Source organism: Terrabacter sp. GCM10028922 (assembly GCF_042666095.1).
Lineage (GTDB): Bacteria > Actinomycetota > Actinomycetes > Actinomycetales > Dermatophilaceae > Terrabacter.
On sequence record NZ_JBHTFG010000010.1, the window covers coordinates 39,925 to 154,306 of the forward strand.

The 114,382-nt window shown below is 70.5% G+C and carries 104 protein-coding genes and 1 pseudogene (1 of these 105 cut by a window edge); 43 read left to right on the forward strand and 62 right to left on the reverse strand.

Going from position 1 to position 114,382, the window contains the following annotated elements:
- On the forward strand, positions 1–820 hold an 820-nt coding region (locus ACFQU3_RS10905), incomplete at its 5' end, for an HNH endonuclease (RefSeq protein WP_385909607.1).
- A gap of 89 nt (positions 821–909) precedes the next feature.
- Complete coding sequence (locus ACFQU3_RS10910) at positions 910–1,335, forward strand: hypothetical protein (RefSeq protein WP_385909609.1); 426 nt, start codon at positions 910–912, stop codon at positions 1,333–1,335.
- Positions 1,336–1,344: 9 nt separating this feature from the next.
- Here ACFQU3_RS10910 and ACFQU3_RS10915 read toward each other — a convergent pair whose 3' ends face one another.
- A complete protein-coding gene (locus ACFQU3_RS10915) occupies positions 1,345–1,863 on the reverse strand; it encodes a DinB family protein (RefSeq protein ID WP_385909611.1) in 519 nt (172 codons plus the stop codon).
- Between the two features lie 10 nt (positions 1,864–1,873).
- Positions 1,874–2,173 carry a hypothetical protein gene (locus tag ACFQU3_RS10920; RefSeq protein ID WP_385909613.1) on the reverse strand — a complete coding sequence of 100 codons (300 nt, stop codon included), beginning with the start codon at positions 2,171–2,173 and terminating at the stop codon, positions 1,874–1,876.
- 66 nt (positions 2,174–2,239) lie between these two features.
- Here ACFQU3_RS10920 and ACFQU3_RS10925 point away from each other — a divergent pair, with 66 nt between their 5' ends.
- Complete coding sequence (locus ACFQU3_RS10925) at positions 2,240–2,623, forward strand: VOC family protein (RefSeq protein ID WP_385909615.1); 384 nt, start codon at positions 2,240–2,242, stop codon at positions 2,621–2,623.
- 2 nt (positions 2,624–2,625) lie between these two features.
- Here the strand turns inward: ACFQU3_RS10925 and ACFQU3_RS10930 are convergent, their stop codons facing one another.
- The gene (locus tag ACFQU3_RS10930) at positions 2,626–3,468 is read right to left on the reverse strand and encodes a uracil-DNA glycosylase (protein WP_385909617.1); all 843 of its coding nucleotides are present in this window, start codon (positions 3,466–3,468) and stop codon (positions 2,626–2,628) included.
- Positions 3,469–3,594: 126 nt separating this feature from the next.
- Here ACFQU3_RS10930 and ACFQU3_RS10935 point away from each other — a divergent pair, with 126 nt between their 5' ends.
- Together ACFQU3_RS10935 and ACFQU3_RS10940 are read left to right on the forward strand one after the other, a co-directional pair.
- On the forward strand, positions 3,595–4,083 hold the full coding sequence (locus tag ACFQU3_RS10935; protein WP_385909619.1) for a sigma-70 family RNA polymerase sigma factor: 489 nt from the start codon (positions 3,595–3,597) through the stop codon (positions 4,081–4,083).
- Positions 4,080–4,778, forward strand: a complete 699-nt coding sequence (locus ACFQU3_RS10940) for a zf-HC2 domain-containing protein (protein WP_385909621.1) — start codon at positions 4,080–4,082, stop codon at positions 4,776–4,778. The genes ACFQU3_RS10935 and ACFQU3_RS10940 overlap by 4 nt, the downstream gene beginning before the upstream one ends.
- 195 nt (positions 4,779–4,973) lie before the next feature.
- Here ACFQU3_RS10940 and ACFQU3_RS10945 read toward each other — a convergent pair whose 3' ends face one another.
- From ACFQU3_RS10945 to ACFQU3_RS10970, 6 genes are read right to left on the reverse strand one after another with little or no spacing between them, the layout of a single operon-like run.
- Positions 4,974–5,981, reverse strand: a complete 1,008-nt coding sequence (locus ACFQU3_RS10945) for a glycoside hydrolase family 43 protein (protein WP_385909623.1) — start codon at positions 5,979–5,981, stop codon at positions 4,974–4,976.
- Entirely contained in the window at positions 5,978–8,308 is a 2,331-nt protein-coding gene (locus ACFQU3_RS10950) for a family 43 glycosylhydrolase (protein WP_385909625.1), read from the reverse strand. The genes ACFQU3_RS10945 and ACFQU3_RS10950 overlap by 4 nt, the downstream gene beginning before the upstream one ends.
- Before the next feature lie 10 nt (positions 8,309–8,318).
- Positions 8,319–9,146, reverse strand: coding sequence for a carbohydrate ABC transporter permease (locus ACFQU3_RS10955; RefSeq protein ID WP_385909627.1), 828 nt, complete (start codon positions 9,144–9,146; stop codon positions 8,319–8,321).
- On the reverse strand, positions 9,143–10,135 hold the full coding sequence (locus ACFQU3_RS10960) for a carbohydrate ABC transporter permease (protein WP_385909629.1): 993 nt from the start codon (positions 10,133–10,135) through the stop codon (positions 9,143–9,145). The genes ACFQU3_RS10955 and ACFQU3_RS10960 overlap by 4 nt, the downstream gene beginning before the upstream one ends.
- A gap of 4 nt (positions 10,136–10,139) precedes the next feature.
- A complete protein-coding gene (locus ACFQU3_RS10965; protein ID WP_385909631.1) occupies positions 10,140–11,510 on the reverse strand; it encodes an ABC transporter substrate-binding protein in 1,371 nt (456 codons plus the stop codon).
- Entirely contained in the window at positions 11,507–13,033 is a 1,527-nt protein-coding gene (locus ACFQU3_RS10970) for an alpha-N-arabinofuranosidase (RefSeq protein WP_385909632.1), read from the reverse strand. The genes ACFQU3_RS10965 and ACFQU3_RS10970 overlap by 4 nt, the downstream gene beginning before the upstream one ends.
- 187 nt (positions 13,034–13,220) lie before the next feature.
- Between ACFQU3_RS10970 and ACFQU3_RS10975 the strand changes: the two genes are divergently transcribed.
- Positions 13,221–14,252 (forward strand): LacI family DNA-binding transcriptional regulator, encoded by a 1,032-nt coding sequence (locus ACFQU3_RS10975; RefSeq protein WP_385909634.1) that lies wholly within the window; start codon positions 13,221–13,223, stop codon positions 14,250–14,252.
- Here the strand turns inward: ACFQU3_RS10975 and ACFQU3_RS10980 are convergent.
- The 5 genes from ACFQU3_RS10980 to ACFQU3_RS11000 form a co-directional block, all read right to left on the reverse strand.
- Positions 14,249–16,879 (reverse strand): tetratricopeptide repeat protein, encoded by a 2,631-nt coding sequence (locus tag ACFQU3_RS10980; protein WP_385909636.1) that lies wholly within the window; start codon positions 16,877–16,879, stop codon positions 14,249–14,251. The two genes, ACFQU3_RS10975 and ACFQU3_RS10980, sit on opposite strands and share 4 nt — an antisense overlap.
- Positions 16,880–16,971: 92 nt before the next feature.
- Positions 16,972–17,616: a DUF305 domain-containing protein gene (locus ACFQU3_RS10985; protein WP_385909638.1), complete on the reverse strand. Its 645-nt coding sequence runs from the start codon at positions 17,614–17,616 to the stop codon at positions 16,972–16,974.
- Between the two features lie 87 nt (positions 17,617–17,703).
- A complete protein-coding gene (locus ACFQU3_RS10990) occupies positions 17,704–18,123 on the reverse strand; it encodes a DUF6153 family protein (RefSeq protein WP_385909640.1) in 420 nt (139 codons plus the stop codon).
- On the reverse strand, positions 18,123–18,629 hold the full coding sequence (locus ACFQU3_RS10995) for a DUF4396 domain-containing protein (protein WP_385909642.1): 507 nt from the start codon (positions 18,627–18,629) through the stop codon (positions 18,123–18,125). The genes ACFQU3_RS10990 and ACFQU3_RS10995 overlap by 1 nt, the downstream gene beginning before the upstream one ends.
- A 75-nt stretch (positions 18,630–18,704) precedes the next feature.
- Positions 18,705–19,397, reverse strand: a complete 693-nt coding sequence (locus ACFQU3_RS11000; RefSeq protein ID WP_385909644.1) for an alpha/beta fold hydrolase — start codon at positions 19,395–19,397, stop codon at positions 18,705–18,707.
- A 53-nt stretch (positions 19,398–19,450) separates the two neighbouring features.
- Between ACFQU3_RS11000 and ACFQU3_RS11005 the strand changes: the two genes are divergently transcribed.
- Positions 19,451–19,699 carry a DUF2630 family protein gene (locus ACFQU3_RS11005; RefSeq protein WP_385909646.1) on the forward strand — a complete coding sequence of 83 codons (249 nt, stop codon included), beginning with the start codon at positions 19,451–19,453 and terminating at the stop codon, positions 19,697–19,699.
- An 18-nt stretch (positions 19,700–19,717) separates the two neighbouring features.
- Here ACFQU3_RS11005 and ACFQU3_RS11010 read toward each other — a convergent pair whose 3' ends face one another.
- The 8 genes from ACFQU3_RS11010 to ACFQU3_RS11045 all read right to left on the reverse strand — a co-directional run bounded on the left by ACFQU3_RS11010 (position 19,718) and on the right by ACFQU3_RS11045 (position 28,725).
- Positions 19,718–21,577, reverse strand: coding sequence for a glycoside hydrolase family 3 protein (locus tag ACFQU3_RS11010; protein ID WP_385909648.1), 1,860 nt, complete (start codon positions 21,575–21,577; stop codon positions 19,718–19,720).
- Between the two features lie 3 nt (positions 21,578–21,580).
- Positions 21,581–23,200 carry a glucoamylase family protein gene (locus ACFQU3_RS11015; protein WP_385909650.1) on the reverse strand — a complete coding sequence of 540 codons (1,620 nt, stop codon included), beginning with the start codon at positions 23,198–23,200 and terminating at the stop codon, positions 21,581–21,583.
- A gap of 20 nt (positions 23,201–23,220) precedes the next feature.
- A complete protein-coding gene (locus tag ACFQU3_RS11020) occupies positions 23,221–24,123 on the reverse strand; it encodes a carbohydrate ABC transporter permease (RefSeq protein WP_385909652.1) in 903 nt (300 codons plus the stop codon).
- A 2-nt stretch (positions 24,124–24,125) separates the two neighbouring features.
- A complete protein-coding gene (locus ACFQU3_RS11025) occupies positions 24,126–25,133 on the reverse strand; it encodes a carbohydrate ABC transporter permease (RefSeq protein WP_385909654.1) in 1,008 nt (335 codons plus the stop codon).
- Positions 25,134–25,137: 4 nt separating this feature from the next.
- Positions 25,138–26,424: a sugar ABC transporter substrate-binding protein gene (locus tag ACFQU3_RS11030; RefSeq protein ID WP_385909656.1), complete on the reverse strand. Its 1,287-nt coding sequence runs from the start codon at positions 26,422–26,424 to the stop codon at positions 25,138–25,140.
- A gap of 133 nt (positions 26,425–26,557) precedes the next feature.
- Entirely contained in the window at positions 26,558–27,643 is a 1,086-nt protein-coding gene (locus ACFQU3_RS11035; protein ID WP_385909658.1) for a LacI family DNA-binding transcriptional regulator, read from the reverse strand.
- A gap of 246 nt (positions 27,644–27,889) precedes the next feature.
- Positions 27,890–28,390, reverse strand: coding sequence for a pyridoxamine 5'-phosphate oxidase family protein (locus tag ACFQU3_RS11040; RefSeq protein WP_385909660.1), 501 nt, complete (start codon positions 28,388–28,390; stop codon positions 27,890–27,892).
- Positions 28,387–28,725 carry a VOC family protein gene (locus ACFQU3_RS11045; protein WP_385909662.1) on the reverse strand — a complete coding sequence of 113 codons (339 nt, stop codon included), beginning with the start codon at positions 28,723–28,725 and terminating at the stop codon, positions 28,387–28,389. The genes ACFQU3_RS11040 and ACFQU3_RS11045 overlap by 4 nt, the downstream gene beginning before the upstream one ends.
- 98 nt (positions 28,726–28,823) lie before the next feature.
- On the opposite strand from ACFQU3_RS11045, the gene ACFQU3_RS11050 reads away from it, so the two are divergent.
- Positions 28,824–29,825, forward strand: a complete 1,002-nt coding sequence (locus tag ACFQU3_RS11050) for a patatin-like phospholipase family protein (protein ID WP_385909664.1) — start codon at positions 28,824–28,826, stop codon at positions 29,823–29,825.
- 13 nt (positions 29,826–29,838) lie between these two features.
- On the opposite strand, the gene ACFQU3_RS11055 is transcribed toward ACFQU3_RS11050, so the two are convergent.
- Positions 29,839–30,609 (reverse strand): glycoside hydrolase family 16 protein, encoded by a 771-nt coding sequence (locus ACFQU3_RS11055; protein ID WP_385909666.1) that lies wholly within the window; start codon positions 30,607–30,609, stop codon positions 29,839–29,841.
- Between the two features lie 133 nt (positions 30,610–30,742).
- On the opposite strand from ACFQU3_RS11055, the gene ACFQU3_RS11060 reads away from it, so the two are divergent.
- The 3 genes from ACFQU3_RS11060 to ACFQU3_RS11070 are packed head-to-tail and all read left to right on the forward strand — an operon-like array spanning position 30,743 to position 33,088.
- Complete coding sequence (locus ACFQU3_RS11060) at positions 30,743–31,177, forward strand: DoxX family protein (RefSeq protein WP_385909668.1); 435 nt, start codon at positions 30,743–30,745, stop codon at positions 31,175–31,177.
- A 50-nt stretch (positions 31,178–31,227) separates the two neighbouring features.
- Positions 31,228–32,247, forward strand: a complete 1,020-nt coding sequence (locus tag ACFQU3_RS11065; RefSeq protein WP_385909670.1) for a Y-family DNA polymerase — start codon at positions 31,228–31,230, stop codon at positions 32,245–32,247.
- 43 nt (positions 32,248–32,290) lie between these two features.
- The gene (locus tag ACFQU3_RS11070; RefSeq protein WP_385909672.1) at positions 32,291–33,088 is read left to right on the forward strand and encodes an arylamine N-acetyltransferase; all 798 of its coding nucleotides are present in this window, start codon (positions 32,291–32,293) and stop codon (positions 33,086–33,088) included.
- A 2-nt stretch (positions 33,089–33,090) separates the two neighbouring features.
- Here ACFQU3_RS11070 and ACFQU3_RS11075 read toward each other — a convergent pair whose 3' ends face one another.
- From ACFQU3_RS11075 to ACFQU3_RS11085, 3 genes are all read right to left on the reverse strand, one after another.
- Complete coding sequence (locus ACFQU3_RS11075; protein ID WP_385909673.1) at positions 33,091–33,501, reverse strand: VOC family protein; 411 nt, start codon at positions 33,499–33,501, stop codon at positions 33,091–33,093.
- Between the two features lie 72 nt (positions 33,502–33,573).
- Positions 33,574–34,353, reverse strand: a complete 780-nt coding sequence (locus tag ACFQU3_RS11080) for a hypothetical protein (protein ID WP_385909675.1) — start codon at positions 34,351–34,353, stop codon at positions 33,574–33,576.
- Positions 34,354–34,394: 41 nt separating this feature from the next.
- Positions 34,395–35,816, reverse strand: coding sequence for an esterase/lipase family protein (locus tag ACFQU3_RS11085; RefSeq protein ID WP_385909677.1), 1,422 nt, complete (start codon positions 35,814–35,816; stop codon positions 34,395–34,397).
- A gap of 172 nt (positions 35,817–35,988) precedes the next feature.
- Between ACFQU3_RS11085 and ACFQU3_RS11090 the strand changes: the two genes are divergently transcribed.
- Entirely contained in the window at positions 35,989–36,621 is a 633-nt protein-coding gene (locus ACFQU3_RS11090) for a hemerythrin domain-containing protein (RefSeq protein WP_385909678.1), read from the forward strand.
- 526 nt (positions 36,622–37,147) lie between these two features.
- Here the strand turns inward: ACFQU3_RS11090 and ACFQU3_RS11095 are convergent.
- Positions 37,148–37,948 carry an inositol monophosphatase family protein gene (locus tag ACFQU3_RS11095; protein WP_385909680.1) on the reverse strand — a complete coding sequence of 267 codons (801 nt, stop codon included), beginning with the start codon at positions 37,946–37,948 and terminating at the stop codon, positions 37,148–37,150.
- Between the two features lie 189 nt (positions 37,949–38,137).
- Here ACFQU3_RS11095 and ACFQU3_RS11100 point away from each other — a divergent pair, with 189 nt between their 5' ends.
- From ACFQU3_RS11100 to ACFQU3_RS11110, 3 genes are all read left to right on the forward strand, one after another.
- Positions 38,138–40,471: an immune inhibitor A domain-containing protein gene (locus ACFQU3_RS11100; protein ID WP_385909682.1), complete on the forward strand. Its 2,334-nt coding sequence runs from the start codon at positions 38,138–38,140 to the stop codon at positions 40,469–40,471.
- A gap of 297 nt (positions 40,472–40,768) precedes the next feature.
- Positions 40,769–41,962: a GNAT family N-acetyltransferase gene (locus ACFQU3_RS11105; RefSeq protein ID WP_385909684.1), complete on the forward strand. Its 1,194-nt coding sequence runs from the start codon at positions 40,769–40,771 to the stop codon at positions 41,960–41,962.
- 126 nt (positions 41,963–42,088) lie between these two features.
- The gene (locus tag ACFQU3_RS11110; RefSeq protein WP_385909686.1) at positions 42,089–42,457 is read left to right on the forward strand and encodes an antitoxin; all 369 of its coding nucleotides are present in this window, start codon (positions 42,089–42,091) and stop codon (positions 42,455–42,457) included.
- A gap of 19 nt (positions 42,458–42,476) precedes the next feature.
- Here ACFQU3_RS11110 and ACFQU3_RS11115 read toward each other — a convergent pair whose 3' ends face one another.
- The 3 genes from ACFQU3_RS11115 to ACFQU3_RS11125 are packed head-to-tail and all read right to left on the reverse strand — an operon-like array spanning position 42,477 to position 45,212.
- Positions 42,477–43,367: a DUF4097 family beta strand repeat-containing protein gene (locus ACFQU3_RS11115; RefSeq protein WP_385909688.1), complete on the reverse strand. Its 891-nt coding sequence runs from the start codon at positions 43,365–43,367 to the stop codon at positions 42,477–42,479.
- A gap of 10 nt (positions 43,368–43,377) precedes the next feature.
- Positions 43,378–44,019 (reverse strand): response regulator, encoded by a 642-nt coding sequence (locus tag ACFQU3_RS11120; RefSeq protein ID WP_385909690.1) that lies wholly within the window; start codon positions 44,017–44,019, stop codon positions 43,378–43,380.
- Positions 44,007–45,212 carry a sensor histidine kinase gene (locus ACFQU3_RS11125; protein ID WP_385909692.1) on the reverse strand — a complete coding sequence of 402 codons (1,206 nt, stop codon included), beginning with the start codon at positions 45,210–45,212 and terminating at the stop codon, positions 44,007–44,009. The genes ACFQU3_RS11120 and ACFQU3_RS11125 overlap by 13 nt, the downstream gene beginning before the upstream one ends.
- 175 nt (positions 45,213–45,387) lie before the next feature.
- Between ACFQU3_RS11125 and ACFQU3_RS11130 the strand changes: the two genes are divergently transcribed.
- The 3 genes from ACFQU3_RS11130 to ACFQU3_RS11140 all read left to right on the forward strand — a co-directional run bounded on the left by ACFQU3_RS11130 (position 45,388) and on the right by ACFQU3_RS11140 (position 47,123).
- Positions 45,388–45,789: an NINE protein gene (locus ACFQU3_RS11130; protein WP_385909694.1), complete on the forward strand. Its 402-nt coding sequence runs from the start codon at positions 45,388–45,390 to the stop codon at positions 45,787–45,789.
- Between the two features lie 76 nt (positions 45,790–45,865).
- On the forward strand, positions 45,866–46,576 hold the full coding sequence (locus ACFQU3_RS11135) for a dienelactone hydrolase family protein (protein ID WP_385909696.1): 711 nt from the start codon (positions 45,866–45,868) through the stop codon (positions 46,574–46,576).
- Positions 46,577–46,682: 106 nt separating this feature from the next.
- Positions 46,683–47,123 (forward strand): hypothetical protein, encoded by a 441-nt coding sequence (locus tag ACFQU3_RS11140; RefSeq protein ID WP_385909697.1) that lies wholly within the window; start codon positions 46,683–46,685, stop codon positions 47,121–47,123.
- A gap of 12 nt (positions 47,124–47,135) precedes the next feature.
- On the opposite strand, the gene ACFQU3_RS11145 is transcribed toward ACFQU3_RS11140, so the two are convergent.
- From ACFQU3_RS11145 to ACFQU3_RS11170, 6 genes are read right to left on the reverse strand one after another with little or no spacing between them, the layout of a single operon-like run.
- On the reverse strand, positions 47,136–47,879 hold the full coding sequence (locus ACFQU3_RS11145) for a phosphodiesterase (protein WP_385909699.1): 744 nt from the start codon (positions 47,877–47,879) through the stop codon (positions 47,136–47,138).
- Between the two features lie 28 nt (positions 47,880–47,907).
- Positions 47,908–48,522 carry an isopentenyl-diphosphate Delta-isomerase gene (idi, locus tag ACFQU3_RS11150; RefSeq protein ID WP_385909701.1) on the reverse strand — a complete coding sequence of 205 codons (615 nt, stop codon included), beginning with the start codon at positions 48,520–48,522 and terminating at the stop codon, positions 47,908–47,910.
- Positions 48,519–49,634: an NAD(P)/FAD-dependent oxidoreductase gene (locus tag ACFQU3_RS11155; RefSeq protein WP_385909703.1), complete on the reverse strand. Its 1,116-nt coding sequence runs from the start codon at positions 49,632–49,634 to the stop codon at positions 48,519–48,521. The genes idi and ACFQU3_RS11155 overlap by 4 nt, the downstream gene beginning before the upstream one ends.
- The gene (locus ACFQU3_RS11160; protein ID WP_385909704.1) at positions 49,631–50,158 is read right to left on the reverse strand and encodes an isoprenylcysteine carboxyl methyltransferase family protein; all 528 of its coding nucleotides are present in this window, start codon (positions 50,156–50,158) and stop codon (positions 49,631–49,633) included. The genes ACFQU3_RS11155 and ACFQU3_RS11160 overlap by 4 nt, the downstream gene beginning before the upstream one ends.
- Before the next feature lie 10 nt (positions 50,159–50,168).
- A complete protein-coding gene (locus tag ACFQU3_RS11165) occupies positions 50,169–51,239 on the reverse strand; it encodes a type III polyketide synthase (protein WP_385909706.1) in 1,071 nt (356 codons plus the stop codon).
- A gap of 18 nt (positions 51,240–51,257) precedes the next feature.
- Positions 51,258–52,073, reverse strand: coding sequence for a UbiA family prenyltransferase (locus tag ACFQU3_RS11170; protein WP_385909708.1), 816 nt, complete (start codon positions 52,071–52,073; stop codon positions 51,258–51,260).
- 160 nt (positions 52,074–52,233) lie between these two features.
- Here ACFQU3_RS11170 and ACFQU3_RS11175 point away from each other — a divergent pair, with 160 nt between their 5' ends.
- Both ACFQU3_RS11175 and ACFQU3_RS11180 read left to right on the forward strand, forming a co-directional pair.
- A complete protein-coding gene (locus tag ACFQU3_RS11175; RefSeq protein WP_385909710.1) occupies positions 52,234–53,469 on the forward strand; it encodes a hypothetical protein in 1,236 nt (411 codons plus the stop codon).
- Positions 53,469–54,224: a hypothetical protein gene (locus ACFQU3_RS11180; protein WP_385909712.1), complete on the forward strand. Its 756-nt coding sequence runs from the start codon at positions 53,469–53,471 to the stop codon at positions 54,222–54,224. Before ACFQU3_RS11175 ends, ACFQU3_RS11180 begins: the two co-directional genes overlap by 1 nt.
- On the opposite strand, the gene ACFQU3_RS11185 is transcribed toward ACFQU3_RS11180, so the two are convergent.
- Entirely contained in the window at positions 54,163–55,290 is a 1,128-nt protein-coding gene (locus tag ACFQU3_RS11185) for an NAD-dependent epimerase/dehydratase family protein (protein WP_385909713.1), read from the reverse strand. The two genes, ACFQU3_RS11180 and ACFQU3_RS11185, sit on opposite strands and share 62 nt — an antisense overlap.
- A complete protein-coding gene (locus ACFQU3_RS11190; protein ID WP_385909715.1) occupies positions 55,287–57,170 on the reverse strand; it encodes a DUF362 domain-containing protein in 1,884 nt (627 codons plus the stop codon). The genes ACFQU3_RS11185 and ACFQU3_RS11190 overlap by 4 nt, the downstream gene beginning before the upstream one ends.
- A gap of 203 nt (positions 57,171–57,373) precedes the next feature.
- On the opposite strand from ACFQU3_RS11190, the gene ACFQU3_RS11195 reads away from it, so the two are divergent.
- The gene (locus tag ACFQU3_RS11195) at positions 57,374–59,551 is read left to right on the forward strand and encodes an ATP-dependent DNA ligase (RefSeq protein ID WP_385909717.1); all 2,178 of its coding nucleotides are present in this window, start codon (positions 57,374–57,376) and stop codon (positions 59,549–59,551) included.
- An 8-nt stretch (positions 59,552–59,559) separates the two neighbouring features.
- On the opposite strand, the gene ACFQU3_RS11200 is transcribed toward ACFQU3_RS11195, so the two are convergent.
- Positions 59,560–60,078: a hypothetical protein gene (locus tag ACFQU3_RS11200; RefSeq protein WP_385909719.1), complete on the reverse strand. Its 519-nt coding sequence runs from the start codon at positions 60,076–60,078 to the stop codon at positions 59,560–59,562.
- A gap of 102 nt (positions 60,079–60,180) precedes the next feature.
- On the reverse strand, positions 60,181–62,817 hold the full coding sequence (locus ACFQU3_RS11205; RefSeq protein ID WP_385909721.1) for an ATP-binding protein: 2,637 nt from the start codon (positions 62,815–62,817) through the stop codon (positions 60,181–60,183).
- A gap of 151 nt (positions 62,818–62,968) precedes the next feature.
- On the opposite strand from ACFQU3_RS11205, the gene ACFQU3_RS11210 reads away from it, so the two are divergent.
- Both ACFQU3_RS11210 and ACFQU3_RS11215 read left to right on the forward strand, forming a co-directional pair.
- A complete protein-coding gene (locus ACFQU3_RS11210) occupies positions 62,969–63,421 on the forward strand; it encodes an SRPBCC family protein (protein ID WP_385909723.1) in 453 nt (150 codons plus the stop codon).
- Between the two features lie 18 nt (positions 63,422–63,439).
- Positions 63,440–64,444: a methyltransferase gene (locus tag ACFQU3_RS11215; protein WP_385909725.1), complete on the forward strand. Its 1,005-nt coding sequence runs from the start codon at positions 63,440–63,442 to the stop codon at positions 64,442–64,444.
- A 10-nt stretch (positions 64,445–64,454) separates the two neighbouring features.
- On the opposite strand, the gene ACFQU3_RS11220 is transcribed toward ACFQU3_RS11215, so the two are convergent.
- The 6 genes from ACFQU3_RS11220 to ACFQU3_RS11245 form a co-directional block, all read right to left on the reverse strand.
- The gene (locus ACFQU3_RS11220) at positions 64,455–65,624 is read right to left on the reverse strand and encodes a Vms1/Ankzf1 family peptidyl-tRNA hydrolase (protein WP_385909727.1); all 1,170 of its coding nucleotides are present in this window, start codon (positions 65,622–65,624) and stop codon (positions 64,455–64,457) included.
- A 48-nt stretch (positions 65,625–65,672) separates the two neighbouring features.
- Positions 65,673–67,367, reverse strand: a complete 1,695-nt coding sequence (gene ptsP / locus ACFQU3_RS11225) for a phosphoenolpyruvate--protein phosphotransferase (protein WP_385909729.1) — start codon at positions 67,365–67,367, stop codon at positions 65,673–65,675.
- A gap of 5 nt (positions 67,368–67,372) precedes the next feature.
- Complete coding sequence (locus ACFQU3_RS11230) at positions 67,373–67,642, reverse strand: HPr family phosphocarrier protein (RefSeq protein WP_385909731.1); 270 nt, start codon at positions 67,640–67,642, stop codon at positions 67,373–67,375.
- Positions 67,643–67,730: 88 nt separating this feature from the next.
- The gene (locus ACFQU3_RS11235; protein WP_385909733.1) at positions 67,731–69,830 is read right to left on the reverse strand and encodes a fructose-specific PTS transporter subunit EIIC; all 2,100 of its coding nucleotides are present in this window, start codon (positions 69,828–69,830) and stop codon (positions 67,731–67,733) included.
- A gap of 62 nt (positions 69,831–69,892) precedes the next feature.
- On the reverse strand, positions 69,893–70,837 hold the full coding sequence (gene pfkB, locus ACFQU3_RS11240) for a 1-phosphofructokinase (RefSeq protein ID WP_385909735.1): 945 nt from the start codon (positions 70,835–70,837) through the stop codon (positions 69,893–69,895).
- The gene (locus tag ACFQU3_RS11245; RefSeq protein ID WP_385909737.1) at positions 70,834–71,595 is read right to left on the reverse strand and encodes a DeoR/GlpR family DNA-binding transcription regulator; all 762 of its coding nucleotides are present in this window, start codon (positions 71,593–71,595) and stop codon (positions 70,834–70,836) included. The genes pfkB and ACFQU3_RS11245 overlap by 4 nt, the downstream gene beginning before the upstream one ends.
- A 230-nt stretch (positions 71,596–71,825) precedes the next feature.
- Here ACFQU3_RS11245 and ACFQU3_RS11250 point away from each other — a divergent pair, with 230 nt between their 5' ends.
- Positions 71,826–72,752, forward strand: coding sequence for an alpha/beta hydrolase (locus ACFQU3_RS11250; RefSeq protein ID WP_385909739.1), 927 nt, complete (start codon positions 71,826–71,828; stop codon positions 72,750–72,752).
- Positions 72,753–72,898: 146 nt separating this feature from the next.
- A complete protein-coding gene (locus ACFQU3_RS11255) occupies positions 72,899–73,087 on the forward strand; it encodes a hypothetical protein (protein WP_385909741.1) in 189 nt (62 codons plus the stop codon).
- Positions 73,088–73,194: 107 nt separating this feature from the next.
- Here the strand turns inward: ACFQU3_RS11255 and ACFQU3_RS11260 are convergent, their stop codons facing one another.
- On the reverse strand, positions 73,195–74,610 hold the full coding sequence (locus tag ACFQU3_RS11260; protein WP_385909743.1) for a cyclic 2,3-diphosphoglycerate synthase: 1,416 nt from the start codon (positions 74,608–74,610) through the stop codon (positions 73,195–73,197).
- Between the two features lie 173 nt (positions 74,611–74,783).
- Here ACFQU3_RS11260 and rocD point away from each other — a divergent pair, with 173 nt between their 5' ends.
- Positions 74,784–76,037: an ornithine--oxo-acid transaminase gene (gene rocD / locus ACFQU3_RS11265; RefSeq protein WP_385909745.1), complete on the forward strand. Its 1,254-nt coding sequence runs from the start codon at positions 74,784–74,786 to the stop codon at positions 76,035–76,037.
- A 190-nt stretch (positions 76,038–76,227) separates the two neighbouring features.
- A complete protein-coding gene (locus ACFQU3_RS11270; RefSeq protein ID WP_385909747.1) occupies positions 76,228–76,872 on the forward strand; it encodes an Hcp family type VI secretion system effector in 645 nt (214 codons plus the stop codon).
- A 264-nt stretch (positions 76,873–77,136) separates the two neighbouring features.
- Here the strand turns inward: ACFQU3_RS11270 and ACFQU3_RS11275 are convergent, their stop codons facing one another.
- Positions 77,137–78,285 (reverse strand): hypothetical protein, encoded by a 1,149-nt coding sequence (locus ACFQU3_RS11275; protein ID WP_385909748.1) that lies wholly within the window; start codon positions 78,283–78,285, stop codon positions 77,137–77,139.
- Positions 78,286–78,395: 110 nt separating this feature from the next.
- Here ACFQU3_RS11275 and ACFQU3_RS11280 point away from each other — a divergent pair, with 110 nt between their 5' ends.
- A complete protein-coding gene (locus ACFQU3_RS11280) occupies positions 78,396–78,800 on the forward strand; it encodes a PPOX class F420-dependent oxidoreductase (RefSeq protein ID WP_385909750.1) in 405 nt (134 codons plus the stop codon).
- Positions 78,801–78,861: 61 nt separating this feature from the next.
- Positions 78,862–79,746, forward strand: a complete 885-nt coding sequence (locus ACFQU3_RS11285; RefSeq protein WP_385909752.1) for an oxygenase MpaB family protein — start codon at positions 78,862–78,864, stop codon at positions 79,744–79,746.
- Positions 79,747–79,762: 16 nt separating this feature from the next.
- On the opposite strand, the gene ACFQU3_RS11290 is transcribed toward ACFQU3_RS11285, so the two are convergent.
- Positions 79,763–81,112: a hypothetical protein gene (locus ACFQU3_RS11290; RefSeq protein ID WP_385909753.1), complete on the reverse strand. Its 1,350-nt coding sequence runs from the start codon at positions 81,110–81,112 to the stop codon at positions 79,763–79,765.
- A gap of 31 nt (positions 81,113–81,143) precedes the next feature.
- Positions 81,144–82,148 carry a hypothetical protein gene (locus ACFQU3_RS11295; RefSeq protein WP_385909755.1) on the reverse strand — a complete coding sequence of 335 codons (1,005 nt, stop codon included), beginning with the start codon at positions 82,146–82,148 and terminating at the stop codon, positions 81,144–81,146.
- Positions 82,149–82,188: 40 nt separating this feature from the next.
- Here ACFQU3_RS11295 and ACFQU3_RS11300 point away from each other — a divergent pair, with 40 nt between their 5' ends.
- Complete coding sequence (locus ACFQU3_RS11300; protein WP_385909757.1) at positions 82,189–82,710, forward strand: glycine cleavage system protein R; 522 nt, start codon at positions 82,189–82,191, stop codon at positions 82,708–82,710.
- A gap of 327 nt (positions 82,711–83,037) precedes the next feature.
- Positions 83,038–83,496: a DcrB-related protein gene (locus ACFQU3_RS11305; protein ID WP_385909759.1), complete on the forward strand. Its 459-nt coding sequence runs from the start codon at positions 83,038–83,040 to the stop codon at positions 83,494–83,496.
- Between the two features lie 67 nt (positions 83,497–83,563).
- Here ACFQU3_RS11305 and ACFQU3_RS11310 read toward each other — a convergent pair whose 3' ends face one another.
- Positions 83,564–84,076, reverse strand: a complete 513-nt coding sequence (locus ACFQU3_RS11310; protein WP_385909761.1) for a hypothetical protein — start codon at positions 84,074–84,076, stop codon at positions 83,564–83,566.
- A 198-nt stretch (positions 84,077–84,274) separates the two neighbouring features.
- Here ACFQU3_RS11310 and ACFQU3_RS11315 point away from each other — a divergent pair, with 198 nt between their 5' ends.
- From ACFQU3_RS11315 to ACFQU3_RS11325, 3 genes are read left to right on the forward strand one after another with little or no spacing between them, the layout of a single operon-like run.
- The gene (locus tag ACFQU3_RS11315; RefSeq protein WP_385909763.1) at positions 84,275–86,131 is read left to right on the forward strand and encodes an Hsp70 family protein; all 1,857 of its coding nucleotides are present in this window, start codon (positions 84,275–84,277) and stop codon (positions 86,129–86,131) included.
- Positions 86,124–88,028: an Hsp70 family protein gene (locus tag ACFQU3_RS11320; protein WP_385909765.1), complete on the forward strand. Its 1,905-nt coding sequence runs from the start codon at positions 86,124–86,126 to the stop codon at positions 88,026–88,028. Before ACFQU3_RS11315 ends, ACFQU3_RS11320 begins: the two co-directional genes overlap by 8 nt.
- A gap of 4 nt (positions 88,029–88,032) precedes the next feature.
- Positions 88,033–89,466, forward strand: coding sequence for a dynamin family protein (locus tag ACFQU3_RS11325; protein WP_385909767.1), 1,434 nt, complete (start codon positions 88,033–88,035; stop codon positions 89,464–89,466).
- A gap of 11 nt (positions 89,467–89,477) precedes the next feature.
- Here the strand turns inward: ACFQU3_RS11325 and ACFQU3_RS11330 are convergent, their stop codons facing one another.
- The gene (locus ACFQU3_RS11330) at positions 89,478–90,050 is read right to left on the reverse strand and encodes an RNA polymerase sigma factor (RefSeq protein WP_385909769.1); all 573 of its coding nucleotides are present in this window, start codon (positions 90,048–90,050) and stop codon (positions 89,478–89,480) included.
- An 83-nt stretch (positions 90,051–90,133) separates the two neighbouring features.
- On the opposite strand from ACFQU3_RS11330, the gene ACFQU3_RS11335 reads away from it, so the two are divergent.
- From ACFQU3_RS11335 to ACFQU3_RS11365, 7 genes are all read left to right on the forward strand, one after another.
- Entirely contained in the window at positions 90,134–90,571 is a 438-nt protein-coding gene (locus ACFQU3_RS11335) for a hypothetical protein (RefSeq protein WP_385909771.1), read from the forward strand.
- The gene (locus ACFQU3_RS11340) at positions 90,552–92,408 is read left to right on the forward strand and encodes a dynamin family protein (RefSeq protein WP_385909773.1); all 1,857 of its coding nucleotides are present in this window, start codon (positions 90,552–90,554) and stop codon (positions 92,406–92,408) included. The genes ACFQU3_RS11335 and ACFQU3_RS11340 overlap by 20 nt, the downstream gene beginning before the upstream one ends.
- 92 nt (positions 92,409–92,500) lie before the next feature.
- Positions 92,501–93,838: a C39 family peptidase gene (locus ACFQU3_RS11345; RefSeq protein ID WP_385909775.1), complete on the forward strand. Its 1,338-nt coding sequence runs from the start codon at positions 92,501–92,503 to the stop codon at positions 93,836–93,838.
- Positions 93,839–93,848: 10 nt separating this feature from the next.
- On the forward strand, positions 93,849–94,643 hold the full coding sequence (locus tag ACFQU3_RS11350; RefSeq protein WP_385909777.1) for a hypothetical protein: 795 nt from the start codon (positions 93,849–93,851) through the stop codon (positions 94,641–94,643).
- The gene (locus ACFQU3_RS11355; RefSeq protein WP_385909779.1) at positions 94,640–96,580 is read left to right on the forward strand and encodes a hypothetical protein; all 1,941 of its coding nucleotides are present in this window, start codon (positions 94,640–94,642) and stop codon (positions 96,578–96,580) included. Before ACFQU3_RS11350 ends, ACFQU3_RS11355 begins: the two co-directional genes overlap by 4 nt.
- A 97-nt stretch (positions 96,581–96,677) precedes the next feature.
- Positions 96,678–98,570 carry a glycoside hydrolase family 15 protein gene (locus ACFQU3_RS11360; RefSeq protein WP_385909781.1) on the forward strand — a complete coding sequence of 631 codons (1,893 nt, stop codon included), beginning with the start codon at positions 96,678–96,680 and terminating at the stop codon, positions 98,568–98,570.
- Between the two features lie 328 nt (positions 98,571–98,898).
- A complete protein-coding gene (locus tag ACFQU3_RS11365) occupies positions 98,899–100,413 on the forward strand; it encodes a M28 family metallopeptidase (protein WP_385909783.1) in 1,515 nt (504 codons plus the stop codon).
- Positions 100,414–100,810: 397 nt separating this feature from the next.
- On the opposite strand, the gene ACFQU3_RS11370 is transcribed toward ACFQU3_RS11365, so the two are convergent.
- Positions 100,811–102,709: a hypothetical protein gene (locus ACFQU3_RS11370; protein ID WP_385909785.1), complete on the reverse strand. Its 1,899-nt coding sequence runs from the start codon at positions 102,707–102,709 to the stop codon at positions 100,811–100,813.
- Between the two features lie 585 nt (positions 102,710–103,294).
- Here ACFQU3_RS11370 and ACFQU3_RS11375 point away from each other — a divergent pair.
- A complete protein-coding gene (locus tag ACFQU3_RS11375) occupies positions 103,295–105,235 on the forward strand; it encodes a hypothetical protein (protein WP_385909787.1) in 1,941 nt (646 codons plus the stop codon).
- A 388-nt stretch (positions 105,236–105,623) separates the two neighbouring features.
- On the opposite strand, the gene ACFQU3_RS11380 is transcribed toward ACFQU3_RS11375, so the two are convergent.
- The 6 genes from ACFQU3_RS11380 to ACFQU3_RS11405 form a co-directional block, all read right to left on the reverse strand.
- Positions 105,624–105,908 (reverse strand): hypothetical protein, encoded by a 285-nt coding sequence (locus ACFQU3_RS11380; protein WP_385909789.1) that lies wholly within the window; start codon positions 105,906–105,908, stop codon positions 105,624–105,626.
- Positions 105,909–105,949: 41 nt separating this feature from the next.
- Complete coding sequence (locus tag ACFQU3_RS11385; RefSeq protein ID WP_385909791.1) at positions 105,950–106,804, reverse strand: hypothetical protein; 855 nt, start codon at positions 106,802–106,804, stop codon at positions 105,950–105,952.
- Positions 106,797–107,888 (reverse strand): hypothetical protein, encoded by a 1,092-nt coding sequence (locus tag ACFQU3_RS11390; protein ID WP_385909793.1) that lies wholly within the window; start codon positions 107,886–107,888, stop codon positions 106,797–106,799. Before ACFQU3_RS11390 ends, ACFQU3_RS11385 begins: the two co-directional genes overlap by 8 nt.
- Positions 107,889–107,890: 2 nt before the next feature.
- Positions 107,891–109,942: a Z1 domain-containing protein gene (locus tag ACFQU3_RS11395; protein ID WP_385909795.1), complete on the reverse strand. Its 2,052-nt coding sequence runs from the start codon at positions 109,940–109,942 to the stop codon at positions 107,891–107,893.
- Positions 109,943–110,067: 125 nt separating this feature from the next.
- On the reverse strand, positions 110,068–111,453 hold the full coding sequence (gene dcm, locus ACFQU3_RS11400) for a DNA (cytosine-5-)-methyltransferase (protein WP_385909797.1): 1,386 nt from the start codon (positions 111,451–111,453) through the stop codon (positions 110,068–110,070).
- A 251-nt stretch (positions 111,454–111,704) separates the two neighbouring features.
- On the reverse strand, positions 111,705–112,112 hold the full coding sequence (locus ACFQU3_RS11405) for a very short patch repair endonuclease (RefSeq protein WP_385909799.1): 408 nt from the start codon (positions 112,110–112,112) through the stop codon (positions 111,705–111,707).
- 71 nt (positions 112,113–112,183) lie between these two features.
- Between ACFQU3_RS11405 and ACFQU3_RS11410 the strand changes: the two are divergent.
- A pseudogene (locus tag ACFQU3_RS11410) lies at positions 112,184–112,821 on the forward strand (IS3 family transposase); the annotation flags it as partial.
- A gap of 77 nt (positions 112,822–112,898) precedes the next feature.
- Here the strand turns inward: ACFQU3_RS11410 and ACFQU3_RS11415 are convergent.
- The 3 genes from ACFQU3_RS11415 to ACFQU3_RS11425 all read right to left on the reverse strand — a co-directional run.
- The gene (locus ACFQU3_RS11415) at positions 112,899–113,072 is read right to left on the reverse strand and encodes a hypothetical protein (RefSeq protein WP_385909801.1); all 174 of its coding nucleotides are present in this window, start codon (positions 113,070–113,072) and stop codon (positions 112,899–112,901) included.
- A 599-nt stretch (positions 113,073–113,671) separates the two neighbouring features.
- A complete protein-coding gene (locus ACFQU3_RS11420) occupies positions 113,672–113,881 on the reverse strand; it encodes a KTSC domain-containing protein (RefSeq protein ID WP_385909803.1) in 210 nt (69 codons plus the stop codon).
- Positions 113,882–114,382, reverse strand: the final stretch of a protein-coding gene (locus ACFQU3_RS11425) for an ATP-binding protein (RefSeq protein WP_385909805.1). Its footprint extends 1,317 nt past the window's final position; the window shows 501 of its 1,818 coding nt (coding positions 1,318–1,818); its start codon lies beyond the right edge, outside the window; its stop codon occupies positions 113,882–113,884.

Below are 114,382 nucleotides of genomic sequence, written 5' to 3' on the forward strand. Positions count from 1 at the left end.
CGCGCTCGACGGTGACGTGCTCGACCCGCGACGCTGCGTCACCGACGGCGGCCCACCCCGGATCACCTGGGCCGACGCCCTCACCCTGCTCGCAACCCGATCCCTCGACACCGCCGCCACCGACACCCCCGCCCGCCGGTCCCGCTACCGGGTCCAGGTCCACCTCGACACCGACGGCGGCTGGCTCACCGGCCGACCCCGCCTACCCCAGCACATCGTCGACGGCCTCACCTGCGACGGCCAGCTCACCCCCGTCTGGGAGACCGACGGACACCCCGTCAACGTCGGACGCACCCACCGCGTCGTCCCACACCGCACCCGCATCCTCGTGCTGGACCGCGACCGCGGCTGCCGCTACCCCGCCTGCCGCACCGGCCCCAGAGCCCACCTCGAGATCCACCACCTGACCCACTGGCGCGACGGCGGACCCACCGACCTGACCAACCTGCTCGGCCTGTGCCCCTTCCACCACGACGGCCACCACCGCGGCGACTTCACCATCACCGGCGACCCCACCCGCCCCGACGGGCTGCGCTTCCACACCCGACACGGCCTGCTCATCGGCCCACCCCAACCACCGCCACTCCGACGATCCGCCGGCCAGCCCCAGCGCCGACCCGCCGAACACGCACCCGCCACCGCGACGCCCGATACCGGACCTGCCCCTGGACCCGTTTCGCTCGGTCCGGGCCACCGGCAACGCGCTCAGCGACGCCCGCGACCCCGCCTGGGCCGCCACTACCCCGCCCCCACCGGCGCACCCCTGCACCTGCGGCTCGTCGACTTCACCCCACCCCGCGCCACACCACTCCGCCGCTGACGCTCAGCCACGCCGAGCGGATCCCTGCCACCACGAGTCGAGTACCGGTACCCACGCGCGCGCGGTCCGAGCGCGCGGATCCTCGGTCCATGAGCAGTGCAGCTCCACACGGCCCGGTGCGCGTGCCAACCGGGCTGCGCTCCGGAAACCGTCGTCCCAGCCTCTCGCTGGCGTGGTGGGCCCTCGCGTGCGCGTTCGTCACGACGGCCGGGCTTGCTGTGATTGCCTGGGTGCTCCTGGTCCTCGACGCGCTCACCTACGGCGTCAGCCAGGTGTTCGCCGCCACCGTGGATCCGCCGTTCACTGACCTGTATGGCGCAGCCTTCGCCATCGCTGTGGCCGTCAACCTCGTCGGCACGCTCGTGCTGTCCCGGCTCGCGCTGCGCACGTCGGCTGCGGGGTGGCCTCCGGCCCTCGCAGGGGCGCTCGTCGCGATGGTCGCGGGGGCGGTCGCCACCTGCGCACTCCTGCTCGCGCTCGGCATCAACCCGGTCACCGTCGTCACCCACGGCTGAGCGCCCCTCTTACCGGGACTCGCCGACCTCGCCGTCGTGGAGCTCGCGCCAGATGTCGAGGTGGCCGGCGTGCCGCGCGTACTCCTGGATGAGGTGCAGCAGGATCCACTGCAGCTGCGGGGCCGCGGCCTCGTCGGTGAACCGGCCCCCGACGGCCGCCCGGTCGGTCAACGCGTGCGCCTCAGCGATCCGGCGGGTGTTGCCCCCGGCGCGGCGCAGGCGGCTCGCCAGCTCCGTGACATCCACCCGAGGAGACACCCATCCGTCGTCCCCGTCGTGGTCGCGCCAGGGGTCAGAGATGTCCTCGGCGACGAATCCCCATCGCATCCATCGGCGCTCGACGTTGGCGAGGTGGTTGACGAGTCCCGCCGCCGTCCACCCGGACGGGACCACACTCACCTGCACGGTGGCGGCGTCGAGGCCGTCGAGCTTGTCGATGACCGCGTCTCGGTAGAAGTCGAGGTAGGTCAGGAGCAGTCCTCGCAGGTCCGCGGTAGCAGCCGGTTCGGGAAACGGTGTGGTCGCCATCCCGGCATCGTCATTCATTCGGACCCCCTCGTGGCGGCTCGAAAGGTCCTCTGCGTTGGCGACGCGACTGGACGAAGGCGATGAGGACGCACACGACGAGACCGAGCACGAAGAGGATCGGCGCCGCGAAGTACCCGAGGAACAGGACGAGGTCGGCAGGAGTCAGCGTGCAGCCGAAGCCGAGGCCCGAGCACTGCCCCGACGCGTTGTAGTCGGGCAACGTGACGTGCAGGACCGCCACGAGCAGCGCCGGGAGCACCCACAGCAGTCCCAACGTCACGGCATACGGACGGACGGAGCGCGAGGTCATGCCCTCCACCCTTCGCCGGTCCCGCGAGACCGGCAACCGCACGACTACCCAACGACGCTCGCGAGCATGGCCACCCACTGGACGCTCGGCTGCGACGCCAACGACCCGCACCGCGTCGCGGCCTTCTGGGCCGCGGCGCTCGGCTACGTCCCGGAGGCCGGCTACGACGACCCGGACGGCGCGTCCATCGTCGACCCCGATGGGAAGGCCCCCGCGATCGGCTGGCTGCGCGTGCCCGAGGGGAAGACCGCCAAGAACCGGCTGCACATCGACATCCGGGTCGCGGGTGAGGGCCCGTGGGACCTGGCCGAGCGCGAGCGCCTCATCCGCGCCAAGGTGCCCGAGCTCGAGTCGCTGGGGGCGACGGTCGTGCGCGAGGAGTACCACGACGACGTCATCGGGCACGTCGTCATGCTCGACCCGGAGGGCAACGAGTTCTGCGTCGCCTGACGTCAGAGGCGGGCGATGACCTCGTCGAGCATCGCCTCGGTGAGCTTGCCGGTGAAGGTGTTCTGCTGGCTCACGTGGTAGCTGCCGACGAGGCGCACCTCGCGACCGCCGGTCGTCACGAGCACCGCTTCGGCGCCGTGGCCGAACCGCGGTTTGGGCGCCGGCACCCTCCACCCGCGCCGGCGCGCCGCCCCGATCGCCGCGTCCCACGCGATCGACCCCAGGGCGAGCATCGACCTCAGGCGCGGCTCGGACAGCTCGAGGTCGCGGTCGAGCCAGGGCGCGCACGTCGCCTTCTCCTCGGTCGTCGGCGTGTTCGCGGGCGGCGCGCACCGCACCGTGGCGACGATCCGCAGGCCGGTCAGCTCGAGCCCGTCGCCCGACGCCACCGACGTCGGCTGGCTGGCGTACCCGCCTCGGTGGAGGGCGGCATACAGCCAGTCACCCGAGCGGTCGCCGGTGAACATCCGCCCGGTGCGGTTGGTGCCGTTGGCCGCCGGGGCGAGCCCCACGACGAGCACCTCGGCGTCCGGGTCGCCGAACGAGGGGCCGGGCCGTCCCCAGTACGGCTGGTCGGCAAAGGCGGCCCGGCGTCCTTGCGTCGCAACGGTTTCACGCCACTGGACGAGTCGGGGGCACGCTCGGCAGACGCTGACGCGGGCATCAAGCTCCCGTATGCCGTCCGCTCCCTTCGCGAGCCGACGGACCGCTGCCGGGGTGCCGGCCACGGGCGTCGAGGAGTCGGCCGGGTCACCGGGCCAGCCCGACCCCGGCGGCACGGGCGACACGAAGAGCCCACCCGTCACCGGGTGCTGGGCCGGGTTCGGCATGGCGACGGGGCACATGACCCCACGCTAGGACCCAACGGGCCCCCGGCATGAGACGGTTCACGGAAGGGCACTGCTGAACCCGGCGGAGCGCGGAAGCGTCTTCGCAGCGGGGAGCACCTGTGAAGAGGAGGAGGCTGCCGCATGCCGCTCGACGAGGACGCGGTCGCGGAGATCTACCGCGAGCACGGACCGATGCTGCGTCGGGTCGTGTGGCGCGCGACGAGCGACGCCAACCGGGTCGAGGACATCGTCCAGGAGGTCATCCTGCGGGTCTGGAAGCAGGCGCCCGAGGCGGAGAACCTGCGCGCGTACCTCATCACGACGGCACGCCACCTCATCGTCGACCAGCACCGCGCCGCCGGACGCCGGCCGCAGGAGGCCCGGTTGGTCGACGTCGCCGAGGCGGACTCGGCCCTGGACCGGGCGCTCGACCAGGTGCTCGTCGAGGAGGCCCTGGGCCGGCTGCAGACGAACCACCGCGACATCCTGCGCTGCCTCTACTTCGAGCGCCTGACGGTGGCCGAGGCCTCCGACCGTCTGGGGGTGCCCGAGGGAACCGTGAAGTCCCGCGCCTACTACGCCGTGCGCAACCTGCGCGTCATCCTCGACGAGATGGGAGTGACGAGATGACCACCGGATCGGACGACCGACACATGCTGCTCGGCGCGTACGTGCTCGGTGGCCTGTCCGACGAGGACCACCGCGCCTTCAGCGAGCACCTGCGCACGTGCAGGCAGTGCCAGTCCGAGCTGGGCCAGGTGTCCGGGCTGCCTCGCCTGCTCGACCTCGCCGGCCCGGAGGGTGGCCCGCACCTCTCCACGACGCCAGCCCCCGGCGGCGCACCGCCGCCGCTCGTGACCGAGCCCGACGACCACCGCCTGGCGACCCTGCTCACGGAGGTGTCCCGGCGCCGGCGCCGGCGCCGCTCGTGGCTCTCGGGGATCGGCGCGGCCGCTGCCGTGGGCGTCTTCGCCGGCGGCGCCTGGCTCGGACCTTCGCTCTTCTCGACCGACCCGCCCACTCCCCCGACCACGCACGTCGTGGCCGCGGCCGCGCCAGGCAGCACCGTCAAGATCGACGTCGCGCTCGTGACCCGCGGCTGGGGCACGCAGCTGGACATCGACTGCGAGGACATGCCGACCGACGGCGAGGTGCTCCTGTGGGTGATCGGCCGTGACGGCAAGGAGTCGACCGCGGCCTCGTGGCGCGCGACGCCCTCCGGCTACTCCCGCGTGACGGGCGCAACTGCCCTGCGCACCAACGAGATCCGGTCACTGGAGGTCCGCACCGGCACCGGCCGGGTGCTCGCCTCGGCGCACACCTGAGGCGCGCCAGAGGGCCCGGTTCGCGACTGCGCAGGTCTGCGATTCCGGGCCCTGATGGCGGTTAACGTACCTCAACGGGCCAGCCGCCCAAGCGTTTCGGGTCGGTGCGGGGAAGCCCCCTTCCCCGCACCGTTCCCTGCCCAGATAGAGCCGTGCGCCGGGTCGCTGATACACCGACGCGGCAGAACGGATCCTTCAGAGCCAGTCCGGGAGCACGGTCCGCGGCGGCGTGACCGACACCGACTGCCCGTCGAAGGTGACCTCGCTCAGCCACATCGTGCGACCCGGCACCTCGGCGCCGATCGAGTCCGGCGCCCACGCGTGGTAGACCATGAGCACCCGTCCGTCCTTCTCGAAGAGGGCGCAGTGTCCGGGCCCGGCAGCCACGTCACTCGTCGTGAGGACCGGCTCGGGGTCCTTCCGGAAGGGTCCCGTCGGCGACGACGAGGTGGCGTGACCGACCGCGTAGTTCGCGCTGCCGTAGTCGTTGGCGGAGTAGAACATGTGGAACACGCCGTCCCGCTCCCAGACGAACGGGCCCTCGACGAGCTGCCCCTCCCACGGGAGGTCCTGCCGGAAGAGGCGTTTGGGCTTGCCCTCCAGGCGCAGCCCGTCGGTCGAGAGGCGCTGGACGGAGATCCACGCGTCGAGGCCGACCGCGTTGCCGTCGTTCTTCCAGTAGAGGTATGCCGTGCCGTCGGCAGCCACGAACGGTGACGCGTCGATCGTGCCGCCCTGGTCCTGCTCGCACACGAAGGGCTTGCTGCTCGTGTCGCGGTAGGGCCCCTTGGGGTCGTCGGCGACGGCGACACCGACGCACTGGATGGCGGGTTTGGGCGCGATCGTCGTGTAGTACATGACCCAGCGGTCCCCGAACCGGCGCGCCTCCGGTGCCCAGACCTTGCCCTTCGTCGTCCACGTCGCGAGCTCGGGCATCGCGTCGCTGCCCTGGGTCCAGGTCCGGAGGTCGTCGCTCCGGAGCGTCTGGACGTTCATGCCGTTGCCGTTCGTGGCGATCGCGACCCATCCGTCGCCGTCGGGCAGGATCTGTGGGTCGGGGAAGTTGCTCGGCCACACGGGGTTGGTCGCGGTCTCCGTCGTGGTCACGATGCCTCCGGTGGAAGGGTCGGTGGGGCTCGCCTGACAGGCCGTGGCGAGCAGGGCAGACACGGCCAGGGCGAGGACGGCTCTGCGCCGGGTCATCCCGCTGCCGGGTCCTCCGGCCACGACGACGCGTAGAACCGGAGGTGGTCGATCTCGGCGGTCACGGCGGGCGACGCGCCGCCGTGCGCGACGAGTCCGATGCGCGGGTGGGTGTCGGCGCGGAAGGTCCACGTCGCGCCCCACGTCCAGGTGGTGCCGTCACGGCTGGTGCCGGCCCGGTAGAGGTGCTCGCCCTGCTCGTTGCGGTGGTGGGCGAGCCGCAGCCACAGCGTCTCCGCCGACGTGCCGATGATCGCCCCGCCGAAGCTCGTGCGCCCGTCGGGCGCAGCGGCCGTCTCGCGGCCGAACTCGGTCTGGCGGGTGTTCCAGATCGCGACGTTGGACAGGCGCGCGAAGTCGTCGTCGTTCTCGTACGCGATGAGGCCGACCTGCTGGTAGTTGCGCACCGAGTCGGTGCCGAGGGCGAGGTGCGTCTTCGCCTCCGCGATCCAGTCGCCGTCACCGGGGGGGTCGTCGTGGAGCAGGACGCTCGCGTCGTTGCCGCCACCGACGAGGTCGGTACCCTCGACGGGCCAGCGCAGGCTCCCGCCGGAGACGGTCACGGCCGAGTTCGGCCGCACCCAGGTGAAGCCGTCCAGACTCCCCGAGTCGAACTCCTCGGCCTCGAGCAGGGCACCCGCCACGGGCACCGGCGCGAGCGTCTTCGCGTCGGTCGCCGGCGGGTTGACCACGACGTTGTCGACGACGGCTTCGCCGCTGCTGAGTCTCACCGGGGCGGACCTCGGCAGCACCGGACCGTCGAGGGTGGCGCGGGCCAGGACGTCGGCGAGGTCGCTCTCGGTGACCTCGGCGGTGAGGCCCTGCGCGGTGGCCTCGACGGTCAGGGTGCGCCACGCACCGGCGGGCAGGGCGAGCAGGCCGGCCGTCGACGACCGTACGTCTCCCCCTTCGTCGACCTGTGCGGTGAGGCGGCCACCGCGGGGGTCGACCGTCACCGTGATCACGGGGTCGCGCCCGACGTAGAGACGCAGCGGCTTGTCGCCCCGCAGGTCCAGGCGCACATGGAGGGGGCCGGCCGGTGCCGAGGCCGTCGTCGAGGCCGTGCCCTGCACGAGCGCCGTGTCACCGGAGACCAGGTCGCCGGGCCCCTCGGACAGGCCACGGAACCCGCTCGCGGCCGGGTCGGTCGGCCTGATGCCCAGACCGGATGCCAGGGTCGGACCGGGCTGCGGCGTGTCGGACGGCCCGAAGCCCGCCCGTGTCCGCGGCCAGCCGTCGACCCAGTCGAGCCGGTCGAGCAGCATGGGCCGCCGGTTGATCCCGAAGGGCTCGGTCAGCCACGGGTTGTTGCGGTCGAGGGCGTGGTACGCGATGAAGTCGCGGCCCTCCGCGTCGGTGAAGGCGGTGTGGTGGCCGGCCCCGACGAAGCGGTTGCCGTTCTGCGTCAGCACGATCGTGCCACCGACGCGCGAGGTCAGCAGCGACGTGCCCTCGGCGTCGACGAACGGCCCGAGCGGTGAGCGTGACCGCCCGGCGAAGACGGAGTAACCCGTCGTCGGCCCGGCGCAGCAGTTCGCCGACGAGCCCATGAGGTAGTACCAGTCACCGTGCCGCACGACGAACGAGCCCTCGTAGCGGTTGTCGATCGCGACCTGCGTCGCCGTGCCCACCGGGGTGAGCCCGTCGGCCGACATCCGCGTGGCCCAGAGCCCACCGAAGTAGCTGCCGAAGTAGAGGAAGCGCTGGCCCTGGGCGTCGGTGGAGCCCGCGGGGTCGAAGGTCCAGAGGAAGCCGCCACCGGGCGCCGGACGGGGCGCCACCGCCGGGGCGTCGGTCGCCGTCCACGGCCCGGACGGCGCGGGCGCGGTCGCGACACCGATCGCCGAGTCGCCACCGGGGTTGAGCGTCGTGTCGGTGACCGTGAAGTAGAGGACGTACCGCCCTGCGACGTAACGGATGTCGGGTGCCCACAGGCCCGCGTCCGCTGTCGCCCATGAGGGCCGGTTCGCCTCGGTGAAGACCGTGCCGAGGTACTCCCAGCCGGACCAGTCCTTCGTCCTGGCCATGTGCATGGCACCGGGAGGATCACCGGACTTGAGGGGGTCCGAGGTGGCGTACGCGTACCACCAGCCGTCGCGCCCGCGGATGACCGACGGGTCGGCGAAGGTGTCGGAGAAGCTGTCCGACACCGCGTTGTCGAAGGTGCTCGCGAGGGCGTCCGCGCTCGCCGCGACGGACGGCGGCACCACGGCGGACGGACTCCGGGCTCCGGACGCAGAGGGGGCTGCAACGAGCCCGAGGGCCGCGACGACGGCTGCCACGCAAGCGGTTCCGCGCCTCTGGGCGCGTGGGATCAGGGAACGCATACGGGACTCCTCAGCCCTTGACGCCGCTGCTCGCGACGCCTTCGATGACGTAGCGCTGCACGAAGACGTAGAGCGCGAGGACGGGGATGGCGGCCAGCATCGCGCCGGCCATGACGACGGGGTAGTCGATCGTGTAGGCGCCCTGGAGGCGGCTCAGGCCGGCCGGCAGGGTCAGCCGCTCCGGGGAGAAGAGGACGTAGATCGGCCAGATGAAGTCGTTCCAGTTGGCCAGGAAGCTGAGCACCGCGAGCGTGACGAGCGCCGGTCGCGCGTTGGGCAGCACGATCGACCACCAGGTGCGGAGCGGGCTGGCACCGTCGAGCCGGGCGCTCTCCTCGAGCTCCTTCGGCAGGCCGAGGAAGAACTGTCGCATGAAGAACACGCCGAAGGCCCCGGCGGCGCCGGGCACCACGAGCGCCCAGATCGTGTCGAGCCAGCCGATCTTGTCGAGGATGAGGAAGTTGGGCATGAGGAAGATGAAGGAGGGCACGAAGAGGGTGAGGATGATCCCCGTGAAGATCGCCCTCTTGAAGCGGAACTCCATGCGCGCCAACGCGTAACCCGCCAGCGAGCACACCGTGACGACGAGCAGGGCGTGCATCGACGCGGCGCCCAGCGAGTTGGCGAACCACAGCAGGACGGGGCTCGCGGCGTCCTGGAAGAAGAGGACGTCGTAGGCCCGCAGCGTCGGCTCGGCAGGGAAGTAGGTCGGCGGGACCGTCCGTGACTCGCTCTGTGACTTGAAGGAGGTCAGCAGGATGAGCAGCAGCGGTCCGACGAAGATGACCGTGAGGATGCCCAGGGTGACCCAGAAGAGCGGGCCGTTCTTGCGTCTCATGTCTTCTCCCGCAGGGCCCAGAAGTTGACCAGCGCGATGAGGGACAGGAAGACCGCGAGCACGTAGCTCATCGCGGACGCCTCGCCCATCCGGTACTGCGTCAGGCCGAGGTCGGTGATGACCATGATCGCCGTGCGCGTCGTCTCGCCCGGTCCGCCCTGGGTGATCAGGTAGCTCTGGCCGAACATGTTGGCGCTGGCCAGGACCGTCGTGATGATGATGAAGACGAGGACGGGACGCAGGCCCGGGATCGTGATGTAGCGCAGCTGCTGCCACGACGAGGCGCCGTCGAGCTCGGCTGCCTCGTAGTGGTCGGCCGGGATGTCGCCGAGCCCGGCGAGGTAGATCACGGCGTTGAAGCCCATCGTCCACCAGATCGTGACCGCCGCGAGCGAGATCCACGCGTACGGCTGCGACGTCGTCCAGGCCGTGTCGTCGGGCAGCCCGACCGCCCCGAGCAGGCCGTTGACGAGGCCGAACGACGGGTCGAGCAGGTAGCTCCACATCAGGCCGATGACCGCGACGCCGAGCACGAAGGGAGCGAAGAAGATCGCGCGGAAGAAGGTGCGCCCCGGGAAGTGGCGGTGCAGGAGCATGGCGAGCAAGAGGGGCAGCACCACGAGGAACGGGACGCTGATGAGGACGAAGAAGCCGGTCGCCCGCATCGATTTCCAGAACGCCTCGAACTGCACCGACGAGCTGTCGAAGAGGTCGAGGTAGTTCTGGGCGCCGACGAAGGGCTTGTTCGGCAGGAGGAAGTCCCAGTTGTGCAAGGAGATCCAGATCCCGAGCAGGCCGGGCACCAGGACGAACACCGTGAAGAGGGTGAGGAAGGGCGCGAGGAAGAGGTAGGGCGTGAGCCGCGAGCCGTGGATGCCCGAGGTGCGCCGGGGCTGCCCGCCCGACTCGTCGACCATCTCGACGGCACCCTCCGCGGCCGCGGCCGCCCGCCCCACGACGGGGGCGGGCTGGCCTGACGTGGTGCTCACGGTCTCAGCCGCCGTACTTCTTCTTGTTCGCCTCGAGGATCTTCGTGGCCCGCCCGGCTGCGTCGCCGAGGACCTTCGCCGGGTCCTGGCCGCCGTTGATCGCCAGGTTGAGGGCCTTGTCGAACTCCGGCATGGCATCGCCGATGCCTGCCACGGCGGGAAGGAAGTGCAGGTCGTCGATCTGCGTCGCGAGCGTCGACTGGTCCTTGAGGGCCTTGAACTCCGCAGACTCCCGGACGCTGTTTCGAGCCGGCACCTGGCCGCCCTTGGCCCACTCGATGCTCTTCGTGCTGATCCAGTTGAGGAAGACGCGGGCCGCGGTCGACTTGTTCTCGTCCGGGGTGCGCAGGGTCGGCAGCACGAACTGGTGGGACCCGGCCCAGGCCGCCTTGGTGCCACCGATGTTCGGCAGCGGGGCGACCCCCCACTGCAGGCCGGACTTGGCGCCGAGCGTGTTGATCGTCCAGATCCCGTTCCAGTTGAAGGCGGTCTTGCCGTTCTCCAGCGCGACGAGGTCGGCGTCCTGGGCGATCTTGGGCGCGGAGTGACCGTTCTTGACGAGGTCCTGGAACCACGTCATCGCCTTGACGCCGGGCTCGTCGGCCCACAGGACCTCGCTCGCGTCGTCGGAGAAGAGCGCCCCGCCGAACTGGTAGATGAGCGACTGGACGGTGAGCCCACCGGTGAACGGGAAGGGACTCGCCCAGTGCCCCTGCAGGCCCTTGGACTTCATGGCGTCCAGCGCGGCGCCGTACTCGTCGGCGTTCGTCGGCGGCTTCTCGGGGTCGAGGCCCGCCTTCTCCATGACGCTCTTGTTGTAGAAGAAGCCGAGTGGGTGCACGTCGAGCGGGATCGAGTAGCGCTGGCCGTTGTAGAGGCCGGCCTTCCACGGCACGGGCGCGAAGTCGGTCTCACTCAGCTTGAGGGCGCTCGCGACGTCGTCGAGCGGCTGGATGACCTTGCGGGCGGCGTTCGTGGCGACCGAGTCGACGTGCATGATGCCGATCTCCGGGCCCTTGCCGGACGTCACGGCGGCGGGCAGCTTGGTGTAGTAGTCGGCCCACTGCATCGTGTTCATGCTGACCGCGATGTTGGGGTGCTCCGTGTTGAACTGGTCGACGAGCTTCTTCATGAACGGCCCGTCACCGCCCGTGAAGCCGTTCCAGAACTGCAGCGACACCTTGGGCCCGCTGTAGCCCGTGGCGCCACCGGCGCCACCGGGTGTCTGCGGGGCCTGGCCGGGAACCCCGCTCGATCCGGAGCCGCACGCGGCGAGGCCGGCCGCACCGGCGAGTCCGAGGGCGCCGGAGAGGATCGTCCGCCGTGCGAGCGGGCCGCCAGGAAGCGGGGATGGGGTGGTGGTGTGGTTGGTCATTGGACGGTCCCTTCGATGAGACGGATGCAGTGCCAGGAGGTGGGTGGCAGGGTTGCCGTGAGGGTGGTGCGGTCGACCCGCGCGTCCCCGGCGCGCGGGGTGACCCGGTCGGGGTCGTCCTCGGTGTTGGTGGCCGAGGGGTCGTCGTCGTGCACCACGAGGTGCTCGACGACCGTGTATGCCGTCGGGTCGGCCCCGACGGCTGCCGCGACGTCGAGCGCGAGCTCGCACGGCTCGGTGCGGCTGCGGTTGACCACGAACACGGCGAGGTCACCGGACTCGGGGTCGTGCGTCGCGGTGACGACGAGCTGGTCGACGGGCCCGAAGGCCTTGGTCTCGACCGTGTCGCACCGGACGGCGGGACGGAGCACGGTGCCCCGGGCGTGCTTCGCCATGAGTGCGAAGGGATGGAAGATCGTCTGCCGCCAGGCGGCTCCGCCGGGACGGGTGACGATGGGGGCGATGACGTTGACGAGCTGGGCCTGACAGGCCATGGCGACGCGGTCGGTGTGCTGGAGCAGGGTGATCAGCAGGCTGCCGACGACCACGGCGTCAGTGACGTCGTAGACGTCCTCGATGAGCTCGGGGGCCTCCCGGATCTCGAGCGAGCTCTCGCCGTGGAAACGCTCCTGGAACCACACGTTCCACTCGTCGAAGGAGACCATGATGCGCTTGTCGGAGCCCTTGACCGCGGCGACGTGGTCAGCCGTGGCGACGACCGACTCGATGAAGCGGTGCATGTCCTCGCCGCTCGCGAGGAAGGAGTCGACGTCGCCGCCGATCGGCTCGTAGTACGCATGGGCCGAGATGTGGTCGACGAGGTCGAAGCACCGCTCGAGCACGACACGTTCCCACGTGCCGAAGGTCGGCATGCCTCGGTTCGAGGAGCCGCAGGCGACGAGCTCGAGGGTGTCGTCGACCCGGCGCATCGCTCGCGCGGTCTCCTCGGCGATGCGTGCATACTCCTCGGCGGTCTTGTGCCCCATCTGCCACGGACCGTCCATCTCGTTGCCCAGGCACCAGACCCGGATGTCGTGCGGCTCGACGTGGCCGTTCTTGGCGCGCCGGTCGGGCAGCGAGGTGCCGGTCGCCCCGTTGCAGTAGAGGAGCAGCTCGATCGCCTCCTGCACCCCGCGGGTGCCGAGGTTGACCGCCATCATGGGCTCGACCCCGACATCGCGGGCCCAGTCGACGAAGTCGTCGGTCCCGACCTGGTTGGTCTCGACGGAGCGCCACGCGAGGTCGAGCTGGGTGGGGCGGTCGGCCCTGGGCCCGACGCCGTCCTCCCACCGGTAGTTGGAGACGAAGTTGCCGCCCGGATAGCGGACGGTGGTCACGCCGAGCTCTCGGACGAGCTGCGCGACGTCGGTGCGGAAGCCGCGCTCGTCCGACTCGGGATGGTCGGGCTCGTAGATCCCGGTGTAGACGCACCGGCCCATGTGCTCGACGAAGGAGCCGAAGATCCGTGGCCGCACCGGCCCCACCGTGAAGGCGGGGTCCAGCCGTACTGTCGCTCTTCCCATCCGGTCCTCCTTGACCGTTCGGCATGGGCCTGGCTTACAACGGTTACCCAATTGCGCTCGAGCGAAAATTACAACGGTTACCGAAACCTGTCCAGAGGTGCTCGAGGCGCTCACGACGGCGGGCTGCTGGCGCTAGCCTGTTCCACGACGGGATCGGCCCGGGGGCTCGCACGGACGGAGGTCACGGGTGGCTGCACGGCTCAGGGATGTCGCGGAACGTGCGGGCGTCTCGGTGAAGACCGCCTCGAACGTCCTCAACAAGCACCCCCACGTCAAGGCGAGCACCCGTGCACGTGTCGAGGCTGCGATGGCCGAGCTGCACTACCGGCCCAACCTCTCGGCGCGCAGCCTCAAGCACGGCCGGGCCGGCTTCCTCGCCCTCGCCGTGCCGGCGATGGACTCGCCGTACTTCGCCGAGCTGGCAGCACGCATCACGGAGGAGGCGGCCGCCCTCGGCTTCATCGTCCTGCTCGACGTGACCGGCGGCGACGCCGACGCCGAGCGAGTCGTCCTGGAGGGCATGCGTTCGCACGTCATCGACGGCGTCATCTTCTCGCCGCTCGCACTGTCCGCCGACGAGATCAGCCGCCGCGCCGACGACCTGCCGATGGTCCTGCTGGGTGAGCGCCCCGTCCCCAGGGGCTTCGACCACATCGCCGTGAACTCCGTGGCCGCGGCGCGCGCCGCGACGGAACACCTTGTCGCACAAGGCCGGCAGCGGATCGCAGCCGTCGGTCGCGAGTCCACGAAGGGCACCGCGTCCGAGCGACTTCGCGGCTACCGCCAGGCCCTGAAGGCGACCGGCCTCCCCTACGACACCGACCTCGTGATCAGCGTGCCGCACTTCGAGCGAGCCGACGGCCACGCCGCGATGCAGCAGCTGCTCGACCTGCCCGAGCGGCCGGACGCGGTGTTCTGCTTCAACGACCTCATGGCCATCGGGGCGCTGCGCGCCTGCGTCGAGGCCGGGGTCACGGTGCCCGAGGAGGTCGCCATCGTCGGTTTCGACGACATCGCCGAGACGCGCTACTCCAACCCGACGGTCACGACGATCTCGCCCGACCTGACCGGACTGGCTCGGGCAGCCCTCGCGCTGCTGTCCCGCCGCATCGACGGCGACCGCGGCGACGCGGAGGAGGTCGAGGTCGGCTGGACCCTCGAGGCCCGCGAGACGACCCTCGGCGTCCCACCCCGTCCGGGCGTTCGAGCGAACGGCTAGGTGCCGGAGATCTCGGCTGCTTCACCGAGGGCACACGGCACGGTGAGCGCCCTGCCCTCGCGGTCGGCGTCAGCCGCGGCGTCGCCCAGTGCCTGACGCGACACGGTGAGCTGTCGTTCGAGGAAGGCCCGGTCGAGGTCGGTCAGTGGCATGTCTCCTACCGTGCGCTGTTCGTCTGCGCAGGCGGCCAGCCGAAGGGCCCGCACGTGGTCGCCGACCGTCGATGCGGCATACGCCAGCAGCTCGATGACGCCGAGCGTGAGGTCGGGATCGCCGTGCTCGGTGACGGAGGCAGCCAGGACGCGCAGCAGCTCCATCGCCTCTGCGGGGCGACCGGAGGCGAGCAGTGCGCCCGCCAGGTTGACGCGGTCGGCCGCGACCCCCCAGGCGTTCCCGAGCTCGAGGTCGAGGCGCTCGGCCTCGGCGAGCATCGGCAGGGCGGCCTCGGGGCGGCCCGCGTCGATCTCGAGCAGCGCGAGGTTCGTCAGGGCTGTCGCCTGGCGCTGCAGGTTGTGCAGGGACCGCGCGACCTCCACGCTCTGCTTGAGCAGGGCTCTAGCGCGGTCGGTGTCGCCGAGGCTGCGGTAGGCGACGCCCAGGCTGTTGAGGGCCTTCGCCTCCCCGGTGCGGTCGCCGGCGCGACGCCACAGCACCAGCGACTTGGCCAGCACGTCCCTGGCGCGGCCGTCGTCTCCCTGTTGCAGGAGCAGCAGGCCGAACGAGTAGAGCAGCTCGGCCAGCTGAGGACCCTGGTGCCCGGCCGCGGCCCGGCTGGCGCGCTCCAGCCAACGGCGGCTCTCGGCGTCGTACCCCGTGACGTACCAGTACCAGCCGAGCGCCGTGCAGAGCCGGATCCCGGTGGCGATGCGCCCCTCGTCGGGCATGTCGTTGCCGGGTGCATCTCCGAGGGACCAGTCGAGCGCGGCTCGGAGGTTGTCCATCTCCAGCTCGATCGACCCGCGCCCCGCGATGGCGTCAGGCCCCTTCATCCGCTCCGCGGCGCGTTCTGCCAGGGCCACGTAGTAGTCCGCGTGCCTTCGCTGGCGGTCCTCGAGCTCACCGTCGTTCGTGGCGAGCTCCCGGGCGACGGAGCGGACGGTCTGCAGCAGCCGGACGCGCGGCCCGGCCGGGTCGTCGTCCACACGCACGAGGGCGGCGTCGAGCAGACCGGACACCGCGGAGAGCGACGACGGGACGTCGAGGACTGCGGCGACCGCCTCGAACGTCCCGCCGGTGCTGCCGAACGCGGCGAGCGCGCGGAAGGCCCGCTGCTCGTCCACCCCCACCATCCGGTAGCTCCAGCTGACGGTCGCCGGCAGGGTCTGCTGCCGCTCCGGATGGCCGGGCAGCGGCAGTCCCAGCGCCTCGTCGAGGTGGTCGAGGAGCGCTCTGGGGGACAGCAGCCGAACGCGGGCGGCGGCGAGCTCGACGGCCAGCGGCAGCCCGTCGAGGCGGCGGCACACGGCGACGACGTCGGCGACGTTGTCGTCCGACAGCACGAAGCCCGGGTCCGCCAGCCGTGCCTGCTGCACGAACAGCTGCACCGACTCAGCTCGGCCGGCCACCTCGACGGTCGGTGTGCTGCGTTGCGCTGCGGGCAGGCCCAGCGGCGGCACGGGGTACTCCTGCTCCCCGACGACGCGAAGAGGACCCCGGCTGGTTGCCAGCAGGCACAGGCACGCCGTCGCACTCAGCAGCCTGGTGACGACATTCGCCCCGGAGCGGGGCAGCTGCTCGAGGTTGTCGAGGACCAGCAGCACCTTCCGGTCGCGGAGGTGCTCCATCAGCTCGACCTCGGTGTCGCTGGAGCGACCGAGCGTCTCAGCGAGCGTCCTCCACGCGACGGCGTCGTCGGTCGCGGCGGACAGGTCGACGAAGTGGACACCCTCGAAGTGGGACGGAGCGAGCTTCTCCGCCACCGAGATCGACAGTCGTGTCTTGCCGGCGCCACCGGGTCCGGTCAGCGTGACCAGCCGATGGTCGTGCGTCGTCAGCAGGGCTCCGACGGCCGCCAGGTCCGCATCGCGCCCGACGAGCGGGGCCGGTGGCGTCGGGAGGTTGCCCGGTGCCCCCAGACTGCGCAACGGCGGAAAGGTCGCGCGCAGCCCGGGGACGACGAGCTGGCAGAGGTGCTGCGGGTCGACGATGTCCTTGAGGCGGTGCACCCCGAGGTCCAGCAGGGACGTGCCGGGCGGCAGCCGGTCCGCGACGTCCTGCGCCGTCGCCTCGCTCAGCACCACCTGCCCGCCGTGCACCGCAGCGGACACGCGTGCCGCCACGTGGACGTCGAGCCCGACCAGGTTGTCCTCGAAGGGTTCCGGGTGGCCGGTGTGCAGCCCCATCCGCACGCGCACCGCCACGCCGTCGGCCCAGTGGTGGGCCTCGAGGGCGCGCTGGCCGTGCGCCGCGGCGGTGACCGCGTCCGCTGCGGATCCGAACACGACGAAGAAGCTGTCGCCCTCCGTCCCCACCTCCCGGCCCTGCGCCTGCTCGAAGGCCCGGCGCAGGATCCGGCGGTGGGTGGCGAGGACGTCCGGGTAGGCGGACCCCAGCTGGTTGAGCAGCCGCGTGGACCCCTCGATGTCGGTGAAGAGCATCGTGAGGCGGGTGGACGGTGGGTCACCCATGCGCTCATCATCGATGCAAACCCACCCTCACGCCAGCGAGACTGCCGCGCGCCGGGGACCGGCGTGCCCAGTCCCCGGCGCGCCGGGACGGGTCAGCCCGAGAGCTGGGCCTGCAGCCCCTTCATCGTGGCGATCTCCTTGGTCTGCCCGTCGATGATGGCCTGTGCCAAGGCCTTCGACTCGGTGTTGGACCCGGCCGCCAGCTCCGTCCGAGCGGCCGCGACCGCGCCCTCGTGGTGGCGGATCATCATCGTGAGCCACATGCCGTCGAACGTGGCACCCGTGGCCTTGCCGAGGGCATCCATCTCCTCGACGGACATCATGCCCTCCCCGTGCATGCCGGCGTCGTGGTTCATGCCCTGCGCCTCGGGCACGGGCTCGCCCCAGCCCCGCAGCCATCCGGACATCTGTCGGATCTCGGGATCCTGCGCGTCCTTGACCTGCTCGGCCAGGGCCTTGACCTGGGCGTTGCCGGCGCTCTTCAGTGCCAGGTCCGCCATGGTCAGGGCCTGACCGTGGTGCGGGATCATGCCTGTCGCGAAGGCGACATCGGCATCGTTGTGCGCACCGGCCGCCGGCGTGCCGGAGGCGGTGGTGCCGCCGGTCGCAGCCGCCGTCGCGGTGCTGGAGTGGTTGCTCATGTCGTGGCTGCCGGGGTCGGTGCCGCCGCAGGCGCTCACGGTGAGCACGCCGGCCAGGGCCACGGGCAGCGCGAGGACGCGCATGGTGGGGTTCATCGGGTGGTTCCTTCCATCGTCTGTGTCTGGTGTGCTGCCGGGGTGTGCCGAAGACCGCCGACCCTCGGGTCGACGGGTGGTTTCGGCCTAGACCCGGAGCACGCCCAGCTGTGACAGGGAGGGAGCCGACAGGCCGGGCGGGGCCCGCCCGGCCAGAATGAGGTCTCGCCGACGGTCGTGCGCGAACGGCGAGCGCTCCCGTCCGCGCAGCAGCAGGCGGCCAAGCAGCAGGAGCGCCAGCCCGGTGAGCACGGCCAGGCACATGGCCGCCATCGCGTGGCTGTCGGCGGCCGCGACCAGCTGTGACAGACAGGCGCCGCACCGGCCGCTGGCGTCATCTGCCAGCGGGCTGGTGTGGACTGCACCGGGCTCATGGGCCGCGCTCACACCATGCACGCCGGCGACCCGTGAGTGCCCGGCACCCATCGAGTGCATGGCGACAACGGCCGCGATCAGCATCCCGAGTCCCATGAGACCCACGACCGCTCGCAGCCGCTGGGGGCGCATCACGAAGCGTGGTGGTGGTGCTCGTGGACCACCGCGTGACCCTTGCCCCGTGCGATGAGCCACCGGTTCACCGGCACGGTGACGACGAAGGCGACCACGAACGAGACGGCCAGCGCACCCCAGAACAAGACGTCGGCGAGTCCGGCCTCCATCGCGCCGGGCACCAGCAGCATCACCGAGTTGTCCATGATCTCCATGACCGTGATCGACACGGTGTCGGCCGCCAGGGCCACGGTGATCGCACGTCCCCACGTCAGCCCGGCGCGGCGCACCGGCCAGACGGTCAGCGAGTAGCCGAAGAAGAACGCCAGCACGATGGCCAGCACGATCGTGGCGCCGTTGGACCAGCCCCACCACGTCCCCAGCACCATGCCGAGCACCTCACCGATGGCACATCCGGTCAGGCAGTGCAGCGTCGCCGACACCGCTTGCCGTGTCAGCTCTGCGCCGTTCGTGGGCGTCGCGCCCATCGACGTGTGCTGCTCCTCGTGGTGGGGAGTGCTCATCGGTCAGCTCCTTCAGGTCGGTCCGGTGGCGCTGGTGTGGCCCGTGAAGCCTTGGCCACCGTGTGCAATATACCCCTAGAGGGTATGCGCGCGCTCGCCGTCCACTCCGAGCAGGTATGCCGCCAGCTCGGCCGGGTGCGAGAGCGCGGCGAGGTGTCCGCCGGGCACGACGTCGACGTCGAGACCGAGCCGCTCGCGGGCGACGCGACGCTGGAGGTCGAGCGGGAAGAAGCGGTCGTCGGCGCCGGCCACCACGTGCACGGGGACGTCGGGCCACTGTGAGAACTCGCACGGCGTCTCGAACGCCCGGTCGACCTCGTCCCGTTCGTGCTCGGCACCCCCCGCCGCGACGGCGGGGTCGACGTCGTGGAAGAAGTACGTGTCGAGGTCGAGCTCGGTGGGGTAGCCGCCGGCGCGGGCAGCCTCGACCCGCGCGTCCTCCTGACCGACGGCGTCCCACCAGGCCCCGGCCGTCTCACCGGGCAGCGGCACCATGGCGTTGAGCAGCACGATCGCCCGGACAGGACGGCGGGCGGCAACGATCGGCACGGTGAACCCGCCCATCGACTGGGCGACGAGCACCACGTCGTCACGCCCGTCGAGCGCGGACTCGACGAGGGCGGCATACTCCGGGAGCCCGGCCTCCGGGTCGTCGGCCGGCAGGTCGACGGCGACGGCCTCGTGGCCGGCCGCCTCGAGCAGCGGCACGACGCGGTGCCAGTACCAGGCAGCGCCGCCGGCGCCGGGCAGGAGCGCGAAGGTGGTCACCGTCCACAGGCTAGGCCTCGACGGCGGCGAGAGGCGCGTGCGAGGGTGACGGCATGGCTGACGACGTCTCGATCCAGCACCACATCAAGTCGCTCATCGACGAGGAGCACGAGCTGCGCTCGGCCCTGCAGGACGGGTCGATCACCGTCGACGAGGAGCACGCCCGGCTCAAGAGCCTCGAGGTCGAGCTCGACCAGTGCTGGGACCTCCTGCGCCAGCGCCGGGCCAGGCGCGAGGTCGGGCAGAACCCCGACGATGCCGAGGTCCGCTCGGAGCGCACCGTCGAGGGCTACACCGGCTGACCGGTCACCGGCCGGTGGTCAGATGGTCAGGCCGTGGCCGAACGGGAAGAGCGGGTCGTCGTAGCCCGGCACGTCCTCGCCGTGCGCGCGCACCTGGTCCATCGACCGCGGCAGGTCGAACGGAAGCCGGCCGACCGGGGCCACCGTGCCCGTGATCGCGTCGAGCAGTGCGGCGTCGCTGCTGCCGTAGCTGCCGACGACGGCCGACGCGAAGGGCAGCAGGGGCGTCAGCACGGCCGGCCGGTCCAGCACCACGTCGACGACGAGCGGGCACGCGGCGGCGACCCGCTGGAGCCGCGCGACGAGTCCCGGTGGGAAGTCGAGGGATCCCTGGTGGAACCACGACTCGAGGAACAGGTCGGACCGAGGGTCGTACGGGGCCGCGAGCCGCACGATGGCGACGTCCGCGTCCTCGGGCCGCTCGACGAGCGTGCCATGCGTCGCCACCACCTCGGGTGAGACCCGCTCGGCGTAGATGCGCAGGCCCTGCTCGAGCGGGAGCCGGCCGTCCCCGTTGTGCAGGATGGTCACCGACCGTGCTTGGGCGGCATACGCCTCGGCCCGGAAGTCCTGTCTCCCAACCGTTTCGGCAGCCGCGTCCTCGTCCACGTACGGGTCGTCGAAGAGACCCAGCCGGAACTTCACCGCGAGGATCCGCCGTGCCGACTCGTCGACACGCGCCTCGGGGACCCGGCCCCGGGTCACGAGGTCGAGCAGGATCTCGACGCACTCCTCGCCTCCGAACTGGTCGGCCCCGGCCTCGAGGATGAGCTCCATCCGCCCGTGCGGGTCGAGGTGCTCGACCCCCCAGGCGCGAGCCGGCAGCACCTGGTCGCCGACGTGGTTGTCGTTGACGAGCTCCCAGTCGGTGACGACGACGCCGTCGTAGCCGAGCTTCTCGCGCAGGAGGCCGGTCACGACCTGCTTGTTGTAGCCGAAGCCGACCGGCTCGATCGGGGCGCCGTCGACGACGAGGTCGACCGGCATCCCGTAGTACGGCATGATGCCGGCGGTGCCGGCCTCGATGATCGGGGGGAACGGCTTGAGGTGGTCCTCGAACCGCCCCCCGGGGTACACCTGCTCCCGCCCGTAGGGGAAGTGGGCGTCCTCGCCGTCCTTCTGCGGCCCGCCACCCGGGAAGTGCTTGCTCGTACAGGCGACGCTCCCCTGGCCGAGCGAGTCCCCTTGGAAGCCTTGGAGATACGCGACCCCCAGCTCGGTCACGAGGTCGGGGTCCTGACCGAACGTGCCCGCCTGGCGGGCCCACCGCGGCTCGGTCGCCAGGTCGAGCGTCGGGTGCAGCGCCGCCCGGATGCCGACGGCGACGTACTCCTGGCGGGCGACGTCGGCGAACCGGCGGACTGCCTCCGGGTCACGCAGCGCCGCGAGACCGAGCGGCTCGGGCCACTGCGAGAACGCACCCGCCGAGAAGGAGACGCCGACGTTCTCGATGAACGCGTGCCGCGGGTCGGTCGACACCGTCACGGGTATGCCGTGCGGCGTGCCCTCGGCGAGCTCCTGCAGTGCGTTGCTCCACCGGGCCGCCATGCGCGGGTCGTCGAGGGCGTGGACGTTGAAGTGGCTGAGGTGCTTGTCGAGGACGACGGTGCGCGTCGGGGACTTGCTGATGTTTCCGGGCTGCTCGAGGACCGTGCCGTCGGCGCCTGCCTCGATGACGGTCTGGAACATCAGGCCGACCTTCTCCTCGAGGGAGAGGCGGCCGAGCAGGTCCTCGACGCGCGCCTCGACCGGCAGACGCGGGTCCTCGTACGGGTCCATCCGGCCGTTGCCGTTGAGGTCGCGGTAGGCGACCCCGTCCTCGCTCGTGCTCAGCTCGCGGCGCACGGGAACCACCTTTCGTGAGAGGGCGTGCGTCATGGGTCAGGCGACCGGGCTCGCGCCGAACTCCTCGATGCCGATGACCGGTCGCAGGGCGGCCTCGACGGCTGGCGTGCTGAACGCTCGACGGACGACGTCATTGCCCAGCACGTTGCCGATCGCGCCCATGACCATCGCCTGGTCGAGCGAGAGATAGCGTCGCGCGACCGTGCCAGAGCCGACCGCGATGGCGTCGAAGAAGCCGCCGGCACCGTAGGAGTCGAAGTCGGCCTGGATGTTGGCGAGGTTGGTGAAGGCCTCACCGGGCTCGTGCATCATCGCGAGGAACGATGCGTGTGGTGTGACCACGCCGTCTCCGAAGTCCGGGGTGGGATTGGTCGCCGCGCGGCACTCCCCGAAGCCGATGTCGTAGTTCGTCTTCTCCTGGTCCGAGAAGTAGCCCTCGGGGTTGAGTCCGAGCGCATCGACGCCGTACTCGCGGTAGTTCGCGAAGGGGTCGCTCGACGGGCTGAAGCCCCAGTAGCCGTAGCCTGCCTCGATCAGGCCGTGCTCGCGCTGGGCCCGGACGTGCAGGGGATGGTTGCGCCCCCACGAGTTCGGCGCCCACGTGGCCTCGTCGACGAAGACGTCGGGCATGAGCTCCTCGAACATCGAGCCACCCCAGCCGGGCACGATGTGCATGCCGCGGTACGTGTAGGCGCCCTCGTACACCGAGACACCGAGGTAGGTCCGGGTCTCCCCCACGGGCTGCATCTCGTGCCAGCTCCAGTCGCACGTGGCGGGGAAGGTGCGCCACATCGCGTAGTACTGCGCTCGCGGGATCTGTCCCGTGATGATGCCCAGGTAGCTCGTGATGCGTGTCTCGGAGACCGTCGTGTCGTAGTGGTGGTTCGTGTACCAGACGTCGGGCCCGATACCGATGTGGTTGCCCGTGAATCCCGAGAACCCGGGCGGTGGTGGGGCGTCGTAGAAGCCGCCATGGATCAGGCCGGGCTTGAGGCCCACGTTCGTGTCGTAGAACATGTCCCAGCGCATGCGGTCGAAGATCCGCGTGGCCCACACGGCGGCGGCACGGTCGGAGTTCTTGACGACGAGCAGGGCAGCGCCCAACCAGCCGTTGTCGACGCTGGAGACGAACGGGTAGATCCGGTCGCCACTGCCGGGGAACTCGTGGAGGACGTCACCCGTCGCCTCGTCGTACCAGTTGTAGTACAGGCCGCTCGGGACGTGGTGCCCCATCCGGTAGACCGTCTTGAGGGTGCGGATCAGGCGTGCCGTCGCCTCGTCCTTGGTGATCAGGCCGAGCTCGCGGGCGACGATGGTCGACCAGAGGTAACCGCCGATGTTCGTCGGCGAGGTGTAGCCGGACCGGTCACCGGCCGCGAGCGACTCGGGGATGTTGTCCGCGGGCAGGCCGGTGCTCGGGTCCGTCATCGCGACGAGGCTGCGCCACGTGTCGGCTGCCCATGTGCGCACGATGCCGCTGTCGAGGGAGCGGACGGCAAGAGGTGCCTCGCGCAGGAACGCGGGCGCCTGCCGCATGGTGGCCGACGTCGTCGCCGACGCCGACGGGGCGAGGGCGAAGGCGGCGACGGATGCCGCACCGCTGACGAGCAACGCGCGGCGGCTCGGGGTGTACAGGGTCTTGGACGGGTCGGACATGGGCTGTGCTCCGTTTCGTGTTACTTGAGGCCCGTCGTCGCGATGCCCTCGATGAAGCGCTTCTGGAAGACGAGGAAGACGACGAGGATCGGGATGATGACGACGGTGGCGCCGGCGAGGAGCAGCCCGTAGTTCGTGCTGTTCTGGCCGGTCGAGTAGAGGGCGAGGGCCACCGGGAGGGTGTACTTGGACTCCGACTGGGCGACGACGAGCGGCCACAGGAAGTTGTTCCAGCTGCCGAGGAACGTCAGGATGCCGAGGGTCGCGAGGGCCGGACCGCAGAGCGGCAGGATGATCCCCCAGAAGATCCGGAGCTCGCCGGCGCCGTCGACGCGGCCCGCGTCGAGCAGGTCCTTCGGCAGGCCGAGGATGAACTGCCGCATGAGGAAGACGCCGAACGGGCTGACGAGGTAGGGCAGGAACAGACCGGGCAGGGTGTCGATGAGGCCGGCGTTCGCGACGAGCACGAAGAGCGGCACGAAGGTCACGACGCCGGGGATCATCAGCGTCGTCATGACGGCCACGAAGATGAGCCTCTTGCCCTTGAAGTCGAGCATCGCCAACGCGTACCCGAGCATCGAGCAGAAGATGAGGTTGCCGGCCGTCACGACGACGGCGACGACGATCGAGTTGGTGAAGAACTGGCCGAAGCTCAGCTTGTCGAACAGCTGCGTGTAGTTGTTCAGCGAGGCGTCCTCGGGCAGCCACGTCGGCGGCACCTGCCGCAGCTCACCCTCGCTCTTGAAGCTGCCGAGGACCATCCAGACGAACGGTGCGATGACGGCGACGAGCGCGATGGCCAGGATCACGTAGAGCCACCAGCGGCTGCCCTGGCTCGAGCCGACCATGCCGGAGCGCGGCCTCCTCGTCCGGGTGCCCGCCGGCGCGGAGCCGGACGGCCGTGGTGCGGTGTCGACGGACATGGTCACGTCCTCTCTCGCAGCAGCCGGAACTGGATCGCGGTGACGATCGCGATGACGACGAAGATGATGTAGCTCATCGCCGAGGCCAGGCCGTAGTTGCCGAAGCCGAACTGCTGGTACGTGTAGTAGGACAGCGAGATGGTGCTGTTGAGGGGGCCGCCCTTGGTCATGACGAAGGGCTCCTCGAAGAACTGCAGGTAGCCGATCGCGGTCGTGACCATGACGAAGAGCAGGGTCGGGCGCAGAAGCGGCAGCGTGATGTGCCGGAACCGCTGCCACGCACTCGCGCCGTCGATGGCTGCTGCCTCGTGCAGCTCGGCGGGCACCGCCTGCAGCCCGGCGAGAAAGATGATCATGGCCGTGCCGAAGTTGCGCCAGGCCGCCATGAGGATGAGCGCGGGCATCGACCACTTCGGGTCGCCGAGCCAGTTGGGGCCGGTGATGCCGAACCACCCGAGCGCGGTGTTGATGAGGCCGCCCGGGTCCTGCAGCAGGAAGCGCCACACGACCGCGACCGCGACGATCGAGGTGATGACCGGCATGTAGAAGCCGAGCCGGAAGACCGCCCGGAACCGCGTGATGCCCTTGTCGAGCGCGACCGCCGCAGCGAGCGCGACGACGAGCGTCAGCGGCATACCGACGAGGACGAAGTAGGCCGTGTTGGCTGCGGCCTTGCGGAACGTCGGGTCCGACAGCGCCTTCGTGAAGTTGTCGAGTCCGATGATGTTGACGGAGAAGGGCTTTCGCAGATCGCGCGACCTGGTGTCCGTGATGCTCATGAAGAGCGACTGGATCACCGGCCAGGCGGTGAAGGCGAGGAAGAGCAGGCAGAAGGGGATCGCGAGGATCCAGGCCGCCCGCCCCTCCCGCAGGGCGGACGAGCCGGCTGACCTGCGGGACCCTCCGGTGTCGGCCCCGCGGGGCGACCTGTCGTCAGGCCGCCCCGGAGGCGTCGCCGCAGGTGGCATCACGGGTCCGGTGGACCCGCTCGTGCCGGGCTGGGCGGTCATGGGATCACTGACCCGTCCCGATGGAGTCGGCCTGCTGCTGCGCTGCCTTGAGGGCAGTCGCCGGGTCGGCCCCGGTCTTCGTCACCTTCTCCAGCTCGGTGTCGAGAGCCTTGACCGCCTGCTCCCACGTCGGGAACGACGGCGGTGCCTTGGCGGTCTCGAGCTGCTTGCCGAAGACCGCGAGCTTCTCGTCGGATGCCAGAGCCGGGTCCTGCCAGGCGCTCTTGACCGACGGCAGGTCGGTCGAGATCGTGTACCACTTCGCCTGGACCTTGGGGTCGGCGAGCCACTGCACGAACTTCCACGCCGTGTTGCGGTTCTTCGTGTTCTTGAAGACGACGAAGTTGGAGCCACCGACGAAGGACGAGGAGCCGGACATGCCGGCGGGGATCGGCGCGACGTTGTACTTGTCCTTGAAGCCGGCACCGCCGACCTTCTCGACCGCCGACATCATCCACGGACCGGAGATGAACATCGGCACGGTGCCCTTGGCGAAGTCGGGCTCGGTCGTCGGGGCGGCCGGAGCCGCCTTGTTCGAGATGCCGTCGGTGAAGAACGACTGGTAGTACTGCGCCGCCTTGAGGATCTGCGGACTGTCGAAGTTGTACGCCTTGCCGCCGTCCTTCGTGAGGTCGGCGCCCTCGGACCACGCGAACGGCATGAGGGTCTGCCACGATCCCTCACCGCCGGCCTGCAGGCCGATGCCCCACTTGGCGCCGGCCTTGGTCTGCATGGCCTTGGCCATGTCCTTGAGACCCTGCCAGTCGGTGGGAGCGGTGTCGAAGCCGGCCTTCTTGGCGAGGTCGGTGCGGTAGAAGAGCACGCGCGTCTCGACGTACCACGGGATGCCGTAGGAGGTGCCGCCCACCTCGGTGGTCTTCTGCGCGCCCTCGAAGAACGCGGACTTGTCGATCTCGGCGGGGGTCGGGTCGATGGCGTCGCTGCTGGCGAACTCCCCCATCCAGGTCGTGCCGACCATGGCGACGTCGGGCGTCTTGCCCGCCGTGATGGCGGTCGTGAACTTGTCGTGCGCGGCATCCCACGGGATGGCGGTCACCTTGACCTTGACGCCGGGGTTCGCGGACTCGAAGTCCTTCGTCAGCTTGGGCAGGTTGTCACCCTCGGCGCCCATCGCCCAGACGGTGATCTCTCCGGTGGCCTTGCCGGTGTCGACCGCGGCGCCGGTCTGGGGGGCTGTGGAGCCGCCGCCCTCGGAGCCACGACCGCAGGCGGTCACGGTCAGAGCCGCGGCCGTCATGCACGCGACGGTGATGGCTGTGGTGCGTCTCATCGGTCTCTCGCTTTCTCGGGTGTTCGTCGAGACGTTGGGTGTTTCGCTTCGTGCGGTTGAGCAGTGGTGCTGCTCGGTGAGCTGCGGTTGGGAGCGAGCTCTGGGCGACGGCCCTGCCGTCACGTGCTGCGGGTCATCGGGTGCGCCGCTCGGTCGGGGATGGGGTGCTTCGCGAGCTCGCACAACCGCACGAGCCGCGGATGATCACCTGGGTCGGGAGGACCTGCCTCTCGGCGAGGGGCTCACCGCCCTGGACCCGCTGGTGAAGACGGTCGGCCGCGAGAATGCCGAGCTCGCGGACCGGCTGACGCACAGTGGTCATACCCGGACGCACGTAGCGTGAAGCCATGACGTCGTCCCAGCCGACGATGGCGAACTCGCCGGGCACGTCGCGGCCCGCGTCCTGGAGGCGGCTCATGATCGAGAGCGCGAGCTCGTCGTTGGCGCACACGACCGCGTCCGCGTCGATCTCACCCGCGAGGAGGCGTTCGGCGACGGCCTCGCCCTCTCCCTCACGGAAGGGCACGCGGACGGGTTCGGCGGGCTGGAGGCCGCGGGCCCGGTGGGCGGCCACGAAACCCTCGTGGCGTTCGTGGATGTCGGGTGCGCCGTCGGGGTCACCGACGAAGACGAGCCGCATGCGGCCGTGGGCAAGCACGTGCTCGGTGAGCTCCTCCGCGCTGTGCGCGTTCTCGGCGCCGACGGACTCGATGCCGTCCTGCGGCTCGCCGGTGATCATGACGACGGGCTTCTGGCCGTGCAGGGCGCGCGCGACGGCGGGCGGCATGGCGGCCGACCCGAACACGGCGATGCCGTCGACGCGGGTCGCGAGCTGGCGCACGGCGCGGGCGATGTCGGCCTTGCCGTCGGTGAGCATGAGGGTGACGCTCTGCCCGAGGTCGGCGGCGCGTGACTCGAAGCCCATGAGCAGCTCGGAGTAGTACGGACCGGACAGCTCGGGCAGGACGAGGCCGTGGGCCTCGTGCTGGCGCACGGCAAGGCTGCGGGCCGCACCGAGCGGGACGTAGTTGAGCTCGTCGACGGCGGCGAGGACCTTCTCGGTCGTCTTCGACGAGACCGTGCCGGCGCCCTGGAGCACCCGCGACACGGTGGCGATGGAGACGCCGGCGAGCTCGGCGACCGAGTAGATGGTGGCACCGGAGGCACCCGCGATCGGCGCCGTCGAGGGGCCGGCGCCCCGTTCGGGTGGTGTCGCCACGGGTCCCACCTCTCGCGTCTCGTCGTTGAGTGATGCGTCGCCGCCCGACCCCCTGGGCGGGCCGTTCGCCGCTGTAAGCGCTTACATCTGCCGCCTCCATACTGCACACGTCCCGGCCACGGATGCAAGACCAGGGGCGCGACGAAGCGATGGCGTATGCCGTCCCGCCCGCTTGCGCAGGCGCGTCAGCTCAGCGCCCCACTTCCGCGAGAACGCCTGCGGGGCATAGTGGTTCGCGGACGGCGACTACTCCGTGAGGGCGACCCACCGACCGTCCCGCATGACGTCGCGGCCCTGCAGCTCGTTCTCCTCGCGCCAGGCCTGGATACGGCTCGGAACGACCCGGAAGAAGAGGTACGGAGACGTCGTCTGGCGGGGGTCGAACCCCGTCCGCCGGGCGAAACGGTCGGCCTCGGCAGGGTCGAGCTCACCGGTCGGGACGGCCTCGACCGAGCCGTCCACCATGACGACGTCACGGGTCGCGCCCAGGCCGATCCGCACGCCGTTCCCCGACGCCAGTCCCCGTCCCGCGATGCTTCGCTCCCCCGTCGCGAGCAGGATCGAGGACCCGTCCCAGACGAACGACAGGGGCACGAGGTGCGGGGCACCCGTCACCGGGTCGGCCGTGGCGACCCAGCAGTCGACCTCCCGGGCCAGCAGCGCCTGCGTGTCGCGGACCCGGTCGGCGGTGGCCCGCGGCGGGGGCACCGACCCGGCCGGACGGCATTCGTCCTCGGTCGACGTCATCCCTGCATCAGGCCGATCATGTTGCCGTCGGCGTCGGCCAAGACGGCCACGCTGCGCCCGCCGCCGACCTCCGTCGGCTTCTGGGTCACGGTCGACCCGGCCTCGACGAGGGAGGCGATCCTGGCCTCGAGGTCGTCGACGGACCAGTAGGGCGTGGCGCCTGTGAGGCCCTTGCGGTGGCCGTTCGGGTCGAGGGCGATCTCCTGGCCGTCGACGTTGTAGCCGACGTAGTAGGGCTCGTCGGTGTGCGGTGACACGCCGAGCAGGGTCGTGAAGACCTTCTTGGCGGCCTCCAGGTCGGCGACGGGGTAGATGAGGGTGTTCACGGCGGACATGATCTCTCTCCTGTGCGGTGGTGCCTGGTGCGGTGGCTCAAGTCTCTCGAGATCTACCACCTCCGCGGCTGATGGCCGGCAGTCGTATCGTCTGAGGCGTGGCAGACGGGATGCGTGCGGCGGTCGTGCTCGGTTCGGGGGGCGCCCGCGGGTACGCCCACATCGGGGCGCTGGAGGTCCTGGCCGAGCGGGGCTTCGAGGTCGTGTCGGTGGCGGGCACGTCGATGGGCGCGCTCGTCGGAGGCGTCGCGGCAGCGGGCAAGCTCGACGAGTACACCGAGTGGGCGCGCAGCCTGACCCAGCGCGAGGTGTGGCGCCTGCTCGACCTCAACATCGTCTCGCCGGGCGGCGCGATCCGGGCCGAGCGGATCATCACCAAGGTCGGAGAGATCCTCGACGGCGCGACGATCGAGAGCCTGCCGATCCCCTACACGGCGGTCGCGACGGACATCAACGCGCGACGCGAGGTGTGGTTCCAGCGGGGGCCGGTCGAGCATGCGATCCGTGCGTCGATCGCCATCCCCGGCGTCATCACGCCCGCCGTCATCAACGGCCGCGTCCTCGTCGACGGCGGCCTCATCAACCCGATCCCCATCGAGCCGACGGCGGCCGCGTCCGCCGACCTGACCGTCGCGGTGTCGCTCTCGGGCATGCGCACCTCGGGCGGCCAGACGACCCCGGTCAAGGAGTCGTCGGAGCCGGTCCCGCGTGAGGAGTGGACGACGCGCCTTCGGCGCAGCGCGGCCGAGGTGCTCGAGTCGGAGCGGGTGCGGGCCCTCACGAGCCGGTTCGGCGGGCACGCGCGCGACCTCGACGGGGATGCACCGCTGTCGGCGTCGGCCGCCGTCGGGGTCGCCCAGACCCCGTCGGAGGCTCTCGTCATGGGCCAGTCGGACCTCGGGCTCGTCGACCTGCTCAACATGTCGTTCGAGACGATGAGCGCCCTCATCTCGCGATACCGGATGGCGAGCAACCCGCCCGACGTCCTCGTCACCGTTCCGTCCAACGCCGTGCGCACTCTCGACTTCCACCGCGCCGCGGAGATGATCGAGCTCGGCCGCCAGCTCACGACCGAGGCGCTCGAGCACGCCGGCTACTGACGGCGACTGACGGCTACTCGTAGCCGCGCACCCAGTCGACGACGAGCTCGGGCACGGCGCCGACGTCGTGACCGTCCGACTTCTCGGGGAAGTCGAAGACCGCGAGCATGAGCTGGAGCGGGTACGCCGGTGGTCGCGGACACGAGCGGACGAGCCGCCCGTCGACGTGGAAGTCGGCGCGCTCGGCGTCCCACCGGACGGCATACGTGTGCCATGCGCTGAGGTCGATCGGGAGCCGGGGGGCCGCGAAGTCCTCGGCAACCGCAGGGTCGCGGAACGCGTGCAGCCCCATGCCGACCGCGGCCGAGACGCCGGGCTCGACGGCGTCACCGAACATCTCGACGACGCAGATCTCTCCCGACTGCTCGGGCACCTGCTCGAGGCCGACCATCCACAGCGCGACCATCGACCGGGGCGTGACGACCGCGCGTGCGCGCAGCTCGACCCAGCCGTGGTCGGGCGTCCACCCGAGGTGCTCAGGCTGCTCCTCGCGGACGGTCTGGCCCTCGCGGAACCGCTGCTGCCCCTGCGTGCTGCCGACCGGCCCTGACCAGCTCGCCGACTGGATGCCCGAGACGCGGATCGGTGGCGTGTGCTCGTCCGCGCACCAGACGGGGTGGTCGACCGGCACGCGCAGGTGCAGGCACGAGTCGCGCACCTCGTAGGAGGCGGCGGTCTCGGCGCGCGAGCTCCACGCCGGCAGGTAGTGGGGCACCCAGGTGCTGGCGTCGAGGCCGGGTGCGTCGAAGTGGTCCTCGAAGACGAGGACGCGCTCATCGCTCATGCCAACACTCATGGCCCCATCCTGCGGCCGGGCGCCGACACCGGACCGTCGTCTCGGCCACACACCGTCGACAGGCGCCGGTTTCCTTCCTTTTGTACCCTTGACACTCATTCACATTTCAACGAAGGACGTCATGCGCCCCCTCTCCTCCCTCCACCCCCGCGCCACCGACCTCGCCCTGGCCGTCGCCCGCGTCGTCATCGGCGTCGTCTTCATCGCCCACGGCTGGCAGAAGATCGGCCAGAACGGCATCGCCGCGACCCAGCAGGCGTTCGCCGGCATGGGCGCACCCGCGCCCGACATCAGCGCCGTCGTCGCGGCCGTCATCGAGCTCGGCGGCGGCCTCCTGCTCGTGGCCGGCCTGCTCACGCCCCTCGCCGGGATCCTGCTCGCGCTCAACATGCTCGGCGCGTACCTCATCGTCCACCTCGGCTCGCCGGTCTTCGTCACCGACGGCGGCTGGGAGCTCGTCGGCGCACTCGGCGTCGCGAGCCTCGTCCTCGCGGTCACCGGGCCGGGCCGCTTCAGCGTCGACGCCCTCGTGCGCCGGCGCCCAGCGACCGCCTGAGCGATCGGGCGAGCGAGCGCGTTGTCGGCGCGACGCGCCACAGTGGTGGGGTGATCCTGCACGCCGACGCCGACGCGTTCTTCGCCTCGGTCGAGCAGCGCGACGACCCTCGGCTGCGCGGTCGGCCGATGGTCGTCGCGCACGAGGTCGTGGCGTGCCCGTCCTACGAGGCGCGCGCGCTCGGCATCCATGCCGGTATGCCGCTGCGCCAGGTCCAGCGCCGCTGGCCCGAGGTGCTCGTCACCGGCTACCGCGCCGAGGCCTACGAAGAGGCGTCGGCGCGGCTCTTCGAGCTCTTCCACCGCATCACCCCGCTCGTCGAGCCGGGCTCGATGGAGGAGGCCTTCCTCGACGTCACCGGCCACGACCGAGGCGACGTCGCCGGGATGGCGAGTGCTCTGCGAGCCGCGGCCCGGGCCGAGGTCGGGCTGCCCGTCTCGGTCGGCGCCGGCCGGACGAAGCTCATGGCCAAGCTCGCGAGCCGGCGCGCGAAGCCCGACGGCCTCGTCGTCGTCGACGCCGAGCTCGAGGCCCGCGTGCGACCTCGGCTGCGCCTCGACGAGCTGTGGGGCGTCGGCCCGACGAGCTACGACAAGCTCCACGCCGCAGGCCTCTTCCTCGTCTCCGACCTGCACGGCCTCACCGAGGACGACCTCAAGAAGGTCGTGACGACGGCCATGGCCCGGCGGCTCGTGTCGATCGCGCGCGGCACCGACGACGCGACGATCCGCCTGCCCGGCCCGCGCAGGTCGGTGAGCGCGAGCCGGTCGATGGCCTCGACCCGCACCCGCTCGAAGGTCCTCGCCGTCCTCGACGAGTGCGTCGCCCGCGCCGTCGCCCGTGTCTCGGCGCTCGACGGGCCGCCCCGGCTGCCACAGCGGCTCGAGATCCAGGTCCGCTACGACGACGGCACCGTCGTCGTCGAGCGCGGACCGCTCGACGAGCCGACCCTCGACCCCGCCCGGCTCCGGGCGGCCGCCCGGCACCTGCTCGAGCAGACGGCATACGAGTGGGACGGTCGTGGCGTCACGATGGTCGGGCTGACGCTCCCGCTGCCCACCCCTGCCTGACCCCGCTTGACCTCAGGGCGGCTTGAGGTCGCAGCATGGTCGCGTGAACGTTCCGGCGACCACCGATGCCCTGACCGCCGCCGAGGCCGCGGCCTACCTCACCCGCCTCGGCGTCGCCGCGCCCGAGGCGCCGACGCTCGGTGCGCTCGCGTCGCTGCACCGGGCGCACCTCATGACCGTGCCCTTCGAGAACCTCGACATCATGCGCGGTCGCCCGATCCGGCTCGACCGGGCGTCCCTGGTCGCCAAGCTCGTCGACGCGCGTCGGGGCGGCTACTGCTACGAGCTCAACGGGCTCTTCGCGTTGCTGCTGCGCAGCCTCGGGTACGCCGTCGACCTCGTCTCCGCGCGCGTCGCCCTACCGGGTGGTGGGCTGACGGCGGAGTTCGACCACGTCGCACTCGTCGTGACCTCTCCCGACCTGTCCGAGCCCGTGCTCGCGGACGTGGGCTTCGGCGACGCGTTCGTGGAGCCGTTGCCGCTGCGCGACGGGTTCGAGCGCGACGAGCGCGGCAAGGGCGTCGGTCTCGTCCGACGGGACGAGACCTGGGTCTACCGCGAGCGCCCAGACGGTGGACCGTGGCAGGACCAGTTCGTCTTCACGACGACACCGCACCCGCTCGCCGACTTCGAGCCGCGCAACGAGTGGCAGCAGAGCTCGCCCGAGAGCCACTTCACCAGGAGCCGCGTCGCATCACGGCTCACGCCGACGGGCCGGGTCACCGTGAGCGGGCAGCGGCTCATCACGACGACGCACGGACGGCGCGAGGAGTCCGAGCTCGCCGACGACGCTGCCGTCGAGGCCGCGCTCGCCGACCAGATCGGCCTCGTCGTGGCCTGACGTCAGTCCCACGCGTCCTTCGTCGGGCGGCACAGGCAGAACGGGTGGCCGGCGGGGTCGGCGTAGACGCGAAACCCTCGGTCGGGCTTGGGCTGCGGCGGGTCGACCGGGTCGAGGGCTGTGCCGCCGAGTGCGAGCACCCGCTCGTGCGCGGCAGCGATGTCTGCGACGACGAAGTCGATGTGCGCCTGCTGCTGCCCGCGCGGCCAGTCGGGGGACTCGTGGTTCGGCGCGAGCTGGGTCGCGATGCGCGGGCCGTCCCAGACGACGTTGAACCAGTCGCCCTCGGGGTCGGCCTCGACCGTGCCGCCGAGCAGGTCGGCGTAGAACTGGGCGACGCCCGCGGCATCGCCGCAGTCGAGGGCGACGCAGTCCCAGGACACGGTCGGGGTGGCGCCGGACGGGTCACTCATGGGCCTCTCCTCTGGTTGGCTGTCGATCCCATCCAGACAACCACGGCGCACCCACACGCGGTCAGAGGTCGGTCAGAGGTCGTATCCCGCGATCGAGTCCTCCGCCATCTCGGCGACCCGCTCGGCGATCTTCGGCCCGAGTCTCTCGAGGTTCTTCGCCGAGATGGAGAGCACGACGCCGCGCCTGAACATGGAGGCCTCCTGGTGGGTGAACTTGAAGAAGAGCACCTGCGTCAGCGTCTTGCTGGCCTCGATGCGGAAGTCGACCGACCGCAGTGCCGCGGCACCGTCGCTCTGCGCCTCGACGTTGGCGACGGAGAAGCCGACGCTCGTCGCGCTCTTGCCGCGTCGGTCGAACAGCGTGATCCACTTCGAGTCCTCGTTCATGGCCTGCAGCGAGCTCAGCGCGGCCGTGACGATCGCGAGCGCTGCCGGCACCGGCCCGAGCACCACGGCGAGGACATCGAGGATCTTCTGGTGCACGACCGAGCCCGAGACGCTCTCCTCCGACCACGCGGACGCGCTCTCGCGCAGGCTCCACCCCGTCGCGAGCATCACGTCGAGGTACTCGTCGGCCCACTGCGCCGAGTCCGTGCCCTTCGGGTGCTTCTTCGTCGCGGCGCGCTGGGCGAACAGCATCCAGTCGCTCACGGCGTTGCGCACCTGCGCCGAGACCCCCTCGGGGAACGCGACGACGTTCGAGTCGACCACCGCCGCCTGCGCCTTGGACGCATCGAGCGCGGGGGCCTCGTCGCCGGGCACGCCTTCGAGCCCGCGCTCCTGCCAGACCTCCGGTACGTCGATGTCGATGTCGCGGATGGCGTCGAGCGCCCTCGACAGTTCCTCGGCCATGTCGTTCTCCGTTTCCTGCAGTGTCCGGTGGCGGTCGGCTCTCAGCGTGTCGGCTTCGGCCAGACGACCGTCGTCGAGACGACCGGTCGCACGGTCGAGGACCTCTCGGCGCCCTCGATGACGACCGAGTGCGTGCCGGCCGGGAGGTCGGCGAAGGTCGCGACGCCGTGGCCCCGGCGCAGCGTCGGCTCGGCCTTGGCGAGGACCCTGCCCTTCGCACTGCGCACCGTCACGGTGACGGCCTTGCGGGGCGGGTCGGCGTCGGGGTTCTCGGACTCGAGGTCGAAGCTCACCCTGAGGGCCTGGCCCGTCGTGATGAGGTCGGGCACGACGGCACGGACGTTGGTGTCCTTGATCTCGCGGCGCCGGATCGGCTGCGCCGTGAGGATCTCCTGCACCTGGTCGAGGACGAACTGGTTGCACTGGAGGTTCGTGTGCTGCTCGGGCACCCGCACGGCGAGGTTGGTGTCGAGGCTCTCGCCGAGGCCCACGGCGCCCGTCAGCGAGACCGTGCCGTCGCCGTAGTCGTTGTCCGGACCGAACGTCTGAGACGTGACGGCCCGTCCGCCCTGCAACGTCACGGTCGTCTGGCTCGGCTGTCGGATGCCGACGACCATGTGCGCCATCGTCCGGCTGGCGGCCCGCGCCGTCTCGGCGGCCTGGAGGTCGGTGTGGAAGGCCATCGCGTCCGCCACCATCGTGGTGCTGACGTTCGGGACCGACACCTCGGTCGTCTTGGCCCACCCGTTCGACGTGCTGATGCACGCGTACTCCGGGAGCAGCTGGAAGAGCGAGGGCATGCTGCGTGAGAACTCCGTGAGGTCGATCGACAGCGGGCCGATCCCCTTCTTGACGCCGTTGACGAGCTGCTCGAGGGCGTCGGTCGCGCCACGCCAGGGGGTGCCGAGGGTGATGAGCTTGCGGGTCACCTCGGCGCCGCCGCACTTCTCGATGTACCAGCGGGCGACGAGCCCACCCATGGAGTGGCAGACGAAGACCAGCTTGGCGTCGGCGTACTCACCGCCCTGGGCGCGCAGCCGCTCGAGCGCCGGCTCGACGACGGTCTTGAGGCGCTGCCCGTTGTAGCGGTTCGACAGGCGCCAGTCGTAGGCGTACGTGATGAGGGTGGCCGGCGTGCCGCCGTTGCCGCGCGTGTAGCCCTGCTTCTCCAGCGCGTTCACGAGCACGTCGTAGCCGCGGATCGGCGTCCAGATGCCCGGCAGCGCGTGCACGTCGGGCATGAGCGCGACCGGCTCGACGCCGTCGCCGGGGTGCTCGTCGCCGACCCCCTCGGGCAGCACCTTCTTGAGGATCGACTGCCGGCCGGTCAGCAGCTTCCAGATCGCACCGGCGCTCGGCGCCCAGATGAGGTTGGCGCTGGCGGGTGACCCGTCCTGCCCCCTGACGCCGAGGGTGCTCCCCGTGATCCCCGGAAGCACCACGACCAGATCGTTGCTCGTCATCAGACCCACCGTCCATCAGCCCTGTTGGTGAACTGTCCCGAACAACGGTGGCACCACCCAGCGTGCCTGATACGCGAAACGGCGAAGCCCGTCGCACGGGTCTGCTCGGGTGGCACGAGTCCGCGTGGGGCAGAGTGGGACCGGAACCGAGCGCGACGACAGAGGGGCACCGATGGACATCACCGACGTCATCCTTCGCCAGCACGACGAGCAGCGACGGATGTTCGCGATGCTCGAGGAGTGGCCGCGCGACGACCACGAGGGCCTTGCGGCCATCTGGAAGCGGCTCGAGATCCTCCTCGAGGTGCACGCCGAGGCCGAGGAGCGCTACTTCTACCCCGAGCTGCTGCGCCTGGGAACGGGCGGCGCCGACGCCGAGTCCGTCGACGAGGAGGTCGAGGACGCGGTCAAGGACCACAACGACATCCGCAAGGCGGTGCGCAAGGTCGGTCGCTGCCGCACCGGGTCGGACGCCTGGTGGACGGCCGTCGTCGACGCGAACGTCCACAACAGCGACCACATGGCCGAGGAGGAGCGGCAGGACCTCGCGGACTTCCGCCAGCGCGCCAGCCTCGAGCTGCGTCACGAGATCGCGCTGCAGTTCCTGCGCTACGAAGCGATCCGGTGGGCCGACGGCATCACGCCGCGCGACAAGGACCCGGAGGACTACGTCGAGGGGAGGCGGACGACGAAGGCGTCGCCGACCGCGAAGAAGGCCGCACGTGCGGCGAAGAAGGCGGCGACGACCGCGCCAGCTCGCGCCGCGGCCTCGAAGAAGTCCTCCCCCGAGGCCGCCGACGGCTGAACCCCACGGTGCAAACTGCCCACTCGACGGGTTGAAGCCAAGCCCGCGTCGAGTGGGCACTTTCCACCGCCTCAATCAGCCGTACGCCGCTCGCGCCGCGGCCTCGAAGAAGTCCTCGTCCGAGGCCGCCGACGGCTGAGCCCCATGGTGCAAACTGCCCACTCGACGGGTTGAAGCCAGGCCCGCGTCGAGTGGGCACTTTCCACCGCCTCAATCAGCCGTACGCCGCTCGCGCCGCGGCCTCGAAGAAGTCCTCCCCCGAGGCCGCCGACGGCTGAGCCCCATGGTGCAAACTGCCCACTCGACGGGTTGAAGCCAGGCCCGCGTCGAGTGGGCACTTTCCACCGCCTCAACCAGCCGTACGCCACTCGCGCCGCCGCCCCGAAGAAGTCCTCCCCCGAGGCCGCCGACGGCTGAACCCCACGGTGCAAACTGCCCACTCGACGGGTTGAAGCCAAGCCCGCGTCGAGTGGGCACTTTCCACCGCCTCAACCAGCCGTACGCCGCTCGCGCCGCGGCCTCGCGGTCAGGGCAGGTGCGCGCTCGAGGCGAGCGCACGGCATACCTGTTCGTATGCCGTGTGGCTGCCGGCGGCGACGAGTCCGGGGGGCGCGATGTCGCGGGGTGAGTACGCCTGTCCCGCAGTCGTTCCCAACGCACCACCGGCCTCGGCGAGCAACAGCGAACCGGGCACGTGGTCCCACGGCGCAGCGCGCGCGTAGAGGATGTAGTCGGCGGCACCCTCGACGAGCTTGGGGTAGTCGATGCCGCACGACACCCAGGTCAGGCCCATCGGCTCGAGGCCGTCGAGCGCCTGGCCGATCCAGGCTCGGCGCGAGGTGCGACCCCGGAGGCTGCCGGTCGGTGGTTCGGGGACGGTGAGCCGCCGCGACCCGTCGGCGTCGTGGCGGTACGTGCCGGCGCCGCGCTCGGCGACGTAGGCGAGCTCGTGCTGCGGCTGCCAGATCCACGCCCGCACGGCCTCGCCGTAGCGCGTCTCGCTCACCATGACCGCGTGGTCCTTGGACCCGTGGACGAAGTTCTTCGTGCCGTCGACGGGGTCGACGGTGAAGGCGTGGTCGGCCGCGGCGTAGCGCGTCAGGAGGGCGGGGTCGGTGGCGAAGGCCTCCTCGCCGAGCACGACCGCCTCGGGGTGGGCGGCGTTGATCGCCGCGGTGATGAGGACCTCGGCCTCGCGGTCGGCGTCGGTGACGAGGTCGCCGGGGCGCTTCTCGTGGATCTCGCCGGCGGCGAGGGCCCGGAAGCGCGGGTTGATGACCTCGTCGGCCACGTCCTTCAGGAGGCCCAGCACCTCGTCCGTCTGCACCCTCCCAACCTAGCGACCTGCTGCAGATCCTCCGGTCAGCGTCCAGATTCGTACCCCCGAAAGCCCCAACAGGGACCCATCGGGTGTAAGACTCCCGTTTGGCCCCTCGTCAGGACAGGTGCGACGGACCGGACCCTTCTCGGGGGAGGAGAGGCCGACCGGCCCCCTGATTCGCATGGAAGGACCATCGTGAAGAGAGTTGCCATCACGGCGCTCGTCGGACCAGCCGTCGCCGCAGTCATCGCGGCCGCAGCCGGACCGGCAGGAGCCGTCACCACCGCCGCATCGACGTCGGCACCAGGCGCCGCTGCGGGCGCCACCACCACCGCTGCTCCGAGCGGAGCAGGCAAGAACGCACGACCCGACAACCGCCCCGGGCCCCTGACAAAGACGTGGGTCGCCCAGCGCAAGGCCGCCATCGACCTCGTGTCGAAGGGTCGGGCCTCCGCGAGCCCCGACGGTGTCGTCGAGCTCGCCGACGGCAAGTCGGTCGAGGTCGAGACCGTGAAGACCGACAAGATCTTCACCATCCTCAGCGAGTTCGGTGACCAGAGCGCGGGCCGGTTCGGGACCGTGCCCGGGCCGCTGCACAACGAGATCCCGAAGCCTGACCGCACCAAGGACAACTCGACGACCTGGGCGCCCGACTACGACACGGCGTACTACGAGACGTTCTTCAACGGCGCCGGCGAGTCGATGAAGAGCTTCTACGAGGCCCTCTCGAACGGGCAGTACTCCGTCGTCAACACCGTCTCCGACTGGGTCAAGGTGCCCTACAACGAGTCCTACTACGGCGACAACGCCGTCGAGGACCTCGGCGGCTCGTGGCAGTTCATCTCCGACACGGGCAACGCGTGGTACGACGCCCAGCTCGCGGCCGGAAAGACGCCGCAGCAGATCGACACGTACCTGGCGCAGTTCGACGTCTGGGACCGGTACGACTGGGACAACGACGGCAACTTCGACGAGGCGGACGGCTACATCGACCACTTCCAGGCCGTCCACGCGGGCCAGGGTGAGGACGCCGGTGGCGGGGCGCAGGGCGCGGACGCCATCTGGTCGCACCGCTGGTACGTCAACGGCGACGACTTCGGCCTCACCGGCCCGGTCCTCGACGGCAAGGACAACCTCATGGGCGGCAGCCGCATCGGCCAGTCGAAGTACTGGTTCGGCGACTACACGACCGAGCCGGAGAACGGCGGCCTCGGCGTGTTCGCGCACGAGTTCGGCCACGACCTCGGCCTGCCCGACTACTACGACACCGCGGGCGGCGAGAACGGCACGGCGTTCTGGACGCTCATGAGCTCCGGCTCGTGGCTGGGCCACGGCGCCGCCGCCAACGAGGGCATCGGCACGACCCCCGGCCTCATGGGGCCCGAGGAGAAGCTGTTCCTCGGCTGGCTCGACTACTCGACCGTGGCGACCGGCGGGTCGGGCAGCTACACGCTGAACCCGGCCCAGCTGCACGTCGACCGCAAGGACCAGGCCGTCAAGGTGGACCTGCCGGCGAAGACCGTCGAGAAGGCATACACGACACCGGTATCGGGCACGCACGCCTGGTGGACCGGTAGCGCGGACGGCCTCAACGAGACGCTGACGCGCTCGGTGCCGTCGGCCCCGCGCGTCACCGTCCAGGCCAGTGCGTGGTACGACATCGAGGCCGGCTACGACTACCTCTACGGCGAGTACTCGCTCGACAACGGCGCTTCGTGGCACCGGGCCGGTCAGGCCGTCGGCGGTGACTCCTCCGACAGGTGGACGACGCTCCGCTGGTCGTATGCCGCCAACGGCCCGTCGATGTTCCGACTGCGCTACCAGACGGACGGCGGCGTGCACCTCGCGGGCGCCTTCGTCGACGACATCGTGTTCAAGTCCGGCGGCACGACGCTGCTGAGTGACGACGTCGAGTCGGGCACGAACGCCTGGACCGCCACCGGTCTCTGGAAGATCAGCACCGGCACCGAGACCGGCACGTTCGAGAACTACTACCTGCTCGAGAACCGCGAGTACGTCGGCTACGACCAGACGCTGGCCCAGGGGCCGTACCAGTTCAGCGAGGCGTACACGCGTCCCGACTGGGTGGAGTTCTTCACGTTCCAGAACGGCATGCTCGTGTGGTACGTCGACGACTCCTACGAGGACAACAACGTCTCCGAGCACCCGGGCCACGGCTCGGCCATGGTCGTCGACGCGCGTCCGGCGCCGTTCAGCTACCCCGACGGCACGCGACCGAGCAACCGGCGCCAGCCGTTCGACGCCACCTTCGGCCTCGAGGCGACCGACAAGACCTGCCTGCACAAGCAGGTCCTCACGGGCAAGGGGGGCTCTCAGACCGTCGAGACCGTCGCGGCGTGCGCGCCGTCGAACCCGGGGATGCCGACGTTCGACGACACGAACACGGACGCCTACTGGAGCAGCGCCAACCCGCAGAACAGCGTGAAGGTCGCGGGCCACGGCGTGAAGGTCACGGTGACGGGTGACGCCGGCACCGACCTCAAGGTGTCGGTGTCGAACCCCGCCTGAGCGGGACACCGGCCAGGGAGCATGGTCCGGAAGGGGCCGAGGACGACCGTCCTCGGCCCCTTCCGCATGGTCCCTGGATCTCGGGACGCATAACGCGTGTTCGTCCTGAGGTTCCATTGGGTACGGTAGAGGCCGGTACGCAGCCTGTGGAGGGGAAGCGGGCCAACGGACCGGGAGCCAGCACGCTGGCTCCCGGTCTTTCTCGTCCCCGGGACGTCGGCGGTGGCCCCGGCGGCCTCTGGGCCCCGACGGCAAATCGGGCTGACGTCTCCCTGTCGCTGCTGGCAGGCTGACGCCGTGAACGCGATCTCACCGAGCCCCACCCACCCCACCGACGAGAGCCCAGCCGACGCCGTCGACCCGGCCGTGGCGCCCCTGTCGGACGGAGTCATCACGCTCAGGGCGCACTCCCTCGACGACGCCGACGCGATCGTCGAGCAGAGCACCGACCCGGAGAGCCTGCGGTGGACGACCGTGCCGCGGCCCTACACGCGCGAGGACGCCGTCTCGTTCATCGAGGGCAACCTGCAGGCCTGGGGCTCGGCAGACGCGAAGCGCACGTGGGCGATCGAGTGGACCGATGACGACGGCACGCCGCGCTACGGCGGCACGATCGACCTGCGCCCGACCGGGGCCGCCTCCGCCGGCGAGCTCGGGTTCGGCCTGCACCCCGACGCACGCGGCCGCGGCGTCATGTCGCGCGCGGTCCGGCTCGTCGTGGCCTACGCGTTCGCCACGCCCGTGTGGGGCGCCCCGGTCACCCGGGTGCACTGGCGGGCGGTCGCCGGCAACTGGGGGTCGCGGCGGGCCGCGTGGGCTGCGGGCTTCACGTTCCACGGCACGATCCCGGGCAGCCACCCCGACCCCGACGGCGGCCTCGAGGCCCTCGACACGTGGACCGGCAGCATCACCCCCGGCGAGCCGCTCAGGCCGCAGGCGCCGTGGCTCGTGGCCACCCCGATCGCGGGTGAGCACGTGCGGCTGCGCCCGTGGCGGCTCGAGGACGGCGACGCCGTCGAGCCGCGCGACGACGACCCCGAGCACTGGATGCCGTCCCGGTCGATCCTGCGACGCGAGACGTTCGCGACGTGGCTCCGGAACCGTGAGGAGCGGATGGCCGAGGGAACGGCCATCGACTGGTGCGTCGCCCACCCCGACACCGACCGCGCGCTCGGCGGGGTCACGGTGTTCAGCCGCAGCGGACCGATCGGCGACGTCGCCGAGCTCGGCTACCAGTTCTTCCCGAGCGCTCGCGGCCGCGGCGCAGCCAAAGAGGCGGCGCGGCTCGCGGTCGCGCACGCTCTCGCGTCGACGAACGAGGGCGGGCTCGGCCTGCGTCGCCTCGTCGCGGAGACCGCCGCGGACAACGAGGCGAGCAACGCGGTGCTGCGGGCGGCGGGGTTCGTCGTCTTCGGGCGCGAGCACGCCGTCGACCGGATCGCGAGCGGCGGCTGGGGCGACGGCCTCCACTGGGAGCTGCTCCCCGACTGAGGTGGCAGGCCGTTCTCTCGGGGTCGAACCGGGGTCGACCCCGGTTGTGGCGGGTGACCCTGACGTATGAGAGTGGAGGCAGCGAGCCTGACGAACGGGTCGGGCCGGCGCAGATGAGGAGACACCGTGTCATTCGGTGAGCAGCTGAAGCACAAGGCGGACGAGGTCCACCTCCAGGAGAAGGCCAAGGACTTCGGCGACGCCGTGGTCGAGATGGCCAAGGCCGCGATGTCACTGGCGGCGGGCTACGCCCAGGAGAACCGGGGCAAGGTAGACAGTGCCCTCGACAAGGCCGAGGCGAGGATCGAGGAGAAGTCCGGCGGCAAGCACGCCGACACCGTGACCAAGGTCCGTGCCTCGGTCGACAAGGGCATCGACAAGCTGGTCGAGAAGCATGACGCGACGACGGCATCCCCCACGGGGGCCGCGTCGTCGGTCCCCGACGACAAGCACAGCGCCTTCGACGAGGAGTCCCCCGCCGGCAGCCCCTCCTGAGCCGGCGCGGAGTGTTGCCTCAGCGGTAGTCGACGGCGATGTCGCCGGAACCGGTGTTGATGCGCATGGTCGAGGTGCTCCGCGGATCGGTGGCAACACTGACGTCGGCGTCCCCGGAGCTGGCGACGGTCTGGACGGCGTACGTCGCGTCCGGCGGGATCTCCACGGTCACGTCGCCAGATCCGGTCCTCACCTCGACGGGCGAGGCCGCAGTGCCGAGCTCGAGGTCGATGTCGCCGCTGCGGGCGACGGCCCGGACCTCCTCGGCCCTGAGGTTGGCGCTCTCGATGTCGCCGGACCCCACGGTCAGGCTGACGCCGCCGAACGAGCCCGTGATCGTGATGTCCCCCGAGCCGTTGTCGACGGCGACGTCGGAGGCGTCGGGAACGGTGACGACGTAGTCGACTGAGCACCACCGGAGGAAGCCGTTGCAGTCGGCATCCAGGGTCAGGGTCGAGCCGACGAGCTCCTCGCCGGCGGTCGGTTCGGTCGAGGCCGGCCCCCAGGACAACTGGCGCGAGACGCGGATCTTGCCCGGCTCACCGCCGCCGAGCACTTCGACGTCGTTCGCACCACCCTTGATGGTGAGCATGCCGGTCGGCTGGGCGTAGGTCTGCTGCTGGTCCGCGCTGCGCCACAGCCCGCCGGTCAACGAGTCCCAGGACAGCACGCCGAACCCGCTGGAGAGCAGGAGCGTCGCCCCGAGCCCCGCGACGAGCCAGGACCGCCGGACCGACGGCGGCTGGGGCCGGGCCGGGCCGGTGCCCACGGCCTCGGCGGGAGTCTCAGCGCGCTGCGTCGCGAGCGTCGGGCGCAGCCAGGGGTCGCCGTAGGGGCCGTCCCCGTGGAGGGAGTCACCGTGCACGCGATCGTCGGGCACGGGCTTCGGGGTGGGTTCGTGGTGGCTCATGGTGGATCCCCTATTCCGAGAGGTACTGCAGGACGGCGAGGACGCGGCGGTGGTCGCCGGACGTCGTGGGCATGTCGAGCTTGGTGAAGATGGCGTTGACGTGCTTGGCGATCGCGCTCTCGCTGACGTGCAGCGCGCGGGCGATGCCGGTGTTGGACCGCCCCTCGGCCATGAGCGAGAGGGTCTCGCGCTCGCGGTCGGTGAGGCGGTGCAGTGAGCTCTTGTCGCGTCTCAGCAGCAGCTGCGCGACGACCTCCGGGTCGAGCGCGGTGCCGCCGTCGGCGACCCGGCGGAGCGAGTCGACGAACTCGTCGACGTCGGCCACGCGGTCCTTGAGCAGGTAGCCCACCGACGATGTCGTGCTGGCGAGCAGGTCTGCGGCGTAACGCTCCTCGACGTACTGGCTGAGGATGAGGAGCGCGACGCCAGGCCACTGGGCACGGATGACGAGCGCCGCGCGCAGGCCCTCGTCGGTGTGCGTCGGCGGCATGCGCACGTCGAGCAGCGCGAGGTCCGGCTGGTGCCGCTCGACCGCGACGAGCGCGGCCTCGGCGTCACCCACAGCCTCGACGACCTCGATGCCGTTCGCGGCGAGCAGACGGATCAGCCCGTCCCGCAGCAGGATCGAGTCCTCGGCGATCACGACCCGCATGGCAGCTCCGCCCTGAGCACGGTGGGTCCGCCTGCGGGGCTCGTGACGGCCAGGCTGCCGTCGACGGCCGCGACGCGGTTGGTGAGCCCGGTGAGGCCCGAGCCGGTGCCGGCCGTGGCGCCGCCGTGCCCGTTGTCGGTGACCTCGACGACGAGCCGCCGCGCGTCGGACGTGACACGCACCGTGGCCGACGTCGCCCCCGAGTGCTTCGCGACGTTGGTCAGCGCCTCGGACACGACGAAGTAGGCGACGGCCTCGAGGGTGCGCGGCGGCCGCTGGGCGAGCAGGACGTGCAGGCTCGTCGGCACGGGCGAGCGGGCGACGATGCCCGAGAGGGCGGCGTCGAGGCCGCGCTCGTCGAGGACCGCGGGATGCAGTCCGCGCACGAAGCCGCGCAGCTCGGCGAGGGCCTGCTTGGCCTCGTCGTGCGCCTCCTCGATGGCGCGCCGCGCCTGGGGCGGGGCGTCGGGGGCGAGGGTCGAGCGGGCCATCCCGAGATTCAGCGCCAGGGAGGTGAGCCGCTGCTGGGCGCCGTCGTGCAGGTCGCGCTCGATGCGGCGGCGTTCGGCGTCGGCCGCGTCGATGACTCCGGCGCGGGTCTGCTCGAGGGCGGTGACTCGCGGCGTCAGCTGCTCGCCGCGCGTCTCACCCAGCATCGGCCGCATGATCGCGAGGTCGAGGGCGGCGAGCCGCCGTGCGAGCCACGGCGCGACGAGGACGCAGCCGACGCCGAAGACCGGTGTCAGGGCGGTGTCGGGGCTGACCCGCAGCCACAGCGGTGACGACGCGAGCACGAGGCCGCCGCCCCAGCAGAAGGCGACGAGCCCTGCCGACACTGCGAGGACCGTGGGCGCGACAAACGCGTGGTAGGCCAGCTGGCGCCACGTCGTCGCCCGCCCGAGCCGGGCGAGCCACCCCCGCCAGCCGGCGGCGGCAGGCTCGGCCGGTGCCTCGACGACCACGCCGAGGAGGGCCTCCGCGCGAGCGCGGTGCCACCGGCTCAGCCCTTCGGACAGCACGAGGAGCAGCCCGAGGAACGCCACGCCGACGACGACGACGACCAGGCCCGTTGCCAGCCCGACGAGGGTCCAGACGACGGGTGCCGCGAGCGAGGCGACGAGCCCACCGAGCACCACGTATGCCGTGTGGCGCGGGGCGATCCAGCGCTCGGCCCGGCTGCGGTTCGTGGTCACGCGACCACCGTAGGGCGCGGTCTCGCTGCGGGGCCATGACGTTTGTCCCCGACCGGACCTGCAGAAAAGTACAGCCCGGAAACGGGTGTGTGCCTGCTGTCCGTGCCACCCGGCATACCCCATGCTGGTGCGAGCGCCGGTCCGCACGACGACCGGCAGGTCCTCGGAGGTCGTCATGAGCCAGCAGCCAGCCCCACGCGAGATCCCGGCCGGGTGGTACCCCGACCCAGCGGATGCACAGCAGTCGCGCTACTGGGACGGCAACGCCTGGACCGACCAGGTCGGGCCGCAGCTGCCCGCGCCGGCCGCCGCTCCCCCGCTGGCTGCCGCGTTCGTCCCCGTGACCCACGATGCGAGCGGCCACCCGGTGAGTGACCGCTCCCGGCTGGCGGCGGCGCTGCTGTGCTTCTTCGTCGGCTGGCTCGGTGTGCACCGGTTCTACGTCGGCAAGGTGGGCACCGGCATCGTCCAGCTGCTGACCTTCGGCGGCCTCGGCATCTGGACCCTGGTCGACCTGATCCTCATCCTCGTCGGCACCTTCCGCGACAAGCAGGACCGGACGCTGCTCAACTGGTGACGTCCACCGGTGAAGCCGACCGAGGCGACGGCGCGGACGCCTGACGCCTGGTGCCGACCCGCCCATACTGGGCGTCATGACGGAACACGTGACGATCCCGACCGATGCCGGCGAGATGCCCGCCCACCTCTGGCTGCCGCCGAGTGGTCTCGGTCCGGGGATCGTCGTGCTCCACGAGATCTTCGGTGTGAGCGACTACGTCAAGCGCCGCGCGGCCCAGCTCGCCGAGCTGGGCTATGTCGTCGTGGCACCCGAGATCTTCTGGCGGCTGGGCGTCACCTCGCCCGTCGAGGGTGACGACGCCCTGCAGCAGGGCGTGGCCCTGGTCCAGCGCCTCGACTGGCAGGCCGCCGTGACCGACTCCGCCGCGACCGTCGAGTGGCTGCGCGGCCGTGACGAGGTCATCGACGGTGTCGGGGTGGTCGGCTTCTGCTTCGGCGGCGGCCTCGGCTACAACCTCGCCGCGCACCTCGAGTCCGAGGGTCGTGCACCGCTCGACGCGCTCGTCAGCTACTACGGGTCGGCGCTGCCGGGCCTCCACGACGTCATGACCGTCACCGCGCCGAGCCTGCACCACTTCGGGCTCGCCGACTCGTTCATCGACACCGACACCGTGCGGCGCATCGAGGCGTCCGTGACGCAGCAGCCCGACACCGTCTTCCTGACGTATGCCGGCGCCGACCACGCGTTCGACAACGACGACATGCCGTGGCACCACCCACCGGCGTCGGTCCTCGCGTGGACGAGGACCGTCGACTTCCTCCGCGAGCGCCTGCCCATGGCCTGACGTCTCACGCCCCACGGGGCGCCCACCGTACCCGCGGGACGCCGAACGGGTATGGCCCGAGGGACTGCTTCTCGCTGGAGCGGACCCGAGACGGAAGAGGCGCACGGTGACCGCTGAGGACGGGCAGACGGCCGCGCCGGACCCGGGCCGGCGGATCGAGCGTTCCCAGCCGGGTCGGGCCCGCCGCTACGCCTTCCGCATCGCCCGGCTGGCGTGCTCCGTCACCGGGGTCAGGGACGACGTCGCCCTCGACATCGCGCAGCGCGGCCTGGACCGGCCGACCGAGATCGCCGAGCTCGTCGGCCTCTGGGAGCTCGAGCGCCGGCTGGCGTCCGCCTGCGCGGCCAAGCTCGGCGCCGACCCGTCGTCGTGCTCACTGGCGCAGCTGCGGCTGCACCCGGTGTGCGTCGAGGCGCGCGCGGTGGCCGCCGTGATCGCGGCGCTCAGACCGGACCCCGTCGTGGCCGCGACCGAGGCGACGCACGAGGCCCTCGCAGCAGGGTGCGCGTGGCTCGACGTCAAGGCCGCGGCCGACGACCTCCTCTGAGGGCCCCAGTGCTCAGGCGTCGCCCCTCGGCGTGCGTCGGCCGAGGCGTCGCGCCCACCGGTAGGCCGGCTCACGGATCGCGACGACCCAGGGCGGCGCGCTCGTGCCGTCGAGCTCGTTGACGATCGGGTCGAACCGGGTGTTCGCGGCAGGCAGCTCGTCGCGCAGCTCCACGAGGCCCGCGATCCGCCACGGGCCGCCGTCGACGGAGACGGCGAGCTCGTACTCGCGCGGTTCGTCGTCGAGGGCCGTCGGCTGCAGGAGCAGGACGACGGAGTGGCCCGCTGCTCGGGTCGGGAGCAGCGTGGTGAGCGACTGCTCCGTCGCGAACCGCACCGGGCGCAGCACGTGCCTCGTGACCCGGCCGGTGCCGGTGGTCGCGAAGAGCAGGTCGGCGGGACGTCCGACCGCCCCCGCGCCGGGTACGCGGATCGCGACGCCGCCGACGTCCCACCACCCGGGGCGGGTGCTCAGGGCGCGGGACACGCGGAACGTGCACGCGTGCACGCCCCGCTCGTCGAGCAGGGGGACGCCGAGATCCGGCACTGGGGCGTCGACGCGCAGCACCGCGTCCCACGTGCGGCCGACCGCGTGGAGGGGTTTGCGGCGGGTGATGCGCGCGACGGTGCCCAGCACGGCAGCGAGCGCGACGCCGGCTGCGCGGCTGGGAGGAGTGGGCAGGCTCGGTGGATCGGCGGCATAGCGCCGTCGGGCGATGCTGACGTCGGGAATGAGACGTGCGATCACGTTCTTCACCTACCCACCCTTCTCGTCGGTACTCGGCTCAGCTGGACACTGCCTGGGGGAGGTCGGCGGGGTCCGCGTCGGGCCACGCGTCCGGGTGCGGACCGAGGGCGTCGAGCTCGGCCACCTGCTCACGGCACCACGTCGACACGGCACGGCGACGCGCCAGGACATCTGCCGCGAACCGGGCCCATTCGACCCATACCGACTCGTCGACCTCGGCCGGCTCGGGAACGATCGTCGGAGCGGTGCCGGCGACCCGACCGACGAGCACCGGGCACAGCTCCCACTCGACGACGCCGTCCTGCTCGGCGCGGTAGGAGAAGCGCGGCAGGACGAGGCGGAGGTCGAGCGCCTCGACGCCGAGCTCGTCGCTCACGCGCCGTCGGACGGCGTCGTGGAGCCGCTCGCCGGGTGCGGGGTGGCCGCACGCGGAGTTGGTCCAGACGCCGGGGAACGTCGCCTTGTCGAGTGCCCGGCGGGTCAGGAGCAGGGCCCCCGCGTCGTCGAAGAGGTAGACGGAGAAGGCGAGGTGCAGGGGGGTGAGGGCGTGGTGGACCGTCGCCTTCGCCGCGGTGCCGATGGCGCGGCCGTCCGGGGAGACGAGCACGACCAGCTCCTCGGTGGTCGCACTCGGTGCGGCGGGGCCGTTCACCGACCCGGCCTCGCGAGCTCGTTGACGGCCCCGCGGAAGACTGGCGGCAGCGTCGCAGCGGCCGGAACGAGCAGGCGCCGACCCCAGGCGGGTCTCGTCACCCTGAGGAGGGTGTGGGTCAGGAGGGCGTAGCGCCGGGTGGCGGCGCGCCACGAGCGCTCGTAGGACTCGGGGTCACCGGCCGTGATGGCCGCGACGGCGGCCCGCGCGTGCGCCAGCCCTAGCGAGATCCCCTCTCCGGTCAGCGCGTCGACGTAGCCGCTCGCGTCGCCGGCGAGGAGCACGCGTCCGGCGACCCGCCTCGTCGTGCGCTGGCGGAGGGGGCCGGCGCCGCGCACCGAGGTCACGACGGGTGCGCCGTCAAGTCGCTCGCGCAGCTGCGGGAACTCGGCGAGACTGTCGGACAAGGGGTTCCGGTGCCGGGTGAGGACCGCCACGCCGACGAGGTCGACGGCCACCGGCGTGACGTACGCCTCGCCGGTGGCTGCCCAGTGGACCTCCACGTGGTCGCTCCAGGGCCGTATGCCGTAGTGCTGGCGCAGCCCGTAGCGCCGCGGTGGTCGTGCGTCGGCGGTCCGGACCGCCGACCGCCCGCCGGTGGGCAGACGTCGCACGGTGCCGTGGTCGCGGTCGAGTCCGAGCGACCGACGGGTCGGGGAGTGCAGGCCGTCGGCCGCCACGGCCCAGGAGGTGGTGAGGATCGGGCCGGGCCGGCCGGCGTCGTCGGTCGAGATCGTGACCGTGGTGGCGTCCTGGGTCACGTCGGCCGCTCCGAACGTGAGCACCTCGACACCGGCGGCGTCGACGGCCGCCCGAAGGGCCTCGTGCAGGGTCGTGCGGCGCACCCCGCGGCCGAGCCCGGCGGTGAAGTCCGCCTCGGCGACGCGTCTGCGCGACACGTAACGGATGCCGCGCAGGTCGTGGCCGGGCGGGTCGACGCCGAGCTCGGCCAGCGCCTGCAGGCCGCCCGGCATGAGGCCCTCTCCGCACGCCTTGTCGATGGTGCCGGCGCGGGGCTCGAGGACGACGGGGGTGAGGCCGGAGCGGACGACATACAGCGCAGCGGCGAGCCCGACGGGCCCTCCCCCGATGACGGCGACATCGGCGTTCACGTGGGAGACGCGATCTCTCGCAGGGCCGCGCTCTCGACGCGGATGCGGACGGTAAGGAGTGCGGCGTTGACGACGGTGAAGACGAGGGCGGTCACCCACGCGGTGTGGACGAGCGGCAGGGCGAGCCCCTCGACGACGACGGCGACGTAGTTGGGGTGCGGGACGACGCGGTACGGACCGCGATGCACGAGCGAGAGGCCCGGCACGACGATGACCCGGGTGTTCCACTGGTTGCCGAGCGTCCGGATGCACCACCAGCGCAGTGCCTGGCTCGCCACGACGAGCGCGAGCATGACCCAGCCGAGCGCCGGCACGAAGGGCCGGTCGGCGAGCCAGGCCTCGGCGACCGCGCCGGCCAGCAGCCCGGTGTGCAGCAGGACCATGAACGGGTAGTGGGACTGGCCGCGCTCGACCGCGCCGCGGGAGAAGGCCCACGCCGCATGGCGGTTGGAGACGACGAGCTCGGCGACGCGCTCGAGCCCGACGAGGAGCACGAGGCCGGTGAAGAGCCACTGAGAGGTCATCGGTGCTCGCTCACTCGGCCGCTCGGAGCAGGACGAGCTCGAGGCAGAAGCCCGGGCCCATCGCCATGAGGATGCCCCACGACCCCGGCTCGGGAGCATGGTCGGCGAGGGTGTCGGCGAGCACGTGCAGCACCGAGGCCGAGCTGAGGTTGCCGATCCGGTCGAGCGAGCGCCACGTGACGCCGAGAGCCTCGCGCTCGACCTCGAGAGCCTCCTGCATCGCCTCGAGGACCTTCGGGCCACCCGGGTGGGCGACCCACCAGCCGATGTCGGCGCGGGTGAGGCCCTGGCTGCCGAGGAAGCGGTCGACGTCGTCGCGGACGTTGGCGCGCACGAGGTCGGGCACCTCGGCGCCGAGGACGATGCGTAGGCCCGTGGCGCCGACGTCCCAGCCCATGGCGCGTTCGGTCTCGGGGTAGAGCCGGCTGCGGGTGGCGACGACGCGCGGCTGCCCGGGGGCCAGGGCCGGGGCGCGGTTGGCGCCGACCATGACGACCGCTGCCGCGCCGTCGCCGAACAGCCCACTGGCCACGAGGTTCGCGACGGAGCTGTCGTCGCGCTGGACGGTGAGGCTGCACAGCTCGACGGAGAGGAGCACTGCGACGTCGTCGGGGTGCCCGAGCAGGTAGTCGTGGACGCGCGCGACGCCAGCGGCGCCCGCGACGCAGCCGAGGCCGACGAGCGGGACGCGCTTCACGTCGTCGCGCAGCCCGATCTCGGCGGCGACCCGCGCCTCGACGGACGGGACGGCGAGGCCGGTGATCGTCGTCGAGACCACGAGGTCGACGTCGCGGGGCGTCAGGCCGGCCGCCGCGAGCGCCTTCGTGACGGCGTGCGAACCGATCTCGGTGGCGACGCGGATGAACTCGTCGTTGGCGGCCCCGAAGTCCGCCAGCTGCCAGTAGCGCTCCAGCGGGAGCGCGAGGTGGCGTTGGCTGACGCCGGCGTTCTCGTGGAACCGTTCGAGGAGGGCACGCTCCGAGCCGGTCGAGCCGAGCACGTCGGCGAAGGCAGCCGTGATGTCGGCCTGGCGGTAGGTGTGGTCAGGCAGGACTCCGCGGACGGCCGCTAGGTGGCTCACCGGGTCAGCCTAAGCGGCTCACGCGCGCACCACGAGGGCGAGGACGTTGGCCAGCGCGATGCCGATGGCCGCGACGAAGGGCAGGCGGCCGCGCGTCGTCACCGCGACGACGGCGAGGACGAGGCACGCGACGAGCAGCGCCCAGCCGGCAGAGTCCATGCCCGGGCCGTATGCCGCCACGACCGTCCCGAGGAGCAGCACCCCGGGTGCCAGCCACCGGACGCGACGCGCGCCGAGGCGGTGCGGGAGCCCGCGGACGCCGGTGGCCTCGTCGTCGGCGAGGTCGGGCAGCGTGTTGAGCAGGTGAGCGCCGACCCCCAGCAGGGCGCCCGTCAGCAGGACCCATGGGGTCGGCCAGGTGGGCGTGGGGAGGGCGAGCGTGACGACGGCGGGGAGCGCGGCGAACGCGACGGCATACGGCAGCGGGGACAGGTCGGTGCGCTTGAACCAGAGGTTGTACGCCCAGCCCCACGCGACGCCGAGGAGCAGGTGCACGGCCGCCGCCGCCGGGCCGCAGGCGAGGGACAGGACGACGCAGGCGAGCAGGGCCGTGCCGGTCGCAGCACGGACCGTGCCCGCCGTGACGTCGCCGCGCGCGATCGGCTTGTCGCGGCGTCCCACGGCGCGGTCGCGGCGGGCGTCGACGAGGTCGTTGGACCAGCCGATCGAGAGCTGGCCCGTGAGGACCGCCGCCGTGACGAGGGCGCCGCGCGGGAGGGTGTGGCCGACGGACCACGCGAGCAGGGCGGTGAGGACCGTGACGGCGACCGTGGGCCCGGGATGGCAGGCGAGAGCGAGTCCCCGCGTCGTCCTCGCCACTCGGCTCCCCGGCACGGGCCGAGCCTACGGCGGTCGCGGTGGCGAGCGGCACGGGGATACGCCCGAACTCTCCCGAATTCCGTTTTCCCGGCAGCGATCCCACCCCCGGCGCTAGCCTGAAGGGCCGGCGAGACCGAACGGCGCCGGCGCGGACACGATGCGGTCGGGGCTGCCGATGCGTGAGTATCCCTACGCGTTCCACGTCGCCCTCGACGGGAACGGCCTGAACGGACTCGAGGGCCGGGCCGGCGTGTGCCTCTTCCGCTACGACCCGGCGACCGGCGACCACTCGTACAAGGCGACGTACTTCACCGGTGCTTCCGGAGGACATGCCCCGAGCGTCGACCCGAGCCGGCGGATCGGTTTCCTGGGCAACACCGGTCAGCACCTGCTCTTCTACGACCTCGCCACCCTCGAGGAGGTCGACCGGGTCTCCACGCTGCGCTTCGAGGTGCCCGACACGACGATCAAGGGCAGCACCCACGTCGTGTGGCTCGACGACACGCAGTTCGTCACCGCGATCGGCGAGCACCTGTGGACGTTCGACGTCAACCGCCTGACCAAGGCCGAGGTCCTCGCTCCCCACGGGCTGAAGGTGCCGCACGCCATGAAGCAGACGGCCTCGGGCCGCTACATCGTCTACGGCGGCATGGACCACCCCGTCCGCGGTGAGGCCCGGGAGGTGGGCATCCTCGACACGCTGTCGGGCGAGGTGCGCACGGTGACGCTGCCCACGACGTGCTGGCACGTCGTCTGCCACCCGGTGCTCGACGTCTTCTACGCGATCTCCTTCCGGGTCCACCCTGCCGACCGGACCGACTACGCCCACTGGGGAATGGCGTGGCTGCGGCAGTACGCGTTCGAGATCGACGCCGAGCACGGCCAGGTGCTGCGCCACTGGGTCGCCGACCGTGACGTGCCGGCGCACATCAACTCCGACGTGACGATCTCGGACACCGAGCTGATCTTCTGCACCGGGGGCAGCCACACCGTCGTCCTCGTCGACCTCGAGACGATGACCCGGCACCGGATCATCGACGAGCACCCCGGCAGCCTCGAGACGTGGGCGTACCCGCGGCAGTCCCTCACGACGGTCGGCGAGAGCCTCATGCGGGCCAACCTCGCCACCAACGCGAACCTCTTCGCCGAGTCGTTCCGGGTCAGCCGCGGCTCGCTCATCGACGGGATCTACGCCTCCCAGCTGTCCGCCGACCAGACCCTGCTCTTCACGGCGAACCGCGGCCAGAACCACATCAGCGTCTACGACTACCCGTCGCTCGAGCTGCGTGACCGCATCGTCATGCCGGAGCTCGGCGAGATCGACGGCAGCCTCTCGGAGTGGTCCGACCCGCGGCTCGGCTTCCACCACTCCTACCTCGTCAGCCCCGAGCCCCAAGCAGGAGAGCACTGATGACCAAGAGCAACGACACGAGCAAAGACACGAGCAGCGACACGGGCAGCGATGAGATGCTGGCCCGGATCACCGAGCTGGCCCGCCAGGCGATGGCGGCCCAGGCGAGCTTCGCGCGACAGTCCCTCGAGCTCGGCCGGGCGACCCTGTCGCCCGATGTCGACGCGACGGCGGCCGGGCGGGCCTGGGTCGAGGCGGTGGCCCGTGAAGGAGCGCACTACTGGAAGGAGGTCGGCGCTCTCGGACTCGACGTGGCCGGCAACCTCGTCGCCATCGGCAGCCGGAGCCTGGCCAAGGTCATCAATGACACGCAGGCTGCGTCGCGGACACGACCGGCGCAGCCCTCGTCTGGCGCCGACGCTGACGCGGCCCTCGGCGTCGTCGTCGCGGACGACGACGAGCGCGACGTGACCGTGGGGGCCGACACCGGCGAACAACGCACCTCGGTCACCCTGCGCGGTGCCGCCGGCGACACGGTCACCGGGACCATCACCCTCTCCAACACCCACGCCCGAGCCAGACGCGTGCTCCTCTCGCCGGGCCGGTTGCAGCCGGACACGGGCCGCCACGTCAGCCTCGACCTGCTGGTCGACCCCGAGGGCGTGACGATCCCGGCCGCGACGGAGCACGACGTGCAGCTCGAGGTGCACCTGGCCCCTGAGGTCGTCAGGCCGGGCGAGCGCTACACCGGCATCATCGAGGTGACGGGCGGGGTCGAGACCGTGCTGGACGTCGTGGTCGTGGTCGAGGGCTGACCTCGTCCACCAGCGGCCGCGGTTGCAGGCGGCGCGCGGCCCGGACCTCCGGACCGAGCCGAAGCGCCTCCCGGACGGCCCGCGGCAGGTCCGGGCTGATCGCCAGCCACGCCAGCGACGAGGCGACGGTCTCCCGAGCGGGCCGGGCGGCATACCCGAGGGCGTGGGCACGGCCGGAGGAGTACCAGTAGTGCCGCCCGACGGTGGTCGCCTCCTCGCGCGTGGAGAGCGGCGTCGTCGAGGTGACCCTCGCCCACCCCTCCGCGGCCGCGGCGGCCAGCCAGGCGACCCCGGCCGGGACCTCGGCGAGCGGCTGGCCGACGCCGGCGAGCTCGCCGACGAGGCCGTGCAGGGTGCGCCACGGGAGGTCGTCGCCGCCGAGGAGGTAGCGCTCGCCGGGCTCGCCGCGTTCGAGCAGGGTCACGTGCCCGGCGCCCACGTCGCGTGCGTCGACGACGTTGCAGCCCCCGGGAAACGTGCTTCGGCTCGGGTCGAGGAGATAGCGCAGCACGATGGCGTTGCTGGGGCCGAGATGGTCGAAGGGACCGCCGAGCACGACCGTCGGCAGGGCCAGCACGACGTGGATGCCGGTGCGCGCGGCGACGTCGAGGGCCTCGCGCTCCTGGAGCACCTTGCTCGTGTAGTACGCCGGCGCGGGCTCCGATCCGAGGTGGTCGCTCTCCGTGCGGGACTGTGGCTGCAGGCTCGAGCCGCACGTGACGGCCGAGCTCGTCACGACCGCGCGGGTCGCGCCGGCGGCGGCTGCGGCCTCGAGGACGTTCCGGGTGCCCGTGACGTTGACGTCGGTGAGCTCCCGCGTGGCCGACTGGTAGGAGTAGACGGCGGCGGTGTGGACGACGGCGTCGACGCCGTCGAGAGCCCGCGCGAGCGCGGTCGGGTCGGTGAGCTCGGCAGCCACGGTCGCGACCGGCCCGAGCGAACGCAGGCGGTCGGGCAGGCGGCGGCCGAGCCGCGTCACAGCCACGACGTCGTGCCCGGCAGCGAGCGCCGCGGCCACGACGTGGTGCCCGACGAGTCCCGTCGCGCCCGTGACCGCGACCCTCATCGCGGGCCCCTGACGTGGCGGAAGCCGTGGGCGTCGAGGGCGGGTTCGGCAGAAGCGCGCTCGCGGTCGTCGTCGCGGAGCCGTGAGACGAGGGCGTCGAGGACGAGCCGCACCGACTCGGTCAGCAGTGGCTCGTCGGGATCGGGCGGCGGACGTCCGATGCGGAACTCGCGTCCCTCGAAGCAGGCCTCGAGGTTGTCGAAGGTCGAGGTGAAGAACCGGCGGTACGCCTCCTCGAGCAGGGGCACGTGCAGCTCGGGCAGTGACGGCAGGTCCACTGCGTCGAGAACGAGCGGCAGCGTGAAGAGCTGGCGCCCTCGGATCGTCACCACGGTGCCACCCGCCGCGTCAGCCGTGTCGGTGCGCTCGAAGGTGAGGGTGCCGTCGTCGTGGACGGCGGAGCCGTTCGGGCTCCGGACGGTGCGCCACAGCAGCCGGTGGCGGTCGGGACCGCGCTCGACGAGCTCGATCTTGCAGACGTCGATGGGCTCGCCACCCCAGGCCGCGACGTAGTTGGGCTGCGGGAGGTAGAGGTTGCGCTCCGCCTGGCGCAACCTGCCGGATCCATCCTCACCCACGACCACCCGTCGTCCGCCGACGTAGTCGGCCATGAGGCTGATACCGGCGGCTACGTCGACGCGCTCCACCCACGCGTCGAAGTCCGCCGCCACGACGCGGCTCACCTCGAAGACGGTGGCCCCGTCGAGGAGGCACCAGCGCAGCCCGTCCCGGTCGTCAGGACGGGGTAGGGCGTCGACGGCGGCGTCGAGGACGGCGAGCAGGCGCGGCAGGTCGTCGTAGTCCTCGTCGGGATGGTCGGCAGGCTCGAAGCCCAGCGGGACGGTACGTCGGTCGACCTTCGCCTTGTCCATCGTTGCCGCCCAAGCCTGCCCACCGTCGGTCAGGGCACCGGCGACGCCGAGGAGCCCGACGAGGGCGGCCTGGCCGATCGGGTCGCTCGCCGCCCGCACGGCCTCCGTGAGGAGAGGGCGGAGCCCGGCAAGGACCGGATCCGCCGGTGCCGTGCCGGCGTCGGGGCCGCCGGTGCCTGCACTCAGCACACGCGCGAGACGCGGGTCCCGGCCGAGGCGCTGCGCCGCCCGGGTCGCGACCGGGTGGGGTCGGGCGATGCCGTCGAAGGGTCGGAGGTCACCCTCGACCACACCACCGTCGAGGCCGAGCGGCTCGCCGCGTGCTGCCGTGGCGCGCGCGACGAGCCGGGACGTGGAGCAGTCGACGCCGAGCAGCGAGGCCAGGGCGATGTCGGCCAGGAGCGGATCCGTTGTGACCACAACGGTGTTCGTGTCGCGCGGGTCGAGAAGGCGGTTACCGTCGGCGCCGACGCTGGCCTTCACTGCGTCCACGACGGCGAGCTGGGGCGCCAGGTGGCGGAGCACGTCGACGGCGATGTCGGCCGGTTCGCAGCCGGCCACCTCTGGGACGACGCGCAGCAGCGTGTCGAGGCACCCGGCATACGTGTCCGTCAGGTCCGTGACCGCGCGTCCGATGACGACGCGCGTGTCGGCGTCGAGCCAGGCGCGCGACACGACGTGCTCGGCGAGGGCACTCGTGGGCGGGAGGGGTGAGGGGACGAGGTCGTCGGCGAGGTCGACGACGGCATACGGCCGCCCACGGGTGGTGTGGCCGGTGAGGCCCGCGGCGTGCGCGAGGGCGCCGACGGAGCGGTGGCCGCGGTCGCGCTCCCGGCTGGTGAGCATGGTGCCGAGCGTGACCTCGCAGCCCGCCTCGACGAGGGCGTCGACGACGACGTCGACCACGGCGGCGGAGACGGGCGTGGGCGGCGAGAGGCGCACGAGGACGACCGCCCTGCCGTGCGGGGCGGGCAGGAGACGGCGGACCGCGTCTCCGGCGAGCGTCATCGAGCCTCCCCGGACCACGATGCCGGCCGGGGGGACTCCCGTGTCGGCTCCAACGGGCCGCATGTCCCCAATGAAACCAGTGCTGCTGCCCGCGCGGGCGTGGATCGGGAGGGAGCGGTCGACCGTGCACTGGGTCATCAGGTGGCGCAGCCGTTCGGTGCGGGTTCGCCGGGGATGTCGTGGTGCGTGGCTACGATCGGCGGGTGAGCGCCAAGCCCGCCGTCGTCGAAGCGCCAGGTCCGTCCGGGGTGCGGGAGGTGCGCGTCTCGAGCCCCGACCGCGTGCTGTGGCCGGCGGCCGGCATGGCCGACGGCAAGCCCGTGACGAAGCTCGACCTGGCCGAGTACCTCGTCGCCGTTGCCGACCCGATGCTGCGCGCCCTCGGCGACCGGCCCGTGACGCTCCAGCGCTTCCCGGAGGGCATCGAGGGTGAGGAGTTCTTCTCGAAGAACCCGCCGAAGGGCGTGCCCGACTGGACGCGCACGGTGATGTGCACGTATCCGTCGGGGCGCAAGCACCCGCAGCTCGTCATCGACGAGATCGCGAGCGCCGTGTGGGCGGCGCAGATGAACACCATCACCTTCCACCCGTGGCCGGTGCGCACGGCCGATGTCAACAACCCCGACGAGCTGCGGATCGACCTCGACCCCCAGCCCGGCCGCGGGTTCGCCGACGCGGTCGAGGCCGCCCACGCCCTGAGGGAGGTCATGAAGGAGATCGGGCTGACCGCCTGGGCCAAGACGTCCGGCAACCGTGGCGTCCACGTGTACGCGCGCGTCGCCCCCACGTACGAGTTCCTCGACGTGCGGCACGGCGTCATCGGCATCGCCCGCGAGCTCGAGCGGCGGCTGCCCGACCTCGTGACGACGTCGTGGTGGAAGGAGGAACGCGGCGAGCGGATCTTCGTCGACTTCAACCAGGCGTGCCGCGACCGGACCATCGCCTCGGCGTACTCCCCTCGGCCGCTGCCCGGTGCGCCGGTCTCGACGCCGGTGACGTGGGACGAGCTCGGGTCGGTCGACCCGAAGGAGCTGACGGTCCGCACCGTCCCGGGGCTCGTCGCGTCGCGCGGCGATGCCTGGGCGGGGATCGATGATGCTGTCGGCGATGTCGCCGCGGCAATCGCCCTCTGGGACAAGGACGTCAACGAACGAGGGCTCGGTGAGCTGAACTTCCCGCCCGACTACCCGAAGATGCCGGGTGAGCCGCCGCGCGTGCAGCCGAGCAAGCGCCGCCAGGACAAGTCCGACGAGGAGTACATGGCGCCCAAGGCCGAGCGTGACGCCGACCTGCGCGACGTGTGGGGGCCCGTCGTGCCTCCCGTCGCGCCGATGCTCGCGAAGCCGGTCAAGGACTTCAGCGCGGTCAAGGTCGACGTGGTGTACGAGCCGAAGTGGGACGGGTTCCGGTCGATCATCTTCCGGTCGGGCGACCTCGTCGAGATCGGGTCGCGCAACGAGAAGCCGATGACCCGCTACTTCCCCGACGTCGTCGAGGCCGTGCTCGCGAACTTCCCCCAGAGGTGCGTCGTCGACGGCGAGATCGTGCTCATCTCCCCCGGGTCCGGCGACCGGCTCGACTTCGACCTGCTCCAGCAGCGGATCCATCCGGCCGCGTCACGGGTCAAGAAGCTCGCGGCCGAGACGCCGGCGTCGTTCGTCGCTTTCGACCTCCTGTCGCTGGACGGCGAGGACTACATGGGACGCCCGTTCTCGGAGCGTCGTGCGGCGCTCGAGAAGGCTCTCGCCAAGGCGTCCGCGCCGGTCCATCTGACTGCCGCGACCGCCGACCGCGACGTCGCGAAGGGCTGGTTCACGCAGTTCGAGGGGGCCGGGCTCGACGGCGTCATCGCGAAACCGGTCGACGTCGCGTACGAGCCGGACAAGCGGCTCATGTTCAAGATCAAGCACGAGCGCACTGCCGACTGCGTCGTCGCCGGCTACCGCGTGCACAAGAGCGGACCCGACGCGATCGGGTCGCTCCTGCTCGGGCTGTACGGCGACGACGGGCAGCTCGCGTCGATCGGCGTCATCGGCGCGTTCCCGATGGCACGGCGCCAGGAGCTCTTCGAGGAGCTGCAGCCGCTCGTCGCCGAGTGGGACGAGCACCCGTGGAACTGGGCGAAGCCCGACGACGGTGTGCGGACACCACGGTCCTCGGAGTTCTCCCGCTGGAACAACCAGAAGGACCTCTCGTTCGTCCCGCTTCGCCCCGAGCGCGTCGTCGAGGTGCGCTACGACCACATGGAGGGCACGCGCTTCCGGCACACGGCGCAGTTCGTGCGGTGGCGCGACGACCGCACGCCCGAGTCGTGCACCTTCGACCAGCTCGAGGAGCCGGTCAGCTACGACCTGGCCGACGTCCTGTCTGCGGGGCGCTAGGGCGCGCGTCAGCCGGCGCGGTGCACGTGCTGGTACACGTGGCGGCGCACCGACGGGTCGACGACGAGCTCGTGCCCGTTGCGGTGGACGCGAGCCAGCAGCACGGCATCCACCGGGGGCTCACCGACCCGGTGCTCGGTCAGCAGGACACGAGGGCGCTCGACGAAGCGACTCGGCTCTGGCCCATCGGGGCCGAGCACCTCGTCCACCGGTTCCTCCGCCCACGTGACCACGAGCTGGACGCGGCCGTGGCTCTCGGGCACGACCCAGCTGCCGTCGACGGTGTAAAGGTCGGTGAGGACGATCTCGCGGCCCAGCCCGTCGATGGCGAGGCCCGGCGACACGTGCACCTCGTCGTCGACGACCGTCACATCCAGGCCTGCGGCGACGCCGTAACCGTGGAGCATCCGGTTGTGCAACCACTGGCGTGCCCGGAACTGCTCCTGGTCGCGCCTGAGGTCGTCTGCGGTCAGGACGCGCCCGTGGAAGTAGTTCACCCTGCTGCGCGGTTCGACGGGCACGTCCATGTGTCGCTCCTCACGGTCGAGGTCACCCCTCGCACCCATCGTCGCCCCTCCGGCGCTGCCCGCGTGCCGGAAACGGTGAGGACGCCCGGAACCGGAAGGGAGTCAGCCGTCGCTGAGTGCCACGAGCAGGTCCTCCACCGGGGCTTGACGCCCGGTCTGGATCTCGCGCTCCCAGTCCTCGGCTGAGATCTGGCCCTCCACCGCGGCCCAGGCCTCGGCCTGCTCTTCCTCCTGATAGGGGTTCGGGAGCGACAGGCGGTCCCGCATGGCCTCCTCGGCGCCGAGCAGGTGCGCGGCACGTACGGGGTCACCGAGCCGGATGAGGATGTTCATGTACGTGTTGGCGAACGCCATGGTCAGGTTCGGGCTGCGCAGCTGCAGGACCTGCCCGATGAGCGACTGGGCGAGCCGGCTCGCTTCATCAGCGCGTCCGCTGACCGCCAGCAGGTTGGCGAGGTTCTGGCCCTGGACCGCCGCCTCGTGCAGGTCGCCGTCGGCTCGGACGATCTCGAGCGCCTCGAGGGTCAGCTCCTCGGCGCGCTGGTAGTGGCCGAGCTCCTCCTCGACTCCGGCGAGGTTGCCCAGAGCCCGTGTGAGCCTGGACCGGTTGCCGATCCTGCGGTGCAGCGCGAGGGAGCTCTCGAAGGTCTGACGCGCGGACTCGACGTCCCCTCGGTGCATCTGCGCGGTCCCCAGAACGCCCATGGCGAACGCCTCCCGCTCCTCGTCGGTGACCGTGCGCGCCACGTCCAGGCTCTGCGTGGCGTACTCACAGGCGCGCTCTGCCTGTCCTCGAGCGATCAGCAGGTTGGCATAGGTCCCCAGGCAGTCGGCGAGCTGCGCCGATGGCGCACTTCCCGCCTGTTCGAGGGCCGCCTCGAGCCAGCGACATCCTTCGACGACGTATCCGCCTGTGTACCAGAGCCATCCGAGCGAGGACGACAGCCGGATGGCGATCGTGGTGTTGTCCCGTGCGGCCCCCTCTGTCGCCCTCCCTTGGCGCATGGCCCAGGCGAGGGCCTCTCGGAAGTTGTCGAGCTCGATCTCCGCCTGGCTCAGGGCGAGCAGGTGATCGGAGTCGCGCGTCACCTTCAGTCGTTCGGCGACCTCGAGGTAGTGGACGGCGTGTTCGGAGCGTGCCTCGTCGAGCTCGCCCGCCGCGCGCAGCTCCTCGCGGGCAAAGGAGCGGATCGTCTCCAGCAGCGCGATGCGCGGTTCCCCGTCGGGCGTCTCTGACACGAGGACCAGACTGGCGTCGACCAGGTCGGCAACGAGGTCGAGTGGAACAGCGCTCCGGTCGCCCGATGGGGCGCGGTTTGCGACCGCCGCCACCGCTTCCAGGTCTGCACCACCGGCAAAGACCCCCAGGCGACGGAAGAACGCCTGCTGGCCATCGGGGAGCAGGTTGTAGGACCACGCGAGGGTGTCGCGCAGCGTGCGGTGCCGGGGCGGGCCATGCCTGCTCATCGAGGCAACGTCGAGACTCGTGTCGATCCGGCGCAGGAGAGCCTGCGGACCGAGCAGCCGGATCCGCGCCGCGCACAGCTCGACGGCCAGTGGCAGCCCGTCGAGGCGACGGCAGATGGCGACCACGGCTGCGACGTTCTCGGCCGTCAGGTGGAAGTCGGGGCGCACGCTGCGGGCATGCTGGAGGAACAGCTGCACCGCCGGGGAGCCCTCGGCCGTCGCGAGGGTCGAGTCGGTCGGGAGCGCCAGCGGCCGGACCGGGTACAGCTGCTCCCCAGGGACCCCCAGCGGGCGACGTGTACTCGCCACGACAGCGGCGCGCGGCGCGGCCCTCAGGAGCTCCGTGACGACATCATCAGCGCCGTCGAGCTGCTCGAGGTTGTCCAGGACGAAGAGGGCCGCACGGTGGGCCACCTGCTCGAGCAGCCGCGGCGGCATACGGCTGCTCCGCGGCAGGTCGAGCACGTCGGCGATCGTGGTCCACATGACGTCCGCGGTGGTGACGGAGGCGAGCGGCAGGAAGAAGACGCCGTCGGGAAAGGTCGTCACGAGGTTCCTGGCCACCTCGATCGCCAGCCGGGTCTTGCCCGAACCTCCGGGTCCGGTGAGCGTGAGCAACCGGACGTCGGGTGATGCGACCAGCTCGACCAGCTCTGCGACGGCCGGTTCACGCCCGACCAGGTGCGTGGTCGGGAGCGGGAGGCTGGACGAGGCCCCGAGCGTCTTGAGCGCCGGGAAGTCGTTCTGCAGGCCCTCGACGGTGAGCTGGAACAGTCGCTCCGGCTCGGGGATGTCCTTGAGATGGTGGCTGCCGAGGTCCTTCAGCCCGACGTCCTGGGGCAGCTCGTCGCGAGCGAGCTCGGCAGACACCGCGGACAGGACGACCTGCCCTCCGTGAGCGCACGCGGCGATCCGAGCGGCTCGGTGCACGTCCATCCCGACGTAGTCGTCTTCGTGGACCTGCGGCGTCCCGGTGTGGATGCCGATGCGCACTCGCACCCGCTCGTCCCCGGGCCACACGTGGCTCTCCAGCCCTCGCTGAGCCTGGACCGCCGCCTGGACTGCGCCTTCCGCGGTCGGGAACACCACGAAGAAGCTGTCCCCCTCGGTGCCCATCTCGGTGCCTTCGTGAGCCGCCCAGGCCGAACGCAGCACCGCGCGGTGGGCGTCCAGCGCATCGGTGTACCTGCGCCCCAGGCGGCTCAACAGCACGGTCGATCCCTCGATGTCGGAGAACAGCATCGACACCGTCCCGGACAGCAGCTCGCGCACGGGTGTCCTCCCTTCCCCGGCCCCCGCCGTTCCGAGCGTGGTTGCTGGGCTCACCGCTCGTCAAGGTCACCGCAAAGCCCGGCGACCACGTATTCATTGGCGCACGGTCGAGTCACCGCGTCGCCGCCATGGGCAGCAGTAGCGTTCAGGCATGGAGTACACCCAGGAGATCGTCGTCAGCGTGCCGCGGGCACGGTTCATCGAGCTCTTCGACGACCCCGCCAACCTGCCGAAGTGGATGGAGGGACTCATCTCCCTCGAGCCCATCCACGGCACACCCGGCCACCCCGGCGCGCAGTCGAGGCTGTCCTTCCGTCGGGGTCGTGGCCCGGCTGAGATGGTCGAGACGGTGACGAGGCGCGACCTGCCGTACGCGTTCGAGGCCACCTACGACGCGAAGGGCGTCCACAACATCACGCGCAACGAGTTCCACGAGTCCGGACCAGACGCCACGCGCTGGGTCGCGCACAACGAGTTCCGGTTCAGCGGTCTCATGAAGGTCGTCGGGCTCCTCATCGGGAAGAGCTTCCCCAAGCAGAGCCGGTCGTTCATGGAGGCCTTCAAGACGTTCGCCGAGTCAGAGGCGCGCGCCGACGGTCACTGACCGGAGGAGGATGACCGGATGGACGCCTCGGCCGACCTGCGCTCGATGATCACCGGCCTGCGCGTGTCAGCGGCCGTCAGCGCCGCCGCGGAGCTCGGGATCAGCGACGAGCTTGCTGCCGGGCCGCGAGAGCCCGGGCAGCTCGCGGCGGCGGTGGGCGCCGACGAGGACACCCTTCGCCGGCTCATGCGGGTCCTGATGGCACTCGGTGTCTACAGTGAGGACGTGACCGGCCGATACGCCAACACCGCCCTCGGCGAGGGTCTGAGGTCAGACGTGCCCGGGTCGCTGCGGCCGTTGGCGCGAACCTTCCAAGACCCTGCGACGTGGGCGGCTTGGGGACACCTCGTGCACAGCGTCCGCACCGGCGAGAACACGTTCGAGGCGCTCCACGGGATCGACGTGTGGGCGTACCGGGCCGAGCATCCGGAGGCCAACGCGGTCTTCAACGCCAACATGACCGCGCTGACCTCGCGGATGGGGGACGCCGTGGCGGCGGCCTACGACTTCGCCGCGCTGTCGACCGTCGTCGACGTGGGAGGTGGGCACGGGATCCTGCTCGAGTCCGTCCTCGCCCGTCATGAGCACCTCACGGGTACGGTGTTCGACCTGCTCCAGGCGACGCCGACGGCACCGTCCGCGGCAGCTCCGGCGTCGGTCGTCTCACGGTGGTCGGCTGTCAGCGGGAGCTTCTTCGAGTCCGTCCCAGCGGCAGACGCCCACCTGCTGAAGAAGGTGCTGCACGACTGGTCCGACGAGCGCTGCATCGCGATCCTGACGACGTGCCGGAAGTCCCTGAACCCCGGCGGGGTCGTCCTCGTCGTCGAGTCGCTGCTCGACCGCCCGGGTCACGAGCTCGAGGCCGCGGTGTCCGACCTCAACATGCTCGTGATGCCGGGCGGGCGGGAGCGGACTGTGGACGAGTTCGCCGTCCTCTTCGCCGGTGCGGGGCTCCGGATGGGCCGGGTCGTCGAGACGCCGACCGAGGTCGTCATCATCGAAGGGCTCGCCGAGCCACCCTGAGTGCCGACGGTCACTGACCTCCGTGTCCCGGCATGCTCGGGATGCGTGAGCGTGGCGTCGACTCGTCGGACCACCGCAGCAGCGCCCCGACGCCGTCGGCCGGGCTGACCTGCCCGGGGTCGAGAAGCGTCACTCCGGCGCGCGAGCACACGGCCGCCCACACGAGGGCAGCGTCCGCGGGAGCCCGCTGGGGCTCCGCCGCACCCGCGAGCTGGGCGTCCTCGCGCGTGAGGCCGAGCTGCAGGCGTCCCTCACCGACCCAGAGCTCCTCGTCGTGCACGCGGCCCTCGACGAGGAGCAGCTGCTCGACCTGGGCGCGCTGCAGCACCTCGACGACGGGACCGAGACCGTCGCTCGCGGCCTGCGCGCGTCCCGTCTGCTCGTTGAACCGCTCGACGACCTCGGCCTCGGCCTCGGCGCGGGCCCGAGCGAGCACCGTGGCGGTCGTGTCGCGGACGGCCACCTCGGACGTTCCCGCGGCGCGCCCGCCGGTGGCGCTGCGGACGAGGAGGGCACGCAGCTCGTCACTCGCGTGCCGTTCGAGGAAGCTCATGGCGTGCTCGTCACCCATGAGGATGACCGTGGTGGGGCGATGGGTGCGCACGACGCGGTCGAGCTCGTCGGCCACCGCGGCGGCGTTGTGCTCCCAGGAGTCCTCGACCCGGGCCTGGAAGCGGCGCTGCGCCATGCCTCCCGTCTGCACCTGATGCAGCTCGTCGTGGTCGCCCTGCACCTCGTGCGTCTCGTGTTCGAGGCCCGCAAGACCACCACGCACCTCGATGTCGGCACCGGTCCGGTCGAGCCGGACGAGCACGTGCGGCAGAGAGCCCGCGAGTGCCCGCACCGCAGGCACCAGCGAGGGGATCGGCCCCCACGTGGCGTCCTGCTCGGGGCGTCGTGGGAGGTCCTGGCTCGCGACCACGCCGTCCGTCGTGGCGACGAGCAGGCGCCCGCGTTCGCCTCCCTTGCCGGTGGGCTCCAGCGCGGCGTCGTGCAGGCTGTCGAGCACGCTGTCCGGCGCACCCTCCTGACGCAGCCGACGCTCGATGTCGCGCCACCGCGACTCGATGTGGTCGGCGTTGGCGGGGTCGGTCTTGGTCACGTCGATGGTGACGCTCGCGTACGGTCCGGTGGTGTCCGCGAGGCCGTGGAACATCTCGAGGTTCATGGTCACCTCCATGTCGGGGACATTCGGCCCCTACCCACTCTGCCCTGAGAGGTCTCCGTTTTACAGCAGGTCGATGAGCTCGGCCCGCGCGGACTCCCGCACGGCGTGCAGCGCGTCGCCCGCGGTCCGCGCAGCGCGGGCGGCCTCGGCGAGCGCGCGGCACTCGGCCACGGAGTGGAGCGACAGGGCGAGCCGCACGACGGGCACCTTGCTCGGCGCCATCGACAGGCTCGTCACGCCGAGCCCGACGAGGACGAGCGCCAGGAGCGGGTCGCCCGCCGACTCACCGCAGACCCCGATGGGCCGCTCGACCGACGTCGCCCCCTCGCAGGCCGCGCCGACGACATCGAGGACGGCCGGCTGCCAGGGGTCGAGCAGGTCGGACAGCGCGCCCTGCATGCGGTCGGCCGCCATCGTGTACTGCGCGAGGTCGTTGGTGCCGAGCGAGCCGAAGTCGACCTCGGCGAGCACATGACGAGCCCGTAACGCGGCACCCGGCACCTCGATCATGACGCCCGCCTTGGGCAACCCGTTCTCGCGCACGCGCCGCGCGAACCACGCCGCCTCCTCGGCGGTCGCGACCATCGGCGCCATGACGCGCACGTCGGCGCCGGTCTCGCGCGCGGCGATCGCGAGCGCCTCGAGCTGGGCGTCGAGCAGGTCGGGCCGCTCGGCGGAGAGCCGCAGACCGCGACGCCCGAGGGCGGGGTTCTCCTCCGGTCCGAGGTCGGCGAACTTGAGCGGCTTGTCGGCGCCGGCGTCGAGCGTGCGCACGACGACGCGTCGACCCTCGAACGGCGCGAAGACGCCCCGGTAGATCTCGGTCTGCTCCTCGACGGTCGGGGCCTTCGTCGCCGACAGGTAGACGAACTCGGTGCGGAAGAGCCCGACCCCCTCGAGGTCCAGGGCCCCGGCCGCGACGGCGTCCTCGACGCCGCCGATGTTGGCGAGCAGGGCGACGGGCTGGCCGTCGGCCGTGAGGCCCGGACCCGACAGGGCGGCCAGCGCCTCGGCCCGCCGGGCGGCGCGCTCGCGCTGCGCGGTGACGAGCGCCATGTCGGGGGCGACGGTCACCTCGCCCGAGTCGCCATCGATCGCGACCGGCGTACCGGCCGGGATCTCGGTCGCGCCCGCCAGCTGGACGACGGCAGGGATCCCCATCTGCGCGGCGAGGATCGCCGTGTGGCTCGTCCGGCCACCGGCCTCGGTGATGATGCCGACGACGAGCGACCTGTCGAGGGTCGCCGTCTCGGCGGGCGCGAGGTCCTCGGCCACGATGACGCTCGGCTCCGAGAACGCCGGCACACCCGGCGCCGGAACCCCGAGAACCGCTGCCACGGCGCGTGACCCGACGTCTCGAAGATCGGCGACCCGCTCGGCGAAGTATCCTCCGAGCGACTCGAACTGGACGGCATACGTCTCGATGGCGTTGGCGATCGAGTTGGCCCGGCCGTGCCCGGCGGCGAGCTCCTTGCCGGCGGCCTTGACGAGGCCCTTGTCGCGCGCGATGAGGGCCGTGGCCTTGAGGATCTGCTGGGCCGTGTCCTCGACCCGGGTCGCCCGCTCCTCGAGCGAGACGGCCACCGACTCGAAGGCCGCGCGCACGTCGGCGAGCGCCGCCTCCTGGTCGTCGACCGCCGGCTCACCGGCCGGCGGCCGGACCGGTGGCGCGACCTGCACCACCGGCCCGTATGCCGTGCCCGGGCTGACGCCGATGCCCTGCCTGGTCTCCGACGTGGGTTGAGACTCGGCCATGCTCGTTACTCCGCGTCGAGGTCGCGCGAGAGGAGAGCGACGAGCGCGTCGAGCGTCTCGTCGGCGCCGTTGCCGTCGGCCGACAGGACGACCTCCTCGCCGAACTTGGCCCCGAGGGCCATGACGCCGAGGATGCTCGTCGCATCGACAGGGTCCTCCCCCGGCTTGGCGATCTCCACGTCGAGGCCGGAGCTGCTCGCGGCCTCGACGAAGAGGGCGGCCGGGCGGGCGTGCAGGCCCACCGAGGAGGCGATGGTGACGGTGCGGGTTGCCATGGACGTGCTCCTTCGTTGGAAAACGGGTGGTCGTGCATCGGTTCGGATCATCGGTGCGGATCAGACGTCGATCGGGGCCACGCCCTGATCAGACCGTAGCGCTCGCGTCGATCTCGGCAAGGTTGCTCTCCCGGGACTTGAGGGCCACGACGAGGACGGTCATGACCGCGACGCCGACGGCGAGCGCCACGATGAAGAGCAGGAAGTTGCCGATGAGCGGCAGCACCCAGATGCCGCCGTGCGGCGCGCGCAGGGTCGTGCCGAACGCCATGGCGAGGGCACCGGTGACGGCCGAGCCGACGACCGAGCTGGCGATGATGCGTACCGGGTCGGCGGCCGCGAACGGGATCGCGCCCTCGGAGATGAACGAGAAGCCGAGCAGCCAGGCCGCCTTGCCGTTCTCGCGCTCCGGCTCGGAGAAGAGGTGCGGGCGGATCGTCGTGGCGAGCGCCATCGCGAGCGGCGCGACCATGCCGGCGGCCATGACCGCGGCCATGATCTTCAGCTGTGGGGCGTCGGTCGCGGCGCCGGCGGCGGCGAGGCCGGTCGTGGCGAACGCGTAGGCCACCTTGTTCACGGGGCCGCCGAGGTCGAAGCCCATCATCGCGCCGAGGATGACGCCGAGGATGATCGCGCTCGCGCCGGACATGCCGGTCAGCCACGTGTTGAGCGCGTCGGTCAGGCCCTTGATCGGCCGGCCGAGCACGGTGATGAACAGGCCGATCGTGATGAGCGAGCTGAGCAGCGGGATGACGACGACCGGCATGACGCCGCGGACGCCCTTGGCGACGTTCCAGCTCGACACCCATCGGGCGACGAAGCCACCGAGCAGGCCGGTGACGAGACCGCCGAGGAAGCCGGCGCCCATCGTCGCCGCGACCGAGCCGCCGACGATGCCGGGCACGAGACCCGGGCGGTCGGCGATGGCGAAGGCGATGAAGCCGGAGAGGATCGGCACGAGGAAGCCGAACGACGCGCCGCCGATGACGAACAGCAGTGCCGCCCACGACGTCAGGCTGAACAGGTTGAAGTTCTGGGCGATGTTGTACTCACCCTCGGCGGTCAGGCCGTACTTGACGATCTCGATCGCACCGGACTCGCCGAGCGCGACCTGGGCGAGCATGAACGACAGGGCGATGAGGATGCCGCCGGCCGCGACGAACGGGATCATGTACGACACACCCGTCATGAGCCACTGGCGCACCTTGGTCGCGGTGCTCGCGCCCTCCTCGACCTTCGAGGTGAGACCACCCGACGGACCGGCGGCCGCAGCGGCCGCCACGGCGGCCTCGCGCTTGCTCGGGTCGGCGTCCCACTCGGCGACGAGCTGCTCGGCCTGCGCGACGAGTGCCGGGCCGTCGGAGATGCCCTTCTTGACGCCGACGTCAACTCTCGGCTTGCCGGCGAAGCGGCCGGCGTCCTTGACGGGCAGGTCGTGGGCGAAGATGACGGCGTCCGCTGCGGCGATCTCGGCGGGACTGAGCGGCTTGGAGCCGGCGGAGCCCTGGGTCTCGACCTTCATCGTGTGGCCTGCGGCCTTGGCGGCGTTCTCGAGACCCTCGGCCGCCATGTAGGTGTGCGCGATACCCGTCGGGCACGACGTGACGCCGACGAGGTTGAGCACGCGCTTGGCCGGCGCCTCCGCGGTCGCGACCGAGCCGGCTCCCGCTGGGGCGGTCGAGGCGGCGCCCGATGCCGCCGTCACCGACGCCGCTGGCGCGGCCGGCGTGCTGGCGGTCTCGTCGAGGGCGACCTCGTCGCTGACGATGCGCACGACCTCTGCCTCGGTCGTGGCCTCGGCCAGGGCCGCCTTGAAGTCCTTCTTCATGAGGGCGCGAGCGAGCTTGGGCAGCATCTGCATGTGCGCGTCGCCACCGCCCTCGGGCGCGGCGATGAGGAAGACGAGCGTGGCCGGGCCGTCCTTGGCGCCCCAGTCGATGCCGTCGCCCGAGCGGCCGAAGACGAGCGAGGGCTCGGTGATGGCGGCGCTGCGGGCGTGCGGGATGCCGATGCCGCCGGGCAGGCCGGTGGCCATCGTCTCCTCGCGCTTGCGGACGTCGTCGAGGAACGCGTCGAGGTCGGTGCACCGCCCCGAGGCGACGAGTCGCTCGCCGAGCCTGCGAGTCGCCTCGTGGCGGTCGGCACCGGTGAGGTCGAGGACGACCTGCTCTTCGGTGATGAGGGACATGGGAGTTCCTTTCGGGAGAAGCGTTGAGCCGGTACGGATTCGAGCGGGGACTGCGTTGCGTCTCAGGAGAGCGCGAGCGCCAGGTCGGGTTGGCGGGTGAGCTCTGCGCGTATGCCGTCGAGGTCGCTGGGTGCGGGAACTCGACTTCCAGGGAGAGTGACCGCCGCGGCGCCCCACGTCACGCCGGTGACGAGGGCGTCGGCCGGGTCGAGTCCGGTGGACAGACCGTGGAGGAGGCCGGCGAGCATGCAGTCGCCGGCGCCCACGGTGGACAGCGGAGCGGTGATCGTGGCCCTGGCGTGGGCGAACTCGTCGGCGGTGACGAGCAGGGCGCCGTCGCCGCCGAGGCTGACGGCGACGAGCTCGATGCCGTTGCTGACGAGCTCGCGAGCCGCGTCGCGGACATCGCCGAGGGTGGGCAGGTCGTGCCCGACGAGCTCGGCGAGCTCCTCGTGGTTGGGCTTGATGAGGTGCGGTTTCGCCGCGACGGCGGCCGCGAACGGTGCGCCGGACGAGTCGATGGCGACGTGTCCCCCGCGGCCGCGCACGCGGGCGACGAGGACGGCATACAGGTGAGTGTGGGCGCCGGGCGGGAGGCTGCCGCAGCCGACGACCCACTGCGCTCCCTCGGCGCGCTGGAGGGTCGTGTCGAGCAGCGCGTCGACCTCGGCCGGGGACAGGTCGGGGCCGGGCTCGTTGAGCTTCGTCGTCGTGCCGTCGGGCTCGAGGACGCTGATGTTCATCCGGACCGTGCCGTGCACGGGGACCGACGCGTGTGCCACGCCGGCGGCGTCGAGCAGCTCCTCGAGGAGGTGCCCCTCCGGCCCGCCGATCGGCAGCACGGCGACCGTGTCGGCGGACTGCGCGGCGAGGGCGCGGGAGACGTTGACTCCCTTGCCGCCGGGGTCGATCCGTCCTGGCCCGCCGCGGTGGACCTCGCCGCGACGCAGGGCGTCGATGAAGACGGCGCGGTCGATGCTGGGGTTGGGCGTGAGCGTGACGATCATGCGGTCACCACTTCCGGTCCGGCCGCACGGATCTCGGCGGCGACGTCGTCGTCGAGATCGGTGTCGGTGATAACGAGGTCGAGGTCGGTGAGCTGGGCGAAGCGGTGGAGGTGGTCGTCGCCGGCCTTGCTCGAGTCGGTCAGGACGATGCACCGGCGGGCGGCGGCGACCATGGCGCGCTTGACGAGCGCCTCGGACTGGTCGGGGGTGGTGAGGCCGCGGGCGACGGAGAGACCGTTCGTGCCCATGATCGCGACGTCGACCGTGACGTCGGCCAGCGGGCCGGTGGCCCACTCGCCGACGGAGGCGCCGGTCGTGCCGCGGACGCGCCCGCCGAGGAGGTAGAGCGTGATGCCGGGGTGCGTCGACAGCACGGTGGCGGCGGCGAGGCTGTTCGTGAGGACGGTGAGGTCGATGTCGGGCGGGAGCAGCTCGGCGACGGCGAGGGTGCTCGACCCGGCGTCGAGGATGATGCTGCCGCCGCTGGGCAGCTCGTCGAGGGCGCGGGCCGCGATGCGGCGTTTGACCTCGGTCAGGCGACCGGACCGGGTGGCGAGCGTGGGCTCGACCTCGAGGCGCTCGACGGGGATCGCGCCGCCGTGGACCCGACGCAGCGACCCGCGACGCTCGAGCGCGGTGAGGTCGCGACGCACGGTCTCGGCGGCGACTCCGAGCGAGTCCGCGAGCGCGGTGACCTCGACCCGGCCGGCACGTCGTGCCTCAGCGATGATCCGCTGCTGCCGCTCCGCTGCGTACATCGGACTCCCTCGTCCTCGTCGTTTCCCATCGTCCCGTGCGGGGACCGTGTGACAAGGAAACCACCGGTCCGGCGTGAAGTAAAGAGATTCGGGCACCCGTTTTTGTGGTTTTCACAATGTGGATGCCCGAACGGGCACGGGGGACGGCACGTCAGCGCGGGGCGCGCGACGGCACGAACCACCCGGCATACAGTGCGGGCAGACGGCCACCGCGAGATCGAGGACGATCCATGCAGAGCAGCACCCTCACGCTCACCACGCCCGACGGCACCGAGGTCTTCGTCAACCGCTGGCTGCCGGAGGGGCCCCCGAAGGCGATCGTGCAGATCGCCCACGGCCTGGCCGAGCACTCGACGCGCTACGCGCGCTTCGCCCAGCGACTCACGGACCACGGGTATGCCGTATACGGCTCGGACCACCGGGGGCACGGGCGCACGTCCAGCCCGCGCGGCTACTTCGGCGAGCGCGACGGCTGGCAGACCGTCATCGACGACCTGCACGCCGTGACCGAGCTGGCTCGCGGGGAGCAGCCGGGCGTGCCGGTCTTCCTCCTCGGGCACAGCATGGGCTCGTTCATCTCGCGGGGGTATGCCGCGCAGCACGGCTCCGAGCTCGCCGGCCTGGTGCTGACCGGAACGGCCGGCGGCGCCGGCGCGATCGGCCGGGTCGGCGTCTTCCTCGCCGCGACCCAGGCCCGGCTGCGCGGTCACGCCCACACGAGCGGCCTCATGAACACGCTGAGCTTCGGCCAGTACAACGCGGCCTTCAAGCCGACCCGCACCGACTTCGACTGGCTGTCGCGCGACCCCGACGAGGTGGACAAGTACGTCAACGACCCCGACTGCGGGTTCGTGTTCAGCGCAGGCGGTTTCGCTGACCTGCTCCGCGGTCTGGAGGCGGTCAACACCGACCGCGTCGCATCGGGCATCCCCACGGACCTGCCCGTGCACCTCGCGTCTGGAGCCATGGACCCGGTGGGCCAGAACGGCAAGGGTGTGCAGCGGGTCGCCGAGCAGCTGCGCCGCCTCGGCCTCCGTGACGTGACGCTGACGCTGTGGCCGGAGGCGCGGCACGAGATCCTCAACGAGACGAACCGCGACGAGGTCGAGACCGAGATCCTCGACTGGCTCGACGCCCACGTGCCCGCCACCACGTGACGAGCGGGTGGAACTGCCCACTCGACTCACCCCGCCCGGTCGAGTGGGCACTTTCCACCCGGGCCGGCCCGTCGCGCTACGTCACTGCTCCACGGGGCGGAGCAGTGACGTAGCGTTCGGGACGTGAGCACTCACGGAGCTGGGTCTTGAGCAGGCCGGCACGCGTCGCGATCGGCGTGCTGCTCTTCTCGATGGGAGCCCTGTGGACGCTGCAGGGGCTCGGCTACGTCCGCGGCAGCGCGATGACGGGCAACACGCTGTGGGCGGTCGTCGGGCCGATCCTGGCCGTCGGCGGTCTCGGCATCGCCCTCTCCCGCCCACGCAACAACCGCTGACCCACGGGTGAAAGTGCCCACTCGACTCACGCAGTCGAGTGGGCACTTTCACCCCGAGCGTCGAGTGGGCACTTCACCGCTAGGCGGTCCCGTGGAATGGACTGCGGTCAGAGCGACTTCGTGGCACGCATCGCAGCGGCGCCGTCGAGCGACGGCACACTCTCCGAGCCTGAGTCCTCGACGGGCAGGGCGGCCCGTAGAGCTGCAGCCAGTCCACCGGGCACGACCTCCCGCAGCTCGTAGCGGGCCCGCACGAGCGGCGCCGGCACGGAGAGCACCCGGGTCAGGTCGATGGGGGTGCCGCTCACGACGGCGTCGCACGCACCGGCCTCGACGGCCGCACGGATCGTCGCCTCGAGGTCACGCACCTGCTCGGCCCCGTAGCCCGTGGCCGGCAGGACTCCCCGCGCGTTCGGGTACTTCACGTAGGTTGCGGCGATCGACCCCACGGCATACGGCATCGGGTCGACGATCTCGGAGGCGCCTGCGGCGCGGGCCCCGACCACACCGGCCCCGTAGGTCATCGACCCATGCGTCAGGGTCGGGCCGTCCTCGACGGCGATGACGCGGCGTCCCGCGACGGCGGCCGGATCGTCAACGGTGACAGGGCTCTCCGCGCGCAGGATCGTGGCCAGCGGGTTGAGCGAGCGGACAGACGTCTCGACGGCCTCGATGTCGACGGGTCGCGCCGAGTCGCATTTCGCGATGATGACGACATCGGCCATCCGGACGTTCGCCTCGCCCGGGTGGTAGGCCGCCTCGTGGCCCGGGCGCAGCGGGTCGGCGAGGACGATGTGCAGGTCGGGGACGTAGAAGGGCAGGTCGTTGTTGCCGCCGTCCCAGAGGATGACCTCGGCCTCCTGCTCGGCCTCGGCGAGGATCCGCTCGTAGTCGATCCCGGCGTAGACGACGACACCGTTGTCGAGGTGTGGTTCGTACTCCTCGCGCTCCTCGATGGTGCACTGGTGCCGGTCGAGGTCGTCGTAGGTCGCGAACCGCTGGCAGGCCTGGGCCGCGAGGTCGCCGTAGGGCATCGGGTGCCGGACGGCGACGACGCGCATGCCGAGGTCGCGCAGCAGCCGTGACACGTAGCGGGTCGTCTGGCTCTTGCCGACTCCGGTGCGCACGGCGGTCACGGCGACGACCGGCTTCGTGCTGCGCAGCATGGTGTGCCGCGCACTGTGCAGACGGAAGTCGGCGCCGGCCGCGATGCACGTCGACGCGAGGTGCATGACGTGCTCGTGGGTGACGTCGGAGTAGGCGAAGACGACGACGTCGATGCCCTCGCGCTGGACCAGCTCGGCCAGCTCGGACTCCGCGACGATCGGGATCCCGTCGGGATAGTGGGGGCCGGCGAGCTCGGGCGGATAGTGACGACCGTCGATGTCGGGGATCTGGGTCGCGGTGAAGGCGACGACCTCGTAGGTCGGGTCGCTGCGGAAGACGACGTTGAAGTCATGGAAGTCACGTCCCGCGGCACCGAGGATGACGACGCGGGTGCGGGCGGTGCTCTGACTGCTCATGGCCATCTCCGCGGCTGGAACACCGACGTGACCGACACACCCCTCCGCGGGTAGTCCTGGCTGCGGGATCCGCCACGCCCAGTGTGCCATCGGGGGGCCCGGATCGGCGGTGCGAGCAGCCGAACACCTCGCATTCGCGCGCCGACGCGCCGAGTCAGTGCCACGATCGAGGGGTGAGCGACACGGCCGCACGGCCCGGGGCCCGCGAGCGAACGGGCCCGACCCCGGGCACCCCGACCCACGAGCACGTCTCGATGGCGGACTACTGGGTGGCGAGCAACTACAGCCCGCTGCCGGTCGTCATCGCCCAGGCCGAGGGGGCGTGGGTCACGGACGTCGAAGGGCGCCGGTACCTCGACGCGCTCGCCGGCTACTCCGCCCTCAACTTCGGCCATCTGCATCCCACGCTCGTGGCGGCGGTACGGTCCCAGCTCGACCGGCTGACGCTGACGAGTCGCGCGTTCCACAGCGACCGGCTCGGCCCCTTCTGCCGCGACCTGGCGACGTTCGCCGACAAGGACCTCGTGCTCCCGATGAACACCGGCGCCGAGGCCGTCGAGACGGCGATCAAGACGGCCCGACGATGGGGCTACGAGGTCAAGGGAGTGCCCGACGGAAGGGCCCGCATCGTCGCCATGGCCGGCAACTTCCACGGCCGCACCACGACGATCGTCAGCTTCTCCGACGACCCGCTCGCGCGCGACCACTACGGTCCGTACACACCCGGCTTCGACCTCGTGCCGTTCGGTGACATCGGGGCGCTCGAGGCTGCGATCACCGACGAGACCGTCGCGGTCCTGCTCGAGCCGATCCAGGGCGAGGGCGGTGTCATCCTGCCGCCGGACGGCTGGCTGCGCGACGTGCGCGAGCTGACCCGCCGCCGGAACGTGCTCATGGTCGTCGACGAGATCCAGTCGGGCCTCGGACGCACCGGATCGAGCTTCGCGTGCGACCTCGAGGACGTCGTGCCGGACGTCTACGTCCTCGGCAAGGCGCTCGGCGGCGGCATCGTGCCCGTCTCGGCAGTCGTCGCGGATCGGGACGTCCTGGGCGTCTTCACACCCGGCAGCCACGGCTCGACCTTCGGTGGCAACCCGCTCGCCGCCGCCGTGGGCCAGGCCGTCATCAGGCTGCTCGTGACGGGCGAGTACCAGGAGCGGGCCCGCCGACTCGGGGCGCTGCTGGAGTCGGGTCTGGCCGGGCTCGTCGGTCAGGGGATCGACGCGGTGCGGGTGCGTGGCCTGTGGGCCGGCGTCGACCTCGACCCGGGCCTCATGAGCGGACGCGAGGCATCGCACCGCCTTCTCGAACGCGGCGTCCTCGTCAAGGAGACGCACGGCTCGACGGTTCGCATCGCCCCGCCGCTCGTCGTCGGTGACGCTGAGATCGAGATCATCGTCGACGCCTTGGCCGCGATCCTGCGCTGAGGGCGTACGCCTTGAGTCGCGTGGAGTGAACCATGGTCGCCCGCCGTCCTGACATCTGCCGACATGCCCCGACATCCCGACCACCGACGGCCTTGGGGGATTCTCCAATTCCACCGCGGCGCAATGGGATCCGCCCATAGGATCGGATCCCGTGGCAAGTCCAAGCCACCAGAGCCCCTTGGGGTGAGACATGGTTGACGGCAATGACAGATTCACCACCACCCGCCGCGGCGCCCTCCGGACCGGAGCCTTGGGCATCGGCGGCCTGACCGGGGCCATCGCGCTCGGTGGCAGCGGTGCGGCGTCCGCTGCTGAACCACCTTCGATGGCGACCGTGGCCGCCCTGGCCGGGGTCGGCGCCGGCGACTACTTCCTCCTGCTCGACTCGATCCCGGGCGACAGCGTCGACGACCAGCACGAGGACTGGATCGACGTGATGAGCTACTCGTGGGGGGTCTCGAACTCGTCCAGCGTCTCGGGGTCGGGCTGGTCAGCGAGCAAGCCCAGCATCTCGGCGCTCTCGCTGATGACAGAGCTCGGGTCTGCCAGTCCGCTGCTCTTCCTTCGGACCATGAACGGCAAGCGCGTCGCCAGCGCGGTGCTCCAGGGGATGACGTCTGGCGAGACGCGCCAGAAGTTCCTCGAGATCGAGATGAAGGACGTGGCGGTCACCTCATACCAGTCCTCGGCGAGCCACGGCGGCGGGTCCCCCACCGACTCGTTCAGTCTCGCCTTCGCGATCATCAAGTACTCGATCTTCCTCCGGAGCGCTACAGGAGGCGTCGGCGAGACGATCTCGGCGACGTGGAACGTGCGCACGAGCACTGGAGGCTGAGCCGCGGCCGCGGCCGCGACGGGTCGACGACCAGCGGGGCGACCCGGAAATGATGGAGCCCGGCTCGCGATGCGAGTCCGGGCTACCAGTGACGGTTCACGTACCACAACGGGCCAACCGCCGAAGTCTTGGTCTTCCTGAGAACGAGTGTCCCGCCCGAGGCCGACATCGACAGGTTGACACGCCGGTGAGGGCCGATCCGGCCGAAGTCGGGAAATATGGTCCAAACGGACCAGTGATGACTAGTCCGTTTGGCCCCCCGCCTCAGTAGATCGGTGTGCCGGTCGCGAGGCCGGCGAGCGCGCCGTCGGGCACGATCCGGACGCAGCCCCACTCGAGACCGAGCCGGTCCATGACGCCCGGGCTGGTGACGTGACGCAGCCGTCCCCCGTCGACGAGCCACACCGGGTCGGCTGAACGCTCGCGCAGCAGGGTGCGGTCGAGCGGCATCGAGCGCAGCCCCGCGAGCGAACCCTGCGGGATCTCGCGCACGGCGTTCCAGTCGAGGCCGAGACCCTCGAAGACCTCGGGCGACGGGATCCAGAAGGCCTTGCCGCCGTAGACGACGTGGATCGGGTCCGTGCCGCGCTCGCGGACGAGCGTGCCGTTGCCGGGGTGTGTCGCGATGTGCGCCATCGAGCCGGGCTTCGCGGCGACGACTGACTCCCAACGGAACCCGCCGGCGTCGAACTCCGCCGGCGACGGGATCCAGAACGCGCCACCGCCGCGGATGACGTGGATCTTGGGGTCGGTCGAGTCGTGGATGAGCCGGCCGTTCGCGAGGAAGCTCGGGGTCTTGCGGGTGTAGCTCTCGACGAAGAGCCCGCGCCACGTCTTGCCGTTGCTTCCCGTGATCGCCCGCTCCGCCGGGTCGTCGACGGTCGTGAGCTTGAGGCGGACCTCCTGGCCCGGGTTGTTGTTGTCGTACACGAGGACGTAGGTGTAGCGGCTGTCCTGCTCCCAGCCGTACGCGACGACCTGGTGGTCGTTGCCGAGCTCGGTGATGTCGCGGGCCTGGGTCAGGCCGAGGAGCACGGGTTGGCCCGAGCTGAGCCGCGCCTTGAGCTTGGGCAGCTCGTCCTCGCGGGTCATCCGCGCGACCCCCTTGCCGCGCAGCCAGGTCGGGTGGTCGAGGCTCGTCGCGTACTTGACGAACGTGAGCCCGTTGTCGACGAAGGTGTCCATGAGCCGCGAGTAGACGTAGTCCGCGACGAGCGAACCGTCTTGCGGCAGTGAGCTGTTCGTCGACATCGCGAGACCGGCGTACCAGTAGTCCATCGCGGCCGCGGCCATGCCGCCGCAACGGCCGCGCGTCGTGATGTCGACGCCGATGGCCGGGATACGGAGGACGTGGTTGGTGAAGCCGTTGCTGAAGGCGAAGCCGTTCTCGGCGGGTGTGAAGGCGATGCGCATGATGTGTGTGTCTTTCCCCAGAGGTTGGTCGTTGCGAGGGGAAGAGGGCGCGGACGCCTCACCGATACTGAGGTGCGCTACTCAGAACACCCTCGGCATACGCTGGCGTCGTGAGCTCCCTGCCGAACGACCTCGACGTGCTCGCGGCCAACTCCTACGTGTCGCTGACGACGTTCCGCCGGACCGGCACGGCCGTGTCGACGCCGGTGTGGATCGCGCGCGACGGCGACGAGCTCGTCGTCATCAGCGTCGACCCGACGGGCAAGCTGAAGCGGCTGGCGCACACGTCGCGGGTCGAGCTGAGGCCGTGCGACATCCGCGGCCGGGTGCCCGAGGGTGCGCCGACGTATGCCGGCACGGCCGTCGTCGACCGCAGCCCGGAGGGCGTGGCCGCGGTCAAGCGGGCGATGGCCCGCAAGTACGTCATGGCGCGGCTCGGCGACGCGATCGCCCGGGTCACCGACCGAGTTCGTCCGCGGGGCCCGCGTGCCGGCATACGGATCACGCTGGGCTGACCCGGCCCAACGTTGGACAGAGGTTTCAGGCGTCCGTGCGTCACGGCATACCGTGACTGGCATGAGCACGACCGCCGCCCGGCTGGTGCAGCGCCAGCTGGGCCTGATGCTGCGCAGCAAGGTCGCCGGTGACGACGCCCCGGTCCGCGCGCAGCGCATCTGGGGTGCGCGCGGCGAGCGCTGGTTCAGCTCGGACGACCCGATCTGGCGCGTGCACGCCGACGCGTCGATGTTCCCGGCCGGGATCACGTCGCTGCTGATGCAGTCGCTGCACCCGCTCGCGATGGCCGGGGTCGCCGGCCACAGCGGCTACAAGGGCGATCCCTGGGGCCGGCTCCAGCGCACGAGCGAGTACCTCGCCACGACGACGTTCGGCACCGTCGAGGACGCCGAGCGGGCCATCGCGACGGTGCGCTCGATCCATGCGCGGGTGCGCGGCAAGGACCCGCGCGGGCGGGCGTACCGCGCCGACGACCCGCACCTGCTCATGTGGGTCCACGTCGCGGAGATCGACTCGTTCCTGCGGGCGTACCAGACCTTCAGCGGGTCGCCCCTGAACGACGCGGAGGCCGACCTCTACGTCACGCAGGCGGGCGTCCCCGCGGCGCGGCTCGGCGTCGGGGCACCGCCGCGCTCGGTCGCGGAGCTGGGCGAGGTCCTCGCGTCGTACCGACCCGAGCTCGAGGCGACACCGGCCGCACGTGACGCCGCCCGCTTCCTGCTCCTCGACCCGCCGCTGCCGCTCTATGCGCGGCCGGGCTACGGGACCATCGCCTCGGGCGGCGTGTCCCTGCTGCCAGGGTGGGCGCGGTGGATGCTCGGCATCCCGCTGCCCGACGTCGTGTCGGCCCTGGTGGCGCGGCCGCTCGGCCACCTCGGCACGGCAGCGGTGCGCTGGGGCATGGCCGGACTCGGCGAACGCCGCCCCTCCGACTCACCTGCCTAGCGCGTCGACGGGAACGTCACACGCTGAGCTCGCCACTGTCCACGGCGCCGAAGAAGACGCGGGCGAAGTCCCGGCCGAAGTCCGTCAGTCGGAGCGTGTCGTCGTCCCGGACCCAGATTCCGGTGTCGTCGAACAGGTAGAGGCACCGCGCGAAGGCGGCGCGCCCCCGCGCGTGCCAGTAGTCGGCGTCGTCAGGCATCAGCTCCACCATCCGCGCATCATGGTTCGCCTCGTCGTTGGCCCAGTCCTTCGCCTCCTCGACGATCGACACGGAGCCGTCGAGGATGCCTCGACCGAGGACTGACATGAGGACGATGAGGGGAACCTCCTGCGCGAAGCGCTGGACGAGCCCGAGCAACAGGCTGCACCCGGCACGGACCCACTCCGTCGCGCCCTGCGGCTGCCGACTGTCCGTTCGCGCCACCGTCGCACGGGTCTCCAGAAGGCCCGCCGCCTGGCACGGGAACCACACCCGTTCGAGGGGCAGGCACTCGCCGGCGCTCCGCCACCAGAAGCCCTCCGAGCCGATGCGCTCGGCCTCCTCCGACAGCGCGTCGTCGTGGAGGACGGATCGCTCGATGCGCCACCAACCCCTCTCCCAGTCGGCCGCACCGAGGTCGACGTATGCCGCCTCGGCCTCGGCCAGACGCAGCACCCCCGTACGGGTGACGTGGCGGCCTCCGTCCCCCACCCATTCGAGCAGCCGGAGGCAGTCCTGCACGAAGGGCGACCCGGTGGCCTGGGCTGCACGGAGGTCCGGGTCTGACGGTGGGATGGGCGTGTCGTCGAAGGCATCCTCGTGCGCCCACGCGTCCGTGAGTCGCTGGGAGGGCAGGCTGGGCGCGGCTGCAGTGAGCGGCATTCGGGCCCGGCGCTCGGCCATGGGCAGGGCGTTCCAGGCGTCCTGGATGCGGTCGAGTCGACTCTGGAGCTCGTCGGCGTCGGCCGCGCCGTCGAGGGTGATGCCGATCTCGCGTCCGAACGTCTGCAACACCTTGGTCGGTGAGTGCCGGCCCACGTCAGCGCAGGCGGCAGCCATCTTCGGCGCCGCCCGGCGAGCCTCTCGTGCGAGGTTCTTGGGGTTCCCCGAGCCGGACGCCATGCGACCGGTGGCTCGGAGGAAATGGACGTAGGTGCTCAGCGTCTGCGCGAGCGTGTCGGGGTCGGGCACGTCGAGCGGGCCGTGGGTGGGCCACCGCTCGAGCATGAGCTCTTCGACGCTGCCCGCCGGCCAGAACGTGTGGCCGCGCTCGTCATGATGGCTCCGGAGATCGAGAGCCGCCTCGAGGAGGTCTGCGTCGAAGGACTGGTGCTTGCTCGACGCCCACTTGGCGAAATGACGGATCAGCAGCTCGTGATCTCCCACGGCGTCCATCGTGCCAGCCGGAGGGGAGTCCTCACGGGACCCTGCCGTCGGGGAACGGCTGCATGGGTACGTCCGCGGGGCGCTCGCGCGTCCCGAGCTCGTATGCCGCCCTGCCGGTGGTCGTGATGGTGCGAACGAGCCCCTTGCCCAGCCGCACCGTGACCTCGAGGTCGGCGATCGAGCAGTTGCCGACCGCGTGGTCCCCGTCGCCCGGGTCGGCATAGACCCAGCCGACCGAGCGCTCCGCGGGAGCCGTCACCTCGATGTCGAGGCTCAGGCCGCGCCTGCCGGGCAGGTGGATCCGGGCGCCGTCGCGGTGCTCCTGCACGGTCGTCCAGCGGGCGCGGCCGACGCCGCCGAGGCGACGGCGGTCCCCACGGACGGAGAGGGCTCCGTTCGCGACCCACGGCGTCGTCACGCGCCCGAGCCGGAGCCGACCGAGCACGACGTCGATCCACGTGCTGTCCGGCTCGCCGTCAAAACCTATGCCGTGCAACCAGATCCATCGCTCGGCGTGCTCTGTGCCCCAGTTGTGACCGACCATCCCGGGCCACGCGTCGACGTCGATCGTGCGGCCGTCGACGGTGACCGAGCCGGCGAACCTGGCGCTCGGGTGAAGGCTGACAGGTTTCGTCCTCGGGACGGGAGCGGCATACATCCACGAGGCGGGCAGGTGCTCGAAGGCGACCTCGCCGAGGAAGGTCAGGTCCCACGAGACGGGGACCCGCCCGAGTGCGCTGGAGATCGAGCCGACCGCGTGCCCGGGACCGAGGGTCGACCCGTCGACGCCGACCCAGTGCAGGCCGCTCGTCGTCGGCGGCTCCTGCACGGTGACCTTGCTCGCGACGGGGCCGGGGGCGTCCGCGTCGAAGAGCGTGAACCACGTGGACGTGAGCGGCGGCGCATCGTCCTCCCGGTGGACGGTGTGGCGCAGCCAGAACCCGAGCCCGCCACCGGGTGCCACCGCCCGCAGGTAGTGGCTCTCGTAGCCGACACGCATCGCCGCGGACCGTGCGGCCGCCGGGTCACCCCGCATGCCGACGACGCTACTCCCGCTCGGTCAGTAGGCTGCGGATGTGCCTCGACTCGTGCTCACCGTCATCGGCGACGACCGCGCCGGCCTCGTCACTGCCCTCGCAGACGTCGTCACGGCGCACGAAGGCAACTGGGAGGACAGCCAGCTCGCAGAGCTCGCCGGCAAGTTCGCCGGCATCGTCGTCGTCGGCGTCCCGGCCGAGCGCGTCGACGAGCTGACGGCGGCGCTGCGTGAGCTCGACGGACTGCTCGAGGTGTCGGCCCATCCGGGCATCGAGGACCTCAGCGGGGCCTCCGAGGACGCGGGCTCACGGCGCCTCACGGTCGACCTGCTCGGCAACGACCACCCCGGCATCGTCCGCGAGGTCTCGTCCGTGCTCAGCCGGCACGACCTGTCGATCGAGACCATGACGACCGGCACGCGTGAGGCCCCGATGGCCGGCGGCCTGCTCTTCGAGGCGCACGTCGTCGTGCGGGTGCCGGCCGAGTCGGACACGGCCGCGCTGCGCGCCGACCTGGAGCGGCTCGCCGCCGAGCTGCTCGTCGACATCGCGGTCGCCTGACCGGGGGTCTGAAGGCACGGCCCCGCGGAGCACTGCCCCGCGACGCATGACAATGGGGCCCGCCTCGCGTTGCGAGCTCGGGCCCCGTGACGGTTCACGTACCACAACGGGCCAACCGCCAAAGTCTTTGTCATCCCTGAAGGGATAGCTCCAGTGAAGGGCGGATCGTCCACCAAATGTCCCGATTCGGGTGACCTTGCGGAACTCTTGCAGGCCCCTTGCGTTCCAAGGGCTTCCGCAAGCGGGCCGGGAACAAAGTCCTTCCCGTCCCCCTCCAAATCACCATGGCGGGCCGCTCGGCCTCGCCGGCGAACCGGGAGGCGTCCGATGGAGCAGCAGTTCTCGTGGCCGATCACCGAGGTCTCCGTGGCGGCGCCAGCCGGCTGGCTGAGCAAGCAGTCGTGGACGGTGTTCGCGCCCGATGGTCAGGCCAACGTGATCGCGAGCAGCGAGCCGATCTCGTCCCATCTGGACACGGAGCAGTACGCGCACGCACAGGGCGACCTGCTGTGGCGTGAGTTCCCCCAGTTCCACGAGCACTCGATCGAGTCGATCAATCTCGGACCACAACGGGCGCTGCTGCGCGACTTCGAGTGGTGGCCGCCCGACGGTGTCAAGGTCCGCCAGCTCCAGGTCTATCTCGCCAGTTCCGGACAGGGCTTCACCGCCACGGCCACGACCCCCGCCAGCAACTTCCCCCATGTGGAGCAGGTGCTGCGGGCGACCCTGTCGCGGGTGCGGTTCGGGCCCTGCGTGGGCAGCGCCGACTGGTCCGCCGGCGCCTGAAGGACGCATGACGCACGCCTGACGCACACGAGCCGCCCGCTTCGGGAGCGGGCGGCTCGTCCGGCGCTCAGTCGTCGTCGTCGGCGTCCGAGCCCCACATGATGCGGTCGATCGTCTGGTTGTGGTTCTTGATCATGTCCTGCACCTGCCGGCGGAACTCCGGGTCCGTCTGGAACTGCGGCGAGTTGATGAGCGCGTCGAACTGCCCACCACCGCCACCACCGCCGCCGATGACGAAGCCGGGCGCCGGCTCGCCGGCGTCGTTGACCCCGTTCTCGTTGAGGTCGATGTGGGCGCGCTCGAGCTGGCCGTCCTGGTTGGCGTCGAAGCCGATCCGCTCCCACACCCCGTTCTGGTTGTTGTCGGCGGCAACGACGTCGAAGATGCCGTCACGGTTCGTGTCGACGGCGGCCGCCTCCATGCGGCCGTCCTGGTTCTGGTCGAACATCTGCATCTCGGCGTGGCCGTCGAAGTCCGTGTCGTGCATCGAGGTGTCGATGACGCCGTCACCGTTCGAGTCCGCCACGCCCACGTCACCGACGCCGTCGGCGTTCGTGTCGGTCCACTGGAAGTCGCTCATGGTGGGTGCTCCTTGCTGCTCCTGCGCTGGCCCGGGGCGGGCCCGTTCGGTCATCTCGTTGGAGGACTGCCAGCAGGGCAGATGTTCCCGACGGAGTCCGAACGGATCGATGCGCGCCGTCCTGGACGGCCCGGGAACATTCGCCCCCCGCTCATCACTCCAACGCACAGAACGCGGCACCCGACCGAAGGGAGAGCCATGCTCGCGAGCTACCGGTTGGCGATCGACTTCGGCACCACGAACACCACGGCCGCCCTCCGACGCGACGGTGAACCAGCGATGCCACTGCGCCTCGGCGCGGCGAGCAACGCCATCCCCTCCGCGGTGCTGCTGCGTGGCGGAGAGGTCGTCGTCGGCGACGAGGCGACGCGCCTCGCGGTGCTCGATCCCACCTCCTTCGAGCGCACGCCCAAGCGACGGCTCGGGCAGCCGGCCATGGTCCTCGGCGCCCAGGCGCTGGACCCCGCGTCCCTCGTCGCCGCCGTGCTCGCCCACGTCATCGGCACCGCGCGCGCCCAGTCGCGCGGAGTCGACCCCGAGTGCGTTCTCGTGACGCACCCAGAAGCCTGGGGCCCGCACCTCGTCGGTGAGCTGCGCCGGGCCGCGTCGCTCGCGCAGTCGGCCGTCGACGGAGTCGAGCTGCTCAGCGAACCGATCGCGGCCGCGAGCGCGTACCGCGACGTGCTTGACGGCGCCAGCGTCCAGACGGTCGCCGTCGCCGACTTCGGTGGCGGGACCTTCGACGTCGCCCTGCTCGAGTCGAGCCCAGGAGGCGGCGTCGACAGCCTGCGCGTCCTCGACGCCACCGGACTCGACCCCCTCGGCGGCGACGACTTCGACGCACTCCTGGAGCAGTGGCTCTTCGCGCAGCTGCGCGCCGACGGCCGGTCGGACCTCGTCGAGATGTTCGAGGCCGACGAGCACCTCGGCGCGCGGCTGACCTTGCGCGACGAGCTCCGCCGGGCGAAGCACGCCCTGTCGCACCACGCGTCCGCGCCCGTCCTCGTGACCGTCGGTGCCGAACGGCTGGTCGTCACCATCACCGCGGCCGAGTTCGAAGCCATGATCCGGCCGAGCATCGACCGAGCACTCGACGTGACGCGCCGCCTCCTCGACGGCACCGAGGTCGACCACCTGTTCCTCACCGGCGGCTCGAGCCTGATCCCGTTGGTGCAGCGCGAGTTCCAGCAGCTCACCGGCGGCCGGGTCGGCACCCTCGGCGACCCCAAGGAGATCACCGCCGTGGGCGCACTCACCGCGCCGGTCCGTGCACTGGCGCGAGCGGATGCCGTACCGGCGCGAGCGGATGCCACGCCGCGAGCGGCCGCTGACGCGAGCCGACCCAGGCTGCGGTTCCTGCCGCCGCCGGCGGGCACGCCCCGCGAGGCGTTGTCGGCCCGCGAGGCGCCACCGGCCGCCGAGGCGCCGCCGGCCCGCGAGGCACACGCTTGGCCCCCGCCCGCCGTCCCGCCGGGCGATGCTCGTCCCGAGGCGCCCGCGCCTCACCGTGACGGACTCGTCCGTGCGACGCGAGTCTCGCTGTTCGCGGTCGCCGTGGCGTGCGCCGTGCTGGCATTGGCCGTCTTCGTCAACGAGGAGGCCTTCGGGGTGACGATGCTCTACGTCACGTTGGTCACGTTTCTCACGAGTGCGGTCCTCTACTCCAGGTGGTTCGCGCGGGAGTGGAAGCGAGCTGTCGTCGACCCTGCGGGTCAGGGGTCGGCTTCAGTCCTCGCCGGATGGTGGATCCCGGTGGCCAACCTCTACCTCACCGGACACAGCGTGCGGCGGCTCCTGCGTGCTGCGGGCCTCGGTGCCGCGCACCTGCGTCGGAGCACGATCTGGTGGGCGCTGTGGATCGTGTGGCAGGTCCTGCTCGTGGCGGCTGTCGCTCTCGACGAGGCCGACGTCTCGATGCCCGATGCGGCGTGGATGGGATTGGGGGCGGGCTTCAGCGTGACGCTCGGATGTGCCGCCATCGTCATGGCCTCGATCGTCGGCGACGTCGCGGATGCCCTCGACAGCCGGGCCGAGGAGGTCGGTCCGCATGACTGACCGCTACGTCCTGGCGATCGACTTCGGGACCTCGAACACGTGCGCCTCGATCCGGCGAGCAGACGGCGCTCCCACCACCCTGCGCCTCGGCTACAGCACGAACGCGATGCCCTCCGCGGTGCTCCTGCGCGGCGACGAGCTGCTCGTCGGGGACGACGCCGCACGGCTCGCCGGGCTCGACCCCGCAGCCTTCGAGCGGACCCCCAAGCGCCGGCTCGGACCACCGTCGATGCTGCTCGGCGGCGCGGTCGTCGACCCTGTGGACCTCGTCGCGGCGGTGCTGCGCCGAGCTCTTGATGCGGCCCGGCTGCAGTCGCGCGACACGGCCCCTGACTCCGTCGTCATCACCCACCCTGCGGCCTGGGGTGCCCACCTGACCGCACTGCTTCTCGAGGCCGCGAGGCGAGCGGGAGCCGACCCCGCCACGACCTCGCTGCTGCCCGAGCCGCTCGCCGCGGCCTGGCGCCACGCCGCCGGCGGTGCGGTGTCGCCCGGCGAGCGCCTCGCGGTCGTCGACTTCGGCGGCGGCACCTTCGACGTGGCCCACCTGCGCGCCACGGAAGGCGCGAACGGGCTCGACATCATCGTGAGCGACACCGCCGGCATCGACCCCCTCGGCGGGGACGACTTCGACGGGTACATCGAGCGCTGGGTGCGCGAGCAGCTCGCCGCCGAGGGTCGGCAGGACCTGCTCGACGCGCTCGACTCGGACGATGGGCTCGCGGCCCGCCTCACCACGAGGGAAGAGATCACGAAAGCCAAGCACGCCCTGTCGCACCACGCGTCGGCACCGGTCCTCGTGACCGTGGCCGGCGAGCGCGCTGTGGTCACGCTGACCGCCGCAGAGTTCGAGGCGATGATCGGCCCGAGCGTCGCGCGGGCCGTCGAGGCCACCCGCCGCCTGCTTGCCGGCGCACCGGTGGACCATCTCTTCCTCACGGGCGGGTCGAGCCTCATCCCCCTCGTCCAGCGCGAGTTCCAGGCGGTGAGCGGCGGACGGGTCGGCACCCTCGGGGACCCCAAGGAGGTGACGAGCCTGGGTGCGTTGCTCGCCCCGGTCGCGAGCGCAGCCGCCACTCCGGTCACGCCGCCCCCGCCCGCGCCACAGCCGCCCACATCCCGACTCGAGCAGGGCCCTGCACCTGCAGCGCCGGCCCCTGGCCCCGTCCACGCCGGTGCCGACGCAGCCCTGGCGGAGGCGACCACACGGGCGACGGACGCGGCCGTCCCGCCCCGCCGTCGCAACGCCGTCCGGGTGGCCTCGATCGTCGGCGCGCTGCTGCTGGCAGTCGTTCTCGGGAGTCTGTGGGTGGGCGGGCGCGACGGTACGCCGACCGCGGGCCGCTCCAGCAGCTCGAGTGATGGCGCCGGCGACACGAGGACATCCACCAGCGAGACCACCACCACTAGCACCAGCACGACCGCCGATCCGCCCTTCGACTGCTCGGACCTCGACGCGGCCGAGTGCGCCCTGGCTCGCAGCCAGGAGAACCTCGTGCAGAGCGGCTCCTGCAGCGCATGGGACGGCGCCCCCGAGGCGCACTCCATCCGGTGCACGCCCCGGTCCACGGACGTCGCCATGGACGGCAGCACGTGGCTCTACCTGTTCACGTACGACTCGGCCAAGGAGCTGCGCACCCAGGCCGACGCGTACTTCACCGGTCTCGGGACGGATCCGACGAAGGTGACCAACACGGACCTGACGCACCCGCCGGCCATCGACACGTGGGCGTACGGCAAGGACGGGCCCACGGAGGGCAGGGTCTATGCGCACGTCTCCGACACCGAGGACGTGGCCCGCCTGATGTGGACGAACGTGGACGACCTCGCCCTCGTCTACCTCGTCTCGACCGGCGGCACCATCGCGAACCTCGTCGAGTGGTGGGGGAGCACGTGAGCCGATGACTGACCTCGACACCCTCACCGACAACCCGGTCGACGCCCTCTGCTCGGACCTGCTCGACCTGCTCCCCACGGGCCACGCCCTCCGGGAGGAGCTGAATGCCGTGCGCCTGGCGTTGGCGTCGCCGTTGCGGGTCGCGGTGGTCGGCCGCGTCAGCGCCGGCAAGTCGACGCTCGTCAACGCGCTCGTCGGTCGGCGCGTGGCTGCGACCGCAGCGGAGGACTGCACCCGCTATCCGGTCGTGTACCGGGAGGGCGCGCCCGAGTCGGCGTTCGCCGTCACTTCGGACGGTCGGCGGCTTCCCCTGTCGATCCAGGAGGCCCTCGGAGGTGCCCCGGTCGCTCCGGGCGAGACCGTGGTGCGCCTCGAGGTGGCGCTGCAGTCCGCGGTGCTGCACGCGGTGACCCTCGTGGACACGCCGGGCCTGGCCGCCACCTCCCCCAATGCTCTCGTCGCCGACGAGTCGCGCAGGCTGGCGGCCGGAGCCGAGGTGCTGCTCTACCTCTTCCGGGGCATCGTCCGCAGCGACGACGCCCGCGTCATCGACGAGCTGCGCCTCGCGACCACCGATCCTGCCGGCCGCACCGAGCGCGCCGGGCTGGTCTGCACGATCGGGCTCCTCGCGCACGCGGACAACCTGGGGGCGGGTGGTTGGGGTGACGACGACCCGATGGAGCTGGCCCGCGCTGCGGCGGCCACCACCGCGGCGACGCTGCCGGACCACTTCACCGAGGTGCTGCCGGTGAGCGGCCTCATGGCGGAGTCGGTGCGGACGGGCCGGCTCACCGAGGCCGACACCCGGCTCTTGAGGACGCTGCGCCAGGCGCCTGCGTCACTCCTTCGCTTCGGCGCGAGCACCGGCGCGGCCGGTGTCGACGCAGAGACCTTGGTGCACCTGGGCGAGGTGCTCACGCCGTACGGGCTCAACTACGGCCGGGCCCGCAGTGCCACGAGCGCCGAGCTCATCGAGTGGCTCCAGCAGGCGAGCGGCATCCGCGGGATCGAGGAGGCGCTCCACCGGTGCCTCGTGCAGGTGCGCCATGCGCGTACGTCCCGGGCCCTCCAGGCACTGACCGAGGTGGCCAGGCGCGGCGACGTCCCGGTCGAGCTCGCCCGTCGGGTCGAGGCGTTCGCGCACGGACCCTCGGCACACGTCGTGCGCGAGGTCCGGGCCGAGCGGCTGCTGACGAGGGAGCAACCCTCCAGCCCGCTGCTGGGTGAGCTGCGCCGGTGGCTCTCGCTCGGCACGCTGCGCGAGCGGATGGATGCCGTGCCGGCCGACGGCGATCCCGCGGCCTGGGCGTTCGCGCAGGCGTCGCGGTTCCAGGCGGAGTCCGGGACGGCGCGGACCGGCGCGGAGGCGGAGGCGGCGCGCACCCTCGCGCAGTCGATGCTCCACCTGGGCCAGGCCGTCGCGAAGGAGGAGCGGTGAGTCCCCGGGTGTCAGCGGGCGACGTCGTCCGCGAGCAGCTCGCGCAGATGGGCTCGGGCCCTGCTGATGCGGCTCTTGACCGTCTGGATGTTGATGCCCTCGTGCACCGCGATCTGCTCGTACGTGAGGTCGCAGATCTCGCGCAGGACGAGTGCGCTGCGGAACGCGAGCGGCACCTTCGCGAGCGCCGCACGGACCCTGTCGACGTCGGCGACGCGGTCACTGACGTCCGGCGTCACCGCGTGCACGTCCTCCAGGGAGACGGGGCGGTTGCGACGTCTGGCGACGCCGATCGCGGCGTTGGCGGCCACCCGGTAGATCCAGGTGCCGAACCGCGAGTCGCCGCGGAACTGGTCGAGGTGGTGCCAGGCCGCGATGAGGCACTCCTGCAGTGCGTCCTCGGCGTCGTGCTGGTTGTTCGTGATCCGCAGGCAGACAGCCCACAGCACGCGCTGGTGAGCCTGGACCAGCTCGGCGAACGCCTGCTGGTCCCCCGCTCGCGCGCGCGCGAGTACGTCCTCCCCAAGGTGCACGGCCCCCATGCGCCCCACCCACTTCGTTGCCCACTGCCGTCGCGCCCTCACGCGATGATCCAGAACGTACCTCGCCCCGTCGGGTCGTGGTCCGCTAATCGCCTGAACTACGTGGCTGTGATAAGAGGTGAACTGTGAACGACCGTCACGCTCCCTTCGATGCGCCCGACGAGGCATCGGGCGCCGCGCAGCTGGGCGGCAGCTACGCCGTTCCCGGCGAGGTTCGGGAGGACGTCGACGTGCACGGTCCGGTCGACGACCTTCTCGCGGTGGACGACCTCCCCGTGCACCTGTTCACCGCCGCCCTGGAGCGCGCCTTCGCCTCCAGTCCCGACGAGGCGAACGCCGAGCTCGTGCCGCACGACGACGGTGCAGGGGCGGCCGGCTCGGAGCAGCCCGAGGCACTCTCGGACCCGGATCGACAGGGCGACGCGGACGAGGGCGACGTGCACCGGCATGACGACTTCGCACCCGGCCTGGGCGTCGACGACAGCGCCGGTGGTGCAGACGATGGGGACGGACTGGGAGAACCGGTCGGGCACGGTGCCGGCGATGGTGACGACGGCTGGTGAGACGCCCGGGGCGCCTGTCGCCACGGACGTCCGGAGCCGGCTCAACATCACGCTCGACGCGACGGTGCGGGTGCTGCGCGAGCACGGCCGCGACGGCTACGCCCGACTCGCCCTCGACCAGGCACGGATGCGGACACCACTGCGCGTCGTGGTCGTCGGCGAGACCAAGCGCGGCAAGAGCTCGCTGGCCAACACCCTGATGGGCACACCGGGCCTGTCGCCCGTTGGCATGAACGAGACGAGTGCCACCTTCGTCAGCCTCCTCCCCCTGCCCGAGGACAGCGACGACGAACCGCACGCCGCGGTCCTCGGTCCGGACGGCCGGCGCCGGACGATCGCCCTATCGGAGGTCGGGGCCTATGCCGACCTGGCTCTGCTCGACCCGTCGGAGGAGCCGCCGCTCGCCGTGGAGGTGCACGTCCGACCCGGCCCCCTCGGGCGCATAGGGGTGCTCGACTCGCCGGGCATCGGCGGCCTGGGCAGCTCGCGCGCGCGGCTGACGGAGCGAAGGGCGGCCGACGGTGGCGTGCTGCTCTATGTGGTCGATGCCGGATCACCCATGGCCGCAACGGAGCTCGAGTACCTGACGCAGTGTGCCGAGAACGTCGAGCACGTCGTCGTCGCGGTGACGATGATCGACAAGTACCCGGCGTCGTGGCGGACCATGGTCGAGCACGTGCACGGGCAGCTGGCCACGGCGTCGGTCCGGCTCGCCCGCGTGCCTGTCATCGGCGTCTCGTCGCCCATGGCCGACGCCGCCGAAGCGGCCGACGAGTCCACGCGGGCCGCGCTCGAGGAGGCGAGCGGCATACGGACCCTTCTCGCGCACCTCACCGCGGTCGCCCGCCAGCAGCAGCTCATCGCGCCCCTCAACGCGTTGCGCACGTGTCGCTCGGGCCTCGAGAACGTGGCCGCCCAGCTCGACCTCATGGAGCGGGCCGTCGACGACCCGTCCGAGCTGGCCCGCATCGAGGCGGAGGCCGAGCAGCTCGCCGCCAGGCAGACCGACCTGCGTTCGGTGCAGGGGCGCTGGAGCCTCGACCTCGACCGCGACCTCGCCCGGCTGCGCAGCGAGGTGCTGCGCGACGCCCGGGCCCGCCTCGAGGCGCTCGAGGTCGACGCGCGCGCCCGGATCGAGAAGACGCCCCTCGGGCCCGGACGCAAGGACTACGTGCGGCGTCTCACCGTCGAGCTCGTGAGCGAGTACGCCCTCGTACGAGACGCGCTCGTCGACCTGCTCACGAGCCGGTTCACCGGCATCGTCGAGCGGATGTTCGGTGACTCCGCCCCCGTCATCGACCTCGACGCCATCGTGCCGACCGATGCTCCCGGAACCGCACAGGTCGGCCAGGTGCACGTGCCGCGTGACCTGCTCGACCCGATGGTCCTCACGAGCGTCAGCATCGGCGCATCGATGGGCGAGCGCCTCGCGGGGGCGTTCGCCGGAGGGCCGACGGCACTCTCGATCCTCGGCCCGGCCGGACTCGTCGGCGCCGGAGCGTGGGCGGCCTTCAACATCGCGTTCCGCAGCAACCGCCTCGAGCGCACCAAGCTCACGACCGAGGTCCGCGAGTCGCTGGCCCGTCAGCGCACTGAGTTCGCGGAGTACGTCGACGCGTGGATCCGTGAGGTCAAGCCCGAGCTCGCCGTCGCCTTCCGCAGCCACCTCGAGACGCAGGTCGCCGGCCTCAACGCCGCCTTGGCCGCGGGCCGGGCCGCGGCCAAGGCGTCGGAGCAGCAGCGCGCCGCGCTCGTCGCGGCCGGGGAGAGCCGACGCCATCAGCTGAGGGAGTCGCTTCGAGCCGTGGATGACGCGCTCGCCCTCGGTCACCTCTGACGGGCGGCTCTGACAGGCGGCTCTGCGCCGGAACAAACGGCCCCTGCCAGCTCCTCCAACAGGGCAAACACACCCCACTCCTGGAGGCTGACATGAGCGACGACACCCTGCTCGACAACGGCTCCGACGACGCCGCCGACCCCACGCCCGTGTACACCGGCGACGAGACGACCGGCACCTTCGAACGCGAGCTCATCGACTCGAACTCAGACGGCGTCTTCGATGCCGTGTTCGTCACCAACAGCACCGGCGCCAACCTCGTCGTCATGGACCTCGACGGCGACACGAGCGCCGACGGCCTCGTCGTCGACGCCAACGGCGACGGCGTCGCGGACGTGTGGATCGTCAAGGACGGTGACGGGTTCCGCATCGAGGTCGACCGTGACGGCGACGGCGTGTCCGACGACTCCCAGACGGTGACGCGCGACCAGCTGCTCGCGGTGGCGCCGGACTTCGTCGAGCTGCTCGACACGCGTTTCGACGGCGCGCCGGTCGACGGTGCGGTCGACGGCTCGGTCGACACTCCGATCGACGGCTCGGTGGACACTCCGGTCGACGGCGGCATACCGGACGACGTGTCACCCGACGGCGACCTCGTCGTCGACGGCCAGCTCATCGGCGACCCCGAGGACGCCTCGGAGCACTGGTTCCAGCAGGCGCAGAACGGGTTCTGCCTGCCGGCCTCGATCGCGCAGATCGTCTCGGAGTACACCGGCGTGCACTACGTCGACGAGGCGCAGTTCGTCGACCTGGCCAACGAGCACGGGGCCTTCTCGGTGGGGATGGACGGCGTGCCCGGCATCGAGTTCGCCAAGGGGGCGGAGCTCATGCAGGCTGCCGGTGTCCCGGCCCGGTACGAGTTCGGTGACATGGAGAGCCTCGCCACCGATCTCTCTGAGGGCCGCGGGGTCATCGTCTTCGTCGACAGCGGTGAGTACTGGAACGGCGAGTCCACCGAGGACAACGCCCCCGACCACGCCGTCGTCGTCACCGCCATCGACCTCGAGCGCCAGACCGTCACGCTCTCCGACCCCGGCACGCCCGGCGGTGACCAGGAGGAGCTGCCGCTCGGCCTCTTCGAGAACGCGTGGGCCGACTCGAACCACGCGATGATCGTCTGCGACGAGCCGGCACCCGACGCGGCGCCGGTCGACGGCGTCCCGGTCGACGGCGTACCTGCCGACGGCGCACCAGTCGAGGGCGTACCTGTTGAAGGCGCACCTGTTGACGTCGCGCCGCTGGAGACCGGGCTCGAGGACGTCACCCCCGCGCCCCTCGGCGCGGACGGCCAGCCGATCGACGGCAGGCCCGACCCCGTCACCGGCCTCGACGACGTCGGGTCGGAGGCCGTGAGCGAGAGCATCCACAAGAACGGGTGGGTGCTGCTGCCCTTCCTGTCGGCCGTCGCGCTCGGCCGAACGCGCAGCTGAGGTGGTCGCCGTGCCCGGCACCTCGGTCCTGTGCCCCGTCGCGGGTACGCCGTGCCCCGGCGTGGCAGGGCCGACGGTGCCGAGTGCGACCACCGGGGTCGTCATGCCGACGGTGCCGGGAGCCGTCGCCACCTCGGGGACTGCCACCGGCGGGATCCCGATGCCGGCCGTGCCGTCCGCTCCGTCCGCGTCATCCGTGGCCGTCACCCCGGCCGCCCCGTCCACAGCAACGCTCGCGCCCACGACGGCGACGGTCGTCCCCAGCCGGCCGGCAACGGTCGGGTCGGACGGGATCGTGCTCGTCCCGCTCGCCATCGGCGCAGTGGGCCTCGTGCTCCTCGTCGCGCTGGTCGCCGCAGCCGTGGCAGGGCGCCGCGGCCGGGGAACGGAGCGCCCGCGCACACCAGAGCCTCGTCGAGACAACCACTTCGGTGCTCCTGCGACCTGGCAACCCGGCCCGGCCGGCGACGGCACGGAGGGCGGCGACGGCACGCTGCCTGGCGCGTTCGCCCCGAGCGACGCCGACGTGGCCGAGCTCATCCACGCCTTCGACCTCGCCGGCACCGAAGCCGAACGTGCTGCCGTCGAGCGGCAGCTCGCGGCCATCGGGGTGCTCCGCCTCGCGGTGACACCGGGCGACCCGGTCGACTCCTCGAGGCATCACGTCGTCGGGGTCGCCCCGCACGGGAGTGGCGGTCCGGCGGGGACGGTGAGCGAGGTCGTCCGTCCGGGATGGGCCGACGGGCAGCGCGTCATCCGGGTCAGCGACGTGCGAGCCCATGCGACGACAAGAGTGCACCCATGAGCAGCGGAGACGACTTCTGGCTCGAGCTGGCCGACCCCGGCTCGGTGGCACTGTGGGACCCGCCGTTCGACGGGCCCACGCTGCGCGAGGTCGCCCTGGCGGCCAACGATCCTGACGCGCCGCTGCCGGTGCCCAAGCAGGTGTCGGACGACCAGCTCAACTGGGCGCCGGGCGCGTTGGCCGGTGTCCTCGGCCACCATGTCGGGCCCTCGGACGAGGCACAGGCCCCGTTCGTCGCCCTCATCGAGGCCATCCACCGAACCGCGACCCGCACCCTCGACCGCCAGATGCTGCTCGACGCGTACGAGGCGCTCGACTCGGTCGAGCTGGCCACGCCCCGCGACGTCGCCAACGCGGTGGCCGCTCACGATCTCGACATGTCCGACGACGACCACCGCCGGCGGTTCACGGAGGCTGCCGCGCTGGTCAGCGGCTGGCTGGTGTGCCGCAGCCGGCACCGCGGTCCGGCGAAGGCCGGCCTCGCGGCGGCCGCGCTCCTCGACTGGCATCCCATCCTGCGACCGGCAGCAGAGCTCGGCCGCCTCACCGAGTTCACCGCCGAGGTGTGCACGCTGCTGCGTGCCCACGGAACCCTGGCCGAGGGCATCCTCCTCGACCTGGCTCGCTGGCACACCGGCTGGGGTCGGGTGCACGCGGTCGAGGCGCTCGTCGCGCTGGAGCACCGTCTGCCGGACGTGGACCGCTGGCTCGTGGAGGAGGGCTGGAGCAACACGGTCAGCGACGGCTACACGGCACCGCTCGTCGCCGAGCGGGTCGACGTTCTCGAGTGGATGTGGTCGTTCGACGAGCAGGGCGAGCTGATGCGCAGCGGCCTCGACGGCGCGCGCGGCATCGCGAATGCTCTGCTCGACGCGTACTCTCCCGGCGCGACGATCGAACACTTCCCTGTCATGGGCGAGGTGCTCGACAAGTGGTTCCTCGGCCTTTCGATGCTCCGGCCGGATGCGGTGACCCTCGAGGACCTCGGCTTCGCCCATACGTTGTGGAAGGCCCTGGAGGACCCGGAGTCGCCGGCCTACGGCGCCTTCGACGCGTCGCGGAGCGCCGACCTCGCAGGACGCTGCCGCAAGCTGCTCTCCGAGGAGGCGTCGAGGGCGGTTGTCGACCGCGCGCTGCGGCACCCCGACACATCGTTCATCACCGCGATCACCCTGGCGCCGCTGTACGGGATCGACCCGCTGCCGCTGCTCATCGCCCGGCTCGAGGCCGACCCTGACGACAGCGTGTCGTGGTTCTACCTGTGCCGTGACCACGGCAGCCGCGCCGGTGCGCAGATCCTCTCGCTGGCCCTGAGGGTGCTGCCTGCCGACCTCGTCAGCACGACGGCGCGAATGCCGATGCCCGGCTCGGGCCCCGGCGTGCACATCGCGGTCATGCACCTCTGGTCGAATGTGTGCCGGCGCGACCCGGTCCTCGGCCCGAGGCTCGTGGCGGCGCTGCTCGACTCGACCGCGCCCCAGGCGCGCGAGCACGGCGAGCGACTTCGCGAGCAGCTCTCGGCCGAGCAACGCGAGCGGCTCGGGGAGATCACGGGGCCGCGATACGAGCCGACCAGTGAGCAGGCGATGGATGCCACGGCCAACGACCCGGAGGCAACCGCGACCGAGGAGGTGGTGGCGCGCGTCCCGGACATCCTGTGCTGGAAGGGAGCCCAGATGGGCATGACCGTTCTCAGCTCCAAGCCGGGCGAGCTGCTGCTCACCTCGCAACGGCTGGTCTTCCGGTCGTACTCCGGCAAGCGGGACCTCGACGTGCCACGGTCGAGCATCATCTCCTGCGAGGCAGGCAAGAAGCGCGCGCTGGTCGTGCGGTTCCGGGAGCAGGACGGTTCGGAGGCCGCCTTCACGTTCGGCCAACAGCTGGGAATGCCGAACCTGGCGGCGTGGGTCCAGGCGTTGCAGCCCCGCTCGACGTAGGCGCGTCGGGCTGCCGACCACGCGCGCCGGCCACACGGCATACGGCCTCGGTGCAGTGGGTCTTGTGAACGTGCGTCGCGCGGGCGAACCTGAAGGCATGGCCACCACACACACTCGCGGAGGCAAGGTCGCGACGACGCACGTCAAGACGGTGCCGATCGCCGACTACGGGTTCCTTTCCGACGGCGAAGTCACCGCGCTCGTGGCGCCCGGTGGAGACATCGACTGGATGTGCCTGCCGCGCCTGGACTCGCCGAGCATCTTCGGGGCGATCCTGGGCCGCCACTCGGGCCGCTTCTGTCTCAAGCCGGCGGACGTGAGTGTGCCGACCGCGCGGCGGTACCTGCCCGGCACGATGGTGCTCGAGACGAGCTGGGGCACCCCGACGGGCTGGATCATCGTCCGTGACGTGCTGCTGCTCGGGCCGTGGCACCACGAGGACAAGGTGTCGCCGAAGCACCACCGCACGCCGATGGACTACGACTCGCAGCACACGCTGCTGCGCACCATCCGCTGCGTGTCCGGCGAGGTGCAGACGGTGATGGAGTGCGAGCCCGTCATCGACTACGGCCGGCGCCCGATGACGTGGGACTACACCGACCGCGGCTACCACCAGGGCCGCGCGGAGGCCGACCGATGGGACTTCCCGCTCACCCTGACGACGGACATGCGGCTCGGCTTCGAGGGCGGGCAGGCGACGGCACGGACGCTGCTCAAGGAGGGCGACCAGCGGTTCATCGCGATGTCGTGGGGCGAGATACCGCCTCCCCTGACGCACGAGGAGGCGCACGACCGGCTCGAGTGGACGGCGCACCACTGGCAGCACTGGCTCGCACGTGGCCGGTTCCCCGACCACCCGTGGCGCAGCTACCTCCAGCGCAGCGCGCTGACCCTCAAGGGCCTGACGTACGCGCCGACCGGGGCCATCGCGGCGGCGGCGACGACGTCCCTGCCGGAAACCCCTGGCGGAGAACGGAACTACGACTACCGCTACACGTGGATCCGCGACGCGACCTTCGCCCTCTGGGGCATGTACTCGCTCGGCTTCGACTGGGAGGCCGTCGACTTCTTCTCCTTCATCGCCGACCTGGCGGAGCGGGACGACGACCTGCAGATCATGTACGGGATCGGCGGGGAGCGTGACCTTCCCGAGTCGACGCTCGACCACCTCCCCGGGTATGCCGCGTCGCGCCCCGTGCGCATCGGCAACGCCGCGCACTCGCAGGTGCAACACGACGTGTGGGGTGCGCTGCTGGACTCGGTGTACCTGCACTCGAAGGTGGCCGACCACTTGGACGGCCGGATCTGGCCGATCCTGGGGAAGCAGGTGGAAGCCGCGCTGAAGCACTGGCGCGAGCCGGACGCCGGCATCTGGGAGGTGCGCGGCGAGCTGCAGCACTTCACGTCGTCGAAGATCATGTGCTGGGTTGCGGTCGACCGGGGCTCGCGGCTCGCGTCGATGATCGGGCGCGACGACGAGGCCGCGCAGTGGCGGCTCGCGGCCGACGAGATCAAGGACGACATCCTCGAGCACGGCGTGGACTCTCGCGGTGTGCTGACGCAGTACTACGGGTCTGATGCGCTGGATGCGTCGCTGCTGCTGGCGCCGCTCGTGCGGTTCCTGCCGCCGGATGACCCGCGGATCCGGGCGACGGTGCTCGCGATCGCCGACGAGCTGACCGTCGACGGGCTGGTGCTGCGGTACCGCGTCGAGGAGACCGACGACGGGTTCGCCGGCGAGGAGGGCACGTTCACGATCTGCTCGTTCTGGCTGGTGTCGGCGCTGTCGGAGATCGGGGAGAAGAAGCGGGCGCACGAGCTGTGCGCGAAGCTGCTCTCGTTCGCCGGGCCGCTGGAGCTGTATGCGGAGGAGATCGACACCCACACGGGGCGCCACCTCGGCAACTTCCCGCAGGCGTTCACCCACCTGGCCCTGATCAACGCGGTCATGCACGTGATCGCGGCCGAGAGGGAAGGCGAACAGACCTGAGCGCGGCGCGCCGCTGGTGCGGGGGCGCCCAGGGCGCGGGACCGGCGCGGTTGGGGAGGGTTTGTCGGAGGTTGCTCGACCGAACCCGTGACGGGCGGTCCCGGCACCGCTACCTTCGGATGATCGGGGACTTCGTCCACTGCGGATGCAAGGTCACAGATGCGCGCACCGGTCGCCACGGCGCCGAGCCAGCGGTGCCCCTCACAACGGGGCACGGCCGAGAGTGGAGGCCGCCCCTGACCCTCGAGCTGGCCCAAGCACCAACGGATTCCGTATGCCGCCGGCGCACCGAGCCGACGCGCGTGACCTCTCAGAAGGAGCACCTCACATGCGATTGCGCAACACCCGTATCGCGGCTGCCTTCGCCTCAGCCGCCCTCGTCGTCGCCGCTGCCGGCGTCTCGGCGAACAACGCGACGGCGGCCCCAGCCGCCTGTGCCACGAGAGTCAACAACACTATCGCCCGACTGCTCGAGTGCGTCGACCTCGCCGGGGTCCGCGAGCACCAGGCGGCGCTGCAGTCCATCGCGGACGCCAACGGATCGACCCGCGTGTCCGGCTCCCCCGGCTACGACGCGTCGGTCGACTACGTCGAGGGCCGGGTCAGGGCCGCAGGGTGGCGGGTGACCAAGCAGGCCTTCGACTTCCAGACGTTCGTCTCACTCACGCCGTCCGTGCTCGAGCAGGTGGCGCCGCCTCCGGTCGGGCCGCTGGACCACAACATCATGTCCTACTCGGGAAGTGCCGACGTGACGGCTTCAGTGGCCAGCCCCTCGGCGGTGACGGGGTGCTTCGCCGCCGACTGGGCCGGCTTCCCCGCCGGCAACATCGCGCTCGTCCAGCGCGGCGGGTCCACGGCAACCTTTACGTGCACGTTCGCGGTCAAGGCCCAGAACGCCATGGCGGCGGGTGCCGTGGGGATCGTCGTCTACAACAACATCGACGGCCCGCTCAACGGCACGCTCGGCGCGACGTTCACGGCCGAGTTCCCGGCCGTCGGCATCACGCAGGCTCTCGGGGTCCAGCTCGCCAGCACGCCCGGGCTCGTCCTGCGGCTCAGGACCGACACCCGGCGCGGCATCGCGACGACGTACAACATCCTTGCGGAGCTTCCGGGCAAGAACCCGAACAACGTCGTCATGGCCGGTGCACACCTCGACTCGGTCAATGCGGGCCCCGGCATCAACGACAACGGCAGCGGGTCCGCCGCCCTCGTCGAGATCGCCGAGAACCTGTCGAAGGTCAAGCCGCAGAACACGCTGCGGTTTGCGTGGTGGGGGGCCGAGGAGTCGAACCTCGTCGGCTCGATGTACTACGTCGCCAACCTCACGGCGGCGGAGCTGAACAAGATCGCGCTCTACCTCAACTTCGACATGATCGGGTCGCCCAACTACGTCTTCCACATCTACGACGGCGACGACTCCGACGCGGTCGGTGCCGGGCCCGGGCCGGCCGGCTCGGCGCAGATCGAGAAGACCTTCGAGGCGTACTTCACGTCGCGTGGGCTGCCGTTCAAGGGCACCGACTTCACCGGACGCTCCGACTACGGCCCGTTCATCGCGTCTGGTGTTCCCTCAGGTGGCCTCTTCACGGGCGCCGAGGGAATCAAGACGGCGCAGGAGGCAGCGATCTGGGGTGGCACGGCCGGACTGGCCTACGACCCCTGCTACCACCAGGCCTGTGACACGTACGCCAACAACAACAACACGGCGCTCGCCGAGAACAGCGAAGCCGTCGCATACGCGGCCCTGTCCTACGCGATGAGCACCAACCTCATCAACAACACCAAGTCCAAGGGCAACTTCCGGCCGCCGCCGGACGACCACGCCCCCACCACCTCCTGACGTTCTGCGGGGAGGCTTAGCACAACGTATGCCGCGCCGGGCCCGCCCGGCGCGGCATACGTGGGTCTGAGTCGAATCAGACGGTTCAGGCTGACCAGCTGGGTCCACAGCGCCGAGTCCAGGGGCGGGAGCGGTTCGTCGTAGACACATAGGCGAGGATCGTCATTGGTGACACCTAAACCTCAGCCGCGCATGGGGCTCTGGGCTCCGTTTGCCGCCGAGCGGGACGCGGGACGAGTTCCAACCCTCACACCGTCGAGGATCATGTGCTGGTTCGCGGTCGACCGCGGCGCGCGGCTCCGGTTGAACACGTTGCGGCCTCCGAGGGTGTGTTGACCTAACACAACCGCAGGCGAGAGCGCCGCACGTCCTGGTCAACGTCGCGGTGATCGTGACGTCAAAGCGTCTGCCAATGAACTGAACCGATCTCGCCCCGTAGGGCTGGCTGCCGATCTGGCTGCCGATCACTCACAGGGACATCCCTGATATTTGGCAGGCGCGGAACAGGACCCCAGGCGGACCAGTACTGCCGCACGGTAGTCAGGCAGGCAAGGGTTTCAAGGGTGCGCACGTCGAGAGGCCGTTCTGCACGCGCTTCTACCTCAGCCTTGATCTCGCGCACGGTCGCCAAAACGGCCTTATGGCGAAAACCAGCGCCGTCAGGGATTAAGTCAGCGCACTGCGCGAGTGCTAACTCCACGATCCCGAGCCGATCGAGGAATGTGCGTGTGGCAGTCTCGTCCCACAAATCCGGGGCACCGTTGTACGCGTCTAGCGCATCGTCCGCAGCGATCCATGCGATGGCCCGCACTGCAGCCGTAGGCGTCTCTCGCGCGGAGCGCGCAACAAAGTTTGCCGGCAGAAAGGCCGTGAAGGGCATCATGTCGAAGGTCGCCTGCGCGAGATTCCAGACCGGAAGCGTTAGATCGAGTGCACGACGAGGAAGTTTGATTTGAGGTGAAGCGGGGTCACCGACGTACACCTCGAAAACTTCGACTTTCGGCAGCAGCAAGGCAGCACACAGCAGAGCCTGCAGGCAGGGATTGACGTCGCTCTGGTGCAGGCGGGCGAGTCCGATAGAGGCCGTACGGGCGTTGAAGTCAGCAGTGAGCACCCGCAGGCCGTTAACGCCGAAGAAGGTCTCCGCTCGCTGCCACGCCGGCATGCGGTTGCCTTCGGCAACCGACGGAAGACCTCCGGTCGGCTGGACGTGCAGCGCCCGGTAACAGGCCATCGCGGCCTCACATCCGCGATCAAAGCCGAGAGCTAACCGGATGGCCGACACAACCGATCCGGGTTCAATGGCTCGCCCATGAACCAGGTACACCTGCTCATGACCGTCCCACTCAAGATTCTCGTGGGCTTCCCCGTTCCTGATGTCGACAAGGATCCCCTGTTCGGCAATGAGGGCCTCAAATCCACCCAAGCCGATCAGTGCCTCCCGGACTGGGGTCAACGTGGGGGGCGACGACCAGGACCCTACCCGCAGGCAGCGCAGGGCCCACCCGAAGTGCCGCACCGGCCCTTCCGCGAGGCGCTTGTACGCGTCCGCCACAGTGAGGGCCTGCGTCTCGCCCTTCTGCTCGTCAAGTACGGTGACGGCCGCAAGAACTCGTTGGCGCGCCTGCCGACTTGTCTGCTCACGCCCCTTGAAGTGGTCGAGGATCTGTTGTGTCACCTCGACGTCGCAGTCGATGAGCGCGGACAGCATCACGCTCATTGAGGCGGCAGCGGCCACCGGATCGGGGGCACCGCTAACCCACCCGACGATCGCCACGCACGCGAGAACATCAGGGATAAGTGGAACACCTAGCGAGGAAAGGTGAGGCGCGATCTGCTGTAAGAGACGACCGTTGTCGTACTTGTATGCCTCAAAAACCCAGGTCGGTCGGAAGTCCCCGTAGTGATCGACTGGCTCCTCGGCTAGGGCAAAGGTGGTCTTCAATAGTTCGTCTACCTCGATGCCTCCACCCTTGGGCCACTCATCGTCAGCGCGCATCAAGCCTTCCGGCACACGAACCATACGCCCGTCGCACAAGGCATCGGCCGAATCACTTAGGGCGTCGCTAAGCGCGCCCGTCAAACGCTGCGCGCAAGCGTGATCAAACGGCTCGAATGGCTGGAGCGCAAACAGGGCCGAAAGCAGTCGTGAGCGGGTCGCAAGAACAAGATCAGTCCAGGTGCGAAACTCCTTGAATGAGGCCTCAGGCGCTGGCATGTCTTCGAGCGCGGAGACCACGGCCTGCGCGGCTACGGACAGAGCGTCGGAGTAGGCACCCCAAAGCCGGTAGTCCAAGGGCAGGGTGTGCGACGGGCGGAGTTCAAGCTCGTCGGCTCGCGCCGCGAGGAGGGGTCGCACAAGCCGCTGGACTGCCCCGTGAGGTAATGGCACCGCGTCAGCATAAGGAGTGCGTACCCCAGGCGAGGCGCGATCCGGCGACTCCGCGGCTCCACTTCCCGACGAACCACGACGTCACCAGCGTGTACGAGGGCAATGACGTCTTGGGGAGGGTGCGCGTATGGCGATTGGGACGAGAGGCGCAGAACCGCCGGTGAGCGTCGTGAGCGGATCGCCGGGCCCCTAGCCAGGAACTCGACCCTTCGAATCCAACGATTGCGGCCCACAGGCTCGATGTGCTGATGCAGAGACAGCACGACCGATGTTGCATCTGGCGACATCGGCGGGCTGGCATCCGCGGCGATTTCAAGTCGGGCGCGCTGTATAGCTCCACCCCGAGCGCCCGTGGCGTTCCGCCGCCACCCCATCAGCGAGTCGGTCGAGGAGATCACTGCGCGACGTCCGGGGTCGCTCGTCCGGGGAAAGTGTCGTGTCGGATCCTAGATGGGCCACCGTGTGGCGACTGCGTGGCAGCATTGGTCTGTGACAAACGACGCTGCTGACGAGATCGACGCCCCGGCGCAGGCAGCGCCCGCCGTCGACGAGATGGATGAAATCGACGAAGCGCTGCCTGGCCGCAGCATCCGCCAATTCGAGCCCAGGCCACGACCCGCAGCCCAGAAAAAGTTGGCGGCCGCTCTGAGCGACTTAGGATTCTCGGAGGCCGCTGCCTATGCGATCGTCCGCGCGGTCGAGTCCCCTGAGCAGCTCCTGTCGCAGTTGAAAGCGCCGGCCGAATTCGGAGTTCACGGCGGCACAATCCGTTACGTGACAACGCGCGTGCTTAATGGCACGGCTTTGCCAATTCCCACTAATCCACGGGTATCCGCCCGGGTCCGCTATCCGGCTGGCGTAGCGGCAGGGGGTGGGGGTATGGAGCCACTGTTAGTCGAGGCAGATCCAGGTAATCGAGTGGGCCTGCTGATAAAGGCTCGATCCCCTGAGAGTCTCAAAAATGACATGCGGGAGGCAGCGGAGTACATCGCAAACCACAACGACCTTCGCCCCTCCGTTCAGTCACAGGGGGTGCTACTTCCGCTGACCGTAGTGCCGGTAGCCTTCACCTTCGATGAAGACCCTGACGAGCGGAGCATTCTGGCAACAATCGATGGGTCCTCTCGGCTGACTGCCGCGATGGGGATCTGGCACATGTCACCGCAGGAGGTGCTCTTCCAGCTTACTGACGACAGCAGGTTGCAGGCGCGGCGGTCGGAAGTGTCGAAGCTTCTTGAGAAGGATGAGCGGGCCCTCACCGCAACAGAGTTGGCTCAACTCCGAACTCAATCGCTCCCAGCCAACCTAATTGTTGGCTGGGAAGGCGAGGAGGCGGGACTTACCTTTCCTCATCTTGTTGATGCCTACCTCGGACTCATTCACGTTGAACCGCCGACTCCATGGGGAGACGCCGCCGGGGGAGACAAGCGAGCAGACTCTGTCCTTGATGAACTCGAGCGGCTGGGCCGCATCGACACGACGAGGAAGCGGTATCTGGCAGGGCTCTTGTCTCCTGAAGACGCTGCGGCTGCTGGGTTCGATGGCTCCCTGGACGGGCGTGCAGCGGAAATTTTTTTCGATCTGTGCAGGCGCGCCAACGCCAATGCTGTCAACAGGGCGCTACGCCGGATTGGCATGCATCAGCCAACCCCGTTCAACCGGCTCGAGGTTGCGACAGAACTGGCCGTCAGGCCGTACCGGTACGGGGCTAATGAAAATGTGCGCCGCAACCCGCGGCAGGCGCTCCCAACAGCGATGCAGAGATTCCGGCCCGTTGAGCGATGGTCAGCGACGCGGGCGGAGATCGAAGAGTTAAGGGATGCCGCACTTGAGGAGGCTGAAGTCGGCGCCTTCGGCAATGCATGCGCTGAACTTGCAGTGCGAGGCGCGTTCTGGCTAACCCGTTATTCAGCATTGCAGAGGTCGAGCCGAACAGATACCCGGTTTGCGGACGAGCTCCTTGAGGACGTTGCCACACAAGTACACGGGATCCATTTGCTCTATCAAGCGGTCGTCGACGGACGGTCCGGGACGCATCCTCGCCAGGTGCGAGAGGACGGCAGCGTTGTGTCTACCGTTTCTGGGAGCCAGCCGGCAATTACTGACCAATGGTTGCGGGAATCCTTTCCAAGAACCGCCGAGGAGGAGCGCGTGGGTGGCGGCGAGGATACCGAGTGGACGCCGCGGGACGTCCTGAGGCACCGGATCTACGGCGTCAGAGCAGACGCTGAGTCGCTCGCCAACAAGTTGGCTTCCTTGCGTGAGATCACCGAGACTGGAGAGAGCGATGGCCAGGTGGTTGTCGATGTGGACGGCATCCCCAAGGACATAGCCGATGAGATGTCAGACAATCTTGACAAGGCGCGCACCCGCGTTCTCGTCTTACGTGATGTATGGATGCGGCGCAGTGACGGGCTTGAATTGAATTGAAGCCAGAAACCCGGCTAGCCCTAGAAGAAATAGCGGGAACGCGTCTGGCTGGCCACATCATCGGGCCAGTCGAAATCGGTGTTGACGCCTATCCCCTGGGCATCCGAGGCGTCTACGTGGTCTATGACATGCACGGCAGATGTGCGTACGTCGGCAAGGTGAGTTCTGACTATGACTCCAACCGGTTGGCCAGGCGCTTGGCCGAACATCTCCGGGATCCCATGAAGCGGGAGATCTTCTCTTGGCTCTACGTGGTGCCGCTAAAGTCAAGTACGCCAAACGGGCTCGTTGAACGGATCGAGGGTTGGGTGTCACTTCATCTACGGCCATATCACGGCTTGCGGTCGCCTAAAACGCGCCGCTGAGGGTCCCGCCTGTGTCCGATCGGTTAGCGGGATTGAACAAAGAACCGGACGGCCACGAGGACTGCCAGAAGGCCGGCCTTGGTTACCGTCGCACCGCGTGACTCGAAGTCCGGGTGCCACTCCGCGCCGCTCGCCAGGACGATGCCGCGGGCAAGTTCGGGCTTGCCGAGTTTGGAGTTGAGCCCCAGGCCCAGCCGGTCGTTAACGAGCTCGAAGATGCTGCGAGGCTCGGTGGATCCCGTCGACATGGGCGGGCACGGCACGCCAAGCAGGTCCGCGATGGCCTGAACGATCTCGGTCTTGCCCATCGGCCGCTCAGCGTCTTGGAATCCGCCCGGGAAGGGTGAAGTCATCTTTTGTCTCTCAGTTCTGTGAGAACGCCATCTGCCCAAGCGAAGACCTGGCCTAATGCGGGCGCCGATTCCGCGGCGCCGACGAGGGAAGCCAGACGGATCCGGTCGAGGACCACAGTGCGGGCTGCCAGGGCGCGCCACTCCTCGCCAGCCGCCACAACATCCGGGATAGCCAGGGCAGTCGATGGGTCGACGTCCAACGCCAGCCACCCGGACCACACGCGAGTGTCGACGTCCGCAGCCTTGTGCGCGTAGTCCTTCTCCAGCGTGCACTGCACTAGCAGCACCGGGAAGCCGGATCGCCCATCCGGAAAGGGGCGCCACGCGACGACGTCTACACCACCGTCCTTGTTGTATGGCGGTCTGTACGCAGTCCCTATGCGCACGTTCATGCGGTCGGCCAACCATCGGACTGCGTCCGGGAACTCCGGCGGACGGCCGTCTTCCGAGGGCCAGGCGAACCGAATCGCATGGGTGTCGGCTCCATACAGCTGCCGCAAGGCTTGCGCCGTTATGCGCTCAAGGTGAGCGGCCGCGACCCCGATTTCGAGCGTCCGCCGAGCAGGCGACTCCGAGCTCATAAGGAGTAGGGCTGACCACGGCATCTTTATCGCGTACTGAGTAGATGCCGCGCCGTTGGCGGCACGGAACGGGTACGCGCCTCCCAGGACTGCTGAGCGCCGAGACATAGTTGTGAGACCGAGCGCAACGTCGGCTGGTCGGTAGCCGTGCGCCTTCCCGGACTCGTTCAGTGCATCGACACCAATGGCCCTATCAAGCACCAGGCATTCGATCTCGATCCAGTCGGCTACGCGGTTCGCCCGCTTCGTCGGGGCGTGCGTCTCAGTCACGAGAGAGCGCGGCTAGTAGGGCGTCTGCCGCCGCCCGCACCTCGTCCACCGCATCGTTGACCTCGGCTTCACCCACGAAGTCGTCGATGTCCTCGAGGGCGGCAGACAGAGAGTTTTTGCCTGTGCGGAGTCGGAGCATGAGTCGCTGGCGAGGGTTGGCGTCCGCGTCCTTGACCTTCTGCACGGCGGCCTCGAGAGTGACACGCTCACGCAATGCGTGTAGGCCGATCTTCGACGCGACTACGTTGCCGAGCTTGCTGATATCGCGGGACTCGCCGATGACGGGCTCGACGTCGGCATCCCCGTACAGCCAGGTCACGAGCTCTTTGAGCTCGGACGCGCGTTCGGCCGGGATGGGCGCCTCCCCGGGGACCGCCTTTGAACCCAACGGTGCGTCGATGTGATCGCGCAGCTTGGGGGTGCTCATCGCCACTGTCAGGAGCGAGAACGCCTCCTCCATCGGGCCGGTCTCGATGCCCATCTCGCGCGCCTGGGTGGCGATGGCCTGGTCGCGATACAGGTTGCCAACCTTGGTGCGGTCGACCCCGATCATCTCCGCGACCTCGGCGAAGGTCATGTGGTCTTCGTCGACTAGCCGCGCGATGTATCGAGCCTGTGCGTACGGCTGCCACTGAAGGATTCCCGAGATGTGTCGGAAGCCAATAATGGGCGTAGCGGCGGCGCGATCCGGAAGCACCACCACGGGGACCTGGTCTTCGTAGCTCATATTGGCCTGAGCAGCGAGTGGTTCCCATGGCGAGGGGTTCGCGAACTGTGTTCGGATCTTGGGGTCGACCAGTCCGAGTAGAGCTGTGAGTCGCCGGTTGCCCTCCACGACGACCCACCGATCCGAGCCGTTCTCGGCAATCACGATAAGCGGCTCGCTACCGAAGAAGCCGTGAGAGGCGATCGACTCAGCAACGGTCAGGGCGTCGAAGCCAAGCTCTAGGTGGACAGCTAGGTCCTCTTGGTCCTCGCCCTGCATGTCGGCGGGCAAGCGAGGATTCTCCGGGTCCAGAAGGAGATCCCGCAAGGGGACCCACCGCTGTTCGCCAATCGAGCGCACGTCTCTCAACTCACTCATATTCACACCTTCCGTACTACCCCACGTCGACCCGCGTGAATGGCGAGAGTGAACAGCTCAGGCAGAAGCCCTGCCTGGCTAGAGGTGACGCGGTGCACCTGCACCACGACCTGCTCTGGATCCTCCACGATGCCGCCAATTGCGCGGTCGCCGGGATACCAAGGCTGCCCCACCTTGCGCACAGGGTCTGAGCCCTGCATGAGGTTGATGAAGCCAAGTTCGGGATCCCATTCGCGCCTACGGGGCCCGCCTTCCGGGTGCTCCATCAGCATCAGCGGCACTGTGTGGCCCTGCTGCGGGAGTCGTTCCAGGAGGTTGAGGAGCTCGTGATGGCGCCAGCCGGGGCTGGTGCCCACGTCCACGCCAGACCATGGGCGCAAGAGCCGCTCTGTGATGTCGGCCAGTGGCAGCCGAAGCGTCGGATGGCTGAGTCGCCCGTAAGACTCTCGGGGCGCGCTCAAAAGCCCGAGGTTGACCACGAGCTTCTCGTTGTCCGTGCGGACCTCCACGTCCAGCGATGGGCGGCGCAGCTGGTGCCAGCTTGGGCGCTCGTTGAACTGCGTTAGCGCAGTGAGGACGTTTTGGCGCGAAGGCTTGGTCCCTTGCGGCAGCAGTAATCCAACCTCGCGTGCCCACGTGGAGACGTCATGACCATCGGCGAGCCAGTCCCGCAGGTTGGCGCGTAGGTCATACTCGGTGTCGACCGTCTCGCGCAGGACCTTGAGCGTCCTGGGCGTGGCGAAGAACTGGCAGTACGGCAGCAGGTCCGAGCGGTACCCGAAGGCGCGGGCCCGCTGTTCCAATGTGTCAATCTGGTCGCTCGCCGGACGGTTCATGTATGTGACCGTGAGGCCCTCGACGGTGAACCCGCGGTCCAGCTTGTTGCCTCCGACGAGGACGTGCACCGGGGCAACCCGCCAGTCCACGTTGTTGACGTCGCTGGCCGAGTTCACCAGCCAAAGCGTCGTCTCTCCCAGCACGAGCCGGACCTTGTCCAGGAAAGCGGCGTCGTCGAGCTCTGGGGCGCCGAGCGATGTAATTCGCAGGCGTTCGGTAGCGACGTCGGGCGGCAGCTCGCGAACGTCAGTCGCGGTCTCCGCGACTTCAGCCCAGCGACGGACAAGACGCTGTAGGAGGAAGTGGTAGCGGGCCTGGACGTCGTTGCGCTGTGTGCTGTGGACGAGCATGGACACGGGCGTCGCCGCCGGGTCTCGGCCAAGTAGTAGGGCCGTTCCGGCAACGAAGCTCCCGAACGCCTCGACGAGCGACTTGGGCAGCTGAGTGGGTAGAGACTTGGGGCGTTGCTCGTCCAGTGTGGGGATGGGTCTGACGACGACGTGGGCATAGTCGACGAAGAACTCGCGTCCACCGGTGTAACCCTCTCCCGGCTGCAGCAGTTCGATGAAGTCAGGCCGCAGGTGATCGTCGGGCTCGAGCAGCAGAGGGGCGTACGGAGTTGCGGTGAACTGGACGTAGAGGTGGCGGGCCGCGGCGTTTCGGAGCTGGGTCAGTGCCGCATACGTCCGGCTCTCCTGACCCCGGTTGACCTCGGTGTTCAGGCTCGCCTGGTCGGCCTCGTCGTCGACGATGAGCACCGGAAGATCTGTGACGTCCGCGTGGACGAGCACGCTGGCCACCGAGTCGATGCGCCCCGCGTGCTTCAGCACTGGAATCAGGACTGTCCGACCGCGAGCTAGCCAGTTCGCCATCTCCTTCGCCTTCGTTGCGCCGGCGGGGTTGACCATGCTGACCCAGCGGTAGTCCTGACGCTGGTCTATCCCTAGCGCGCTGAGCAGCCGTGACTGGTTCTGCTCGAGGAGGAGGTTGGTTGACCCGAGCAACGCCACGATGACTCGGTAGCCGGAGTCGGCTGCAGCAGCGATCAGAGCCGTTATGGCTGTGGTCTTGCCCGACTGCACATATCCCAGCGCGAGCCCCGTTGCCCCGCTGCGGGCCGCGACGGTTGGGCCATGGGCAAGGATGGAGTCGACGACCGTCCAGAGCGCCTCTCGTGTGACCACGGGCAGACCGCGGCTCGCAAACGAGGCGTCCATGAGCTCACGCTCGGTCGCCATCAACACACACCCCCGAAGTCTTCACAGCCACAAGGGACCGTACCAACCTGCCACGACATGGCGGGTGGCTTCCGTCGCAAACGCGCCGCAGGCAGACACCGTTCCTACCCGGCCAGCGAGCCCTCAACTTGCGAGCGGTTCGCGATCTCCGCCAGATGTGCCTCCGGCGAGACGGCATCGCCGGTCGGGTTCAAAGGTGCGGCCAGGACGGACCTCACCAGACGTCTGGGCAGGTCGTTCGCGTTCTGCTCAACGTGGCTGCGGAAGACGTGCCATGCGGCCCCCACCGAGACACCGTTTCCCACTTGCTTGTACGAGGCCTGGTCACGCTGCCCGGCAAAGGAGAAGGACCGCTGGAGCCCCTGAAGGCGTGCGGCCTCATGGGGAGTGAGCCTGCGATGCCGGCTGCCAACGACAGATGTCTGGGTGATTGCCACGAGCGCTGGCAGGTAGGTGGGCGCCTTCGCACGGATCCCGGAAGGGCGGAAATGCATGACCGTGTCCCACAGAGACGCTGTGTCCTGTGCCTGCCACTCCAGCTTGCGACGAGACTCGGGGAACCGCGCGAACGATGGGTTCGCCTTCCGCCAATCCTTGATGACGTCGCGGTGGTCGTCGTAGAAGCGGGCGTTCTTGATGAGGAAGTTCGCCTTCCACTTCGGCAGCGCGTCCAGCTCCATGGGGTCCAGACCACGCTCTGGAATCCAGGCGTCGGCCCAGAGTGGGAAGCCGGGGAGGCGAACTCCTCGAGCTGACCACATGCGCTGCACCAGGTCATCCCAGACGTTGATCCACTCTGTCTCATCGGCCGTCAGCGTGTACCTGACGAGGTCCGGGATCTCCGAGTCCTTGTCGAGGATCCATTCGACGTCCCAGTCGTGCACGTTCCAACCCTCGACAGGTGCGCGAAGCACTGTCGGAGGGACATCTACTTCGGCCATCGCCCGTGTCGGTCCCACGTACGTTCCCAAAATGAAGACGCGGTCCCGGACCTGCGGTGTTCCGCCCAGGGACGGCGGCAGGAAATGTGGCGAGAAGACAGACGGGGTCGAGGAAACCCGGTAGCCAATCTCACGGAGCGTCTGGACGATGACGTGCCACTCATGACGGTGACGAGGTCCGGTTAGGTTGCGGACGTTCTCCAGCAGGACCACGGCCGGGGTGCGCTCCTCAAGGACACGGGCGATGTTCCAGAAGAGCGTGCCGCGTACCTCGTCCATGCCTCGCTGGAAGCCGGACTTGGAGAATGGCTGACACGGGAACCCTGCAGCGAGGACGTCGTGAGGCGGCACGTTGACGGGCGCGTCCTCGTACGTGTCCAGGGTGATGTCAGTGTTGATCTGCGGACGTAGCGCCTCCGGGATCGGATCCACCCAGTTCCGGATGTAGGTCTGGCGCGCCTCACGGTCTATCTCAGAGACGTAGAGGCAACGCCCCCCGGCGTGGTCGAGCATGGCGTGGAAGCCGCCGATGCCGGCGAAGAGATCCACGTATGTGAATGGCGCGAATCCCTTTGGCATAGCAGGAAGCTTAGCCCCGATTTCGCTCCGGTCAAGCTCCCGCGCGGACGATCCTGGCACGCGTCGACGGGCGATACTCATTAACGGCAGACCTCCGGGTCGGCGCACCCTCGGGCCGCCCCGACGTGCTGGTGTGGAAACTTGTGTCAGTGATCCCATCACCGGGCGCCGACAGTGCCGGGGCTGTTGAAGGAGCCTGAAGGCCGAGCACCAGAGTGGTGTCAACCCAGAATTGTGGCGGCCAGGGCCCTCGCATCCTCGTGCACCTGACACTCCCAAACTCGGACCACGCGCCAGCCTCGCTCTTCGGCAACGCGAGTCGAGCGACGGTCGCGCTCGGCGTTGCGCTGCATCTTCTCAACCCACAAGGAGGCATTGGGCCCAGTCCAGGCTGTCTTCCGGCCATGCCTCGGGCACCCATGCCAGAAGCAGCCGTCGACGAAAACGGCGACGCGGCGGCGAGGCAGTACGAAGTCGGGCGTGCAACCCTTGGCGATCTGCAGATGCAACCTGAAGCGCCCCCCAGCCGCGTGCACAGCCCTGCGCAACTCGACCTCGGGCGCAGTGTTGGTCTTGCTGCGCTTGGACAAGTGTCTGCCCTTCGACGTGCTGACCCAAGTCTCACCCACAGACTCAACTTAGACCCCGCCGAATGAACCGCCCCGGGATGTCGGGAGGCTCTGTGGCCGAGCGGGCAAGGGACCTGGTCGGGCGCGACTTCAACCCCGCCGCCCCGGACCGGCTCTGGGTCGCGGACATGACCCATGTGTCGGCGTGGAGCGGGTGGGTGTACGTGGCGTTCGTCATCACGCGTTCGCGCGTCGGATCGTGGGCTGGCGGACCGGTAGGTCGATGAGCACCCAGCTGGTCCTGGACGCGCTCGAGCAGGCCGTGTGGGGCAGAAAAAACCGTGCCGGATCGAGCATGGAGTCGGTCGTGGCGCATACCGATCGGGGCTAGCAGTACACCTCGATCCGGTACATCGAGCGCCTCACCGAGGCTGGCATCCCGGCGGCCTCGGTGAGCACCACCGGTGACTCCTATGACAATGCCCTCGCCGAGACGATCAACGGCTTGTACAAGACCGAGCTGATCAAGCGCCGAGGCACGTGGCGCACCGCCGACCACGTCGAGTACGCGACCGCCGTGTGGGTCGACTGGTTCGACCACCGCTGCCTCTACGAGTACTGCGGTGACGTCCCGCCCGCCGAGCTCGAGGCCGCCTACTACGCTCAAACAGCGCCCAGCAGGAGCTGGAGCTCTCAAACCAGTAAGCCTCCGGACTCACCGGGCGGTTCAACCAGACGCATGCGGCTGTTGCTGCCTTGGTGGTGGTGAGGACGAGGTGGTCGTCGTCCCACCGGGCGTCGAGGCCGAAAGGCCCAAGCGCCGACTCGGCCGAGGCCCCCAAGCCTTCAGTGGTACCGGTCACCTTCCCTCCACACTTCCGGGCCCAGGCAGTTGAGCACGAGCACCTGTCGGCCGCCGTACGCGAGGGTGATCTTCCCGACCGACACGCCGTCGATCGCATTCACGAACGCAAGGAACTTCGTCTCATCGGTCTCACGGTCGCGGATGAACTCGCCCACCCCGAGCCAGTCGTGCGTCACCAGCTGCTTGCCCTTTGACGAAGACCTTGTTTGTCCTCGAGGAGGATCGCGGTGAGATGTCGGTCGCGAGCTCGCGGCCGTTCGAGTCGCGCATCCTCAGCGACCGCTCGGCGATCAGCGTCGGAAGTTGCCGATGTTGGGTCACGGTGACGCTGACGAGGAGGTGCTTCCCTGGGCCTTCTCAGGGGTGCTCGTCATCGACAGTCTTGACGCTCTCTGGGTCACAATGCGACTTCGGACCTCGTGACGCACCCTCCCACCGTCACCCAAGAGCACGCTTCATTCCGCCCAAGTATGAGCACCTACCTCGCCAGCACGGGTGCCCAGCCTCCCGTTTCGAGGCATCGCCCTCGCCACGAGGAACGCGATCGGACGTCCAGCCCCGATCTGCCCGCGCCGTGCCTCGATCAAGACGTCGGGCCGCGGTGTTACTAGGGCCATTCACAGAGATGGAGCAATGCGGGTCAGCAATGTGACGCCTGGCGCTGGCCTCTGTCGTGCGCGCTAACGAGGGACTGTGCGCACGCTGCAGTCCATGTATCTCGCAGGATCGCCTGACGGAAGGCACCTGCCGAGCGTCACTGCCTGACGTAGCGGTAGTGCGGCTTCACCTGCGCGTTAACAAAGGTGCCTACACTGTCGGACCGGGTGAGTTCTTCGAAGCACCAGGCGGGCACGTCTAGGTACTGGTAGATGCCTCCATTTGCAAACTCGACCTCAAGAACTTGAGACGCGCCGTCGTACCCGATCGACACCACACTCGATGATGAGACTGCTTGGCGCTCCACCTATTGAACCCCCTCCGTGCTGGTTCTCCGCCACGCAGAGGCAACGCGATCAAAGTCACTTGTACCGCGGGGCGCGTTCCATCCGCGAACTGCGTTAACGCTCACAGCCACCGGGTCGGCGCTATCTGGGCGCTCACTCTCGGGAATGTTCATAACCACTCGAGTCGGCAGTTTGATGGCTTCGCCCGTGATCACTGCCTCTCCGGTTCGGAGCACGGGGACAGCGTCGAAGAGGCCGGACATGTGATCGGGCAGGGAGGCACGGACAAGGTTTCGATCACCGGAGTTGGTCAGCCGAAGAACCACGAAAGTGCCAACCTGACTGAGGATTGTCGGGCGAATCTCACTCGGACGTTGGCTCACGAGCAGAAGACCAACACCATACTTCCGGCCCTCCTTCACCATTCGTTCGACGATGGTTCCGGCGCTCCCTCCGTCCTGCCCGACGTAGCGATGGGCTTCCTCAAGAACGACCAGAAGCGGCCGCGCCCTTCCGCCATC

Coding starts and splice junctions, on each gene's coding strand:
- ACFQU3_RS10910 (WP_385909609.1), top strand. CDS start 910: ATGAGCAGTGCAGCTCCACACGGCCCGGTGCGCGTGCCAACCGGGCTG.
- ACFQU3_RS10915 (WP_385909611.1), bottom strand. CDS start 1,863: ATGGCGACCACACCGTTTCCCGAACCGGCTGCTACCGCGGACCTGCGA.
- ACFQU3_RS10920 (WP_385909613.1), bottom strand. CDS start 2,173: ATGACCTCGCGCTCCGTCCGTCCGTATGCCGTGACGTTGGGACTGCTG.
- ACFQU3_RS10925 (WP_385909615.1), top strand. CDS start 2,240: ATGGCCACCCACTGGACGCTCGGCTGCGACGCCAACGACCCGCACCGC.
- ACFQU3_RS10930 (WP_385909617.1), bottom strand. CDS start 3,468: ATGTGCCCCGTCGCCATGCCGAACCCGGCCCAGCACCCGGTGACGGGT.
- ACFQU3_RS10935 (WP_385909619.1), top strand. CDS start 3,595: ATGCCGCTCGACGAGGACGCGGTCGCGGAGATCTACCGCGAGCACGGA.
- ACFQU3_RS10940 (WP_385909621.1), top strand. CDS start 4,080: ATGACCACCGGATCGGACGACCGACACATGCTGCTCGGCGCGTACGTG.
- ACFQU3_RS10945 (WP_385909623.1), bottom strand. CDS start 5,981: ATGACCCGGCGCAGAGCCGTCCTCGCCCTGGCCGTGTCTGCCCTGCTC.
- ACFQU3_RS10950 (WP_385909625.1), bottom strand. CDS start 8,308: ATGCGTTCCCTGATCCCACGCGCCCAGAGGCGCGGAACCGCTTGCGTG.
- ACFQU3_RS10955 (WP_385909627.1), bottom strand. CDS start 9,146: ATGAGACGCAAGAACGGCCCGCTCTTCTGGGTCACCCTGGGCATCCTC.
- ACFQU3_RS10965 (WP_385909631.1), bottom strand. CDS start 11,510: ATGACCAACCACACCACCACCCCATCCCCGCTTCCTGGCGGCCCGCTC.
- ACFQU3_RS10970 (WP_385909632.1), bottom strand. CDS start 13,033: ATGGGAAGAGCGACAGTACGGCTGGACCCCGCCTTCACGGTGGGGCCG.
- ACFQU3_RS10980 (WP_385909636.1), bottom strand. CDS start 16,879: ATGGGTGACCCACCGTCCACCCGCCTCACGATGCTCTTCACCGACATC.
- ACFQU3_RS10985 (WP_385909638.1), bottom strand. CDS start 17,616: ATGAACCCCACCATGCGCGTCCTCGCGCTGCCCGTGGCCCTGGCCGGC.
- ACFQU3_RS10990 (WP_385909640.1), bottom strand. CDS start 18,123: ATGCGCCCCCAGCGGCTGCGAGCGGTCGTGGGTCTCATGGGACTCGGG.
- ACFQU3_RS10995 (WP_385909642.1), bottom strand. CDS start 18,629: ATGAGCACTCCCCACCACGAGGAGCAGCACACGTCGATGGGCGCGACG.
- ACFQU3_RS11005 (WP_385909646.1), top strand. CDS start 19,451: ATGGCTGACGACGTCTCGATCCAGCACCACATCAAGTCGCTCATCGAC.
- ACFQU3_RS11010 (WP_385909648.1), bottom strand. CDS start 21,577: ATGACGCACGCCCTCTCACGAAAGGTGGTTCCCGTGCGCCGCGAGCTG.
- ACFQU3_RS11015 (WP_385909650.1), bottom strand. CDS start 23,200: ATGTCCGACCCGTCCAAGACCCTGTACACCCCGAGCCGCCGCGCGTTG.
- ACFQU3_RS11020 (WP_385909652.1), bottom strand. CDS start 24,123: ATGTCCGTCGACACCGCACCACGGCCGTCCGGCTCCGCGCCGGCGGGC.
- ACFQU3_RS11025 (WP_385909654.1), bottom strand. CDS start 25,133: ATGACCGCCCAGCCCGGCACGAGCGGGTCCACCGGACCCGTGATGCCA.
- ACFQU3_RS11030 (WP_385909656.1), bottom strand. CDS start 26,424: ATGAGACGCACCACAGCCATCACCGTCGCGTGCATGACGGCCGCGGCT.
- ACFQU3_RS11040 (WP_385909660.1), bottom strand. CDS start 28,390: ATGACGTCGACCGAGGACGAATGCCGTCCGGCCGGGTCGGTGCCCCCG.
- ACFQU3_RS11045 (WP_385909662.1), bottom strand. CDS start 28,725: ATGTCCGCCGTGAACACCCTCATCTACCCCGTCGCCGACCTGGAGGCC.
- ACFQU3_RS11055 (WP_385909666.1), bottom strand. CDS start 30,609: ATGAGCGATGAGCGCGTCCTCGTCTTCGAGGACCACTTCGACGCACCC.
- ACFQU3_RS11060 (WP_385909668.1), top strand. CDS start 30,743: ATGCGCCCCCTCTCCTCCCTCCACCCCCGCGCCACCGACCTCGCCCTG.
- ACFQU3_RS11075 (WP_385909673.1), bottom strand. CDS start 33,501: ATGAGTGACCCGTCCGGCGCCACCCCGACCGTGTCCTGGGACTGCGTC.
- ACFQU3_RS11080 (WP_385909675.1), bottom strand. CDS start 34,353: ATGGCCGAGGAACTGTCGAGGGCGCTCGACGCCATCCGCGACATCGAC.
- ACFQU3_RS11085 (WP_385909677.1), bottom strand. CDS start 35,816: ATGACGAGCAACGATCTGGTCGTGGTGCTTCCGGGGATCACGGGGAGC.
- ACFQU3_RS11090 (WP_385909678.1), top strand. CDS start 35,989: ATGGACATCACCGACGTCATCCTTCGCCAGCACGACGAGCAGCGACGG.
- ACFQU3_RS11115 (WP_385909688.1), bottom strand. CDS start 43,367: ATGAGCCACCACGAACCCACCCCGAAGCCCGTGCCCGACGATCGCGTG.
- ACFQU3_RS11120 (WP_385909690.1), bottom strand. CDS start 44,019: ATGCGGGTCGTGATCGCCGAGGACTCGATCCTGCTGCGGGACGGGCTG.
- ACFQU3_RS11130 (WP_385909694.1), top strand. CDS start 45,388: ATGAGCCAGCAGCCAGCCCCACGCGAGATCCCGGCCGGGTGGTACCCC.
- ACFQU3_RS11135 (WP_385909696.1), top strand. CDS start 45,866: ATGACGGAACACGTGACGATCCCGACCGATGCCGGCGAGATGCCCGCC.
- ACFQU3_RS11160 (WP_385909704.1), bottom strand. CDS start 50,158: ATGACCTCTCAGTGGCTCTTCACCGGCCTCGTGCTCCTCGTCGGGCTC.
- ACFQU3_RS11175 (WP_385909710.1), top strand. CDS start 52,234: ATGCGTGAGTATCCCTACGCGTTCCACGTCGCCCTCGACGGGAACGGC.
- ACFQU3_RS11180 (WP_385909712.1), top strand. CDS start 53,469: ATGACCAAGAGCAACGACACGAGCAAAGACACGAGCAGCGACACGGGC.
- ACFQU3_RS11185 (WP_385909713.1), bottom strand. CDS start 55,290: ATGAGGGTCGCGGTCACGGGCGCGACGGGACTCGTCGGGCACCACGTC.
- ACFQU3_RS11190 (WP_385909715.1), bottom strand. CDS start 57,170: ATGACGCTCGCCGGAGACGCGGTCCGCCGTCTCCTGCCCGCCCCGCAC.
- ACFQU3_RS11200 (WP_385909719.1), bottom strand. CDS start 60,078: ATGGACGTGCCCGTCGAACCGCGCAGCAGGGTGAACTACTTCCACGGG.
- ACFQU3_RS11210 (WP_385909723.1), top strand. CDS start 62,969: ATGGAGTACACCCAGGAGATCGTCGTCAGCGTGCCGCGGGCACGGTTC.
- ACFQU3_RS11215 (WP_385909725.1), top strand. CDS start 63,440: ATGGACGCCTCGGCCGACCTGCGCTCGATGATCACCGGCCTGCGCGTG.
- ACFQU3_RS11220 (WP_385909727.1), bottom strand. CDS start 65,624: ATGGAGGTGACCATGAACCTCGAGATGTTCCACGGCCTCGCGGACACC.
- ptsP (WP_385909729.1), bottom strand. CDS start 67,367: ATGGCCGAGTCTCAACCCACGTCGGAGACCAGGCAGGGCATCGGCGTC.
- ACFQU3_RS11230 (WP_385909731.1), bottom strand. CDS start 67,642: ATGGCAACCCGCACCGTCACCATCGCCTCCTCGGTGGGCCTGCACGCC.
- ACFQU3_RS11235 (WP_385909733.1), bottom strand. CDS start 69,830: ATGTCCCTCATCACCGAAGAGCAGGTCGTCCTCGACCTCACCGGTGCC.
- pfkB (WP_385909735.1), bottom strand. CDS start 70,837: ATGATCGTCACGCTCACGCCCAACCCCAGCATCGACCGCGCCGTCTTC.
- ACFQU3_RS11245 (WP_385909737.1), bottom strand. CDS start 71,595: ATGTACGCAGCGGAGCGGCAGCAGCGGATCATCGCTGAGGCACGACGT.
- ACFQU3_RS11250 (WP_385909739.1), top strand. CDS start 71,826: ATGCAGAGCAGCACCCTCACGCTCACCACGCCCGACGGCACCGAGGTC.
- ACFQU3_RS11260 (WP_385909743.1), bottom strand. CDS start 74,610: ATGAGCAGTCAGAGCACCGCCCGCACCCGCGTCGTCATCCTCGGTGCC.
- ACFQU3_RS11270 (WP_385909747.1), top strand. CDS start 76,228: ATGGTTGACGGCAATGACAGATTCACCACCACCCGCCGCGGCGCCCTC.
- ACFQU3_RS11275 (WP_385909748.1), bottom strand. CDS start 78,285: ATGCGCATCGCCTTCACACCCGCCGAGAACGGCTTCGCCTTCAGCAAC.
- ACFQU3_RS11285 (WP_385909752.1), top strand. CDS start 78,862: ATGAGCACGACCGCCGCCCGGCTGGTGCAGCGCCAGCTGGGCCTGATG.
- ACFQU3_RS11295 (WP_385909755.1), bottom strand. CDS start 82,148: ATGCGGGGTGACCCGGCGGCCGCACGGTCCGCGGCGATGCGTGTCGGC.
- ACFQU3_RS11305 (WP_385909759.1), top strand. CDS start 83,038: ATGGAGCAGCAGTTCTCGTGGCCGATCACCGAGGTCTCCGTGGCGGCG.
- ACFQU3_RS11310 (WP_385909761.1), bottom strand. CDS start 84,076: ATGAGCGACTTCCAGTGGACCGACACGAACGCCGACGGCGTCGGTGAC.
- ACFQU3_RS11315 (WP_385909763.1), top strand. CDS start 84,275: ATGCTCGCGAGCTACCGGTTGGCGATCGACTTCGGCACCACGAACACC.
- ACFQU3_RS11320 (WP_385909765.1), top strand. CDS start 86,124: ATGACTGACCGCTACGTCCTGGCGATCGACTTCGGGACCTCGAACACG.
- ACFQU3_RS11325 (WP_385909767.1), top strand. CDS start 88,033: ATGACTGACCTCGACACCCTCACCGACAACCCGGTCGACGCCCTCTGC.
- ACFQU3_RS11340 (WP_385909773.1), top strand. CDS start 90,552: ATGGTGACGACGGCTGGTGAGACGCCCGGGGCGCCTGTCGCCACGGAC.
- ACFQU3_RS11345 (WP_385909775.1), top strand. CDS start 92,501: ATGAGCGACGACACCCTGCTCGACAACGGCTCCGACGACGCCGCCGAC.
- ACFQU3_RS11355 (WP_385909779.1), top strand. CDS start 94,640: ATGAGCAGCGGAGACGACTTCTGGCTCGAGCTGGCCGACCCCGGCTCG.
- ACFQU3_RS11360 (WP_385909781.1), top strand. CDS start 96,678: ATGGCCACCACACACACTCGCGGAGGCAAGGTCGCGACGACGCACGTC.
- ACFQU3_RS11365 (WP_385909783.1), top strand. CDS start 98,899: ATGCGATTGCGCAACACCCGTATCGCGGCTGCCTTCGCCTCAGCCGCC.
- ACFQU3_RS11380 (WP_385909789.1), bottom strand. CDS start 105,908: ATGGGCAAGACCGAGATCGTTCAGGCCATCGCGGACCTGCTTGGCGTG.
- ACFQU3_RS11390 (WP_385909793.1), bottom strand. CDS start 107,888: ATGAGTGAGTTGAGAGACGTGCGCTCGATTGGCGAACAGCGGTGGGTC.
- ACFQU3_RS11395 (WP_385909795.1), bottom strand. CDS start 109,942: ATGGACGCCTCGTTTGCGAGCCGCGGTCTGCCCGTGGTCACACGAGAG.